Below are 102,976 nucleotides of genomic sequence, written 5' to 3'. Positions count from 1 at the left end.
GTCATTGTTGAGCCCATCGCCGTTCTTGTCGATGAAGATCGTCACGCCGGCCAGGCCGGTATCGTCGGCCGACAGCCCGTCGCCGGTGATGTCGGTGTATTTGTGGCCGGAGATGTCGAACTTCTCGAAGTTGGCAAAGTTCAGCCCCGGCTGGTCCAGACCGGAGGTGCCGTTGATCGTATAGCCGGCCGCACCGACCGTCTGCACATAGCCGCCCGGCAGGACCTCGTAGACCTTCTTCCCGTCATAGCTGGCGTCGAGGCCGGTGAAGGACCAGCTGCCGTCGGCGGCCGTCACCGTCTGGTTGGCGGCACCATCATTGTTGAGCCCATCGCCGTTCTTGTCGATGAAGATCGTCACGCCGGCCAGGCCGGTATCATCGGCCGTGATGCCGTTGCCGGTGATGTCGGTGTATTTGGTGCCCGAGATCGAGAAGGTCGCCGGATTGGTCAGCGCACTCCATTCCTCAAAGGTGCCGGTGCCAGACCAGTCACCACCCTGGAATCCCATGGCGGTATAGAAATACAGGAAGTTGCCGTTCGCAGGATTAAAATTGGCAGTCGGCACCAGAACAATCACGTCGCCGCCGCCGCCGCTGCCGCTGTCATACTCGGCGTCCATCAGGACCGAGTAGGTCCCCCCAGCATTCATATTATAAGCTAAAGTGGTGTTCCCAGAAGTGAAATGGAAGTTGGGGTCCGTTCCGGCGGTGTCAGGGCCGGCCGCGAAGCTGCCCGCACCAAGACTGCCATTGGCCGACTGGTAGATTTTCAGCTGATCGAGCGAGAGGAATGGATTCGCCCCGGTCTGATGCATATCGAGACGGAATGCGTAATACGCTCCGTTCGGGTCTATCGTGCCATCGGCATCGACTTTGACCAGAGAGTTCAGAGAAATGACCATATTGTGCTGGCTGGACGTCTTTTCATCCAACACGCCATCGGGGCTGTTGAAGCCCTGCTCCGCGCCGGCATTCTGAATCTGCGCAAACACCGACCAATTGCCGGTGCCGGAAGAACCACTTACCAGATTGTCGAAAATCGTCGTGTCGCGGCTTGAAAACCGAGCACCAGCCGCGTCCACGATCGTGTTGTCGGCGGTTATGTCGATGTGGGTGTCGACATAGGCGAAGGTCGTCGGCGGCGTCTTCGGCGCATCCGTGAACGTTGTTGTGGCCGTGTTGCCAAAATCGTCAGTGGCCGTCAGCATGAATGCCTGGTTTGCCGCATCGGCATTGACGTACCACGACGTCTGGATCGATCCGTTGACGACGCCGTCGAGATCGCCGGCGCCGCCGTCGGTGACGGTCCAGGGCGTCCCGGTTCCCGTGAGATCATAAGCGAGCACATCGTCCGCGGTGCCGAGGATCCCGTCGGCGCCGGCGCTCAGATGGGCGACCTCGAAGGTGAACGTGCCGCCGTCCGAGACATTGCTGGCCGTGATTCCCACCGTCTCGCCGGGCGCGTAATCCGCATCCGCTTGGTCGAGCGAGATTGCAGGCGGCGCCACGGGGTCGGTGCTTCCAGTCGTGGTGGATGTCGTAAGCGGATCGCCTGTCAGATTGTCGGTAATATCGCCGGAGGCCATGACATTTCCCCTTCAATTCGAATGCGTTACGTTCCGTATCTGCTGCTTTTCATTTACCGCGCGAGGCGGACCTACTGTCTGAAAGCTCGGGTGATCTGGTCCTGCAACGGCTTCACCAGATAGGACATCACCGAACGGTCCTCGGTCTTGATGAAGGATTCCACCGGCATGCCGGGGACCAGCTTGACGTCGCCGAGGCGTGCAACCTGGGCGGCGGTCGTCCTGATGCGCACGGTGTAGTAGCTGACGCCGGTGCGCTGATCGGTGGCGATGTCTGGCGAAGTCCGCTCGACCACGCCCTCGATCTGCGGCGTCGTGCGCGTGTTGAACGCGGAAAAGCGCAGTGAGGCCGACTGGCCGGCCCATAGCTTGTCGATGTCGCTCGGCGCGATCCTGGCTTCTACCGCAAGGCTGTCATTGTCGGGCACGACCTGCATGATCGTCTCGCCCGGTTTCACCACGCCGCCGACCGTATAGGCGATCGACTGCTGCACGACCCCGTCCTGCGGTGCGCGGATGTCGACCCGCTTCAGCTGGTCCTCGGCGGCGACCTTGCGTTCCAGGAGCTCGCTCATCTGGCCATCGACATCGCGCAGGTCCTTGTTCACTTCGGTGCTGAGGTCGAGATCGATCTGGATGATCTGCAGCTTGATCTCGGCGATCTTCCCCTCGGCCTGCGCCTGGGCCGCGATGAGCTGGCCGCGCTCGCCGTCGAGGCGCGTGGCCTCGCGTTCGGTCGAGGTCAGACGATCGATCGAGATGAGCTTCTTGGCCCAGAGCGTGTGCACCGAGGCGAGCTCCTTTTGGACCAATTGGATCTCCTTGCTCTTGGCATCGGCCTGCGCAACGTCGCCGGAGATTTCCTTCTCGAGCTGGGCAATGCGCTCCCCAAGCTGGCTCTTCTGCCCGGCGCGTGAGGTGCGCCGGGTCTCGAAGTGCTGCTTTTCGCCGGCCACAGCCTCGGCGACGTCGGGATCGGAGACGCGATCCGAAAGCTCACGCGGAAAAACGATGGAATCGCTCCCCTGGCGCTCCGCATCGAGCCGGGCCTTGCGCGCCGTGAGCTGGTCGAGCGCCTTGCTCACCACGGCAAGATTGGCGGCGGGAACGGTGCGGTCGAGGCGCAGCAGAAGGTCGCCGGCTTTCACCTTGTCGCCGTCGCGGGCATCGATCTCGGCAATGATGCCGCCGATCGCATGCTGCACGTTCTTGACGTGGGAATCGACGACGAGCGTGCCAGGGGCGATGACCGCGCCGGCAATCTCGGTGACCGATGCCCAGCCGCCGACGCCGCCGCCAAGCAACAGCACGGCTCCAAGCCCAAGCCGCGTGTAGAAGCGGATAGACGCATGGGAGGCGCCCAACGCAGCCATATCAGTTCCCTCCACCGGTTCCGTGTGCGGCAGCCATGCGGGGGCCTTCCGCCGCCTTCGGTGGCTGGTTCCCTGAAGGGACCGACCGCAGCATCGGGAACATCTTGGCGAAAACCTCGTCCTTCGGTCCGAATTCGTGCACGCGCCCCTGGTTCATCGCCATAATGAAATCGACGGCGGCCAGCACGTTCGGACGATGGGCGACAATCACCACCACGCCGCCGCGTTCGCGAACGCCGAGCATCGCGCGGATCAATGCCTGCTCGCCATCCATGTCCAGGTTGGAGTTCGGTTCGTCGAGCACCACCAGGAACGGATCGCGATAGAGCGCGCGGGCCAAGGCGATGCGCTGGCGCTGGCCCGCCGAAAGCGCTTCTCCATGTTCGCCGATCTCGGTCTCGTAACCCTGGCGGAAGCTGACGATCAAGTCATGCGCGCCGGCCGCCTTGGCTGCGGCGATGATCGCGTCAGCGTCGGTTTCCGGTTCGAAGCGGGAAATGTTTTCGGCAACCGTGCCGGCAAACAGCTCTACGTCCTGCGGCAGGTAGCCGATATGGCGGCCGCGCTCTTGTGACGACCACTGGTCGAGATCGGCGCCGTCAAGCTTGACGCGGCCGCTGACAGGCTGCCAGGCCCCAACGAGAGCCCTGACCAGGGTGGACTTTCCCGAGCCGCTCGGGCCGATGATGCCGAGTCCATGACCCGCCTCCATGGCGAAGCTGGCGTCCTGGACCAGCAGCCGTTGCACCCCCGGAGCCGCGATCATCGCATTCTGCATTGTCACGCCGGCGTTCGGCGCGGGCAGTTGCAACGGCTCGGTCTCGGCGGGCATGGCCGCCAGCACTTTGGCCAACCGCTGCCAGCCCTGGCGGGCGCTCACGAAACCTTTCCAGTTGGCAATCGCAAGATCGACTGGTGCCAGCGCGCGGCCGCTGAGTATGGAAGCGGCGATGATGACGCCCGCCGTCGCCTGCTCCTCGATAACCAGCCAGGCGCCGATGCCGAGCATCGACGACTGCAGCAGCATGCGCAGCACTTTCGATACCGAACCGAAGCTGCCGGCAACGTCGCTCACCTTGCGCTGGTCGGCAATGAATTCGAGGTTGGCATCTCGCCAGCGCGACGCCAACCCGCCAGCCATGCCCATGGCGGCGACCACTTCAGCATTGCGAGTGCCCGCCGTGATCAGCCCGCCGCGGCGATTCCCGCTCGAGGTGGCGGCCGATACCGGTTCTCGCGTCATCCGCTCGGCAAGCAGGGTCAGCACGACCAGCACGGCCGCCCCGAGCAGCGCCGTCACGCCAAGCACCCAGTGGAACATGAAGATGATGACCAGATAGATCGGCATCCATGGCAGGTCGAACAGCGCCGTCGGGCCCATGCCGGACAGAAAGCCGCGCACGCTGTCGAGATCGCGCATCGGCTGCAGGCTGTCGCCCTGGCGCCCTGCCTTCAGCGGCAATCTTAGCATCGACGTATAGACACGATGACCAAGAGCTTCGTCGAGGGCGCCGCCGATCCGCACCAGAACCCGCGCGCGCACGAAATCGAGAAAGGCCTGCCCGCAATATAGGATGACGAGCAGGATCGAAATGCCGACGAGGGTCGGCAGGCTGCGGCTCGGCAGCACGCGATCATAGACCTCGAGCATGTAGAGCGAGCCCGCCAGCATCAGCACGTTGAGCATGCCGCTGAACAGGCCAACGGAGACGAAGGCGGACCGGCAGCTGGCAAGTGCGGCGGCGAGTTCCGAACGAGCGGAGCCGGCGGGCCGACGACCGGTCGCTCTCGTCGAAGGTTTGCTGCGTGTCACTGTGCGAGAATGTGCGGCGTCGACGACGCTTTGCGCCGCGTCTTGCACGACGTCGCCGCGGGCGCGGAACATGGCCAGGCAACCGAAACCCGCCATCGCCGCCGCGACGAGCATCGAGCCTATCGATGCATGCCAGCCGGAGCCGAAGAGGAAAAACATGGCAACGCAAGCCACGAGGATCAGGCCGACAAGCCGCACCTTCGCCTGCGCCGAACGAAAGGTTGTGCCCATCAACCTGAGCGACGCGTTACCAAACCCCACAGCCACGACACGCCTTTCACATCCTGGGCGCGTCAGTTGCCGCCGTTGGCAGGATGGCCGCGCAAGGCAGCCCAAACACCCGTGCCAAGAGCGCTGAGATCAGCGCCTACTCCGTAGAGGGGGGATTCGCATAACGTCGAGCAAGCCGCACCAACTGCTCAGGCCGGCGAGTGGCGGCTCTCGACGGCTCACTGATCAAAGATGACGGCGACGGCGGCGAAAATGCCGCAATGCTATTCCTACCCCAGTAGCGCCGTAACTCGTTGTTGCCGGTCAGGAGGCTTTTCACGCTACTCTTTATTAGCAGATTATTAACTCTACCGGAGCGTGCGTCAACGGGCAACGCGATGAAGAGTCTATGACATGCCTCAAATCCATGCGTAAAAGGCGGCCACTCAGCATAAAGAATACTTCATGTTATTCTTAGGTCCAGCGCAATCGAAGACCTATGCGCGGACTTATCAGACTTCGGTTGTCGGACCTCGGTCGCCATCGCGAGGACCTGAAGGGACGCAGCCGGGGGAACCCTCAGACAACCTTCTTCCCACGCTTGCCGACATGCCTGGCCACCGCCTTCTCGACGGCGCGCTTCAATTCGTCCTTGATCTCCGCCGTCTCGGCCATCAGTGCCTCGATCTTCAGGAAATCGAGCACGCGGTACTTCGAGACTTTCGGGCGGATCAGGATGTCGGGCCTCGACTGCTGCAGCTTGTTGGCGATGATCGACTGCATCATCAATTGCGAGGCGCCGTACATCAGGTCGACCGTGGTCGGGTGCTTGCGCTCGGCATCGCTCGGCGCTCCGACCACGTCGATCGCGATGATGATGTCGGCATCCTTTTCGAGGAGATCGAAAGGGACGGGATTGTAGATGCCGCCGTCGATCAGCAGGCAGCCATTGCGCACCACCGGACGGAACACCGCCGGGATGGCAGCCGAAGCGGCGAGCGCGGAATGCAATTCACCCTCGGCGAGCACCGCCAGCTTGTGGCCGAAATAATCAGTCGCCGTCACCTTGAGCGGGATCTTCAGCGCGTCGAACGTCCGCGGGATCGGCTCAGGCAGGAAGGCCTTCAGGATGCGCTCGATGTTGAACTGGCCAACGCGGATGCCGCCCTGCATGGCTTCCGCGATCGTGCCCGGCCGCGAGCGCCACATGCGCGCCGCCACTTCGGCGCGGCTGCCGAGGATCGATCGGGCATAGCTGTGAATCTCGGCGCCCGTCATGCCCGACGCCATGCCGGCCCCCATGATGGAGCCGATCGACGAGCCGGCGATCGCCACCGGCTTGATGCCAAGCTCGTCGAGCGCCTCGATGATGTGGATATGCGCGAGACCGCGCGCGCCGCCGCCGCCGAAAGCCACCCCGAAGGTCGGGCTCATCCCTTGCCGCCTCCCGCCACCTGCACCAGCGGCGGGCCGATGACCATCACGGCGGGATCGGCCGACAGAAGCTTCTTCGCCGCCGCTTTGACGTCGGCCAGCGTCACCGCGTTGATGAGCGCGGCGCGGCGCTTCATATAGTCGATGCCGAGATTGTCGACCTGCAGCTCGACCAGCGTCGCGGCAATGGAGGCGGAGGAATCCAGATTGTTGATGGCGTAAGCGCCGATCATGTATTTCTTGATCGCCGCGAGCTCTTCCTCGGTGGGGCCGTTCTCGGCCATATCCTTCACCACCTGTCGCACGATCGAAAGCGTTTCGGCGGCGCGGTCGGAGCGCGTCGCCGTCGTCACCAGCAGCGCGTGGGAATGCTCGTTGTCGACCAGATCGGAACTGACGCCATAGGCAAGGCCGCGCTTCTCGCGCACCTCCGAAAAGAGCCGGGAGGTGAAGGTCGAGCCGCCCAGGATCTCGTTCATCAGGACGGTGGCAAAGAAATCGGGATCGCTGCGTTTCACGCCCGGCCAGGCGAGCTGCAGCGAGGTCTGCGGCAGGTCATAGTTCACCTCGAGCTGCTGCCCCAGCTTTGGCGTGACATCCGACACCGGAGCCAGCGTCTGCTTTTCGGGCAGATCGCCGAAGACGTCGTCCAGCTTGTTGCCCAGTGTCGCGGCGTCGATGTCGCCAACCACCGCCACATGCAGGCCGCCGCGGGCGAAATTGGCCTTGTGGAAGGCCCTGATGTCATCCGCGGTGATGGTGGTCAGGCTGCCCTTCGTCCCCTGGTCGGAACGCGAATAGGGATGCTCGCCATAAATGGCGCGCAGCCAGCGCTGCTGCGCCACCGTGTTCGGATCGCGCTCATTGGCGAGAATGCCGGAGAGCACCTGGGCGCGGATACGGTCGATCGGCGCCTGGTCGAAACGCGGGCTGTTCACCGCCAGTTTCAGCAGGCCAAAAGCCTCGTCCTTCTGGTCGGACAGCATACGCATCGAGCCATAGGTGCCGTCGCGCGCGGCCTGGAAACTCATCTCGGCGCCGGCATCGTCGAGCTTCTGCTGGAAGGCGTCGCTGTCCAGGTCGCCGGCGCCTTCGTCGAACAGGCCGGTCATCAAATTGACCAGGCCCTCCTTGCCGGCCGGATCTTGCGCGCTGCCGCCATCGAAGACGAAGCGGATGGCGATCAGCGGAATCGAATGGTCCTCCACCAGCCAGGCGGTGGTGCCCTTCTTCGACTTCACCTCCTGGATGTTCATCTCCGCGCGGGCCGCGAGCGCCGGCAGGAGCAGGAAGAACAGGGCAAAGCAAAGCGTGGCGACGGCGCGATACATTTTTCCTTCTCCCCTTGTGGGAGAAGGTGGATCGGCGCGCAGCACCGAGACGGTTGACGGGTGGGTGACAGATCGCCATCCTTGCCAAGCTGGAACACCCCTCATTCGACCGAGCTTCGCTCGGCCACCACCCGGGGGCGAGCCACGGGTCTCGCCCCGTCCTTCGGACCCCACAAGGGGAGAAGGGAAGAACCGCCGGCGCACCGAAACCATGCTCATCATCAATTCCCCGCCTGTTGCTGCGGCAAGAGATAGCCGGTGGTCGAATGATCGAGCACCAGGTAGCGGGCGGCGACCGCCTTGACCTCATCGGCGGTGACCTTGCGGATGCGGTCCGGCCATTCCTGCACGTCCTTGACGTTGCCGCCGGTGGCAAGCGTGGAGCCATACATGTTGGCCATGTCGTCCTGCTTGTCGCGGGCAAAGATCATGGAGCGCACATAACGGGTCTTGGCCCGTTCCAGCTCATCGTCGCTCACGCCGTCCTTGACGATGCGGGCGATCTCGGCGTCGACCGCCGCCTCGACATCGGCAAGCTTGGCGTCGCCGCGCGGCGCGCCATAGACGGCGAAGTTGGTGTCGTCGAGCATCGTGCCCTGGAAATACGCGGCCGCGTCGGACGCGATCCCCTGCTTGACGACGAGTTCCTGGTAGAGCCGGCTGCGGTTGCCGCCGCCGAGGATCTCGGCCAGCAGGTCGAGCGCCTCCGCCTCGCCGGGCTTGGCCGTATGATAGGACGGCACCACCCATTGCGTCGAAAAGCTCGGCACCGAAACGCGCGCGTCGGTCAGCGTCACGGTGCGTCTGGTGTTCTGCTCCGGCTCGACCGGGCGGATGCGCGGCCGCAGATCCGGACCGCGCGCGACCTTGCCGTAGGTCCGCTCGGCCATCGCCTTGACGGCATCCGGCTCGACGTCGCCCGCTACGATCAACACCGCGTTGTTGGGTCGGTAGTAATTGTCGTAGAAGGCTTTGGCGTCCGGACGGTTCAACTGCTCCATCTCCTGCATCCAGCCGATCACCGGAATGCGGTAGGGCTGGTTCTGCCAGAGCGTCGCATCGACCTCCTCGTCGAGCACCGCCTGCGGATTGCTGTCGATGCGCGAGCGGCGCTCCTCCAGGATGACGTCGCGCTCGGTCTTGATAACGTCGTCGGTCAGGATCAGGTTGCGCATGCGATCGGCCTCGAAGCCCATCATCTGTTCGAGCGCCGAGGGCGGCACCGTCTCGTGGAAGGCGGTGTAATCGTAGGACGTGAAGGCGTTGTTGGAGCCGCCGATCTCGGACACGGCGCGGTCGAACTCGCCGGCGGCGTGGTTGGTCGTGGCCTTGAACATCAGATGCTCGAAGAAATGCGCGATGCCGGATTTGCCGGCGGGCTCGTCGGCGCTGCCGATCTTGTACCAGACCATGTGGGTGACGATCGGCGCGCGATGATCCGGGATGACGACCACTTCCATGCCGTTGTCGAGGAGGAAATCCTTGACGTCGCCATCGTCGGCCGCACGGGCAGGAGCCGACGCCACCATCGCAAGCGTGCCGACAAGGAGCGCCGCGCGCAGCGCAATCCGCGTAGATGTCATCAAGTTCTCCGGTCCCGGTTGCGCGACGATAGGCAAGGTTCGCTGGCGAGGCAAAGTGATTTGTTCGGCATTTTCGAGGCGCGGCTAGAATAAGCTAGCCGGCCTCGATGAAGCGGATAACCGTTTCGCCGTAATTGCGCTCGTCGATCACCGAAAAACCGGCGCCCGGCTCGAACGGCGCCGATGCCGCCTCCTCGACGACGCAGAGCGCGCCGGGCAGAAGCCAGCCGCCGTCCCTGGCGGAACGCAGCGCGCGCTCGCCGAGACCCCTGCCATAGGGCGGATCGGCGAAGATCAGGCCAAAGGGCGAGATCGTGCCGGATTCGCCGAGATGCGTGGCGTCGCGGCGGAAGATTTTTGTGCGACCGGTGAGCCCGTAGGCTTCGACATTCTCGCGGATCAGGCCGCGCCCCTCGGTCGATTCCTCGATAAAGACGCAGTAGGAGGCGCCGCGCGACAAAGCCTCCAGCCCGAGCGCGCCCGTGCCGGCGAAGAGGTCGAGCACACGGCCGCCCTCGAGCTTGTCGGCGTAGCGATGCGCCAGGACGTTGAACACCGCCTCGCGGGTGCGGTCGGTGGTGGGGCGAATGGCATTGCTTTTCGGCGTCGCCAGCGGACGCCCGCGGAACTCACCGCCGACGATCCGCATCGCCGCCCCTCTTCGGACCACGCGGCCTGTTGCCGCCATCGCCTTCGGGGCGCTCGCCGCGCGGCTTGCCGAACGGCTTCGCGCCCGGCTTGCCCTTGCCGCCCGGTTTGAACGGCGCCTTGCGCGCCTTCGCCTCGGCGGCCCTGGCGGCGTCGGCTTCCGCCCTGCCCTTGCCGATCGGCCGGGCGCCCGGCGCCATCCAGACATTGGCCTTGCGCTGGCCCGGCGGCTCGATCGGCCGCTGCTCGCGCTCGGATTTCTTGCCACGGGGCTTGTCGCCAAAGCCGCCGCGATCGGACTTTGCACCGCGCTCCCCAAATGCCCTGTCCGGTTTGGTCGAGAGCTTGCTCAGCGCCTCATCGCGGCTGCCTTCGCGGCGCTTGCGCGCCTTGATCAGCCCGCCCTCGCCGATCGGCCGACGGTCGCCGTCGCGCGTGAATTTCGGCCGGTCGGCTTCTTCGCGACGCGGACCGCCGCCGCGCACCGGCTTGTTGGAGAAAGGCTTCTGGATCTCGGCGTCGAAATTGGCGCCGGATTCCTCGATCAGGCGCTCGCCGAGCTGCTCGCGCAGCACCCGGCCCTTGATCTCCAGCACATGTCCCTCGGGCAGGTCTTCCAGTTGGAAGGGGCCATAGGAGATGCGGATCAGGCGCGTCACATCGAGGCCGAGCGCGCCGAGGATGTTCTTCACCTCGCGGTTCTTGCCTTCGCGCAGGCCGAGCGTCAGCCATGCATTGGTGCCCTGCTCGCGATCGAGCGAGGCCTCGATCGAACCGTAGAAGACGCCGTCGACGGCGATGCCCTCACGCAAGCCGGCGAGCGCGCTCTCCTCGACCTTGCCGTGGACGCGCGCGCGGTAGCGCCGCAGCCAGCCGGTGGCCGGCAGTTCGAGCACGCGCGACAGCCCGCCGTCATTGGTGAGCAGCAGCAGGCCTTCGGTGTTGATGTCGAGCCGGCCGATCGTCATCAATCGCGGCAGGTCAGACGGCAGCACGTCGAAGACGGTCTTGCGGCCTTCCGGATCGCGGTTGGTGGTGACGACACCAGCCGGCTTGTGGAACAGGAACAGGCGCGTGCGCTCGATCGGCGGGATCTCGGTGCCGTCGAGGTGGATGACGTCGGTGGCGCTGACGTTGAAGGCCGGCGAGTCCAGCACTTTGCCGTTGACCTTGACGCGGCCGGCCGCGATCAGTTCCTCGGCGTCGCGGCGTGAGGCGATGCCGGCACGCGCCAGCCGCTTGGCGATGCGCTCGCCGGCCTCCGGCGCGGCTTCCGAAGGGCGCGGGCGCGGCTTGAAGCCGCCCTCGGGCTTACCCGCGCCGCGCGCACGATCGCTGAAATCGCGCTTCGGCCGGTCGGCAAAGTCGCGTGCCGGGCGTTCGCCGAAATCGCGCTTGGGACGGTCGAAACGGCGTTCGCCACGCTCGCCTTCAGCGGCCGCCGGGCGGTCACCGCGTGGCGTATAGGGCTTGCTACCCTCGCGCTTGTCGAAAGGCTTGCCGTCGCGCGGCGGGCCTTTGCGGAACGGCCGGTCGCCGCGCTCCGCGCCCTCGCCCGTATCGCGCGACCCCATTTCGCCCGGCTTGTAGCTGCGTTTAAAATCCCGGGCCGGGCGCACGCCTGCGGCGGCCACCGGCCGGTCACCGCGTGGCGCAAAGGGCTTGCGGCCTTCGCGCTTGTCGAAAGGCTTGCCGTCACGCGGCGGACCTTTGCGGAACGGCCGGTCGCCACGCTCCGCGCCCCCGCCCGCTTCGCGCGGCCCGGTTCCACGTGGCTTATAGCTGCGCTTGAAATCGCGCTCGCCTTCAGCAGCTATCGGCCGCCCACGCTTGGCGAACGGCTTCTTGGCGCCGTGGGCCGGCTTGCCGCCGCGCGGGCCCGCCGGTTTCGAGCCGCCCTTGCGCGGCCCGCGTGGAGATTTCTTGTCGTCGTCCATTACTTTGCTCGTCTTTGCCTGCTACAGCGCCGCGCGCCCTTTCGGACGCCCAACGCAGGCAGTGTCATCTTGATTTTGCGCATCCGGCGGCGCGGCAAAAACCGATTCCGGTTTTCAGGGTCTCGCGCTAGATAACAGGATCACTCTCGGGTGGCGAGGAGTAATCGGGATGGAAACCGCTTGAAACGACCGGATTTCATGGCCTTGGCGCTTGAAGAGGCCGAGGCGGCCGCCGGCCGCGGGGAAGTGCCGGTCGGCGCGGTGATCGTCAGCGGCAACACGGTGATCGCGAAAGCCGGCAACCGTACCCGCGAGCTTGCCGATCCGACGGCGCATGCCGAGATGCTGGCGATCCGCGAGGCCTGCCGGAAGCTCGCAAGCGAGCGGCTCACCGGCCACGACCTTTATGTGACGCTGGAGCCCTGCGCCATGTGCGCCGGCGCCATCTCCTTCGCCAGGCTGCGGCGGCTCTATTTCGGCGCCGCCGACGAGAAAGGCGGCGCAGTGGTGAACGGCACGCGCTTCTTCGCGTCGCCCATCTGCCACCACGCGCCGGACATCTATCCGGGGATCGGCGAGAGCGCCGCCGCCCTCATCCTCAAGGACTTTTTCCGTGGGAAGCGAAATGGCGGTGAATGGTGAATGAAACTAGCGAGTAGTGAGTAGTGATCTATTCACTATTCACAGCCCCAGCCAGTCGAACCAGCCGCCCTTCTTGCCTTCGGCCTGCGCCTTCAGCCGGCGCTCCTTCTTGTACTCATCCTCGCCGAGCTCGTTCTGCGGCGCAGTGTCGGCGGCCTGGCGATAGGCCAGCGGCGGCTCGCTCAGATATTTGCGCGTGGTCGGGTCGCCCTGCTTCTGCTCGGCAAGCCGGCGCTGGATCTCGGCGGTGCGCGTAGCGCTGGAATCATCGGGCGACCAGCGTGGCGGGTGGCTGGAGGCCGAGTCAGCCATCGCCTTCTTCACCGACGCGGGATCGGTCTGGACATCCTCGACGGCTTCCGGCTGGTAATTTGGGTCGTTCTGATGCGCGGTGGCGTCGGCGCGGATGCGGGCGCGGCGCGCCTCGGGCGATTCGGGCCACTCGGTGCTCGCCGTCTCGATGCTTTCCTGCGGCGGCGGCAGGTTTTGCTTCTGCCCGGGCGCGGGTTTCACCAGGTCAGGGCGCGGCTTGTAGTCGATCGGAGTGCGACGCTTCGGCGTGATCGAGGCAGCGCCCGAAACGTCGTCGAAAAGCTGCGCGGCTGCCGTCTTGTCGGTTCCGTAGGTCGGCGAGCTCATGCAGCCCGACAAGGCGATGGCCGATACCACAAGCGGCGCCACCAGCGCGGCGCGCGCGAACGTTCTGTCGGTCATGCCAAAAAGTCCCACTCTAACTGCCTTTCGGTCGCCACCGGCCAAGGGCACGGTCCCCATCTTCCCCGCACTTGCGACGGAAATCCGGCGACAATTTGTCTGCCGGAGTGTCGCGTGTTTACCTCAACCACTTGTTAAGGGCAACGCACGGGCGGATATGGGCCGCCCGGCGTGGTACTTTTGCACTTATTTGACCGGCGCATGTCGTTGATCCCAAAACCGCCGCACACTTTTGGGCGACATGCACTTGTTTGAAGAGTGCATGTCGTTAGCCCAAAACCGCCGCACACTTTTGGGCGACATGCGCCTAGAGACGCCCGAGCGCCTTCAGCTCGTGCAGCACGGCCGCGTCGCGGGCCGAGATATCCGGGAATTCCGGGTCCTGCCCGACATCGGCGGTGTAGCGCCAGGAGCGCGCGCATTTGGTGAGACCGCGATCCTCGGCTTTCTCCACCACCACCGCCACGCCCTTGACGTCGTCGAGCGTGAACGCGCCATCCGGCGCCTTGCCATGCTTGATGACGAGATCGCTGGTGATCGCCATCTCGGCCATGTCGACATCGGCGATGGCCGCTTCCAGCGCGGCGGCGTCCAGCGTCACCACCGGCACGGCCTCCAGCGACGAGCCGATCAGCTTCTCGGCGCGCGCGATCTCCAGCGCGCCGGTGACGACGCGGCGCACCTGCCTCACCTTGCGCCATTTCTCGGCCAGCGCCTCGTTGCGCCAGTTCTGCGGGATCTCCGGGAACTGGTCGAGATGCACCGACACAGCTTCCGGATTGAGGTCGAGCCAGGCTTCCTCGGTGGTGAAGGGCAGCATCGGCGCCAGCCACTTCACCAGGCATTCGAAGAGGTGGCGCACCACCTGGACGGCCGCTCGCCGGCGCAGGCTGGACGGCCCGTCGCAGTAAAGCGCGTCCTTGCGGATGTCGAAGTAGAATGCCGAAAGCTCCACCACCATGAAGTCGAGCAGCGCGCGGGTGATGCGCTTGAACTCGAACGCGTCGTAGCCCTGGCGCACCACTTCGTCCAACTCAGACAGCCGGTGCAGCATCAGCCGCTCCAGCTCCGGCATCGTCTCCACCGGCACGTCCTTGCCGTCGTCATGGGCGAGCGTGCCCAGCATCCAGCGGATGGTGTTCCTGAGCTTGCGATAGGCGTCGATATTGGTCTGCAGCACGTTCTTGCCGAGCCGCTGGTCTTCCCAATAATCGGTCGTCACCACCCAGAGCCGCAGGATATCGGCGCCAGACTGCTTTATCACGTCCTGCGGCACCACCGTGTTGCCGAGCGATTTCGACATCTTGCGGCCTTCCTCATCCATGGTGAAGCCATGGGTGATGACCGCCTCATAAGGCGCCCTGCCCCTTGTGCCGCAGCTTTCGAGCAGCGAGGAATGGAACCAGCCGCGATGCTGGTCGGAGCCCTCGAGATAGACGTCGGCCGGCCATTTGAGGTCCGGACGGTCTTCCAGCGTGAAAACATGGGTCGAGCCGGAATCGAACCAGACGTCCAGGATGTCCATCACCTGGTGCCATTTCGAGGCATCGTGATTGCCGAGGAAACGTTCCTTGGCGCCGTCAGCGAACCAGGCGTCGGCGCCCTCCTTCTCGAAAGCCTCCATGATGCGTTGGTTAACGGCCTCGTCCTTCAGCACATTGCCGTCCTCGTCGGCGAAGACGGCGATCGGCACGCCCCAGGCGCGCTGGCGCGAAAGCACCCAGTCCGGGCGCTCCTCGATCATGGCGCGGATGCGGTTCTGGCCGGCCGCCGGCACGAAACGGGTGTCGTCGATCGCCTTCAGCGCGCGGCTGCGCAGCGTCGTGCCGTCGCCGAGGTCCTTGTCCATATAGACGAACCATTGCGGCGTGTTGCGGAAGATGACCGGCTTCTTCGAGCGCCAGGAATGCGGATAGCTGTGCTTCAGCCGGCCGCGCGCGAAGAGCGCATTGCGCTTGATCAGCTCGTCGATGACGGCCTGGTTGGCGTTGCCCTTCTTGCCGTTGTCGTCGATGACGCGCGCGGCACCGCCTTCGCGTCCCGGGCCGAAGCCCGGCGCGTCCTTGGTGAAGAAGCCGGCATCGTCGACCGTGAAGGGGATCGTGGTGTCGACGCCGCGTGCCCGAAGGTCGGCGGCCGCCTCCATCCAGGCGTCGAAGTCCTCGCGGCCATGACCGGGCGCGGTGTGGACGAAGCCGGTGCCGGCGTCATCGGTGACATGCTCGCCGGCAACCATCGGCACCGGGAATTCATAGCCGCCGCCGAGACCCTTGAAAGGATGCGAAAGCGTAAGCTTCCCAAGCTGTTCGGCCGAGACGCTGTGAAGCCTGTTCAACGTGACCTTGGCCTTGGCGGCGCAGTCCTCGGCCAAGGCATCGGCAAAGATCAGCTTCTCGCCGGGCTGCGGGCCGAAGGCGTTCTCGGCCGCCGTCACCTCATAGAGGCCATAGGCGATGCGCGGCGAATAGCTGACGGCACGGTTGCCGGGGATGGTCCAGGGCGTGGTCGTCCAGATGACGACATGCGCCTCGACCAGATCAAGCGCGGTGTCGTCCAGCGCCGGCGCCGCGCCGGCGACCGGCTGGGCGAGGCTCGCGACCGGGAACTTCACCCAGATCGTGTCGCTCTCATAATCCTGATACTCGACCTCGGCTTCGGCGAGCGCGGTGCGCTCGACCACGCTCCACATCACAGGCTTCGAGCCGCGGTAGAGCTGCCCCGACATGGCAAATTTCAGCAGCTCGCCGGCGATGCGCGCCTCGGCATGGTAGGCCATCGTCGTGTAGGGGTTGTCGAAATCGCCGATGACGCCCAGGCGCTGGAACTCTGAGCCTTGCACCTTGATCCAATCGGCCGCGAAGTCGCGGCATTCCCTGCGGAACTCGTTGACCGGGACCTCGTCCTTGTTCTTGCCCTTGGCGCGATACTGCTCCTCGATCTTCCACTCGATCGGCAGGCCGTGGCAGTCCCAGCCCGGCACGTAGTTGGCGTCGTAGCCGCGCATCTGAAACGAGCGGTTGATGACGTCCTTGAGGATCTTGTTCAGCGCATGGCCGATATGGATGTTGCCATTGGCGTAGGGCGGACCGTCATGCAGCACGAATTTCTCACGGCCGGCGGCCTCCTCGCGCAGCTTTCTGTAAAGGTCCATGTCCTGCCAGCGCTTGACCAGGCCGGGCTCCTTCTCGGGCAGGCCGGCGCGCATCGGGAAATCCGTCTGCGGCAAATAAAGCGTCTTGGAATAGTCGATCGTTTCAACAGCGTCGGTCATTGGGGTGTCGGTCATTGATCTGCCATCTGCGTTGCCGGCGGCGGAAAGCCCGGGCGTTGAAGTCTTAGCTGACGCATATCGCTTTCCCAAAACCGGAGCCCACTTTTGGGCGATATGCGTTGATTTTCTTGAAAAAGCGCGAGGGGCGCGCGCGAAAATTCCCGGCGGCTCCAGCGGCGCTCAGGCCGCCCGGAACACCGGGCCAGTAATTCGTATCGCGATCGCGAAAAGGCGCGAAAAGCTCATCATGGCGTGGCTTTTAGCGGATGGCGCGGCAGGAATAAAGCGCGGAATTCAAGGCATGAAGCCGGTTTCGCGGCCTACATGGTGAAATTAAAGCGATAAGTGGTCGAGACACCGAAGGTCCATTGGTTGCGGTCGCCGCGTTCCTTGACCAGGCTGGAATCGGCAGCCGGCCCCATCAGGCGCGAATATTCGGTGAAGACGCTGGCCGTCATCGGCTCGGTCACCTTCCAGGTGATCGCGCCGCCGACGCCCGCCGATTTCACACCGCCGCCCGGATGGTATTCGCTCAGGCCCGAAGCCACCGCTTCCTTGGCGTTGACGCCGTAATAGGCGTCGAAATAGTTGGACGACGCGAAGGAGACGCGCGGACCGCCGGAAATGCGGACCGTCGGCGTGATGTCATAGAAGGCGTCCGCCGCGATGTCGGCGACGAAGCCGTTATGAGAACGAATGCCGTGCCGCAATTCGGCCCGCGCCCTCACCCAATCCAGCGGATAGAATTCGAAGAAGCCGCCCACCTCACCGCCGAAGCGCACGGGATCGAGCCCCTTGAGCTCGTCCTTGCTGTCGCGCGAGAAAATGAACTTGCCGGTCAGGCCGGCGAGAACGGAACCGTCGTCGATAAGCGCCAGCGAGATGTTGTCGTTGCGCGAGGTGAAGCGCGCCTGCGGACCGACCTTGCCGAGCGAGATGATCGGCTGGGCACTGAACATATATTTCTTGCCGCCCTCGAAATTCGGCGCGACGAGGCCGGTGGCGCCGAGCGTCAGGTACCAGTCGCCGGATATCCAGCTGCCCTCGCCCGCCTCGGCGATAGACGCGGTGAACAGACCTATGGCAACGGCCAGTGGAATCGTCCCGACAATACGCATCGTCACCCCTTACGCGAAACGTGCCGGCAAGACCATCCGCCGACACTCAAGCCATGCCGTGCGTTCGGTAAAATTTGACTTAAACCGCATCGCGCTGAGCCGGGTTCAGGCGACGCGGTTTAAGTCATTGTTCTGATGCATGTCGTTGTCCCAGAACCGCGCACACTTCTGGGCAACATGCATTAAAATCGCAACATCGGACTGAAAGGCCGACTAGCCGACACGCCGGTTGCGGCACAAGCTCTCTATCAGATCGCAGGCCGCTTCCAGCCCGCCGGTAAGCGGGTTTGACGAGCCGTAAGCAAGGGCCGCCTGATGCCATTGCACGCGTACTGCCGCGTCGCCGGCTTTCCGGATCGCCTGTCGCCAGATTTCGGGATCGTCGTGATTGGCCACAACCAGTCCCGCCCCGCTGGCTTCGACATATTTTGCATATCCGCAGGCGGCCGACGCGATGACCGGCAGGCCGTTTGCGAGCGCCTCGAGGATCACCGTGCCGGTATTTTCCAGGCGCGCCGGGTGCAGCATGAAATCGCTCGCGACCACAACCGCCGGGATGTCCTCCTGGATGCCCAGCAGGATGACCCGGTTCGACATGCCGGACTTGGCAATCAGGCTGCGAAGCCGGATTTCCTCCTCGCTGTTTTCGCGAAGACCGGCTACCAGCCAGTGGATGTCCGGGAACGGCTGCAGGGCCTTCACCGCCCGGTCAAGACCCTTCACTTTCATTCTGTTGGCGATGCTCAAGGCAATGACGGCCTGGCGGGGAAGCCCGAACCGATCGCGGATTTCATTGCGGTCGCCAGCCAGCAACTCCGGCCGGCGACGTTTCGGATCGAGCGTCGGTCCGACAACATGGATCCGCGATTTCTCGGTTCGCCAGAAGTCGCGGTAAAGCGCTGCCTGGTGCTCGCTGAGCGCAATGACCTGCACGGCGCTACCCGGGGCAAAAATCATCGATTCGAGTTTTTGCTGGCGAATGAAGCGAGGCGAAAACGGCCGCCACCAGCCGAGCTTCGAGGCAAAATAGGGCGGGTCGCCGGCATAGTAGATGTCCAAGCCCGCCATCTTGTTGAAACCGACCACGCAGTCGAAATCCAGCCTGGCCGTCAGCAGCGTCTTTCCCAGCGCAAATTCGGTGCCCGGGTTGGAAAGAACCCGTGCCGGACGGACTTTTATCGTCGCCGAACTCTCGACATGACCCACCTGCCGCGTCGTCAGGATCGTCACGCTGTGGCCGCGCGCGACCAGTCGGTCGCTGATATTCAGACAATCCCTCTGCAGACCCCCGTTCATAAAGAGGGCAGAGATTGCACAGCAGATTCTCATCACATGTTCCGGAGCGCCGCCCACCCCCAAGATCGACGGAGAGAGACTCCGGGTGCGCCCCAGACTTCCCCATTCAAACAAACACGCCGGGCGCTGAAATGTTGGTCGTGTTAAAAAGACGCATATGCTGTATATAGCGGCTTATCAAGAGACTTGGATGCTGTAGCGTTGAGGCTTTCCAAAAAAAGTCAACCGGATCGCGATTATGAAGATTCCATGGATTGATTGTGGCTGCCAAGCCGGCTTCGCCTGAGAGCTGCCACACCCGTGCCAAAGGCCCTGCGTGAATACAACTGGCGGCAATGGCTGAGGATGCAGCCGCTGACACATGCCATCAAGACCGCCCGTTACCGGAAGATCGACCGGAGATTCCTGAGCCTGCCGGCCAAGGCTTGCGACATCCAGGGCACTCGCGATGCCGCCCGGAGCCGCGATGTGCTGCTCACCATCGCCTTTGGCGATGCCCAATGCCTCGATCTGCAGGTGCGGCTGATCAGGAGACTTGTCCGTTATGACCTCCACATCGTGGCCGATAACAGCATCAGCGAAGCTGCCGCGGACGAGAACAGGAAGGTATGCGCGGCCTACGGCACCTCCTATGTCAGGCTGCCAGCCAATCCATGGACCGTGAAAAACCCGAGCCGGTCCCATGCCGCGGCGCTCAACTGGATGTGGCACAATGTTCTGGAGCCCGCGGCACCGGCCGCGTTCGGATTTCTGGACCAGGATATCTTCCCGACGCAGCCATGCGACCCCTTCGCGCCTCTTCAAGATGTGGCGTTCTACGGCGACCTGCGCCGAGCGGGCGCGCGCTGGTATTTGTGGGCGGGCTATTGTTTCTTCCGCTTCGACGCCGTCGCCCGCAAGCCTCTCGATTTCGGGCTCGACTGGTTCGCCGGCCTCGATACCGGCGGGGCCAACTGGGAGGTGCTCTATCGGGATGTGGACCCGAACGCGCTGCCGCAACGGCCGATAACGGCATTCGCGGCCTTGCCCGGAGTTGAACTCAGGCAGGCCTATTGCGAATGGCGGGGAAGTTGGCTGCACGAAGTCGGCCTCGACGGCGATCTCTCGTTGAAGGCGAAAAAGCGCGAGGCCGTTTTACGCTTACTGCAACCCGCCCTTCAGGCCCTGCCCAGATCGGCGCGACAATGAGATTGGCAGTCGACACGGTGATCGAACTTTGCGATGGAACCTTGAATCCAGACCGCAACCACCCCGTACCCAAACCCGCCGATTCAACGGTCATTCGGTCACGCCCGATTATCGCAAGGATGTTCTGTTGCCGACAGTAAGTGTGATCATTCCGGTGAGAGACGGCGCATCCTACATCGGCGAAGCCTTGCAGAGCATTCTGGACCAGGATCTGGCTGATATCGAAGTCATCGTCGTCGACGATGGCTCCTCGGACGACAGCGCCGCGATCGCGACGTCGCTCGGCGAGGGCGACGGCCGCGTCAAGGTCGTCGCGAATCGCGGCAAAGGCATCGTCGACGCGCTCAATATGGGAATTGCGCTGGCGGGGGCCCCTCTTGTGGCCCGCATGGATGGCGACGACATCTCGCTGCCCGACAGGTTGCGCCTGCAGGCGGCGCGCTTCGACGCGGATGCCGATCTGCAGCTGCTTGGCACGGCGGGATTGCAGATCGATCGAGACGGAAAACCGTTGAGGCCAATGGACGTTCCCATCGGCAACGAGCCGTTGCGGTCCGCGCTTGCCGGATACAATCCCATGCTTCATCCGACAGTGATGTTCCGGACCGAGGCCGTCCGGCGCGTGGGAGGCTACCGTCGCGCATTCACCTATGCGGAGGACTACGATCTGTGGCTTCGGCTTTCCGAGGCGGGAAAGCTGGCCAATATGGATGCGCGGCTGGTTAAATTGCGCTCGCATCCAGGACAGGTGTCGCGCGTCAAGGAGGATCAGCAAAAGGCGGCCGCGGCGCTGGCCAGGCAGTCGGCGCTGTTGCGCCGCTCCCGCGCCGAGCCGTTCGACGCAAACGGCCAACCCGCAGAAGCCATCGGAACCTTTCTGGCATGGCGCGCCGCCACGGGGGCCGGTATCTCGAGCCTGGAGAGACGCGACATCGAATTGCTGCTGCGAACGGCGGGCATCCCGTTTGCCACGACCTGCAAGCTGCTGCTCCTCGCGGCTGTCGGCGCCCCCTCGTTCAGGACGCTCGCGCTCGGGCCTCGACTGGCCTGGCGCAGGATGATCGCGCGCCCTGCCACGATGCGGCCGAATTGATGCGGCCCGGCTGATGCGTCTTGTCGTCGATCTCACCAGCATGGCGCGCTGGCTCGGCCCTCCGGTCGGCCTGGTCCGCGTGCAGCGGCATTACAGCGCGGCCGCGGCCGCGTTCACGGCCTCCGATGTGGCGTTCACGGTCTTCGACCCGGTCGACCGGGTCCTCAGGCAGGTCTCGCCGCAACTGGCGACGGAAATCATCGCCGGAGACATCTCATGCGATATGCATTTTTATCCGGACCCTGCCCGCGTCAAGGTGCAGTTTTACGACCGATGGCCGAACTGGGCGCGGCAGGCGCTGATGGCGATCATAAGACCGCGCCGGATCCTGATAACGGAAATCGGCGCGTTCACCCGGCACAATCCGGACAGCAGTCTCGTTCCGTTGCTTGAGCGGATCGAAAACCGGCTGATGAAGCCCAACGAGCGACGGCTGGTCGCTCGCGACGACGGTTCACGCGTCCGGATCGTGCCGCTGCGGACGGTGGCCGGCAACAAATACGAGCCGGCGCCCGGTGACCATCTGCTTTTGATGAACAATGATTGGTCGCACACCGATATCGGGGTCATTTCGCGCGCGTGCCGCTCGGCAGGCGCGAGGCTGATCGTGCTGTTGAACGATATCATCCCGATCCAGTTTCCCGACTGGTACAAGCGGCACGACGTCAAGCGATTCACGGATTATGTGGCTCTGGCGATCGGGCTGGCGGACCGCTTTATCCTGACGTCGAAGCGCGTCACCGCCGACATGGAGGAGCATGCCGCCGGGCTCGGCCTTCACCTGCCGGAGCTGAAACTGGTCCCGCTCGGCTGCGACAGCGCGCGCAAATCGAAGGCGGACGGCGCCCTGCCGGACGGACTTGAGGCAGGTCGCTACATCCTGTTCGTTTCCACCATCGAACCGCGCAAGAACCATTCGTTGCTCATGGACGTCTGGCGGCGCCTTGTTCAGGACGGAACGGTCGCGCATAGCGGCATGAAGCTGGTTTTCGTCGGCCGCAGCGGCTGGATGGTCGATGGGATCCTTGAGAAGCTTCACAGCCATCCCGACTACGGCCAGAGCCTTATCCATCTCGACAACGTCGATGACGGGACATTGTCCCTGCTCTACCAAGGCAGCGCGTTCTGCGTGTACCCGTCGCTCTATGAGGGATATGGACTGCCGCCTGTCGAGGCGCTGGCCTACGGAAAGGCGCTGATCGCCTCGACAGGCGGGGCCATCCCCGAAGTGGTCGGTCCATTCGGACTCTGCCTTGACCCACTCGATGTCGAAGGATGGGAAAAGGCCATGCGGGAATGGATCACCTCGCCTGAGGTCCGGACTTGCTATGAGGCGAAGGCAGGCGAATTCGTGGCGCGAAGCTGGGAGCTGGCTGGCCGGGAGACGCTGGAGGCCACCCTTGCGCCGTTCCCGGACGAGGTCGCGCCGGCGCGGGAACGAGCGCCTTAATGCATGTCGCCCAAAAAGTGCGCAGCGGTTTTGGGAGAACGACATGCATCAAAACAAAGACTTAAAGCGCGTCGCGCGAATCCGTTTCGACGCGACGCGCTTTAGGCTCGGCCACGCCTGGCCTCCCGCAGGCTCCGCCCGTGTTGCTGAACAACGCCATTCGGTCTAGCTTCCCTTCACCGCACGACCGGTGGTGAATTTTCGAGGGAGATGAACCATGACTTTGCCAAGCGACGCTCTCAGAGACGCAATCGGTCAAACGCGGGACAAATGGGGATGGTTCGTGGCGCTCGGCGTGCTGCTGCTGATCTTCGGCGGCATCGCTTTCGGCAATCTGTTCATCGCCACCGTAGCCTCGGTGTATGTCGTCGGCTGGCTGATGCTGATGGCTGGCATCATCGAGATCATCCACGCCTTCGGGGTCAAGACCTGGGGACGTTTCTTCTATTGGCTGCTGAGCGGCCTGCTCTACGCCGTCGCCGGCTTTTTCGCCTTCGACAACCCGCTGCTCGCCTCGGCGGTGCTGACGCTGCTGCTCGCCATCGCGCTCATCGCCTCGGGACTTTTGCGGTCCTGGGTGGCCTTCACTCACCGGCCGGAGCAAGGCTGGGGATGGCTGCTCGCGGCCGGCATCATCACCATTCTGCTCGGCCTGATGATCGCCATGGGCTGGCCGGTGAACAGCCTTTGGGTGCTTGGCATCTTCCTGGCGATCGACCTGGTCTTCCAGGGCTGGAGCTTCATCGCCATCGGCCTGGCGCTGAAGCGATAAAAGCAACAGGCAATCAGAACGCGATTTCGCTATCCAGTTGCGAGAGCGGGCGCACGCCCGCCAGCAGCGCCCTCGCCTCTGCCTCGTCCGTTTTCATCTGCACCACCAGCGCGTCGAGACCGTCGAATTTGAGCTCCGGGCGCAGGAAGCCGAAGAACGACACCTCACAGTTCTCGCCATAGAGATCGCCGGAAAAATCGAAGACGTAGGTCTCGAGCAGCGGCGCGCCATTGTCGTCGACGGTCGGGCGACGGCCGAAGCTGGCAACGCCGTCATGAAGCGTGCCATCGGCACGGCGGAAGCGGACTGCGTAGATCCCCTCCCTGAGGGCGGCTTCCGGCGAAAGCCGCATGTTGGCGGTCGGGAAACCGAGCATGCGGCCAAGCTGCTGGCCGCCGATCACCGCGGCCTCGACGGTGAAACGGTAGCCGAGCAGGCCGGCGGCCTCCTCCACCTTGCCTTCGGCGAGCAGTCCGCGGATGCGGCTCGACGAGACCACTTCGGCGCCTTCATCGCGGAAGGCGTCGACGAGCGTCACGCCGAAGCCATGCCGTTCTCCCGCCGCCATCAGGAAGGCCGGGCCGCCCTGGCGGTCCTTGCCGAAATGAAAGTCGAAGCCGGTAACGGCATGGTGGATGCCGAGATTCTTCTCCAGCACATCGGTCACGAAAGCCTCGGCGGAGAGCGAGGCGAAATCGCGCGTGAACGGCTGCTCGACCAAGGCGGCGAAGCCAAGTCCGGCGAGCAGCCGCGCCTTCATCGGCGGCGGCGTCAGCACGAAGAGCGGCACCTGTGGCCGGAACACCTTGCGCGGATGCGGCTCGAAGGTGAGCACCAAGGCGGGCACGCCATTGCGGCCGGCCTCAGCCAGCGCGCGCTCCAGGACGGCCTGGTGGCCGCGATGGACGCCGTCGAAATTGCCGATCGCCACGACGCCGCCGCGCAAATGCGCAGGCAACGGCGCGGCTGTGGAAAGACGTTTGAAGGCTTGCGTCATGTCAAAGCGCCCGTCATGGCCAGACTATCAACCTATTGCAGGCGCGGAATGACGGCGACCGGCCGATAGCCGTGCTTTTCGAGAAAGGCCGTCAGCCTTGCGGGATCGTCGCCATGCTCTCGCGCGTGGATGCCGCCGGAGACATAGAGCACGTCAAACCCGTTGTCGGCCGCGCCCTTGACATCTGTCATCATGCCGTCGCCGATGGCGAGAACCTCGCTTCGTTCGACGGCGCGGCCAAGCAGTCCGGCGACCTCCTTCATGGCGACATGGTAGATCGGCGCGAAGGGCTTGCCGGCAATCAGCGTACGGCCGCCCAGTTGCGCGTAATCCCGCGCGAGCGCGCCGGCGCACCAGATGGTGCGCTCGCCGCGCTCCACCAGAATATCCGGATTGGCGCAAATGAAAGGCAGGTTGCGGGCGCGCAGCCGCTGCAGCAGTTCGGCATAGTCGGCGGGCTTCTCGACCTCGTCGTCATAGAGACCGGTGCAGACGACACCCGAGGCCTCGAATTCCTCGACAAGATCGACATCGAGCCCGTCATAGAGCGTGAAGTCGCGCTCCGGTCCGATATGGAAGATCCGCCTTGGGCCGTCGGCGATCAGGTCGCGCGTCACGTCGCCGGAGGTAACGACCCGGTCACAGGCGTCGGCGGGAACACCGATCACCTTCATCTGGGCAACGACGTCGGCGCTGCGGCGTGGCGAATTGGTGATCAGCACGACAGGCACATTGGCCGCGCGTGCGCGCGCAAGCGCGGCGGCGGCCGCCGGAAAATGCCATTCGCCGTTGTGCACGACACCCCATACGTCGCACAGTATGGCCGCGTAGCGCCCCGCCAGATCGTCGAGCGAGGTGATGATGTCAGGCGAATCCGCCATGCCGTGTCCCTGATCTTGAGTCCTGGCGGGCCGCAACAGACTGTCGGCCACGGACGGTTCCGCATAACCGAAGCGTTCGGTCCTGTCACGAGCTTTCCCGACCACCACAGGCCGGGACCTCGATCTCCTTTGCGCCGGAAGCACAGGGTTAATGCGCCGTCAAAAAGCCGGTGCGTTCTTGATGGTTTCGCGCAAGCTGAAATTTAATGATTTGTGACCATGGTACGACGGCAACTGCGACCATGGTCGTATATCGGCATGGATCCTTGGCGGGGGTAAATGCAATGATCCGCGATTTTTTTCGCGACAGGCGGGGTAATTACGCCTTGATGACGGTTATCACGATGATACCGCTGATGGGCGCCGTGGCGATCGCCGTCGACTACACCGAGTTGATCAGGCAGAAGCAGGAAACGCTGAACGCGCTAGACGCGGCGGGTATCGCCACAGCGCAGCAGATCGTCGCCGGCGCCAGCGACGACGCGGTGAAGGCCTTCGCCAAACAGTTCTTCGAAGCAAATCTCTCGCATGTCGCCGCGGCAAACACGGCGCTGACGGTTACCTTGCCAAACAACAATACCGGCGGCGGTACGCTGATTCTCCAGGCCTCGCTCAAATACAAGCCCTATTTCCTGCCGGCGGCCATCATGCTGCTCAATGGCGGCACCGCCGGAGAAACCAACGTAGGCTTGACCGCCAGATCGGAAGTCCGGCTCAAGAACACGCTCGAAGTAGCGCTGGTGCTCGACAATTCCGGCTCAATGAGCATCAATGGCTCGGGAACCGGCCAGAAACGCATCGACCTCCTCAAGCAGGCGGCGAAACAGCTGGTCGACACGCTTGCGCTACAAGCCCAGCAGATGAAACAGATCTCGAAGCCGGTGCAGTTCTCGCTGGTCCCGTTCTCGGCCTCCGTCAATGTCGGCCCGACGCACGACCAGGATCCGTGGATGGATCTGAACGGCGTCTCGCCGATCCACCACGAGGATTTCGACTGGTCGACTATGAGTTCGGCCAACGACCCCAACAAGTACGCGCAAAAGGTCGGCGGCATATGGTACAAGCGCGGCACCGGCTGGGGAGACACCAAAGATCAGCCGCTCACCCGCTTCAGCCTCTATTCCGACATGACCGTCGAGTCCGACCGCGAGACGGTGCAGCCGCCGAGACAGTATGTCTGCGACGTGACCAACAGAGATGGCAGCTGCAACAAAGGCCACTGGGTTACGCCTTCCCCGACATATGTCTACACCACCAGCCGCTATGCCAGCTGGCAGGGTTGCGTGGAGGCCAGGCCGTATCCGTACAATGACGACGACACCACGCCGGACAGCGCCAATCCGGCCACGCTGTTCGTACCGATGTTCGCCCCCGACGAGGCCGGCACGCTTTGGCGCGATTTCAATCGCGATGGCACCAACGACGTCAGCAGCGTGAGCTATGGCTACAGCAACAACTGGTGGGCGGACTGGCCCTATTCGTCCAACCCGACGGCGTCGCAGCGCCAGTCCGACATGCGCAAATACTTCCTGGTCAAGCCATATGGTTCGGCGTCCGCGAGCGCCGGCGACGGTCCGAATGCGGCTTGTACCACCAGTCCGATCACGCCGCTGAAGGATGTCAGCGTGGCGGCTGAGAAACAGGAACTGGATGACGCCATCGACGATATGGCGCCGACCGGCAACACCAACGTGCCGGAAGGCCTTGCCTGGGGCTGGCGAACCGTGTCCAGCAACCAGCCGTTCACCGAAGGTCGGCCGAACAGCGAAAAAGGCAACGACAAGGTGGTCATCGTCCTGACGGATGGCGCCAACACTTACAGCGCCGTCGCCGACTCCGGCTACGCCAACAACAGGTCCACTTACGCCGCCTACGGATATACCGGGCTGACCTATCCCGGTTCAGGCAGCGTCACACGCTTGTTCATGAACACCAGCAGCGCCGTGCCGAAGACCACCTACACCGACAGCAACTATACCGCGGCGCTCGACGAGAACATGCAGACGCTTTGCACCAATGCCAAAGCCGCTGGGGTCATCGTGATGACCGTCTCGCTCGACCTGGTCGATACCAAGGCCGACGAAAAGAAGGCCATGGCCGCCCTCAAGAACTGCGCATCGGACTCGCGTTTCCGCAGGGATCCGACCGACCCGAGCAAGCCGGCGAAGCTGTTCTGGAATTCGACCGGCGCCACGCTTTCGGACGACTTCAAGGCGATCGGCAACGAATTGTCGAACCTGCGCATCGTCAGTTGAGCACAACAACCGGGGCCGCTCGAGCAAATGCGCAAATTCTGGCATCAATTCTGCCATGACCGCCGCGGCAACTATGCCCTCGTTACGGCAGTCGCCATGGTTCCGCTGATGGGAGCCTTGGCGCTGGGGGTCGACTTCACCGAGCTCAACCGCGAGAAGCAGATGGTGCTGAACTCGCTCGACGCCGCCAACTTCGCCGCCGCGGTGCGGCTTTCGCAAGGAGCGACCGACGACCAGATCAGGGCCTACGCGGTCGACTTCTTCAACGCCAACCTCAACAACATCGACCCCGCCAACATCTCGCTCAACATCACGCTGCCGAGCGGCCAGACCGGCGGCGGCTTGATGAAGCTTTGCGCGACGCTCACCTATCATCCCTATTTCCATCCGGCGGCGGCGCTGCTCAGCGGCGCATCGGACGGCGACGCGCATAAGCCGATCCAGGTCGAGATGTGTTCCCAGGTGCGGCTGAAGAACACGCTGGAAGTGGCGATGGTGCTCGACAATTCGGGCTCCATGACAACGCCCGGCACCGGCTCAGGACAGAAGCGCATCGACCTGCTCAAGCAGGCCGCCAAGCAGCTTGTCGACACGCTGGCGCTGCAGGCGGCACAGATCAAGCAGATCGACAAGCCGGTGCAGTTCAGCCTCGTGCCGTTCGCGGCCTCGGTCAATGTCGGGCCGGACAACGACAACGCCCCGTGGATGGACGTCTATGGGCTGTCGCCGGTCGCCAATGAGAATTTCGACTGGTCGACGCTGAACGCGCCCGACAAATACGCCCAGAAGATCAACGGCATCTGGTACAAGAAGGGTACCGGCTGGGGCGAGACGGAAAACCAGGTGCTGAGCCGCTTCGAGCTCTATCGCGACATGAAAGTGGTCACCAGCCACGAGCGTATCGTCGGCAGCAAGCGTGTCGTGTGCGATCAATACCGTTCCAACAACACCTGCGAACGCAGCCACAACGAATATGACTACAACGACACCTACGGCCCGTTCGCCAGTTGGCAGGGATGCGTGGAAGTGCGTCCCTATCCCTACAATGTCGACGACACGCCGGCCTCGGGCGGCCCCAACAACACCGGCATCGGCGTCGGCGATCCCGCAACGATGTTCGTGCCGATGTTCGCGCCTGACGAGCCCGGCAACCATTGGTATGTGACGCAAGACCCTGACGAGCCGAAGCCAGTGACCTATGGCGCCGCCAACAGTTGGTGGAACGACGACCCGTCGAGCATCACCGGCAAGACCAGGCAGTCGAACATGGCCAAATATTTCATGCCGCGGCCGATCAATGCGCCGACGCTGAGCACGGGCGCCGGTCCGAACTACAGCTGCACGACCACGCCGATCACGCCGCTCACCGATGTCACCCAAACGGATGGGCTCGCAGCCATCAAGGCTGCGATCGACCTGATGCAGCCCAACGGCAACACGAATGTGCCCGAAGGCATGGCCTGGGGCTGGCGCACGGTGTCGAGCGCCCCGCCCTTCACCGAGGGGCGGCCGGAAACCGAGCGCGGCAACGACAAGGTGGTCATTGTGCTGACCGACGGCGAGAACACCTACTCGACGGTCAGTTCCGACCCGGCCGGCAACAAGTCGACCTATGCCGCCTATGGATATACCGGCGTCGGCTATAACGGCACCTCGGTCACCCGCCTGTTCGGCGGCACGTCGAGCGCGATCGGCCAGTTCAACTATTCGTCGAGCAACTACACCGCCGCGATGAACGAGCAAATGGCGAAGCTGTGCGACAACGCCAAGGCCGGCAACATCATGGTGATGACGGTGGCGCTCGACATGTCCTCGACCAGCTCAAGCGACCAGAAGGCCATGGCGGCGCTGAAAGCCTGCTCTTCCGACTCCCGCTTCCGCAAGGATCCGACCGATCCCAGCAAACCGGCAAAACTGTTCTGGAACGCAACGGGGGCGACGCTGTCCGACAACTTCAAGGAAATCGCCAACGAGTTGTCGAACCTGCGCGTGGTCGGGTAAGGCGCGCTGGCGTAAAGGGCAATCCCATCAAGCCCTTGCGACGTTTAACGAAGCGGCGCACATCTCGGGAACTTTCCGGAGATCCCGATGCCTGACGCCGCCAACCACCTCACCTTCGCGCTGATCTGCCTGGGCATGGTGCTCACACCCGGCCCGAACATGATCTACCTCATCTCGCGCTCGCTGTCGCAAGGGCCGAAGGCTGGGCTGATCTCGCTCGGCGGCGTGGCGCTGGGCTTCCTGTTCTATGTCGTGTCGGCGGCCTTCGGCATCACGGCGCTGATCTTCGCCGTGCCTTTTGCCTACGACGCGCTACGCTTCGCCGGCGCGCTCTATCTGTTGTGGCTCGCCTGGCAGGCGCTCAAGCCCGGCGGACGCTCGCCCTTCCAGGTCCGTGAATTGCCCAGGGACAAGCCGCGCAAGCTTTTCGTCATGGGGCTGATGACCAACCTGCTCAACCCGAAGGTGGCGGTGCTCTATCTGTCGCTGCTGCCGCAGTTCATCAATCCGGGCAAGGGCCATGTTCTATCGCAGCTTTTGGTGCTTGGCGTGACGCAGATCTCGATCAGTCTCACCGTCAACGCCATCATCGCGGTGACCGCCGGCTCGATCGCGAATTTCCTTGCCGGACGGCCGTTCTGGCTGGTCGTCCAGCGCTGGATGATGGGCACAGTGCTGACGGCGCTGGCGCTGAAAATGGCGACCGAGGCGCAGAGATAGGGCGCATTGATATTCAGGTGAGGCCGGCCGCGAATGGCGGCCTGACCTGAATCCCAACGCACCCTACTGGCGTACCTCTACATCGGCCGGCGCACCGGCCGGATCTGCTCCGGCTCGACCACCTTGCGGTAGAGATGCCAGGTCGCGTGGCCGAGGATCGGCATGACGACGGCGAGTCCGGCAAACAGCGGAATCGAGCCGATTACCAGGAGCACGGCGACCGTCAGGCCCCAGAGGGCCATCGTCAGCGGATTGGCCATCACCACGCGGGCCGAGGTCTCGATCGCCGCGACGGCGCCGACGTCGCGGTCGAGCAAGAGCGGGAAGGCGACGACGGTGGTTCCTAGAACGACAACGGCGAAAACGAAGCCGACGGCGTTGCCGACGAGGATCAGGGTCCAGCCCTTGCCGGTCGTCAGCACGTCGCGCACGAAAGTGCCGACCGAAGCAGGCGGCTCGGCGCCGAACAGGCTGGTGTAGAGCGACTGCGCGGTGAACAGCCACAACAGGAACAGCGCGAAGAGCAGGATGCCGATGACCGCGATCGACGGCAGTGCCGGCGAATGGCGCACGTCCAGCGCATGGTGCCAGCGGCTGCTCATGCCAAGCTCGCGCCGGCGGCTGATCTCATAGAGGCCGATGGCCGCGAACGGACCGATCAGTGCGAAGCCGGACATCAGTGGATAGACGAGCTGGATGGCGTTCGAGCCCGAGCTCCATTGCGTCAGGATGAGGCCGACGATCGGATAGATCAGGCACAGGAACACGTAATGCGAAGGCTTGGCCCAAAAATCCTCGGCGCCGAGCTTGAGCGCGTCCCAAAGGTCCGCGGTCGAGATGTGGCGCACCGTGGGCTGAACATGCGCGCCGTACGCGTCCGTCATGACATGAAAACCGGCCATAACCGTCCTCCGTTTATATCGGGGGCGGTCACCGCCTGGGTGGCCGCCCGTGGCTGCCACTTTCAAGAACGCCGGGATGATAACCGATCTTCCGGGAAAAGTCGCCGCTTGATACGATTTTCCTCGCCTGCCCGGCAAAAGCCATGATCGGCGGTATCAGAGGCCGGATGAGCATCTCGACCACCGCCCTCCCCGATATGAACCGTCGCATGCTGATCAAGGCCGCTGGCCTTGCAGCACTTGCGGGCATCGCCGCCTGCAGCACCGTCACGGTGCCGACCGGTGAAGGCGCCGGCGTCTCTTCGACCGCCACGGCGACGCTGGCCGGCATTCGCACCACGGCCGGGCTGCCGGCGCTGGTTCCCGACACGCAGCTCGAACAGGCGGCGCTGCAGCAGGCCGGCTACATGGCATCGCGCGAGCGCATGAGCCACACCACCGGCTGGGGCAAGGATTTCGCCTCGCGCATGAAGGACAATGGCGTGCGGGGCGCGGCGGCCGAAAACATCGCCGAAGGCCGCTTCGACCTGCAAAAACTGTTCGACATCTGGATGCATTCGGACGGTCACCGCCGCAACATGCTCGATCCGGACTTCAGCCGCTTCGGGCTCGCCTACGTGCGCGACGGCCGCGATCCTGCCTTGCGCTACTGGGCGCTGGTGCTGGGTCGATAAGGCGTCGGCCCCGCCCTATTTCGTCGTCGCCTTGAACTTGCCCATCAGATAGGGGCCGGAGCGAACCGGCTCATATTTCGGCGCCTCTCCCTCGGCCAGGCATGCGTCCAGCACCGCAATCTCGGCGTCCCAGTTCGGCTGGTGGAAGAAAGCCATCGATTGCCGGCGATCCTTGCCGCCCTGCTGCGCCGGCGGATTGACGACACGATGCACGGTGGACACCCAACGATCGTTGGTCCAGCGCGCCATCAGGTCGCCGATGTTGATGACGAAGGCGCCGGGCACTGGCGGCACCTCAGCCCATTCGCCGCCCGGCGCGACGATCTGCAGCCCGCGCGACCCTGGCTGCGGCAGCAGGATGGTCAGGCTGCCATAGTCGGTATGAGCGCCGGCGCGGATCTGGCCGGGCTTCGGCGCGACATGTTGCTCGGGATAGTTCAGCGCTCTCAGCGCGCTGATCGGCGCATCGAGGAAGACGTCGAAATAGGTTTCCGGCAAATCAAGCGCGGTGGCGAAGACCCGCATGATGCGCACCGCAAGGTCCTCGAGAGCCGCATAATAGGCCTTCCAGGCTTCGATGAAGCCTTCGGGCTCGGCCGGCCAGATCGTCTCGGCGTAGCAGAAGGCCAGGGCCTCCGGGTCCTTGATGCCCGGAGGCACGCGGGGAGGTCCGCCGTTGAAGCTCTCCTTCAAGTCCGGCGGCGTGTCGACGTTGCGGGACTTTGCCAGCGCCTCGGTCTCGGGGCCGAGATATCCGTAGGGATAACCCTTGTAGGGCGCCTTCGCGCGCTGCTTTTGCTCGGGCGGCAGGTCGAAGAAGGCCTTCGCCTTCGACCAGGCGGCGTCGATCACGGCCTGCGGAACGCCGTGGTTCATTACCGCGAGGAAGCCGGTGCTGCGGCAGATGCGGTCGACCTCGCGGCCGAGCGCCTTCTTCCGCGCGGCGCTCGCGGTCTCGAATTGTCCGAGATCGAATACTGGAAATGACAGGTTCTGCATCGCGTTCATCCAACCGCTCAACGCTGAAACGATCCAGCCTGTCCCGGTCGTGATCTAGGACCAACCGGTGTGGCGGTCCTAGTCCATATGCGCCGCCGGCGCACCGCCCGCCGGCGCTGCCTTGGGCTTGCGCAGCAGGATGACGAACGGGATCGCGGCCAGCGTCATCACCATCAGGATTTTGAAGTCGTTGATATAGGAGATCATCATCGCCTGCGCATTCACTGCGCGGTCGACCTGCGAAAGAGCCGCCGGGTCTCCGGCGGCCGCCGCCGGAGACGCAGCCCATAGGTTGGGATTGTAGGGGTTGATGAAGGCCGACAGCTCGGTGTGGTTGATCTGGGTGTTGCGCACCATCAAGGCCGCGACCACCGACACGCCGATCGACGAGCCAAGATTGCGCACCAGGCTGAACAACGAGGTGGCGTCAGTCCGGTAGCGGGCATCGAGCGTGGCGAAGGCGACCGTCGACAGCGGCACGAACACCATGCCCATGCCGAGACCCTGGATGACGCCCGAGGTGAGGATCAGCCAGTTGTCCATCTGCGGCGTGAAGCTTGCCATGGTGTAGAGCGACTGCGCGGTCAGCAGGAAACCGATGGCGACGAGGATCCTCGCATCGAACCTGTGCATGATGCGGCCGACGACCAGCATCGAGATCATAGTGCCGATGCCGCGCGGACCCAGCACCACGCCGATGGTCACGGTCGGATAGCCGAAGATGTTGGCCAGCATCGGCGGCAACAGCGACATCGAGGCCAGGATCAGCACGCCCATGACGAAGATGAAGCCCAGCCCGGTCACGAAATTGCGGTCGAGGAAGATCTTTGGGTCGATGAAGGGATGCTCTGCCGTCACCGTGTGGATGATGAACACCCAGAAGCCTGTGAGCGACAGAGCAAGCTCGATCCAGATCTCGGCCGAGTTGAACCAGTCGACCTCGCCGCCGCGATCGAGCAGGAGCTGCAGCGCGCCGACGCCGAGCGAGAGCATGGCGAAGCCGAAGAAGTCGAAGCCGCGCACGCGCTTGGCGATGACAGGCAGATAGGCGGCCATGCCGAGGAAGGCGAGGATGCCGACCGGCAGGTTGATGAAGAACACCCAGCGCCAGTTGAAGTTCTCCGTCAGCCAGCCGCCGAGCGTCGGCCCCAGGATGGGCCCAAGCATGATGCCGGCGCCCCAGATGGCCATCGCCTGGCCGTGGCGCTCCTTCGGGTTGATGTCGAGCAGGAAGGTCTGTGACAGCGGCACGATGGCCGCGCCGAACACGCCCTGCAGCAGGCGGAAGAGCACGATCGTCTCGAGGCTCCAGGCAAGGCCGCAGAGCATGGAGAAGATGGTGAAGCCGACGACGGAGGCGAGGAACAGCTCCTTGCGGCCGAGCCGGTCGGCGAGCCAGCCGGTGACCGGCGTCATGATCGCCGCCGCCACGATATAGGAGGTCAGCACCCAGTTGATGTTGTCGGGCGACGCGCCGAGGTCGCCCGTCATGGTCGGCAGCGCGACATTGGCGATCGTGGTGTCGAGCGCCTGCATGATGGTCGCCAGCATCAGCGCGACGGTGATAAGTCCGCGATGCGGCACTTCCTTGAAGGGTTCGGGCGTGCTCATGATGCTGAACTTCCAGCAGGTAACAAAACCGTGTACATTAGGCTTCCGGGCGGCAAAGCCTTCCGTTGAGAGACCTTCATCGCGGTGGGACGCGACTATCGATGTGGGGGTTACATCGACTGAAAGTCTCTGTTGGAGCGGATGCCTGCCGCCCGGAAACCTGAGGACCGACGGGTCCGTGACGAAGGTTTCGGTTTTGATCGCGCCGTCAAACGGCTGATCTTAAACGCTTATCCTTCTCACTCCTCCCATCAGACCAATCCCCTGCTCCGCCTCCGATTCATGGGGGCGTATTGTTACTGCGCGTGCTCTCCTGCCGTGGCATGGCCGAAGATCGATGGCAGACCGCGCGCCACGCCGGTGTCGACAGTGACGGTCGCGCTCATGCCGGTGCGTAGCGCCATCCTGGCGTCTGGATCGGTCAGTTCCAGGCGCACGGGAATGCGCTGCGTGACCTTGACCCAGTTGCCGGTGGCGTTTTGCGCGGGCAGCAGCGAGAACTCCGCGCCCGTGCCGGCGCCGATCGCCTTGACCGTCGCCTCGAAGGTGCGGCCCGGATAGGTGTCGACGACGATCTCCGCCTTCTGGCCCGGCTTCATGTTGGTGAGCTGGGTCTCCTTGAAATTGGCGTCGATCCAGGTGTCGCCGGTCTCGACGAGCGCGAAGAGCGGCGTGCCGACGGAAACATACTGGCCGACCTTGAAGGAAGCCGCCTGGTAGATGACGCCGTCGGCCGGCGCCTTCACCGTGGTCTGCGCCAGATCATAGGCCGCCTTGTCGCGCGCGGCCAAAGCGGCCATCACGGTCGGATGCTTGTCGGTCTCGATGTCCGGATTGCCGCCGAGCGCCGCCTTGGCGCTGACGATGCCTTGCTCAGCGACGGCCAGTTGCTGCTTGGCCTTGTCGAGATCGTTGCGGGCCTCATCGAGCGAGGACTTGGCGTTGATGCCCTTCTGCGCGAGATCGGCGGCGCGGTCATATTGCGACTGCGCATAGTCGACCTCGCTCGAGGCGGACTTCTCCTGCGCCATCGCCTGGCTGTAGGCGGCGCGCAGCTGCTCCACATTGAGGCGCGCCGCGGCGACCGCCGCATCGGCCTGGGCGAGCGCGATCCTGTAAGGCTCGGGATCGATGACGAAGAGAAGGTCGCCCTGCTTGACCAGCTGGTTGTCGGCGATGCCGACCTGAACGATACGGCCGGCTGTGTCGGAGGCGACCGAAATCCTGGCCTGCTGCAGGTTGGCGTTCTCGGTTTCCTGATAGCGGCCGCCCGTCACCCAGACATAGGAGCCGCCGACAAGCAGCGCCAGCGGCAGCGCGACCATGAGCAGGAAGCGGCCGAGGCGGCGCTTCTTCTTCGGCGCGACCGGCGCCGGCTGCGGCTCCGGAGCCACGGCGACCGGGGCGGAAGCCGGCTGCGCCGGCGCTTCAGCGACCGGCTGTGCCGGCGCGTTCAGCTTGGTGACGTTGTCGTCTTCCCGCTTGGCTGCTGCGCTCATGCCGCTGCCCCTTCCCTGCTCTTGATCTTTTCTAGGGACGATGCCTCGCCGTCCGTCAGGTTCTGCACGATCGTGTCCAACACCCGGATCAGGATGCGTCGGTCTTCAGGCGAAACGCCGGTCAGCGACTCCTCATAGACCTCGCCGGCAAGGCTTTTGACATCTGCGTAGGCAGCGCTCGCCTTCTCGGTCGGGAAGATCATGCGCACGCGCCGGTCGGTGGCGTCCTGGCGGCGCTCGATCCAGCCGCCCTCCTCCATGCGGTCGACGAGGCGCGAGACGCTGATCGGCTCGATTTCGAGCAGTTCGGCCAGCCGCGCCTGCGTGATGCCTTCTTCCTTGGCGACGCGCACCATCAGTCGCCATTGCGCCGAGGAAAGCCCTAACCCGCGGGCGCGCGCCTCGAAGCGCTTGCGCATCAGGCGCTGCACGTCGTGGATCAAAAATCCCAATCTGTCGATGCCATCCGAAACCATGAGCGATACATATAATAAGCGTGCTTATTATTCAAGGGGACGCATTGCACCAGAAGCCGGCAAGTCGTCATGGCAGGCATTTGGTGCATTCATGGTTAGCGCCCGGTGAATTCGGCAATCGGTGAACGGCTACCCAAGGCCGAAGCTGCGGTTTCAGGCGATGCATTCACAGCAAGGCGTCAACCGTCTGAAAATTCATTGTGTTTTCTGCCACACGCTAGCGCCGCTCGCCTCGCTCGTGGTAAAGCTGCACCGTGGATCGGGGGATCACGCAATGCCGACGCTCTATGCGCTGAAGCCGGCCTTCCAGGACAGGCTGCGACCGCTTGTCAGCCGTCTGGCAGCAATGGGCGCGACAGCCAATTTCATCACCTTGCTGGCGGCCACCCTGTCGATCGCGGCCGGCGTGGCGATCGCGGCGGCGCCGGGTTCGCGCCTGCTTGTGCTGCTCGTCCCCCTGGTGCTGTTCGTGCGCATGGCGCTTAACGCGATGGACGGCATGCTGGCGCGGGAGCACGGCCAGGCCTCTACGCTTGGCATGTATCTGAACGAGATCTGCGACGTCGTTTCCGATTTGGCGCTGATCCTGCCCTTCGCGGCCTTTACGCAATTCGGCCAATGGGCTGTCGTTGCCTTTGCCCTGGCAGCCATGCTTGCCGAATTCGCCGGCGTGCTCGGCATCGCCGCAGGCATCGGTCGCAACTATGCCGGCCCGTTCGGCAAGAGCGACCGGGCGCTTGGGCTCGGCGTGGTCGCGGCCTTATGCGCCCTGGGGCTATGGCCCGCGGCCATCGCGCCGTTTGTGTTTCCGGCCATGGCTACGCTGTCGCTGCTGACCGCCATAAACCGGATACGCGCCGGTCTTACTGCCGGCTAAGCATCGAGGCTCGCGATGCAGTCCGAGGGGAACAGCATGCTTCACGAACAGATCGGCGCCGCGCCGGCGGAAAGCCTTACGCGGCAGGCGCAGGAACGCAGCTTCCACAGCCATGACGGCACGGAGATTTTCTACCGTTTCTGGCCGGCGGCATCGGCCGAGGCCAAGGGCGCGGTGGTGCTCGTCCATCGCGGCCACGAGCATGGCGGCCGCATGGCGCATCTGGTCGATGAATTGCGAATGCCGGATTACGCCTTCTATGCCTGGGATGCGCGCGGCAATGGCCGCTCCGCCGGCGAGCGCGGCTATGCGCCGTCCTTCGCGGCGCTGGTGCGCGATATCGACTGTTTCATGCGCGAGATCGCCGCAAAGGACGGTTTTGCCGCACAGGATATCGCGCTGATCGCGCAGTCCTTCGGCGCGGTGCTCGCCGCCGCCTGGGTGCATGACTATGCGCCGAAACTGCGCGCCATGGTGCTCGCCTCGCCCGCCTTCTCGGTCAAGCTCTATGTGCCTTTCGCGAAGGAAGGCATCGCGCTGTGGCAGAAGATCAACGGGCGCTTCTTCGTCAATTCCTATGTCAAGGCGAGCCTTCTCACCCATGATCCGGTGCGCATCGCCTCGTTCGAGAACGACCCGCTGATCACGCGCCCGATCGCTTCCAACATCCTGGTCGAGCTCTACCAGCATGCGGCGCGCATCGTCTCCGACGCCCGCGCCATCACCGTGCCGACGCAGCTTCTTTTGTCCGGCAGCGATTGGGTGGTGCGGCACGGCCCCCAGCACGAGTTCTTCGTCAATCTCGGCAGCCGCGTGAAGGAGCGGCATGTACTGTCGGGCTTCTTCCACGATACGCTGGGCGAGCGCGACCGCGCCAAGGCGCTCGACCTGATCCGGCCGTTTATCGAAGAGCAGTTCCAGAAGCCGGCCGAGGCTGTCGACCTGAAGCAGGCGGACATCACCGGCTACACGCGCGACGAGGCCGACAGGCTTGCCTCGCCGCTCGATCTTCTGTCGCCCAGTGGCCTCTATTGGGCCATGAGCCGCGCGTTCATCCGCATCGGCAGCTGGTTCTCGCGCGGCATGAAGATCGGCGTCGGCACCGGTTTCGATTCCGGCTCGACGCTGGACTATGTCTACGAGAACGAGGCGCGAGGGCTCGGGCCAATCGGCCGCATGGTCGACAGGACTTTTCTCGACGCCATTGGCTGGCGCGGCATCCGCCAGCGCAAGCTCAACCTCGAGGAGCTGATCGGCCAGGCGCTAGCATCGCTGAAAGCGGCCGGACGGCCAGGCCACATAATCGACATCGCCGCCGGCCACGGCCGCTACGTGCTCGACGCGATCGGCAAGAGCGCCGAACAGCCGGCCAGTGTGCGTCTGCAGGATTATTCCGACCTCAATGTCGAACTCGGCCGCAAGCTGATCGCCGATCGGCAATTGCCGGCCAGCGTCTCGTTCCGCCGCGCCGATGCCTTCGACGTCGACGGGCTCGCCGCGCTGAACCCGACGCCGGACCTCGCTATCGTCTCCGGCCTCTACGAGCTCTTCTCGGACAATGCGTTGATCGCCGGCTCGCTCGGCGGCCTGGCCCGCGCCATGCAGCCGGGCAGCCTGCTGATCTACACCAACCAGCCCTGGCATCCGCAGCTCGAAATGATCGCGCGCAGCCTGACTTCGCATCGCGGCGGCCAGGCCTGGGTGATGCGGCGGCGCACGCAAGCCGAGATGGACCAGCTGGTCGAAGCCGCCGGCTTTGAGAAGCTCGACCAGCGCATCGACCAATGGGGTATCTTCACCGTCTCGCTGGCAAGGCGGATTTAGGACCGCCCACGCATGCCCGCCAGCGCCGAGCCCCCGCCACTTTCAGCCACCGCAGCCGCCGAACCCTACGGACGTGTCGTCCTTCGGGCGGCGCTGTGGCTCGCGTTTCTCGCTCCATTCTTCTATTCGACCTATGGCTTCGCCAACTGGCTGGCCTCGACTCGCAATCAAGTCGGCAGCATCGTCTTCTCCTGGGAGCACCACGTTCCGTTCCTCGCCTGGACGATCGTGCCCTACTGGTCGATCAACCTGTTCTACGCCCTGTCGCTGCTGCTCAACGACAGCCGGCAGGGCGTAAGCCGGCTGGCCGGCCGCTATCTCACCGCGCAGGTGGTCGCTGTCTCCTGCTTCCTCCTGTTTCCGCTGGCCGCCACCTTCGTGCGGCCGGCAACGACCGGCCTGCCCGGCTTCATGTTTGCCGTGCTCGGCGGTTTCGACAAGCCATTCAACCAGGCGCCTTCCCTGCATATCGCGCTGCTGGCGATCATCTGGGATCATTGGCGCCAGCGCCTTTCTGGCCCGCTGCTCACGCTCTGGCACGTTTGGTGCTTCCTGATCGGCGCTTCGGTGCTGACGACATGGCAACACCATTTCATCGACATCCCGACCGGCGCGCTGCTCGGCGTCTTCGCGCTGTGGCTGTTCCCGGCCACGGGCGAGTTGCCCATTGCCGGCTTCCGTCTCACCGCTGACGGCAAGGCGCTGCGCCTTTCGCTCTACTATGCACTGGGCGCCGTCCTGGCGCTCGCCGGCGCAGCCATCGGCGCCTTCTTCTCGGCGCTTGCGCTTATCCTTTTGTGGCCGGCACTTGCGCTGGGCATCGTCGCTTTCGGCTATGCCGGGGCCGGACCAAAAGTGTTCCAGAAGACGGCGGAGGGCCGCGTGTCCCCGGCAAGCCGCGTCCTGCTCTGGCCATACCGGCTGGGCGCCAAGATCAATGTCTGGGCCTGGACGCGCAAGCTGCCGCCGGTGGTTGCCGTCACCGACGGCGTCTTTCTCGGGCGCTTTCCCAAGGCTGCCGAAGCACACGGCTTCGGCACGGTGATCGATCTTGCCGCCGAGCTGGAGCGGCCGCGCGACGGGCCGGGCCGCTGGATCAGCTTTGCCATGCTCGACCTCCTGCCGCCGCCCGCGGACACGCTCGACCAGGCGGTGGCGGCAATCGAGCCGGCGCGCCGGCAAGGCACCGTGCTGATCTGCTGCGCGCTCGGCTTCCAGCGCAGCGCCACGGTCGTCGCCCGCTGGCTGGTTGCCAGCGGCCGCTCGCACACGCCGGCGCAGGCGAGCAAGCAGCTCGCCGCGTCCGGCCGTCCAGTGCATCTTCAGGCCGGATTGGACGAGCCGGCATGAGCGACGACGCCTATCAGCGCAAGACTGCCGCCTTCGCCGCCATGCTGGTCAAGCAGGCGGCATGGCCGGCCGCGATCGTGATCGCCGGCGACAGCATCGCGCCGCTGGTCGCCTCGGCGCGCGGCGCGCTCCAGGCGCCGCTTGCGGTTCTGGCGTTGCTCGTCGCGGCGGCGAGCGCCGTCGTAGTGCTCGGGCTCTCGGTGCTTCTCGTCTTCGATGTGCTGCTGTTCCGGCTGATGGCGACGCATGGCGACGAGATATCAGGAGGCGCCGCCGTCGACGACACGCTGAGCCGCATGCGGCTGAAGCCCGCCCCGGCCACGCCGCGCCAGCTTGACGAGCGCATCGCCGGAACACGCCGCCTGCTGGCCAGGCAGCGGATCGCCTTCGCGGTCTTCGTCGTCGCGTTCCTCACCGCCGGATTCTGGATGCCCAGATGAGCAAGCTTTCGCTGCGCACCTACACGCTGTTGCAGACCGTAACCTCGGTCGGCCTTTCGGCGATGGCATGGGCGGTCACCGGCGTGCGGCCGATCTGGAGCGGCAGCGAGCCGTCGGACCGGCAGCGCATCTATTTCGCCAACCACACCAGCCATGGCGATTTCATCCTTCTGTCGGCCTGCCTCAGCGAGACGGAGCGCGCCAAGACGCATGCGATCGCCGCCGCCGAATATTGGGGCAAGTCGCGACTCCGCCGCTTTATCGCGCAGGACATGCTGTCGTCGGTGCTGATCAGCCGGACCTGGACGAGCGAAGCGGAGCACCCGATCTCGATCATGCTCTCCGTGCTCGACCAGGGTCATTCGCTGATCATCTTCCCTGAAGGCACCCGCAACACCAGCGACGAGCTGCTGCCTTTTCGTTCCGGCCTCTACAATCTGTCGATGGCGCGGCCCGACGTCGAGCTGATCCCCTGCTGGATCGAGAACATGTCGCGCGTGCTGCCCAAGGGCCAGTTCCTGCCTGTGCCGCTGCTTTGCCGCGTCGTCTTCGGCGCGCCCGTCGTTGTGGGGCCGGGTGAAGAGCGGCGCGCCTTCCTCCACCGCGCCCGCGCCGAGCTTCTGGCGCTCAATCCGCGCCCCGACCGAGACGATTGATGCGCCACGAAATCAGCATTCTCATCATCGGCCTTTTCGTGGTGCTGAGCACCGCCAGCGTCACCGCCGGCATCCTCTCGATGCGCGCGCCGAAGCCGTTGAGCGCCACGCTCGTCAACCTCACGCAACGCATCAACGCCTGGTGGGTGATGGTGGCGCTGATGACGGTGGCCTTCTTCTTCGGCCGCTACGGCATGACCATCCTGTTCGCGCTGATCTCGTTTGCGGCGCTGCGTGAATTCGTGACGCTGACGCACAGCCGGCGCAGCGACCACTGGGTATTGCTCGGCATGTTCGGCATCGTCATCCCCTTCCAGTACTGGCTGGTGTGGACCGCCTGGTACGGCCTCTTCGTCATCTTCATTCCGGTCTACTGCTTCCTGCTGATGCCGGCGATCACGGCGCTGCATGGCGACACGGAACGGTTTCTGGAGCGGGTCTCGGCGCAGCAGTGGGCGATCATGATCTCGGTCTATTGCGTCAGCCACGTGCCCGCTTTGCTGACGCTCAACGTGCCGGGTTTCGAAGACCGCAACCTTCTGCTCATCGCCTTCCTGATCATCGTCGTGCAGGGCAGCGACGTCCTGCAATACATCTTCGGCAAGCTGTTCGGAAAACACCGCTTCTCGCCGAACGTGTCGCCGTCGAAAACCTGGGAGGGGCTGATCGGCGGGCTGGTCGCGTCGAGCCTGCTCGGCGCGCTGCTCGCCTTCATCACGCCCTTCTCGCCGCTGCAGGCCTCGGCCGTCGCCTTCGTCGCCTGCACGATGGGATTTCTCGGCGGCCTCGTCGCCTCGGCGATCAAGCGCGACCAGGGCGTCAAGGACTGGGGCCATCTGATCGAAGGCCATGGCGGCATGCTCGACCGCACTGACAGCCTAGTCTTCGCCGCGCCGATCTTCTTCCACATCGTGCGCTATTTCTGGACGGTCTGAGCAAGCCAGTTAAAGCCGCTTGGGCATCCGAGAAGGCGAAGCGCTACAGCTCCAAGTCCCAAGTCTGGCCGACGAGATCCTTGCCGAAGGAATGATGGCGCTCCTCGTCGACCAGCTTGAAGCCCACGGTCTGGTAGATGCGGCGAGCCGAGCCCAGTATGTCGTTGGTCCAAAGCGTGAGCGTCTTGTAGCCCTTGGCGCGGGCGAAGGCGATGCATTCGTCGACCAGGCGCCGGCCGATGCCCAGGCCGCGCGCCGACGGCTCGACATAGAGCAGTCTCAGCTTCGCAACCTCGGACGACTTGCGCACGACAAAGACCGAGCCGACCACCTCGCCTTCGCGCTCAGCGATCCAGGCGCGCTCCCACTTTGGATCGAATTTCTTGACGAACTCAGCGAGGATCTCGGCGACCAGCGCCTCATAGGTTCCGTCCCAGCCGTACTCCTCGGTGTAGAGCATGCCCTGACGGCGCGTGACCCAGCCGATGTCGCCGACCTGCAGCGGCCGCAGGATGTAGGGCACATTGGGTTCGGGGCGGTCGCCGAGCAGATCCTGGACGGTGCGCATGGCCTTGACCAGCCGCTCCTGGTCGGCGGGCGGCAAGCGGTCGAGCAGCGCGCCCACCTGGTCATGCGAATCCTGGTTGAGCGGCGCGAAGGCTTGCCTGCCCGCCGGCGTCAGCGCGATCGAGGCGCGGCGCGCGTCCACCTCGCTGGCTTCGCGCTCGACCAGGCCACGCTCCTCGAATTTCTTCAAGAGGCGGCTGACATAGCCCGGGTCGAGGCTGAGGTCGCGCACCAGATCGCTGGCGACCAACCCGTCGCGATGGGCAAGCTCATAGAGCACCCGCGCCTCGGTCAGCGAGAACGGGCTTCTCAGAAGGCCCTCGTCGAGCAGGCCGATCTGGCGGGTGTAGAAGCGGTTGAAGGCGCGCACCGTATCGATGCGCTCTTTGCCGGGGTGGTCGTGGATGGTCATGGGAAGTCCTCCTGCCTTAGACAGGATCGATCATTTAGTTGACTTAGTCAATAAATACGGCGAGCGAGACGCTACACGACTTCGTCATTCAAGGGCCGAACAAGGAGCGAAGCGACGCGCAGACCCTGGATTGACGAAGTCGCGGGGCCAGTTGCGCCGCCTCACCCCATCGGCAGCACCGGCCAGAACTCGCCGATCCGTCCGCCGGCAAAAACCGTGATCGCCCCGAAATGCTGCAGCACCGCCTCGCTCTGCGTCGGCCGCAGGAAGGCGTAGTCGCCGGGCTTCACATAGGCGCCTGCCGGCAGGCCCATGAATTGCTGATTGGACGATAGCCCGATCAGGCCGTTCGGCTTCATGCCTTCAGGGAACACCGGTTCGGCCATCCACTTGCCGCCATAGAGATAGCAGCCCTTCTTCGGGAAGAGGCCGAGCGCCTGCAGCGCCCTGGAAACCGACGGCGGACCCGGCAGCATCGGATCGAGCGCTTTGAGGATCGGCGTGGCGATGAAGGCGGCCGGCTGGAGGCCGTGGAGGCCAGGGGTGTCGAAGTCGCTCGGCAGCACGAAAGCCGAGCCGATCGACACTTCGTTGGCGACGCCGCCGCCATGCAGCAGCGCCGTCTTCGAGCCGCCTATGTTGAGGATGCGGCGCTGGTTCGGATCGAGGGCTGCGGCGAACTCCGCCGCCTTGGCCGAAGCCCGCTTCAGCGCCCTGGCCGCGCCGCCGAACAGGCCCGGTATCTCCGGCGCATGCGCTTCATAGGCCATGATGCCTTCGCAATGCAGGCGCTCCGGCACCGTCAGCGCCTTGATCTCGGCGGGACTGGAAAAACCGCCGCGATGCAGGCCGACATCGACCTCGAAGGCGAAGCGCAGTTCGGTGTCGAGCGCGGCGGCCAAGGCGCCATAGTCGGCCAGCCGCTCCGGCGTGTCGATGAGCCAGCAGACGCGTGACCACCAGCCGGCGCCGCCTCTTGTCAGCGCGGCCCTGGCAGCGCCGACCGGCATCGGCTTGCCGTAGAGCAGATCGCCCTCGGGAAAGCCGTCGAGAACGGCCTGCGTCACCGGCGGATGGAAGGTCATGAAGCGATTGGTTTCGAGGGCTCGCGCGATATGCGACAGCAGCGGTATGCATGGCAGCGACTTGTCGACCAGCCGAACGGCAAGGCCGGGCGCCAGCCGCTCCTTCACCAGCGCGATGTTGCCGTCCAGCCGATCGCGGTCGAGCACAAGGCAGGGCCGGAAGATCTCGGCTGCCTTCAACGCCTCGGACAGGGCAGCGAAATAGGCGCTCATCATTCGATGCCGAACAGGCCGGCCATATAGGGCGACACGAAACGGTTGTCGGGATCGATGTCGCGGCGCACGGCAAGCGCGTCGTCCCAGCGCGGATAGAGTTTCTTGAAATCCGCCGCCTTCAGGCTGTGCATCTTGCCCCAATGCGGCCTGCCGCCACATTTGCGGAAGATGGGCTCGGCGGCGCGCATGAAAGGCAGCGGGTCGTTGGCCGCATCGTGGTGGATGGCGATCGAGCAGGCCAGCCGCTTGTGGAAGGGCGAAAGCCAGAACTCGTCGGGCGCCACCGAACGCACCTCCATCGGGAAATAGACTTCCGGAAAGTGCTTTTCGGTCAGCGCGATGATCTCGGCCAACGCCTTCGGACCTTCCTCGAATGGCAGGTGGTATTCCATCTCGTTGAATTTGGTGCGACGGTCGCTGACATAGACGTTGAGCCAGTCTTGCACATAATCCTCGGCCGGCACCTTCTTCACCGCGCCCTTGATCAGCGTGCGGCGCAGCGAAGGCAGCCGGCGCAGCACGGTGCGCAGCTTGCGCAATGTCGCCAGGCCTTCCTCGTCGTCCTCTGTCGGCCGCTGCGTCGGCTGCGCATCGCTCAGGTCGCTGGCGATGAATTGGGCGTAGCCGGAAAACGGGATGTAGTAGAACTCGGCCGAACGATGCGCGCCCATCATCGTCTCGAAATCGCGCAGCATGTCGCCGATCGGCAGCACCCATTTGCGGCGGCGCAGGCGGTAGGCCGCGATGTTGTTCATCGTCACTTCGGTGAGAATGCCGAAGCTGCCCAGCGCGACGCCGATGGCGTGGATCATGTCCTGGTCGCTGGCCCGGCTGTACTCGCGCAGCTTGCCTTTGCCGTCCACAAGCTGCACCGCCTCCAACTGCGTGTGATAGGCGCCGAGCGTCGGGCCGGAGCCATGCGTGGCAGTGCCCAGCGCGCCGCCGATCGCCTGCTTGTCGATGTCGCCCATGTTCGGCAGGCCCTGGCCGATGCCTTGCAGGATATGCATCAGGGCGCCGAGCCGCGTGCCCGCCCCCACCCGCGCCCTGTGGGCCGCCGGTTCGTGCGAGACCAGGCCTTCGATCTTCTCAAGCGAAACGATGGCGCCGTCGGACTGCACCAGCGGCGTGAAGGAATGCCCAGCGCCGGCGACGCGCAGCGGGCCGGGCGCCGAGCGCACCAGCTCGGCCAGCTCGCCTGCGTCGGCCGGCGTCGCGATCGATTTCGGGGAAGCCGTGACGAAACCCGACCAGTTGCTCCAGGCGTTTGCCATTTTGACCCTCCCCGCTCAGGCCCGACCGTGCCGCCGGGCAACCAGCACGAATACGCCGAGCAAAAGCACGCTGGCCAAAGCGGTCGCTGCGGCGAATTCGGGCACCGGGCGGAAGTTCCCGTCATCGATCAAAAGCGAGGCGGCGATCGGGCCGATGGCGAGACCGAAGAGCTGCGCGGCCGGAACCAGAAGCACTGCCGTTCGCGTCTCGTCGGCGGTGATTGCCATGCGGATCTGATAGGGCACGATGAAGAGCAGGATGAAGCCCATCACCAGCGCAACCGCCCAGAAGACTGAAAGACCCGGGCCGGACGCAAGCAGGACAGAGCTGATCGCCGCGACGATGCCGATGATCGTGATGGCAAAACGATAGTCGATGCGCGCCTCAAAGACCGTCGCGGTCATGGCGCCGATCACCTGCGCGGCAAGGCTTGCCGATACCATCAGGCCGACGGTGCGGCCGTCGATGCCGAACTGCGCGCCGATGGGCTCGAGAAAGGCCCAGACGGCGCCGAAGAACATGAAATAGCAGAAGATCGAGAGCAGCGCGGTGATCGCCGGTACTGTCGCCACATTGCCGAACTGCTCTTCCTTGGGCAGATCGGCATAATGGTCCGGCACGATCCAGGCGACGACCAGCGACAGGAGGCAGACGACACCGAGCGCGATGAAGCCGCCGGCCGACCCGGCGGCGGGTACGGCGTAGAGCGCAAGGATCAGCGCCAGCGCGCATTGCGCCAAGGTCTGCAGCGTGACGAAATAGCCGCCGATGCGCTCGGCCCGGCGCGAGCGGGCGATCAATTCGGTGGCGACGGCGACCAGCCCGCCCTCCGCCAGGCCAGCCAGTATGCGCGCGCCGATCAGCCCATTGGGGCTGCCGGCATAAGCGGTCCAGAAATTGGCGAGCGCGAGCAGGACGAGCAGCGCCGCACTCTTCCAGCGCATGTTCCTGGCAGGCAGCAACATGGCCACGATCGCCGACCCGATGCCGATCGCGATCATCTCGGCGGTGGCGACCAGCGCCAGCTCATCGCCGGTGATATGGCCCTCCGTGTAGAGCGCGCCGAGCAGCACCGGCTGAAGGCCAAGGATGAGCAGGCCGACCGAGCCGATCCACAGTGCCGAGGCAAGCTGCGATCCCGTCGGATTGCCGACAAGCCAATCGCCCTCTTCCGCTTGCGCGGCTTGCGATGCAGTCACGAGATGCCTCCCTTGCAGCCCGGTCGAAAAACTGACAAGTTGTCAGCATTTAATGAAACTGATACTTGATCATGTTTCTTGTCAACCGCGAATTCGCACTTTTCCGGGAAAGATGCGGGCCATGACGGATGCAAAGCGAACGGCGACGGAACCCAGGCGCAGGCCGAAGCAGGAGCGTAGCCGCGAGCGTATCGACGCGATCCTCGCGACGACCATGCGGCTGATCGGCGAAAAGGGCATCGACGCGGTGACGATGAAGGAGGTGGGCGCGCTGGCCGGCGGGCCGATCGCGACCGTCTATCACTACTTTCCGTCGAAGTCGGCGATCCTGGCGATGCTCTACGAACGGTTTGCCGAGGAAAGCCGGGCGCGCTTCGGCGCGATCATCGCCGGGATAAACGGGCTGGGCGATGTAACGGCGGCGGCCGATCGCATGCTCGACGACTATTATACCCGTGTCGCGGCTGACCCGGCGATCCAGGACCTGCAGAACGCCATCCAGGCCGACAAGGCGCTGCAGCACCTCGACATCGTGGAGACCAGGCACCAGGCAACAATGTTCTGCGACCACATCGGGCCGATGCTGCAAGCGGAGCAGCGTGAGGCGTTCGGGCGGGTCGTGTTCCTGATCTTCCAGCTTGCCGGCGGCGTCGTGCGGCTGGCGCTGACGCAAGACGAGGCGGAAGCCCGGCGCACGATCGACGACTATCGCTCGATCATTCACACGCAGTTGCGGCTGTTTTTGTAGAGCCCCGACTCCTAGACGTGTTGACGGATCAGCCCTTCAAAGCCGTCGGCAAGATTGGCGTTGCCGGCGGCGAGGAAGGCGGACAGGTTGCGGACGCGGCCGGGCGTCTTGTTGGCGTCAAGCAGAACGGCCTTGCCTTCATGCATGACGAAATCGAATTTGCCGTAGTCGAAGCCGAGATCGCGTCGTAGCGCGCGAAGCTCGTCGGGAACCGGAACCGGCTCTCGTCGGATCGTATCTTCGCCTTTGACCAGGTTCTGCGGCGAGACATGCCGGGTACAACGCTCGCGTTCTCCGCAAAACAGCCAGAAGCGGGCGCCAAAGCCGTCGGGCTCGGGCTCGGGAACAAACTTCTCCACCACGAGATCCTTGCGGTCGAACACCGCCGGGGGAACTTCCGCAAGCGAGCCGTGGATGTGGTAGCGATCGAGCAGCCTGGCATCGGGAAATGGCTCCGGCCTGCCGGCGCGGCGCGATCGCCGATTGAGCGTCTGCTCCCGCGTTCCCAGATTGTTTAGGCTGCTCTTGACGATGACTGGGCCTCGCCAGCCGTGATCCCTGTCGATCACCGCGCCGCTGACGCGACGCTTCGAGATATCGGCAGCGCCGATGTTGAGGCAGAAGGGATAAGTGCGCGCGTATTCGACATGTTCGGGTGGCGTCACGGTCGCGTCGACATGCAGTATTGCGATATCCGCCTCCGGCCTTGCCAAAGTGCCCGCAACAATTCGCACGGAATGTCCCCGACGTTTCAACTCCTCCAGGAGATCGAAGAGCATGTAGGGGCTGTCGCGACGCAGCAACGGCCCGCGACGGCGTTCAAACGCATCAAACTCATGCGTGAGTAACCGCGATACGTGCCATCCGCCCTCCTCGGCTTGGTTTCTTAAGCGTCCTCGATTATGCGTTCTAACACAGTGTCGTACGGGCGGGTTTGTGGATGACAGAGCATTGGAATGCAATTCGCAGGCATTGGCAGTTGCTCGGGTCGCCGCTCAGGCCGCCGCCGGAAGTCGTCGAGGCCTATAACCGCGAACTCGACCTCGCTCGATCGCACGTGGTGATGTTCGGCGTGACGCCGGAGCTCGCCGGGCTTGGCGCCAGGATGACGGCGATCGACGAGTCGGCCGACATGATCGCCGGCATCTGGCCGGGCGATACCGAAAGCCGCAAGGCGGTGCGCGGCGACTGGTTCGATCTGCCGTTCGACGAGGCAAGCGTCGAGGCCCTGATTGGCGACGGATGCCTCTCGGTCATCGGCGCCGCCGACCTCAGGCGCAGACTGTTCGCGTCGATCGCGCGTGTGTTGAAGGCAAGCGGCCGCGCCGGCATCAGGCTGTACGCCTGCCCCGAGACACGCGACGATCCGCGGGATGTCCGCGCCTTGGCGTTGGCCGGCGGCGTCTCGACCTTTCACGACCTCAAATGGCGGGTGGCCATGACCGCGATCGGCGGCGCACCGGACTACGTCGTACCGGTGACGGGAATTCTCGAGCAATTCGAACAGATGTTTCCCGACCGCGAGGGGCTATCCACCCGAACCGGATGGGAACAGCCGGTCATCGGAACCATCGACGTCTACCGGAACTCGTCCGCCATCTACAGTTTTGCCCCCGCGGCAACGCTTGTCGACGAAGCTCGCACGTTCTTCAATGATGTCCGGCTGGCCTCGACCGGCACATACGGGCTCGCCGAGCGCTGCCCGCTGCTGGTGCTGCGTTCGCCAAGGCACCGGGAATAACGAGCTGGATTGCTCGCCCATGCTTCATGGCAGTCACCGCATTTCCGCCCGGGGCTTGGCCTGAGAAAAATTTCGCGCCGCTTGCCCCTTTCGCGCGCCTTGACTCTGGCAAGGCGCCGGCCTATCTCAGCGCCACGTTAGCACTCGCCTTTGATGAGTGCTAACTCATATCCGGCGGCCTCGCCGGATGGAGGAACAGTTCTCACCGTTCTCACTCGAGGAAGACAACATGGCAAAGTCCAAGTTCCGCCCGCTTCATGACCGCGTGGTCGTTCGCCGGGTCGAATCCGAATCCAAGACCGCCGGCGGGATCATCATCCCGGATACGGCTAAGGAGAAGCCGCAGGAAGGCGAGATCATCGCCGTCGGCTCCGGCGCTCGCGACGAGAGCGGCAAGCTGGTGCCCCTGGACGTCAAGGCCGGCGACCGCATCCTGTTCGGCAAGTGGTCGGGCACTGAAGTCAAGCTCAATGGCGAAGACCTTCTGATCATGAAGGAATCCGACATTATGGGCATCATCGGCTGAATTTCGGCCTCTCCATCAACTGAGTTTTCGGGCTCTTCCCGAGCCCCTGTCAGGAGCTAACCATGGCTGCAAAAGACGTAAAATTCTCCCGCGACGCCCGTGAGCGCATGCTGCGCGGTGTCAACATCCTCGCCGACGCGGTGAAGGTGACGCTTGGTCCCAAGGGCCGCAACGTCGTGATCGACAAGTCGTTCGGCGCCCCGCGCATCACCAAGGACGGCGTCACCGTCGCCAAGGAGATCGAGCTTGAGGACAAGTTCGAGAACATGGGCGCCCAGATGGTCCGCGAAGTCGCTTCGAAGACCAACGACATCGCCGGCGACGGCACGACCACCGCTACCGTTCTCGCCCAGGCGATCGTGCAGGAAGGCAACAAGGCCGTTGCCGCCGGTATGAACCCGATGGACCTCAAGCGCGGCATCGACCTCGCCGTCGGTGAAGTCGTCGCCGCTCTCGGCAAGGCGGCCAAGAAGATCAAGACCTCCGAGGAAGTCGCCCAGGTCGGCACGATCTCGGCCAATGGCGATGAGTCGGTCGGCAAGATGATCGCGGAAGCGATGCAGAAGGTCGGCAACGAAGGCGTCATCACCGTCGAGGAAGCCAAGACCGCCGAGACCGAGCTGGAAGTCGTCGAAGGCATGCAGTTCGACCGCGGCTACCTGTCGCCCTACTTCGTCACCAACGCCGACAAGATGGTCGCCGATCTGGAAGACGCCTACATCCTGCTGCACGAGAAGAAGCTCTCCAACCTGCAGGCCATGCTGCCGGTCCTGGAAGCTGTCGTTCAGACCTCGAAGCCGCTGCTCATCATCTCGGAAGACGTCGAAGGCGAGGCTCTGGCCACGCTGGTCGTCAACAAGCTGCGCGGTGGCCTGAAGATCGCCGCCGTCAAGGCGCCGGGCTTCGGTGATCGCCGCAAGGCCATGCTGGAAGACATCGCCATCCTCACCGGTGGCCAGGTCATCTCGGAAGACCTCGGCATCAAGCTCGAGAATGTCGGCCTCAACATGCTCGGCCGCGCCAAGAAAGTGTCGATCTCCAAGGAGAACACCACCATCGTCGACGGCGCCGGCAAGAAGGCCGAGATCCAGGGCCGCGTCGCCCAGATCAAGCAGCAGATCGAGGAGACCACTTCGGACTACGACAAGGAGAAGCTGCAGGAACGTCTGGCGAAGCTCGCCGGCGGCGTTGCGGTGATCCGCGTCGGCGGTGCGACGGAAGTCGAAGTCAAGGAAAAGAAGGACCGCGTCGATGACGCCCTCAACGCGACCCGCGCGGCCGTCGAAGAAGGCATCGTTGCTGGTGGTGGCGTCGCGCTGCTGCGCGCTTCGGCCAACATCAAGGCCACCGGCGTCAATGCCGACCAGGCCGCCGGCATCAACATCGTGCGTCGTGCGCTGCAGGCTCCGGCCCGCCAGATCGCGGCCAACGCCGGTGCGGAAGCATCGATCGTTGCCGGCAAGATCCTTGAGAACAAGGGCGCGACCTTCGGCTACAACGCCCAGACCGGCGAGTATGGCGACATGATCGCCATGGGTATCGTCGATCCGGTCAAGGTTGTCCGTACGGCTCTTCAGGACGCGGCCTCGGTCGCCGGCCTGCTGGTCACCACCGAAGCCATGATCGCGGAGGCTCCGAAGAAGGAGTCGGCTGGCGGCGGCATGCCTGGCGGCATGGGCGGCGGCGGCATGGGCGGCATGGGCGGCATGGATTTCTAATCCAGCTCTGGCAGCTTTCGCAACGAGAGGGCGGCATCAATGCCGCCCTCTTTTTTTGCGAACCTCGGTCCGATGAACGATCGACGCCAACGCCGGCCATCGGCGTTAGGGCAACCTCAAAAGAACTGTCGAGTTGGTTGCGCGCGGCTTTGCGTCATCAGAGGCGCAAGGCGGTCGCGTGTGAGGATTGCGCGCTCCCATAGGCGGTTTCGGCATGTGCCTCGCCTTCGACATCGACATTGCGGCCAAGCAGGAAATCGGCGGCTTTCGAGGCATGGCTTGCGGCGCGGAAGATGGCGCGGTTGTCCTCGCGCAAAACCGTCAGCCATGAGCCGATGTAGTCGGCATGGCGCACGGTCGGCTCGATGCCGAGACTGCTGCAGATGAAGGCTGATGCGATTTCGGCGACCAGTTCCTCGCGCGCATAGGTGTTGGACCCGAAGGAGCCGGACAGGTCGCGCGCGAGTCGCCTCGGGTGGCCGGTCCAGTGGCCAAGCTCGTGAAAGCAGGTCCGGTAATAGTCGATCTGGTGGAAGAAAGCCGGCTGCGGCGGCACCTGTATGGTGTCGCTGCCGGGCATGTAGAAGGCGCGCTCGCCGCCGACGCGAAAATCAGCGCCGGTTGCATGAATGAGCGCCTCGGCCTGCGGGACCATCTCGCGCTCAGGCAGAGGCTCGCCGGCGGCGTAAAGATGTTCGGGCAGATTATCGCACTGCGCGACATTGAAGACGGTGAAGCGCTTCAGGAAGGGCACCGCCTGCGGTTCGTCGCCATCGGTGTCGGCGCGTTGCTTTTCGTTCTTGGGAACAAAGCGGTCAGCGTGAACGATGGTGGTGCCGTGCTCGCCCTTCCTGACATTGCCGCCAAGCGAAAGCGCCTGCCGGAAGGTGAGCCAGTTCTGGCTGGGGAAACCGCGCTCGATGACCGCGCCCCACAGGATCAGGATATTGATGCCGGAATATCGGCGCTGGGTGGCCGCATTCCGCGGCAGGCCGAGGCCTGTCCTTGCCCTGCCCCACGGCTTGACCCATGGCACGGTGCCGCGCTCCAGTTCGGCAATGATGCGGTCGGTGATTTCCTGATAAAGGCTGGCGCCGGTGCGCCCGCCACTGTCTGCGCCAGCCTGTCGGCTGCCGCAACGTTTGTTGTTTGCACGCATCGTGATGTCCTCCGCTCTACAATCGCGCGCCCTCCCCGGAAGCGGGGTGGGCGGCAAAAGCGACCGGAAAGGCCCGCCGTCGGAGGCGGACTGCATCAGCAGGACCGGAACGGAGTGGAGGACCCGAAAGCGACAAGCGAAGGGTTGCGGGACGCCGCGGCGGGCCTAGAAGGGAGTGCTGCCCACCCTGCGCCAGGGGGAAGGCCACAATAGAAAGACGCCGGCCGACAGGCCGGCGACCGTCAGCAGCCGAAGGCTGCCCCGCGCCAGGGGGCGATGCCGCAGGGCCAAGACCGCCTGAGCTTGCCGAAGAAAAGCGGGCTCGGTTCACGAGCACCCGGCCAGCGACTTCAGGCGCGGGCGCTCAGGATTGTTGTTGGCGCCCACGGCAGCTGGATGACCGCAACAAGATTACGAGGAGCGACAGCAAAGCCAGCTGCCACAAACGGCACGCTCCGGCAACAACAGCGTGGCCGGTCTACAGATGCTGCCCCGCACGAGAGCCAGCACGCTTTGAGCGCGCATCGGCGATGCAAGCGTTGCAAGCTGGCCATGTCCACAAGGTCGGCGACCACTATATCGCCGACCACCAACGCGGGCGTACCGTCTAAGTGCAGACCTTTCGCGAGTGCGCGGACGCGCGCATTTCATCTGCGATGGCCGGATCTTGCATTCCCGCTTGAGCTGCTCAACGTCAAGGCCTACACGCGCTGCGATCTTGAGAGTGACCCTTCAACTGGGGGAAATCATAAGGGCGCGGTGGAATTCGTCGAACTTTCCCTGTTTTCTCGAGGCGAGTGCGGCGAAGGCTGGGAATTGGGAATCCGGTCCCAGGACCGGGAACTGTTTGATCACAAGCTTCAGATTGGGCTCATGCTTGAAGGCTTTTTGGTAGTTGATATCAGCCAGTCTGCAATGCGGACAGTTGTGGTAGTCATTGAATATGACCAGAACGGCATCGCCTTGCGGGTTGCCGGCGATTGGCGAAGGAGATCGTTGTCGAATGCGCCGCTCCACTTTTGCCTGTCGGTCGACCACGCCTGCCGGTGCAGGTTCGCGCTATATTGGCTCGCCAGCAAGGCGAGGAGTAAAAGAAGAGCTGCGACAGTGATGGCAGTCGGCTTAGACATGAGTCTCCAATCCATGGACGGCGTGGCAGCAACGGCCGCCTTTTTGGTGTAAAATGGGTCAGTTTTGATCGTGCCCCGCAGTTGCTACAGGCGCACAGGTGCCGGTGCGATCTGGCGGTTTCTCAAATACGGCTTTGCGCCATCGGGTCCACCCCAATAGCTGAGCGTCGTTCGCACGGGGAATTGTGTTCACCACGCCGGGCGACTTGACCGTCCACCGCCAGAGCGCTGAACGGTCCGCTAGTGAGGCGCTCCCCGAATCGTCGTTTATCCCGCTCGCCCCGGACCGGGTGACAGCCAGCGTTGCCGCTACGCTGCGGAGAAAAACCGTCAGCGCGTGGCATTCGGACATAAGCTGATCGACGCCAAGAATAAGCCCCACGGAGGTGACCGGTGCGGCCGGAACAAGAAAGAGCGTTGCAGCCATTGTGACGAGGCCTGCACCGGTAATGCGGGTTGTTCCGTTCGAAGGGAACAATGCGACAAACAGCATGAGGATCCGGCAGCCGATCGGGAGATCAGTTTTCGTCGCTTGGGCGATGAAAAGGGCGGCGAGCATCATATTCGTGCCGTCCAGATTGAATGGAATGAGACCCACGACCGAATGCGTGGCGCCGGCCTTTTCCATCTTCTCCATGAGCGAGGCCAGCGCGGCCTCTGAGGAGGACATTGCGAGCAGCAGCTCGTCCTTGATGTATCGGACGAGAGAGAAGAGCGAGCGGCCGTTGTAGCGGCAGACCGCGCCGAACAGGATCGAGAGGAACAGGACCGAGAGGAACAAGACTTGCAGGATGTCGCCTTCCGCGAAGGCACTGGCAATCGTTGACGGGATGATGTTCATCAGGAAGCTGGTCACGGACTGCTCGTGAGCCGTGGCCACATAGCCCTTAACGGCTTCGACATCGAGCGAGGCCGGATCGATGTTGAGGCCGGCGCCAGGCTGAACGATATTCGCGACAATCAGCCCGACAAGGAGTGCTAGCGTCGAGAAGGTAAGGAAATAAACCATCGCCTTGGCGGCAACTCGGCCGACCTTCTGCAGATCGCTCATGCCGGCAATGCCGGTCGCCATTGTCAGGAAGATGACAGGTACGGTGATTATCTTGACGACATCGACGAAGGCATCGCAGAGCGGCTTCAGGCTGTGGCCGGTCTCCAAATGGAAATAGCCGATTGCGGCACCCAGGATTATGGCGGCAAGTACCTGCACGTAGGTCCGGGCAAAATGGCGCTTGCGGGGCGCTAAGATCGCGCGGGGAACTCTTGGAACCAACACCGTCTCTCTCCTTGACCGGATCGGGGTGGGGCTCCTCCCTCTCCCATGCAGTGCTCCGGTCGAACGCTGCGCCCACTTCGGCGCAAACGATGTGCCAAATAGCAAGAGGGGAAAACGCGCAGGACCTCACGCAATGCTTGCGATTCGCTCTCCCACACTCGTGCAGTGGTTGCCTGTCGCAACTATGGAAGGGTCGATTCTGGGAACTCCAAAGGCCGCTCTTTGCGTCGACGCAGCTTGGCTGCCTGGAAGGTTCCCTCTTTGCCTTGCGGTCTGCGAGCTGGGTCCAGATGGTCATCATTTGGCTGCGCGCTGCACGGGGCTCGAAAGATTCAATCGAGGACGGGTCCTCTTGGAAAACGGGGGCAGCGTTGGTCAAGCCCTTCCACCCTGCTGTCCCAATGGTGTTCAGAAGCTCAGTTCACGATCAAGCGATGGATCAGCGTCATCTGGCGTTTGCGCCATCGCGGCGGCGTTGCAACGGGTCTGCCAAAGATGAGCAGGCCGCGAGGCAGGGTCCGAGACCTAGACTCCAACCTCATAGCGCGCTCGGCTCGCGTTCGGAAGGTTCGAACCGCAGCACGATCAGGTGGCGACACCGTTGGTCGGAACCGGAACCCGACGAATGATCGTTCGTGACCGACATCTGTGAACAAGCAGTATGTGTCATTGCAATCACCACCCGTTGCGCGGAAATGCCCATATGGCCGTGAATGAACTGGATTTGGTGATTTTCCAGATGGCGGTGGAAAGCGTCCGCTTGCTCTCTTCAAGCTTTGATGAGAAGGCGGCTGAGATAGCCACGAGGAGCCGTGGTAGCCTTCTTTTTGACGTGCGGGTGGACGGTGACCTGGAGGTCCAGCGAGTCGCAGCCATTGGATATCCAGGCGACAAGATCGGTGTGGTGGCATTGGACCGAGAGGGCCTTGTTAGCTGTTGTTGCCTTGTCAATGGCACCTTCTCACCTTTCATTGCACCGTTGGAGAACTGGACCAGCATGCCCCTTTCGATGCAGGCCCAGATCGATGTCACAGGCTATGCGAGGCTCCTTCTGGCCGCCTTGCGAAATGCTGGACATATGCTGGACAGGTAGCATCGCGATGATGTCTGTGATGAGATGGTGCAAACGGCTGGATGAGGCGATCGCTTGCTGGCAGCTTTGGCAACAAAGCGATCGGTGAGTTCGCAATGCTGGAACACGTCCTTTAGACTCTGCAGTTAAGTTAGCGGACTACCATCTGACGAATGCCCTCTGACAGTCTGCATGGCGCGGCATGCCCTCTTAGGAATGCAGCCGTGGTTCTACACCATCGGCTGTTTTTGTGTCGAAGGCGACGGGCACGCCATGAACGAAGGAAGCGGCCGCCAACAGTTCCTCCAACTCGCGGTCGGTGGCCTTGCATGCCGGCATTAGTGTTCGGATGGCGCGGATCGCCTGCGCCATGGAGAGAAAGCGGACCCTTCCCCTGGAAAGGACATAGGCTTCTGCGGCTTTTTCGACGGTGACGGTGTGAAACGAATTGGTCATGACGAATTCCTCCCTGAACCCTGACCAACCCGACTTATGGCACGAATTCGACCGCCTTCAAGCCTATGTCCGATTGCGGACAATCGCTGCGATTCGTTCAAAACCGCTGATGCTTTTGGGCGACCTGGTGAGGGGCAAGGAGACGTCGGCTGAACCCGTTTCAACCGACATGCTTCAGGCAGCGGCCAGGCCGAAATAACGCTGCTCCTCCTTGTCATAAGCGCCATGTGTGAGCTTTATCAATCCGGCACGGTCGATGATCGTGATCTCGCCGCGCTTGGCGTGCACCAGTCCTCGATACTCAAGCATTTGCAGGGCCGTGGTGACCCCGGGCGGTGGGCGCGAGCATGGTCGCCAGAAATTCATGCGTCGGGAGGATCTTATCTCCTTCCGCACGGTCGTGGACCATCAGCTGCCAGCGGGCCAGCCGTTCTTCGACCTTGGAGTGGCCATTGACCAGTGCCGTCCGGCATGATTGGACGAGGAACGCGTGGGCATAGTCCAGCACTGAGGTGCGAAGCGACGGGCTAATCGCAGGGCGAAGGTTTTCAACCGGCAGGCGCCAGGTAGTGCTTTCCTTTCCGAGAATGACGGCAATTCCTTTCATCCCGTCATAGCCGACAATGCCGACTTCACCTTGCCGCCCGCCGGTCATGGTGGCGACCACCGACGCGATGCCCCTCTCGGGAAAATATACGTTCTTGATCGGCTGATGCGCGACCTCCAACTTGTCCTTGATGCCCGGTTCGACGTGATGCAGCGATGGTCGCAAAAGCGCGAAGTCCTGCGGGGTGAGGGCTTCAGCACCTGGTCGCGAAAGAGGGATCGGGCAAGGCTCTCTTCCAACGGGGCAAGAGCGCGTACGTCTTACTGTCGGCTGCACCGAAGTAAATGCCGGCCGATGCCAAAGCATAGGCTTCGAAACGCGCGATTGCAAAGCCCTGTCGGGGCAGTGCAGTCATGCTAGAAGTCGCGCCGCCTACGATAGGCAGCGGATGACATGATTCCCTTCTGCGGCGGCCACCAAGAACGGCTCGGGCACGCTTTAATCGTTCATACACAAGCTCGCAGGAATGTAAGCAGCGGAACAGTCGGGTGATTCGTACCGCCCTGCCCTTTCAGAGATCAAGTCATTGGACGTCAATTCGGCTGGAACGCCTCGTCGAACGGCCCAGGAAAATGCAGCCGGATGAGCAATGGTGGTTCACCTTATGTGCGGTCCCGGATATGCGGTCCGGCGGCTCATCTCCCAATGGCTTGTCGATGGGGAAGTGGAACTCGTCATGTCGCCGCGAACCGTCACCGCGCTAGCGGGGCTCTTTTGAAGACGCCGGTGTTTTTCTTTGTGGAACTGAATCTGTGAGGTGATTGATGCATGAATCAAACATTTGCGTATTTCCGCTGCATCGGCGACGTATATTGGTCGAAAGTATCGCCCAGGCCCTCGAGACCAAGAACGGCGAGGCGGCGAGCGCGTTCTGGCGCTGTGCCGCCAAGAAAATGCTCATTCAATTGTCCGATGTAGGAATTGCGCCAGAGCTCGCTGCGCAGGAGGTTGGAAGCCTTCTTCATGCGGTCTTGGACGACATGGCCAACCGAACGGTAATGCACAAAGCATAGGCTCGGGCGCTGTTGGACCGCGCGTCAGCTCGGGTCCTTATCGGGGGACTGCTCCGACTGGCCGACGGTCCGGCCAAACCGGCATACCGGCAAAGCTTTGAGGTTGCGATCGCTCACGGCGGCCGGTCCAATATTCTAAGACGACCTCAGAAGCCACGTTGGCTTCTTTGGACGAAGCGGAGGGGCGCCATTTTGGCGTGCTCACGCTGGACTGCGGGTTGCGCCTACGGAAATCCAAAGTCCGGCCGCGCGAGCCAATCGACCGGAACAGTCGAAAGCTCGTGGGGCGGGTCCGCTCACCCTCACGGCGGCGGTGGCGGCCGTGAGCAGACTTAACTCAAGTCACGGCTGAGCATCCGCAGGCGCTATGCCGATTGGATGAGAACTGGTTGCCACAACACCGGCCCGTTGAGGCGTCCCCTCCAGCGGATGCGCAAGAGACTGGCGTAGGAAATATCGAGGAAGCCGGCGACTGCCTCGGTGTTGCCGACCTGCTTGGGCTGTCCGATACGTGACAACGGCCAGGTCGCGAGACGAAGGATCCTTTCGATGCGCGTATCTGTCACCGTTACGATCCCGGAGAGATTGTTGGCCAAGCCGAATTCGATGATCCCCGCGAAGAGCTCGTAGGTTGCTTGGGCCAGGCCGCCAGCTGCCTTCGGCGCTGTCGCAGGGAGATCGAGCGCGAAACGACTACTCTCCCAGATATCGGCACTCGCAGGGACCACCATCTCATCCAGCAGCGTCGGAAACGTATCGCGCAACATTGTCGGTCCGGTGGTCGGCAAAAGGCGGACGCAGCCGCAAGTTCGCCAATCGGACCCCTTGAGAAGCAGGTAGACGGGGTTCAGGCTGTCAAACGAGTCCGTTTCCATTTCGCCTTCGGTCTGCACTTCCCAATCGAGCCGCTTCTTGAAAACCCGATACCTAAGTCCGTGCATTTCCTTGAGTTCGCTCGCAAACTCGGCGTAGCAGTCGGGTGTTATCAGCTGCATCATTGTCGTCTCCGTGCGGGATGTGTCCACGCAATCGAAGGGCAAAGCCGTCATGAATGCAGCCTGTAGACCTTTACAGCTAGACTTGGAGAGGATCAGGATCTCGCCCGAGCAGCCATCCGCACTACGGCCTGGTTGATGGTTCGCACGCCAAGCTTCGCCTTGGCGTTTTCCTGATGGAAGGTCACGGTGCGTTTCGAGACACCGAGAATCTGGCTGATATCCCAGGCCGACTTGCCGCACGCCGCCCATTTCAGGCACTCGAACTCCCGCCGGGTGAGCATTATGCCATCTACCACGCAATCTTCGGCGAGCCTGCGCCGGGCATGGATATGAACGTTGATCGCAACCAGTTGCATTGCTTTTTCGTAGCGCGTCAGCGACCTCAGAAATGGCGGATGCGCCTCGTTGGAGGCGAAGGTCAGTGCGGCGAACCGGCCGCGATGATCATGCATCGACATGGTCAGTCCGCCGCGAATGCCGAACTCAGCTGCTTTTTCCAGGACTTCCTGCTGAGAGGTCGGCAAATAACGGTGATCGCGGTCCACACCCCAGTCGAAGGTATCCCAGCCCCGCAGTCCCCGCAGGATCACGGGATCCACGCTGTGGTAGCGCTGTTGCAGGTAATGTGATGTCCATGATGATGGATAATTCGAGATCAATCGCGGCCTGTCGCCGGAAGCGGATGGGTAGGTGAAATAAGCGAAGAGCGGAAAGTCGAACCCGGCTGCGGCGGACGCCATTGCCTCATGGAGATCGACGGCATCGACGCTTGCAGAGAGTTGCTCGACCAAGGTTTCAAATACGCGATGCATCTGCGCTTAGCGTACCTCGCGGAGGTTGCTGGAAGCCGACGGAGACGTGGTTCTAAATGATGGCCTGTCCCTGCAGGGCATACGACGCGCCGCCGTCATCACCGCAATTGCTGTGCTGCTTCCGATTGGAGAGAGCTCCGCCCACCTGACCAACTACCGATGGGTGATATTGCGACGTTATCGATGAGCCGCGTGTCGCCAAGCCAAGCCGCAGCAAGCAAGCGTGCCGGTCGGTCAAGGCTTGCTAACGATTGCAGGTCTGTTTCTCCGCGAAGCTCCAGGTATTCGAGCTCGCGATAGCCGGCAGCCAGAATTGCTGCACGCGCTTCATCAAGCGTAGGCAGGATGGGGGAGCCGCGTGCAAGCCGCTCGGCCGTATCGAGCAGGACCGATGCTAGTTTTGGGGCAATGGCGCGTTGGGCTGGGGAGAGCCGCACGTTACGCGACGATAGCGCAAGACCATCGGCTTCGCGGACTGTCGGACAGGGCACAATAGTGATCGGAATGTCGAGATCCCGGACCAAGCGCCTGACAAGCTGAAGTTGCTGAAAATCCTTTTCGCCAAAAAAGGCGAAGTCAGCGCCGGCCTGCAGGAAGAGCTTGGCCACGACCGTCGCCACGCCATTGAAATGGCCGAGCCGGAATGCGCCGCAAAGGCATTCGCTGATGCCGGACACTGAAACGGCCGTGGCGAAGCCCACCTGGTACATTTCCTCTGTGTCCGGCACATAGAGCAGATGCGTGCCCAGCAGAGCGAGCTTGGCAGCATCGTCGCTTTCCGTCCGAGGGTAGGCAATCAGGTCGGCGGGGCTGTTGAACTGCTTGGGGTTTACGAACAGCGTCACGATCACCCGCTCGGCCCTTTCGAGCGCCTTCCGCACGAGGCTCAGATGCCCGTCGTGCAAGGCTCCCATGGTCGGCACAATACCGATCGTGGCACCCGAGCGACGCCATTGCGCAACGACGCCGCGCAGCTCGCTCACGGTTCGAGCGATCGGCACGCTCATGTGAAGTCACCGGCCTTCAAGGCGTTGACATAGAGATGTTCGACCGCCGGAAAGTGCCGGTTCCGCATATCGGTGGCGTAAGCGGCGATTGCCGCCTCAGCCTGCTCACCGAGCTCGGCATAGCGTTTGACGAACTTCGGCCGAAATGAGGTGAAGAGCCCGAGCATATCGTGGCTCACCAGAATCTGGCCGTCGCAAGCTGGCGAGGCACCGATGCCGATGGTGGGTATGTCGATATCGGCGGTTATCTGCCGTGCAAGCTGCTCCGGTATCTTTTCCAGCACCAAGGAGAAGGCGCCAGCTTCAGTTACCGCCCTGGCGTCGCGCCTGATCCGCTCTGCATCGGCTCCCCGGCCCTGCACACGATAGCCTCCAAACGTGTTTACCGCCTGCGGCGTCAGGCCCACATGGGCCATGACAGGTACGCCGCGCGCGGTAAGGAAGCGGATGGTTTCCGCGATGGTCTCGCCGCCCTCGATCTTTACCGCTGAACAACCGGTCTCACCCATCACGCGCGCAGCGTTGCCGAAAGCGTGCTCTGGGCTTTCCTCGTAGGAACCGAAGGGCAGGTCGACGACCATCAGCGCGTGTTCAAGGCCGCGGCGAACGGCCTGTCCGTGCATGATCATCATGTCGAGCGTGACCCCCAGCGTCGACGACAGGCCGTGCAGCACCATGCCGACGCTGTCGCCGACAAGAACGATGTCGCAGTGGCGATCGAGCAGCCTCGCGACCGGCGTGGTGTAGGCCGTCAAGCATACAAGTGGCGTCTGGCCTTTTCGCGATCGAATATCTGGAGGAGTCATCCCTTTTATCTCACCAGCCGCGCTCAACCGAGGCCCCTTCCCTTACGTTACCAACAGCGGGTGTCGCGTTTGGCATATTTTTGTGCGACTGCGAAGAGCTAAAAACAGCGCTTGAGTACTCCGGTGTTGACGTGCTGGCTTCCAAGGTTACATTCAATCGATTAAGGCGCTCCGTTGGGCCAACCCGCTTTCGCAAACATGGATCCTCAGACAAGAAGAACCAAGAAAGGCAAAGCCGCCGTCAAAGCTGACGAAGCCAAAGTGGACCTGACTGCCGTCGTGGTCGCCGTAAACGACAGTGAGCCCTGTGTCCTCACAGTCGGTCATGCGGACACCCTCCCTTCTGGACCTTTTGCCCTTGAGCATCGATCACTGCAGTCGGGTTTGAGGGGGTGGGTGGAGCAGCAGACCGGCCATGCACTTGGATACATCGAGCAACTCTACACCTTCGCCGATCGCGATCGCATCGGCACTGAGCGCCACCAGCGCGTCATCTCAATCAGCTATCTCGCATTGACCAGGAAGGAACAGGCAACGAACTCGGCCGCGTGCGGCTGGCAAAGTTGGTACGAATATTTTCCCTGGGAGGACCACCGCTTCGGCACGCCGCCTGTGCTGCTCGATAGATTGCGGCCCCGCCTGATTGAGTGGGCCGGCGGCGCCAGCGAGCCGACCACTCAACGCGAGCGCCGGCAGCGCGCTGCGATAGCCTTCGGCTTCGACGACCGCCATTGGAACGAGGAACTCACGCTCCAACGCTACGAGTTGCTCTATGAAGCTGCTCTGATTGAGGAGGCCGGTGGCGGCAGGGACGCGATTGCGGCCGCGGCTGGCAAACCAATGGTCGCTGACCACCGTCGTATTCTGGCAACCGGGATCGCGCGGCTGCGTTCGAAGATCAAATACCGGCCGGTCGTGTTCGAGCTTATGCGGCCTTCCTTCACGCTGCTGCAACTGCAGCGAACCGTGGAAGCTTTGGCTGGCAGGCTGATCAACAAGCCGAACTTCCGGAGATTGGTCGAGCAGCAGGAACTTGTTGAGGAGACCGGGGAGACCTCCCTCGACACGGGCGGCCGACCGGCGAAGCTTTATCGCTTCCGGCATGCCGTCCTCGACGACAGGGCTATCGCCGGGACAAAATTACCGCTGGCGCGGGCTTGACATACTTATAGTCAAGGTAGATATATTCCCTTATTGTCAAACCGAATATAATCGAGGCGCCAATGACTGGGGCGTTACCTATGGCTGCGTCCTTGTATGAGCGTGTCCGGCGGGTGATCCCACCCGTTGAATGGCCCGCGTTCGCCGGCGATATTGAAGCCATCTTAGCGCTGAAGCGTGAGCGCAATGCGGTGGTGCTGGCGCACAATTACCAGACGCCCGAAATTTTTCATTGCGTGGCAGACATCGTCGGCGACAGCCTGGCGTTGGCCCACAAGGCGGTGACGGTCGACGCCGACATCATCGTGGTTGCCGGCGTTCATTTCATGGCCGAGACGGCAAAACTGCTCAATCCGAACAAGACCGTGCTCATCCCGGATCTCCGCGCCGGCTGCTCGCTGGCCGAATCGATCACGGCAAACGACGTGCGGCTAATGCGGCTGCGGTATCCGGGGGTCCCCGTTGTTACTTACGTCAACACTTCCGCCGCCGTAAAAGCGGAGTCCGACATCTGCTGCACGTCCGGCAACGCCAAGGCGGTGGTGGAATCGCTTGGCGTGGCGCGTGTGCTGATGCTCCCGGACGAATATCTGGCGAGGAACGTGGCAGCCGATACAGACGTCGAGATCATCGCCTGGAAAGGCCATTGCGAGGTGCATGAGCGCTTCACCGCAGCAGACATCCGGGAACTGCGCGATGCCCATCCAGGCGTCATCGTGCTGGCCCATCCAGAATGCCCACCAGACGTTGTCGCGGAGGCGGAGTTCTCCGGCTCGACCGCGGCGATGTCGGATTATGTCGAGCGTGAGAAACCGAAGCGTGTCGTCCTTCTGACCGAATGTTCGATGAGCGACAACGTCGCGGTCGCGCATCCCGACGTCGAGTTCGTTCGCCCATGCAATCTGTGCCCGCACATGAAGCGCATCAACCTGGCCAACATTCGCGCCGCACTCGAGCAGAACCGGCATGAGGTCCGGATTGATCCCGAAATTGCCGGCCCCGCCCGCCGCGCGGTCGAGCGCATGCTTTCCCTATGAGTCTGGAGGTTCGCGAAATCGCGGGGGCGCCGGTCGTCATCGGCGGCGGCATTGCCGGCCTGATGACGGCGCTTCATCTGGCGCCGGAACCGGTCGTGCTTTTGACCAACGCGCCGCTTGGAACCGGAGCCTGCAGTGAACTTGCCCAGGGCGGTCTTGCGGCAAGTCTCGGGGGCGACGACGGCCCAGATTTTCACCTTTGCGACACGATAGCTGCCGGCGACGGACTCTGCGATGAGGCCACGGTGCGGCGAGTGGTACGAGCTGCACCCGAAGCGATTAGGACGATCCAAAGGTTCGGCGTCGACTTCGACCAGCACCCTGACCGCGCGTTGCGACTTGGGCTCGAGGCGGCACACTCGCGACGGCGGATTGTGCATGCAGCCGGCGACGCCACCGGTCGCGAGTTGGTGCGCGCGCTCGTCGCCGCGGTTCGGCGTACAGCCTCGATCACCATTATCGAAAATGTGGAGGTCCGCCGGCTGGTCGTGCAGGACGGGTCGGTCATCGCCGTGGTCGCAGCAGGACGAGCCGGCGCGCTCGCTCTGCCCACGCGTCGCGCGGTGCTGGCGACCGGCGGCGTCGGCGGGCTGTTTTGCGACACGACAAACCCCGCTGGCTCATGGGGTCACGGGCTGGCGCTCGCCGCATGGGCGGGGGCGGAACTCGCCGACTTGGAATTCATACAGTTCCATCCAACTGCGCTCGACGGTCCGCGCCGGCCGATGCCGCTGGTGAGCGAAGCCGTGCGTGGCGAAGGCGCGGTGCTCATCGATGAGCGAGGAGAGCGCTTCCTCGCCGACACACCTGGCGGTGAACTTGCGCCTCGCGACGTCGTAGCGCGCGCCATTTGGCACCAGCTTGCCGTTGGACGCCGCGTATTCCTGGACGCACGGCAAAGTCTCGGCCCGAGATTTGGCAAGCGTTTTCCAGGCATCGCCGAATTGTGCCGGAGCGCAGGAATCGACCCAGCGACCGACCTGATCCCGGTGCGCCCGGCGGCACATTATCACATGGGCGGCGTCGCCGTAGACAGCGCCGGCCGCAGCTCCATCGAGGGATTGTGGGCCTGCGGTGAGGTGGCCTGTACCGGCCTGCACGGCGCCAACCGCCTGGCCAGCAACTCGCTCACCGAAGCGGCGGTCACCGCGAGCTGGGTTGCCGAAAGCGTTGCCGGCACGTCGTATACCCGGCGACCGCGCAGATGCTCCACATTCGTCCCTCCACGACCAGACGCTTCCGTGGTCCGCCCGATTGTCTCCGCCGCCCTGGGTATCATCCGCGACGGCGAGGCAATGCGCGAAGCGGTGGCGACCCTGCTGCCGATCGCAGCCAATAGTGTCGCTGCCTCTGGTCCGGCTTTGGTCTCACTGATGATCGCCGCGGCGGCCCTGAGGCGGGAAGAGAGTCGAGGCGCGCACTGTCGGTCCGATTTCCCGCTCCACGATGCCAACGTGCGCCCATCACGGCTGACACTGCACAGCGCAATGCGGGCCGCGGCCGCACTCGATTGCCGGGCTACCATACGGAGCACTTGATATGACTTCATTCTCCCCCCTCCCCGCGACCCTGATCGAACCGATTGTGCGCGTTGCGCTCCTCGAAGACCTGGGCAGATCCGGCGACCTGACCACCGATGCGGTTATCCCGTATGATTGCACTGCCACGTTGGTGCTCAAAGCGAGGCAGGCGGGCGTCGTTGCCGGGCTCGATCTGGTCTCGTATGCCTTCCTTCTCGTGGAACCGGCGATCAACATCCAGATCTGGCGCCCTGATGGCAGCGAGGTTGGGGCCGGGGAAACCATTGCAAGATTGTCCGGACCCGCACGAGGCCTGCTCACGGCCGAACGCACGGCCCTCAATTTCTTATGCCGGCTGAGCGGCATTGCCACTGCCACAGCGGCCATGGTTGAGGCCGTGCGCGGTCACAAGGCGAGGATTGTATCGACGCGAAAGACGACGCCCGGGCTGCGGGCATTGGAGAAATACGCCGTGCGCGTCGGCGGCGGTGCCAATCACCGGTTCGGCCTCGATGACGGCGTGCTCATAAAGGACAACCACATCGCGATCGCCGGCGATATGCGCACAGCAATAGAGCGGGCGCGCGCCGCAGCAGGGCATATGGTGAAGGTCGAGGTCGAGGTCGACACGCTGAAGCAGCTCGATGCAGCGCTCGCGATTGGTGTTGACGCGGTGCTGCTCGACAATATGTCGGTCGAGGATCTTGCCCGCGCGGTTTCTATAGTGGATGGCCGTACGATCACCGAGGCGTCCGGTCGGGTGATGCCGAAAACGGCGGCGGCGATTGCGGCGACCGGTGTCGATCTCATCTCCATGGGTTGGCTGACGCACAGCGCCCCGATCCTCGACATCGGCCTGGACATGCCGGACCACCAGAACATCTGCAAGCACTTGAACTGAGGATTACGGCGTGAGGAGCAACATCAGCTCGGCAGGCGTAGGAGGTGCTGGAAAGACGTGCCGCAGCTCGCCTTTAGCGAGTGCGCCCCAAAGCCAAGAAGGCGTACCGGACTAGCAAACAAAGGTTTGACGATGACGATTGGAATGAACTCGGAGTTCGACGTGAACCAGACCATGCAATCGGTCGACGGAACGCCTCCGCGATGGAACCGCAAAGAGGCCGAGGCCATCTACGGCATGCCATTCAACGATCTGCTGTTCCTGGCTCAGACGATCCACCGCCAGAACTTCGATCGAAACCGAGTGCAGCTGTCGCGGCTCCTTAGCATCAAGACCGGCGGGTGCCCCGAAGATTGCGGCTATTGCAGCCAGTCTGCGCATTACGAAACCGGTGTGAAGGCGTCGAAGCTGGTGGACGTCAAGCATGTCATCGACGAAGCGGCCAAGGCGCGTGATGGCGGCGCAACGCGCTATTGCATGGGCGCGGCGTGGCGAAGTCCCAAGGAGCGCGACATGGACGTTGTGGTCGCCATGATTGAGGGCGTCAAGGCCCTCGGCATGGAGACCTGCATGACGCTCGGCATGCTCGATCTTGAGCAAGCTGCTCGCCTGAAGCAGGCCGGTCTCGACTACTATAACCACAACATCGATACCTCTGAGCGCTACTATGGCGAGGTTATTTCAACCAGGACTTTTGCCGACCGGCTGAAAACGCTTGGGCACGTGCGCGCGGTTGGGATGAAAGTCTGCTGCGGCGGCATTGTCGGGATGGGAGAAGAAAAGACCGATCGCATCGACATGCTGGTCACGCTCGCGAACCTGCCCGAGCCGCCGGAAAGCGTGCCGATCAACATGCTTATTCCCATCGAAGGCACGCCGCTTGCCGCGGCCGACGCCATCGATCCGATCGATTTCGTCCGCATCGTTGCGCTCGCGCGGGTGATGATGCCGAAATCCTATGTAAGGCTGTCCGCCGGCAGGACGGCGATGAGCGACGAAACGCAGGCGCTGTGCTTCTTTGCCGGCGCCAATTCGATCTTTGTCGGCGACACGCTGCTGACGGCGGGAAATCCCGGCGAGGACAAGGATACCCTTCTGTTCCGGCGCCTCGGCATTGAGCCTATGGAACTCGCCACGCAATGAAGGAGGCAATTCTTGCCCGCTATGACGCAACCTTGCGGGGACTGGGGCGCAAGGACCGGTTGCGGACGCTCGCACCGCGCGCCGGGCTCGACTTCTCGTCGAACGACTATATCGGACTTGCCGCCTCCAAAAGACTGGGCGATGCGGTTTCGACGGCGATTGCGCGGGGCACGCCAGTGGGCGCCACCGGATCGCGGCTGTTGCGCGGCAATGCACCGGAACATGAGCAACTGGAGGCGGACGCAGCGGCATTTTTCGGAGCCGAGCGTGCACTGTTCTTCGGCAGCGGCTATATCGCCAACTTCGCTCTGCTGACGGCCCTGCCGCAGAAAGGCGACCTGCTGGTCCTCGACGAGCTCGCTCATGCCAGCATGCATGAGGGTGCCCAGGCCGGGCGCGCTGAGTTCAAGCTGGCCGCGCACAACGACGTCGACGCTGTCGAGGACGCAATCACCCGCTGGCGCGCCGAAGGCGGCATGGGGCGGGTGTGGATCGCCTTCGAAAGCCTTTACAGCATGGATGGCGACCGTGCGCCGATGGAGAGCCTGGTCGCGCTGGCTGATCGGTACCAGGCATTCATCGTCGTCGATGAAGCGCATGCCACCGGCGTCTGGGGACCGGACGGCCGGGGACTGGCCGCCGCGTATGAAGGCCGCGACAACATCGTCACGCTCCACACATGCGGCAAGGCGCTTGGCGCATCCGGCGCGCTCGTTACCGGACCGCGAACACTGTGCGACTATCTTATCAACCGGTGCCGGCCATTCATCTATGCGACCGCACCATCGCCGCTGATGGCAGTCGCGGCACGTGAGGCGCTGACTATTCTGTCTGACGAGCCTATGCGTCGTGCTCAGTTGCACGAGCGTGTCGCTTTCGCGAGCCGGCAATTGGCCGAACGCTGCGGCGTGATGCCCAGCGGCTCGCAGATCCAGCCGCTTGTGATCGGCGATAACAGCCGCACCATGGCGGTGGCGGCAGGACTGCAGGCACGCGGCTTCGACATACGCGGCATTCGCCCGCCGACAGTGCCTGAGGGTACGTCGCGCCTGCGCATTTCGCTGACTCTCAACGTCGACGAAGCCGACATTTCCGCCATGGTCGAGGCTCTCGTCGGAGTGTTGGCCACAGCATGACCAAACGCATCGTCGTCACCGGAACAGACACTGGAATTGGCAAGACAGTGTTTTCGGCCGGACTTGCCGGGCTGCTCGACGGCTTCTACTGGAAGCCGGTGCAATCGGGCCTCAACGAGGAGACCGACAGCGAGGTCGTCGCCCGGCTTTCCGGCTTGCCCGACGGACGCGTGCTGCCCGAAGTCTATCGACTGACGATGCCGCTGTCGCCGCATCGATCAGCCGAAATCGACGGCGTCGCGATCGAGGCCGACGATCTTTCATTTCCGGTCCTGCCGACACCGCTCGTCATCGAAGGCGCCGGCGGGCTGATGGTGCCGCTCAATCGACAGACAAGGTTCATTGACATATTCGAACAATGGCGGCTGCCGGTCATACTGTGCGCCCGCACCGCGCTTGGCACCATCAATCATACGCTGTTGTCGATCGAGGCCCTGAGAGCCCGCTCCATCCCGCTCATCGGCATTGCCTTCATTGGCGAAGAGGTGGCCGATACACAAAGGACAATCGTGGAATTCGGCGGCGTGCCGCAGCTGGGCAGGCTGCCGCACCTCGGTCCGCTGACGGGTGAAACGTTGAGAGATGCAATGATTTCCGGCTTCGACCTGGCCATGATTGCCGGAGGCGACTGATGGCGGAGTCTCGAGTCTGGCATCCGTTCACGCAGCACGCGCTAGAGCCCTCGCTCCCTGAAATCGTGCTGACTGAAGGCGCCTATCTCCACAAGGCCGACGGCTTCCGCATCCTCGATGCGATTTCTTCCTGGTGGGTCGTCACCCATGGCCATCGCCACCCCCGCATCATGAAGGCCATCGAGACGACCGCCTCGAGCCTCGACCAGATCATCTTCGCGGGCTTCACCCACGAGCCGGCCGAACGGCTGGCCGAGGCGCTTGTAGGCATCGCACCCGCCGGCCTCCACCGGGTGTTCTATTCCGACAGTGGCTCGACCTCAGTCGAAGTCGCGCTGAAGATGGCGCTCGGCTATTTCCGTAACATCGGCGCGTCGCGTTCGCGCATCGCCGTCATGGAGCACAGCTATCATGGCGACACCATCGGCACGATGAGCGTCGGCGCCCGTGGCGTCTTCAACGCCGCCTATGAGCCTTTGCTGTTCGAGGTCGACACCATCCCCTTCCCGGCCGCCGGGCGCGAGCAGGAAACGCTGGATCGGTTCGAGGCCGTTAGCCGCGACCGGCGCGCAGCCGCGCTGATCGTCGAGCCGCTGGTGCTTGGCGCCGGCGGCATGCTGATGTATCCGGCCTGGGTTCTTGCCGAATTGAAGAGGATCGCCGAAGCCTCCGGCACGCTCGTGATCGCCGATGAAGTGATGACCGGCTGGGGGCGCACCGGAACCATGTTTGCCTGCGAACAGGCGTCCGTCTCGCCCGACATCTTGTGCACCTCGAAAGGTCTGACCGGTGGTACCATCCCGCTGGCCGCCACGATCGCCACCGATGCCATCTTCCACGCTCACTTTTCGGAGGATCGCAAGAAGACGTTTTTCCATTCGAGCTCCTACACCGCCAATCCGATCGCCTGCGCGGCAGCACTTGCCAATGTCGAGATCTGGCGTGACGAGCCGGTGGCCGAGCGGATCGCGGTCTTGAGCGCGAGGCAGGCCGCGGGGCTGCAACGCTTCCGGGACAATCCATATTTCACCGACTGCCGGACAACCGGCACCATCGCGGCACTCGACCTACGCACCGGCTCAGCCGGTTATCTGGCCGAGATCGGGCCAAAACTGCGCGCTTTTTTCCTTGAGCGCGGCCTGTTGGTGCGCCCGCTCGGCAATGTCCTCTATCTTCTGCCGCCCTATTGCATCACCAGCGACGAATTGGACGGGCTCTATGACGCGATAGAGGAGGCCGGCGAACGCTTCGGCTCGCGGCCATGAACCTATCGTCGCGCGTTCTCGGCTTCGGCCATCATGCGCCGACGCGCAAGGTCGAGAACCCGGAAATCGAAGACCGGCTCGGGCTTGAGCCCGGCTGGATCGAGCGGCGCACCGGAATTCGCTCGCGCTTCTGGGCAACAGACGAAGACACGCTGTCGGGCCTTGCCGCCTCTGCCGGCGACATGGCGCTGACCAATGCCGGTATCGACCGCGGCGACGTCGGTCTACTCTTGCTCGCCACGTCGACGCCCGATCACCTTCTGCCGCCAAGCGCGCCGCTGGTCGCACATCGGCTGGGGCTAGGCCGCGCCGGAGCGATCGACCTGACCGGCGCCTGCGCCGGCTTCATCTATGCGCTGATGTTCGCCGACGGGTTCACCCGCCTGCACGGCAAAGCGAGCCTTGTCATCGCCGCCAACATCCTCAGCCACCGCATCAATTTGGCCGAGCGCGCCAGCGCCGTGCTGTTTGCCGATGCCGCCGGCGCCATGGTGATCAGTCCTTGCGATGACCCGGATCGAGGCATTCTCGGCGCTTCGGTGGATTCCGACGGCTCGCGCTACGGGCTAATCCAGATTCCCGCCGGGGGAAGCAACACTCCGTTCCATGCCGACCTCGACCTCGCGCAGACACGGATGACGATCACTGACGGCCGTGAAGTATTCAGCAAGGCCGTGGAGATGATGACCGCCTGCTCGAGAGATGCGCTCACTGCTGCCCGACTGAGGCCGCAAGACCTCGATCGTTTCGTGCCGCATCAGGCCAATGCGCGCATTTTCGACGCGGTCGGCAGGAACCTCGGCATCGCTGATCACTCGATCGTCAAGACGATCGCCGAATATGGCAACTCTTCCGCCGCGACGATCCCGCTCTCATTGTCGCTGGCCCATCGGGCGCAGCCGTTTCGGCCTGGCGAGAAAGTCCTCTTGGCGGCAGCGGGTGCGGGTCTCAGCGGCGGCGCGCTTGTGGTGGGAATTTAGCAAAGCAATGCTTGCGCACAGGACTGCTCATGAATGAGACTATGAGAATGGCTCAATACGCAAATAGTCGCCGGCAAGCTCCATAGAGCTGGGGTCCGTGCGGTGCTCCGCGATGTCTAAGTATCGACCCGCTTGCTCAAATCGCAGCGCTCATCGAAGGCCAGCAATACCTCATGCAGAGCGAAAATCCCCAACCGCCCGTTTCAAAGACGCTCGCCCCATTTCGAAACAAGGTGTTTCGCTCAATTTGGGCGGCCACCCAGATTTCCAGCCTCGGTTGGCTAGTGCAAACGGTCGCCATCAGTTGGCTTATGGCAACGATTTCAGCGTCCGACCTCATGGTGGCACTCGTCCAGGCCGCATCCACATTGCCGGTGTTCTTCCTCTCAGTTTTCGCCGGAGCCATTGCCGACAACTTCAGCCGCCGGTGGGTGATGTTTGCGGGACACTGCCTGATAGCATCGGCGTCGACGACGCTGATGATTTCTGTGGGTCTGGGATTTGTCAGTCCTTGGCTGATTCTCGGGTTAGGTTTCCTGGCCGGCTGCGGCTTTGCCTTGAATGATCCGGCTTGGCACGCTTCGGTCGGCGATATCCTTCACAAACGCGACATTCCGGCCGCAGTGACGCTTATGTCCGTCGGATACAACATTGTGCGCAGCGTTGGTCCAGCCTTGGGGGGCGTGATCCTGGCCGTCTTTGGGCCGCTGGCCGCTTTCGCCTTGGCTGCGGTGAGTGATCTGGCGCCCATAAGCGCGATATGGCGCACCAAATGGGAGGTCCGCTCTTCGCCTCTCCCTCGTGAGAGAATGACGACGGCAATTCATGACGGAGTGCGCTTTACGGCGATGTCTTTGGAGATCAGGGCAGCGACCGCCCGAGCCGCTCTTTTCGGGTTGGCAAGCATCTCCATTCTGGCGTTGCTCCCCCTCGTCGTCCGGGATCAGTTGAAGAGTGGGCCAATTGTCTACGGTATCTTATTGGCCGGCTTCGGCATGGGTGCTTTCATCGCGGGTATGGGCAACGGCTTCTTGAGGAAGGTCACGTCTCAAAACAGGCTGGTGGCCTTCGCCTCTGTGGCTTGTGCAGTCTGTTGCCTCTCCCTTGCCCTTACATCGTCGCTTCCTGTGGCGGCCATTTCGCTGGCGCTCGGCGGAGCGGGTTGGCTTATCACCTGGACGGGCATTGACGTGTCGGTGCAGTTGGCAAGCCCAAGGTGGGTTGTAGGCCGCACGCTCTCCATTTACTACGCCTTGAGCGCAGGCGGTATGGCTGCTGGCAGCTGGATCTGGGGTTCTGTCGCGCAAAACTATTCCTTGACCTCAGCATTGGAGGGCGCCGCAGGCGCTCTGTTGCTGGTTGCAGCAGCGGGGATCGTGTTGCCGGTCCGTCCCTGGGAAGAAACCGATCAAGAAAGTTCAGTTTTTCATCCGCCGGACGTGGCTCTCGATCTGAAACCCAGAAGTGGCCCTATCGTGGCCAAGGTCGAGTATTTGATATCGGAGGAAAATATCGAGGCCTTTCTGGGCTCCATGCGCACGCGGCGACACGTCCAGAGCCGTGCCGGTGCACGAAACTGGACGCTCCAGCGAAATCTGCAAACACCGTCACTTTGGACGGAGACATTCCGCACCCCCACCTGGATGGACTTTCTCCGCCTAAATCATCGACTCACCGCAGCAGATAAGGAAGTCGCCCAGCATCTCCTGTCACTGCATGAAGGAGAGGTGCCTCCGCAGACAGTGCTTTCGATTGAACGGACGACCGAGGCAATTCGTACCCGTACCTCGACAATCTTTTCTCGTCCTCCAAGATGACGCCATCAAGCTGCTGTCCAGGGACAGGGTGGATCACCGGTGCTTTGCAGAGCACAGCCTCACACCGAGAGCAGCGTGCTCCGGGTTGTGCGCTTTCGCGCGCACCCAGGCGAGATGATGGTGAACGCGGCGTCAAGTGGAAGTCCCCTGCATACGCTTGCGGAGTCTTCTGCGAGAGCCCATGCCGACGAGCGCCAAACAAGGTCTGATGCCTTTCGGCGTCGTGGCCTCAACTCATCGATTCGCGAGAAAAGCATCGAATGCAGCAGCAACGGCGCGAACAACAAAGCGGTGCTCCGGCCGCACGCGGATGAAGCCGTTTTCGACGTCCAGGATCCCCTCCTCAGCCAGCGTCACCAAACTCTCAACTGAATCGAGAAAACGAGCTGGTTCGATTTCGTGGGCGGCACAGATGGTCGGCACGTCGGCCTCCAAATCGCACATCAGTCGCTCGATGATCGCTGCGCGCACCCGGTCATCGTCGGTCAGACGGTGACCCTTTGATGTCGCCAGACGTCCACTTGCGATGTGCCGGGCGTAAGAATCCCGTGTTACTTCGTTCTGAACATACCCCTCGCGGACTCGGCCAATAGCCGACGCGCCGAAGCCGATCACGTTTTGCAAGTATCGGCCGAGTATCCCAGCGAATTACGCCGTAGGCGCCCGGTCTTCTGGCGCTAGCGCAAGTTCGTCGTCCGGCGGAGCGAAATGATCGAGCCCGATCTCCCGGTAGCCAGCGCCAACCAGTGTCTCGGCGACAGTTGCAGCCTGTTCGGCGCGAAGATCGCCGTCCGGTAGACCTGCCTGCTCGATTAGGCGCTGATTCTTTATCACGGAAGGAATATGCGCGTATCCGAACACCGCAAGCCGGTTGGGGCGCATGGCGACCGCAGCCATCGCGGTCTGGATGCAGGACTGCACAGTCTGTTTCGGTAGACCGAAGATGAGGTCGAAGTTGATATGGCCAACGCCATGCCGGCGGAGATTTTGGACTGCAGCGGCCGTCTGCACCTTACTCTGGATCCGATTGATCGCCTTTGCACATCGGGATCAAAGCTCTGCATCCGATGCTCGCGCGGTTGACACCGTTAGCTGCCAGGGCTTCGGCCATTTCCGGTGTGAACGTTCGGGGATCGATCTCCACGGCGATCGCAGCAGTTTTGCTGAAAGCGAAGTGGCGGCGTAGAAATTCCATCAGCGCCAAGTGCTCGGCTGGCCCGATAAGGTGAGGCGTTCCGCCGCCGAAATGCACATCGCTCACCGGCAGCCCTTGCCGCACTTGCTCCGACACCAAACTGATCTCCTGACGCAGCACCGCTAAATAATTAAGGATCGGGCCGTTGCGACGGATGACCGCGGTAGGGAAGCCGCAATACCAGCACATGGATCGGCAAAACGGAATGTGGAAATAGAGCGACACCGATTCGTCGGCCGGGAGGCCCCCCAGCCATTCCTCATAATCGTCAGCACCAACTGCCGCAGAGAAGTCTGGCACAGTCGGATAGATGGTATACCAAGGCGGCCGGGGGTCCCGGTACTTTGTCAGGATTGAGGTGTGCAAGGAGCTGTCATCCCACGTCGCTCATCCATCATTCTTTCGTTGCGCGCTCGTCCTGGTCTCTGACCTAAGTCAGTGCGTCCCGCTTATGTCGCAGTCTCGTTTGGACAGGATGGGGTCAACCACGCCGGGGAGCGCGCGTGCCATGGTTGCGCCTGAGGTGATGGTGCGGTGCCGCATTCAACGTCTGAGTACGTGACGCCAGTGCAGTGTGCTTGAGGCGTCTGCGGAAGAACTTTGCAATGCGAAATTCATGTCCGACGCAACGGACCTGTCAAGCCTCGTTCAGACGCCATCCAGGTCCAGCCAGCGGCCTTCCCTGCCGGCCGAAAAACCATACCGGCTTTAGCCACCGAGACGCTCTAAAGCTGACGTCGGCTCATTTGATGAAAGGAGGACGCCGCTAGGGGGTGCACAAGGTTCCCCGGCTTGACGTCGCTTCGAGCGAAGAGCGGTGTGGCTTGTCGTCAAGCGCCGGGCAGCGTGCCCCCTACCGATATCCCGAAAAGATCGACCAAGATGGCCATGCCGACGCCACACGCGGTCTGGATGAGGCCGACCATGAAAATGCGATTGGCGCGTTCGTAGATGGGGCGCCGCAAGGAACTCATGTCGAGCAGCATGGACAGCGCTCTCATCTGCAGTGCGATGCCGAGCAGGATCGGCACTACGGCGAACAGATCGTAGAGTTGCCATGGCAAGGGGTTCGCGGCCCAATGAGTGAGGAAGCCGAGGGAAAAGGCAAGCAGGATACCCACGGCAGTGATTGTGCCGTTGCGGAAAATGGTCTCGATCGGTTCTTCCTTCGGATCGTGCTCGTCCAAGCGGCTTCCTTTCGTTGCTCTTTCCGTCGAGACTAAGTTCTCGAGAATACTGTTCATCGCCAATTACTCGAGGCGAGCCGTAGGCAGCCGTTTCAGGGTGCGCTCCCTCTCGCTTCCGGCCGCGCAATGTACCTGCACGGCGAACTTACAGCGGCGAAAAGGTGCTGCGGCCACCATGCGACGCCTCGGACGTGCACGCCCTCTGTTCCTGGCGCAGCCCTTGCGGAGCGTACGCGCAGTGATCCTTCTCGGTAGCGGATGGCGCGGCCTCCGTTGCGGTCAGACGGGAAGCCGTCGCTGTTAAACGAGACTGTCACATATCGAACATGGCGAACCGTGTCGCACATTTCTTTTCGCAGTGACCCTCAAAAAAAGTGATTCCAGCGAGACGAAGGCGCGTCGGCCCGATTTTGGTGTCGGCCGCATCTACGCTTCAGGTTGGCATGTCGCTTGCTGCTCTATTCGGAGAGCTGCAGCGGTCCGACCGGAGTGTTTCACATGTAAACGATAATGAATCTCCTAGCAGAAAACACTATTATAAGTACATGTGGCTTTTACGCTGGCTCACCTCTCGTGTCAAGCGCTTTGGCGTCCACATATTGGAGACAACACGCACAAAATTTAGAGGAAAAGCTTGCTCTTTCGCCTCTATCCTTTTTATTCCTTCATGGAGATCTAGACATGTACATCAAGAGTCCTCTTCTCGGCTTAACTGCTCTGATGACCATTTCCGTCGGTCGAGCAGCTGGCGCCGAGCGGGAACCGGCCGAGTACATCAAGATCTGCGACGTCCTCGGCTCGGGATATTCCTATATTCCCAACACCGAGACCTGCCTGCGCATCGGCGGCTATGTCCGTTACGATATCGGCCTGGGTGACGTCCGATCGTATGACAGCGCAAGAACCTCGGACGTGAGAACTGGCGAGGACCAAGGCACTTGGCGAAACAGCACACGCTTCACGTTCAAAACTTGGACCGGCCAGCAGACCGAGCTCGGCGCGTTGACGACCTATACCGAAACCCAGGTGAATTTTGGCAACAGCGCTAACTCGCATGACAGTCCTCAGAACTATGATTTCAACAGCGGCCTCGCACTGGCTTCTGCCTGGGTCGAGCTGGGAGGCCTGCGAGTTGGCAAGGAGGGGTCGGCCTTCGATACGTTTGCAAGCTACGCTGGCAACGTTCTCGATAGTATGCTCGTTCCGTCGGCCGGCTTCGACACCAACGTGGCTCAGTACCACTTCGACGCCGGCAACGGCATTTCGACTGTGATTTCGCTCGAACAAGGATCGGGCTCAGCCGGTACTATCGACAGCTATATTCCGCACGTTGTCGCCGGCTTGAAATACACGCAAGGCTGGGGCTCGATCACCGGCGTCGCGGCTTATGACAGCAATTACGAAGCTTTTGCCGGCAAGATCCGCGTCGACGTCGCTGTCACAAACCAGCTGTCGCTGTTTGGACTCTTCGGCTACGGTTCCAATGCCAGTCTCAACGAGGACTCAAACGGCGCAATTGCCAATCATGGGCGCGGCTCGTACAAAATCTGGAACGGCCAGTGGGCTTTCTGGGCGGGCGCCACCTACGAGTTTGACGAGAAAACTTCGTTCAACCTTCAGGTCTCGGGTGATCAGCTCAAGGATGCTGGTGTGGCTGCAAACGTCGCCTACATGGTCGTTCCCGGCTTCACGGTCACAGCCGAGGTCGATTACGACCACTACGGCAACTCTGGCCTCGGCCCTGCCGAGCCTACCGCCGTCAAGGGCACGAGCAAGCCGAACAGCGTCGGCGGCATTCTCCGCTTACAAGGCTCATTTTGAAATCTCTCCAGTCGCGAGCATGGCAAAGGCACTTGCCTCGACAACGCACGCATGGAGAGCTTCGTTCGCCATCTTGAAGTCTGCATCGACCGTCCACGGCCCATCGTACCAACTAGAAACTGAAAGTTATGAGCCCTGTGTACTACACCTAGCCCTTGACCTGCCCGATGAACCGGCCAGGGGCCGTCAGTTCAAATTCGGGGCCGTTTAGAGGGCAGTGTGAGGCCGTGTTAGGTAAGCGCCACTGCAATGTCGAGGCCGCGACACGCCTGTCGCTTTGGACGGCTGGAATTGCCCTTCGCGGCGCCATTCATTCTCTCAACATTTACGTGATAATGCACGCTGAGTCCGAGCCGCGTGGCAGCACCCATCCTAGGTCACTATCGGGGGGCCTTAAACCTGAACAGCTCCATCGTCGCGGCTGCTGCGGAAGCAGGAGCTATCACTGGGACCCGTACTGGTGCTTGTCAGCCGCTGAGCCGCTACTTCGTCTTAGGAAGAGCATTGTCCTTGCCAAAAGCCGGCCAGTATTTCGAGATTGCCAGTGTGGCGCCGGCTGAAGAGAAATGACCATAGTCGAAATATAAAAACTCTCCTCTATCGAAATAGGCGCAGCGTCCTGCGCTGCACAGGAATTTCAGCGGATCGATGAATGTGGCGCCTTTGGTAAATGAGCGCACACGTTCGTTGACGTCGGGGTCCATCGCGATCGGCCAGGACGTATCGTCCAGATTTTGGCGCTTGGCGAAGAACGCAATTTTCCGGACGTCAGTTGGGAACTGCGGAGACTGGCCGATGACAAACACGCGCACGCCCAGGGCACGAAGCGTAGCGATTGTTTGCTGAAGACCGTCGAAACCTCTGACCTCATAGTCACTCCATCTACCGCTGAGGATAACCGTCTTGATGTCCGCTTCCAAGATGACGTCCAAGGCCTTGCGATTGAACCGGACACAATCAAGACGATCGTACGGGTAGTAATAGAGTATCGGCGCGCAGCTGGCGTACGTATATTCAACGATGTTCGCCTGCAATCGATTTATGTTAGCACCCAAGCCGGAAACATAGTGCGCGGCGAAGGAGTCGCCCCACAAAAAAACCGTTGTTGGAAAACCGCTGGTGCGCGTGCAATCCTCCATATTCCAGCTTTCGATCCGGCTGGTGCCCTCGTTGAAACAGATGCCATTCCTCCAGTCCCCGACGGAAATGCGCCGCTGGACATAGTCCGGAAACCGTTGCGGAAAGCCGTTGCCGAGCGCCCCCGCCGCTCCGCCGGCACAAAGGACAACGATCGCGAGCGCTGAAAAGGCGAAGATAGGCCCCGGGGAGGTGAAGGCCCTCTTCTGTCGAAACGGCTGCTCTACAAACTTCCAGGAGAATGCAGCCAATGCGAGGCTTGCCACCAACATCGCACCGGTCATCAACGGATCGAGTTTTTGGAACGAAAGATAGTGCGCGAACGCATTGAGAGGCCAGTGAACAAGATACAACGAATACGAGATGAGCCCAATCCAGACCAGCGGCCTGACTTCGAGCATGCGGGTGGCGACCGTCGAGGGGGTATTTTGGCCAACATAGATCAGAAGGGCCGTTCCGATGCATGGATACAAGGCGTTGTAGCCTGGGAACGGATCACTCGCCGAAATCGCGAAGAACCCGATGGCGAGAAGGCCAAATCCGGCCACCCCCACCGACTCCATCAGGAATCGGTTGCCCAGCGGCGAGGGGCATTTGAGCATGAGCAGGGCGCCCAACATGAGTTCCCAGATTCGGGTCGGCAGCAGATAGAATCCGGCGGTGGGTGCCAGCGATGTCGCCATCACCGCCACTACGAAGCTGCAGAGAATTATCGGAAGAAGTGTCGTCAGCCAGCGCTTCCCGATGTAGCGATAGATTAGGAACATCAGGATTGGTGCGAAGATGTAGTACTGCTCCGCTACGGAAAGCGGCCAAGTGTGCAACAGTGGTAGAAGCGCGGCATCGATAGAGAAGTAACTTGACGTTTTCCAGAAGAAAACGTTCGACCAGAAGGTCGAGGTAGCTATGATGCTAAGACTGAATCCGCGCAGATCCGGTGGCAGAAGAATGAACAATGCCGCAATGCAGGTGAGAAGCATCACAAAGACGAGCGCCGGCAGAATGCGCCGGGCACGGCGCCAGTAGAAGTTGACGATGGAAAATTGGCCGCGTTCAAGGTCATCCAGGAGGCTTCCGCTGGTTAGGTAGCCGGAGATGACGAAGAAGATATCGACCCCGCTAAAGCCACCCGGGATCGCCGAAATTCCGAAATGAAAGAGTACGACCGGAAGTACAGCAACGGCCCTAAGGCCCTCGATATAGCGCCTATATTGCATCCAGCGGTTCCTTTTATTTTAGATCAGGACGCGATTGGAAGCTTTCAATCTCCGGTAGGAGTGCTGCCGAGATAAGGGCGGTATCAGCCACCTTTATCCGTCCCGAATGTTCTGTAAGTTGCAACTGGTACAGAAGCACGATCGCCATCGCCGGCCTTGACGGCCTGATTGTCGAGCAGATCGCGCGGATCGTTGACCATCACGGCCAGGTTATGTCCTGTCGAACAACCAAGCGGCTGTTTGAAGGATTCTTCATTGGGTAAGGCACCATATGAGGGACAGACCGGCGGACGGGCGTGATAGACAATCGCCTCAATTCGCACTGAGCCGGCGTCGTGTTGATCGCGCAATTGAATGTTGTCTTCTTCGATTGCCAACTGCCTGGCCTGATGGGCTACCCCTGCGCTGAGCTGGGGCGAACCGCTGATGAGGAGGTGGATGGCATCGAACCGGCCGCGACTGGCCTTGTCTAGGAAAACACGCAAACGCTGCCGTTCGGAAGCGCGCAGGCTTTGCAACGTCAGGACGGTGGTCTCCTCTCGGACAAGCATTGGTGCCGATGGTTCGACATCAACTGGCGTAGTGCTTGTGCAGCCACTTACGCTTGGTGCCAGAGCGACAAAGAGGATTATAAAACGCAACATCTTTGGATGACACTATTCGATGATGAAGCCGAGACCGCCCTGGGCGCTTGGCGCGCCCGCACGGATAGCAGCGCGGTCTCGCGGGGGACTTGTCACGGAATTCGTCGGAGCGCCCCCTCCGTTCAAAGCCGGTGCCGCCCGCTCGGTCGGTGCGCTCATCTGGTTTGGGTTGGAGCCTGGTCTTACAATGTAAGGCGTAACTAGAATGACCAGTTCTGACTCCTCTTTTTGAAACGAGGTCGAGCGAAAAAGCGGTCCCAGGATCGCCAGTTCTCCGAGCCAGGGAAAGGCCCTGACATCATTGTTGACGTTCCGCCTGATTAGACCGCCGATTGCGAAGCTCTGGCCGCTGGCGAGTTCGACGACCGTATCGGCTCGGCGCGTGGAAACTGCCGGCACGGAAATTCCGTTGATTTGCACGGCACCTTGCGTCGACAGTTCACTGACTTCGGGCGTTACGTGAATGTTGATTTGATTGTTGCTGAGAACTGTCGGCACAAATTCCAGACTGACGCCGAAGTGACGGAATTCAACCGATACCTGCCTGTTTTCCTGCAGGACAGGAATGGGAAATTCGCCGCCCGCGAGAAAGCTGGCCTTTTCACCCGACATAGCGGTGAGGTTCGGCTCAGCCAGGACGGAAGCTATATGCTCCTTGGCGAGCGCGTCGAGAACCGCGCTGACGTTGACGGCACCGTTGTCGAATCCGATTTCTGCTGTACCGCCACCCTGGGTTGAACCAGACCCAGCGCTTGCAGCGCTTCCGCTTAGAACGCCCACTTTGAAATTGCCGATTTGACCGAAGGCGGACAAGTTGACGCCGAGTGACTTCATGGCGCTGCGTGAGACTTCGGCTACGCGCACGCTGAGGTTAACTTGCAGGGATCCAGCGACCTTGATGTTGTTGACGACTTGCGCTCCGTCGCCCAGATATTGCTCAGTGACTCTTTTTGCGGTGTCGGCGACCTCTGCGTCGGGCGCCGTCCCGCTAAGGATTGCGCCGCGCGGCGTATAGTTGACGCGGATGGGATAGTCGCCGACCTGCTCCCGCAACATGGCGCGTAAATCCCCGATCGGTTGCGTGACAACGATACGCAATTCGGCGAGAGGCTCGCCATTGCCATCCAAGGCGAATAGGCTGGTCCGCCCCGATTTCTTGCCAAAGACGAAGATTGTTTTGCTCGATGGCGCCTGAAAATCCGCGATCGTGGGGTCAGCAACAAAGATGGTCGTGGCTGGCCCGGGCAGATGAACGGTCTCCCCGAGCGAAGAGGAAAGGGTCAGCGTGGCGTTGATGCTATTCGAAGCCGCATGCGGCGGGCCTTTGTCCTGCTTGTTTTGCGCCGCGACACCAAGTGGGAAAGTCACAATAAGCGCGCAGAGGAGATGGCCCAGGTAACGGGGCACTGCAGGTCTTGTAACCTTGTTGGCGATCGCCCGCCAATTGAGCGCAGCGCAAGGATGTTGAAGGATCAGCAAAATAGATCTTCTTTCGATTCGACAAACTATGCGGACGAGGCGTCAGTCAATTCTAGGATGTAACCAATGCCTCGGATGGTCTTGATCCGTGGCGTTGCACCTGATCTGGTCAGATGTCCCCGTAAACGATAAATTCCGACTTCAAGCGCGTTGGCAGACACGTCGTCGTTGAATGAATAGAGGTGATCTTCCAATTGCGCACGGGGCACGATGCGGCCTGCCCGGTTAAGCAGGTGCTCTAGAACACAGAGTTCGCGACGTGCGATCATCATTGGGTGCCCATCAACGAAAACCTGGCGGGCGACCGGATCAAAGTCGAGATTGCCAAATACGAGCCTCAGGTCGGTCATCTGTGTCGCCCGGCGCAGAATGGCTCTCATTCTGGCAATAAGCTCATCGGTAGAGATGGGTTTGAGCAGAAAGTCGTCCGCACCACCGTTGAAGATCGCAATTCGCTTATCGAGATCGTTAAGGCTGCTCATAATGACGGCAGGAACTGAATGCCCGTGGGTCCTCAACTGCCTCAGCCAACCCAAGCCATCGCCATCTGGCAGAGCCAATTCCAGCAGGAGAATTTCATAGCTGGCGCAAGAAAATGCACTCGAAGCCAGTTCCAGAGTACCAACGACATCAACGACGAAGCCGCCATCCCCGAGCGCAAGTCGCATGGCGCGCGCAAGATCCGCATGATGATCCACGAGCAGCGTTCGCATTTCATCTCCTCTCGAAGAGGGACGGCCCATCGAACGCGTCACCGGCGGCCATCTGATCGGAGCACACGGCGCGCAACTCGTCGCAGCTCTCGGAACTGGTCCGAGTCGGAGGGACATGCAAGTCGCTCGGTGGCAATAGGCGCGGGTGAGGACCAACTGACGGGCTCAAATACGCCGGTCGGCGAACCCACGAGGCCAGCAACCCGCGTGCGATTTCTCGTTGCATCATCTCTCCTACGTGCAGCCCCTGCGCTCGCAAGGCAGCGTCGCGGCTCAGAGCCCGATTCCCACAGAGGGTAGGGTTAGCTTTCGAGAAACTGATTGAACAAATCGATTATTTGGATCGAATGCATCCACGGTATGGATGCAGCGCACCATCTTCAACGACTGCGGCGTCCTGATGCACTGTTGTGTCTGTCGTGCTCTGCTTTTTTCGCTGTCCTTCAAGGCTGGCGAGCCTGGTGGAACCTGCGCGTCATTGGCTTGGTAGCTTGAATGCTCAACAACGGAGCGCCCTGCGCAAAGCCGCTCTCATTTCCAAAAAGCCTTGCAATCTGGTTGGAGCACTTCGCGCTCGACACCAAAATAGGCGAGGAAAACTGACGTCTGACAGGGATGTACATGCAACAGCCGATTTGCGGCACCAGCAAACGACCGCGTTCAGGCTGAAGATCGACGACCAACGGCTCCTCGATTTCCGCACTTTTACAAGCTCTTCCTGTGCGGGCGGATGCCGGCAAACAGCAGCACAGGGTCAGCGAAACCGGGAGCGGGCCTGCTTGATCGCCATGATCACATTGCCGCTGTCGCGCGTGCGGAGCGGAATGCAATCGGTCCAGCCGGCGGCAATCCGGTCAGCACCATCGTCTGCACGAAGCTCCCTGACGAAGACGTGCCCGAATGCGCTCAACAAAGCCGGGCGGCGGATCTTTCCAATCGCCGAAGGTGCGGGCTGGCACCGAGCGGCGAACTGCGAACTCATTCCTGCCCGGCGGCGCTGGCCGCCGCGAGCGTCGATGCGGACCCAGCCGCTCCGAATCCTCCCACAACACGATGAGCGCGTCGCGGACATCGCTGCCGTAACAGCGGCTGCGGCTCTTGCCCGCAGACGGCCTCTGCTCACGACGGTTCATAAGACGGATCGCGCGCTTGCGAATAATAGCCGGTTACCGCCTCGAACTCATCCAGAATGCGCCGCTTGTCAACGCCGCAATAAAGCTCCACGATCGCCGCTTCACCGTGTCGCCATGCTGAGCCGCGCCATCCTTCCCCCGAACCGGAATGGCACGACCTGTCCATCCCCTTTGGAACAGGACACTATTGGTAACATTTTGCTTGAGGCAATGCGGCTCGTTGCCTTCCTTTTCGCTGACCGGAAGGGTACCGGAAGTCGTCTATCGCATCTTACCCGCTGAAAGCGGCAACACCTCGACCTCAATCGCAGATCATAGGAAATAGACGATCGCGTCGGGGCCTCAGCATCGGTTCACCGGGTTTCCGTCATCGACTGAAGCGAATTGCCCCATCGACCGTCACCGGGTGGGCCGCGATACGTCGCCGTATATGATTAGCGAGCGCACGTAGCGGAGCCATAGCTCTCCACCCAGCCATGTTCCCCTAGTTGGAAAATGTCCGGCGGACCAGAGGTGCTGTCGTCAGCTTTTCCTGAATAGCGGCCAAGGCAATCCCTACCAGTCCATCACCACCTTGCCGGAACTGCCGCTCTTCATCGCATCGAAACCGATCTGAAAATCGTCGATGCCGATGCGGTGGGTGATCAGGCCGGAGACATCCAGCGGACCCTGCACAAGCGCGATCATCTTGTACCAGGTTTCGAACATCTCGCGGCCGTAGATGCCTTTGAGATGCAGCATCTTGAAGATGACCTTGTTCCAGTCGATCTCGAAGCCGGTCGGCGCGATGCCCAGAATGGCGATCTTGCCGCCATTGTTCATGGTGTCGATCATGTCGCGGAAAGCGGGGGCGGCGCCTGACATTTCGAGGCCGACGTCGAACCCCTCGGTCATGCCGAGCACCGGCATGACGTCGCGCAGCTTCTCCTTCGAGGCGTCGACGACATGCTGGACGCCGAGTTTCTTGGCTAGCGCCAGCCGCACCGGGTTGATGTCAGTGATGACCACTTTGCGCGCGCCGACGCATTGGGCGACGAGCGCGCCCATGATGCCGATCGGCCCGGCGCCAGTCACCAGCACGTCCTCGCCGACCAGATCGAAGGACAATGCGGTGTGGACGGCATTGCCCAAGGGATCGAAGATCGCGGCAATCTCATCGGGCACATCGTCGGGGATCGGCACGACATTGTGCTGCGGGATCGCCAGATACTCGCCGAAGGCGCCTGGACGGTTGACGCCGACGCCGAGCGTGTTGCGGCACAGATGCCCTCGCCCGGCGCGACAGTTGCGGCAATGGCCGCAGACGATGTGGCCTTCGCCCGATACACGCTGGCCGACCTTGTATTCGGTGACCGCTGCGCCGAAATCGGCAACGGTGCCGACGAATTCATGGCCCGTCACCATCGGCACCGGCACGGTCTTTTGCGCCCACTGGTCCCAATTGTAGATGTGCACGTCGGTGCCGCAGATCGCCGTCTTCTTGATCTTGATCAGCACGTCGTTGGGGCCGATTTCCGGCACCGGCACCTCTTCCATCCAGATGCCCGGTTCGGCCTTGGCCTTCACAAGCGCCTTCATCATGTTCGACATCAGGATTTCCCTATTCCGTGATTGCGCTTCTGGCGAGATAGCCTGCACAACGGGAAGGTAGGCCACTAACTCGTTTGAACGTCCGGAATGGTCAGCCCCGCCTGCTCAGCCTCGCGGCGCAAATTCTGACGGGGCCTGGGGCCGATCTGCTGGATCACCAATCCGGCTGCCAGTGAGCCAAGGTCGCCGCAAGTCTGCAGGTCGCGGCCTTGCGTGTAGCCATGCAGGAAGCCGGCGGCATAGAGATCGCCGGCGCCCGTCGTGTCGACCAGTTCCTTGATGGCGGTCGCCTTGATCACCACGGTCTCGTCGCCGCGCACGATCACCGAGCCTTTTTCCGAGCGGGTGACGGCGGCGATCCGGCAATCCTTGCGGATCTGGGCCAGCGCCTCGTCGAACGACGATGTCTGGTAGAGCGACTTGATCTCGTGGCTGTTGGCAAAGACGATGTCGACCGTGCCCGAGCGCACCAGGTCGAGGAATTCGTCGCGGTAGCGGTCGACGCAGAACGAATCCGACAGCGTCATCGACACTTCTCGGCCTGCCGCGTGCGCCAGCTTCGCCGTCTGGCGGATTGCCTCCTTGGCGCGCGGCGGGTCCCACAGATAGCCTTCGAAATAGGTGACCTTGGCGCCGGACGCCTTGTCGGCTTCGACATCCTCAGGGCCAAGCTCGACGCAGGCGCCGAGATAGGTGTTCATCGAGCGCTCGCCGTCGGGCGTGACGAAGATCATCGAGCGCGCCGTCGGCGGCTCACCCTTGAGCGGCGTGGTGCCGAAGGCGACGCCCTGCGCATGGATGTCGTGGGCGTAGATTTCGCCCAGCGCATCGTTGGAGACCTTGCCGAAGAAGGCCGCGCGGCCGCCAAAGCTGGCGACGCCGGCCGCCGTGTTGCCGGCGCTGCCGCCGGACGCTTCGATCGCCGGGCCCATGCGGCTGTAGAGCAGTTCGGCGCGTTGTGTGTCGATGAGGTTCATCGCGCCCTTGATGATGCCGTTGGTCTCGAGGAATTCCTCGTCGCACTGGGCGATGATGTCGACAATGGCATTGCCGATGCAAAGCACGTCATAATCCGGCATCAAAATCTCCGCCAAAACCCGAGCCGGCTTCTTGCCACGCCGGCCGGGCGTGGTCTCGCGAGTTGAAATGGGTTGCCGCATGCGCTTGATCCAGCCGCCCTCACGCAGCTGCCGGTCCGGCTTCACGCAGCAAATCGTCAGCTTTGTCCGTCTTCTCCCAAGTGAACTCAGGCTCTTCACGCCCGAAGTGTCCGTATGTCGCCGTCTTGCGGTATATCGGCCGTAAGAGATCAAGCATCTTGATGATGCCTTTCGGTCGGAGATTGAAAACCTCGAGAACAAGGCGCTCGATCCTTTTTTCCTCGATCCTTGCGGTTCCGAAGGTATTGACCATGACAGAAACCGGACTGGCCACGCCGATCGCGTAGGCAAGCTGAACCTCGCAGACCTCCGCAAGGCCGCTGGCAACGATGTTCTTCGCGACATACCGGGCGGCATAGGCCGCCGAGCGGTCAACCTTGGATGGGTCCTTGCCCGAAAAGGCACCGCCGCCGTGACGCCCGGTCCCACCGTAGGAATCGACGATGATCTTCCGTCCTGTGAGGCCGCAGTCGCCGGCAGGCCCACCGACCACGAACCGCCCTGTTGGGTTGACCAGAAATCTGATCCCCGAAGTATCCAGGTGGGCCGGCAGGACCGGTTTTATGATCTCCTCAATGACGCCTTCGCGGACCGTGGCTTGTGAGACCGCTTCGTCATGCTGCGTTGACAGGACTATGGTATCCAGCGCCACCGGGCGGAGCCCTTCGTAGCGTACCGACACTTGAGATTTCACGTCCGGACGCAGCCAGCCAAGCTGTCCCGCTTTCCGGACCTCGGCCTGTCTTTTCGTCAAATGGTGAGCGAGTTGGATCGGCAGGGGCATCAATGTATCCGTCTCGTTGCATGCGAATCCAAACATGATGCCCTGATCCCCTGCCCCTTGCCCGAGATCCTGCCCTCGTCCTTCATCAACGCCCTGGCTTATGTCGGGCGACTGCTCGGTGAGGGCCAGAACGACGGCGCAACGTCGACCATCAAAGCCAATCGCATCATCGTCGTAGCCAATATCGAGTATCGTATCGCGGGCGACTTGGCTGTAATCGATGTGGGCATGGCTGGTGATCTCGCCAGCCACAACGACCATCCCCGTCTTCACCAACACTTCACAGGCGACGCGCGCCTTCGGATCGGTGCGCAGGACCGCATCGAGAATGGCATCGGAGATGTTGTCTGCCATCTTATCGGGGTGTCCCGCGCCGACGGATTCGGAAGAGAACACGAACTGCCTGGTCATAAAAATGCCCTCGCTTCAAGTGCTGGAGTTAGTGAGGAGTTTCTGGATTGGGGTGGCTTATCGGTCGGGGATGCCGGGAACATCGAACGCAGTGCAGAAGTCGGCAACGTCTCTTCGTACGCTCGCATGAACTTCCTGGTCATCGGGCTGGCGGCAGACCGAGTCGATGAAAGCGGCGATCTGCACCATCTCCGTTTCGCGCATGCCCATGGACGTCACCGCTGGTGTCCCTAAGCGGATGCCGCTTGTCAGCGCCGGATGCCGCCGGTCGCCCGGGACCATATTGAAATTCGCAATGATGCCTGCACGCGATAAGCGCTCCGCATAGGCTTTGCCTGACAGCGACCGGTCCCGAAGATCAAGGATCAGCATGTGATTGTCAGTGCCCCCGGTGACGAGTTCATAACCTCGCTCCAGAAGTGCCTGGGCCAGAGCCTTGGCGTTGTGGACGATCTGCTGACCGTAGACACGAAAGGACGAGTTCGCTGCTTCCTGCAAAGCGACGGCAAGCGCGGCGATAGTATTCATATGCGGTCCGCCTTGCAGAAGAGGGAACACGGCGCGGTCTATACGTTTGGCCAGATTGTGTTTGCTCTTCGGATGATGGAGGGGCTGATAACGGTCTTCATTCCTTGATAAAATGAAGCCACCCCGGGGACCGCGGATCGACTTGTGAGAGGTGCTGGTGACCACATCGCAATGGGACACGGGGTTCGGATGCACTCCTGCGACAACCAGGCCGCAGATGTGGGCGATGTCAGCCACCAGATACGAGTTCACCTCCGAAGCAATTTCGGCCATTGCCGCGTAGTCAAAAATACGCGGATAAGCAGTTCCGCCGACCCAAATTAGCTTCGGGCGTTCCCGCTTGGCGGTCTCGCGCAAGTGGTCATAGTCAATTTGCTGTGTCTTTTCGTGCAGCCTGTACGGGACGCGCTGATAATCGCTGCCGGAAAAATTGACGGACCAACCGTGAGTCAGATGGCCGCCTTCGGGTAAAGGCAAGCCCATGACTTTGTCACGGGGGCTCAAAAGCGCGCGATAGACAGCCTGGTTGGCTGGCGAGCCTGAATAAGGCTGGACGTTGGCATGTTCACTGCCAAATAGCGCTTTCAGGCGCTCGATCGCGAGGGTCTCAAGCTCATCGACGATCTCGTTTCCGGCGTAGTAGCGCGCACCGGGGTATCCCTCGGCATACTTGTTGGTGAAAATCGACCCGGTCGCTTCCAACACCGCCGAGGAGGCAAAGTTCTCGGAGGCGATCAGTTTGAGAGTTGTCCGCTCCTGACGCTCCTGTCTTAGAAGCAGTTCGTGAACGCGGGAGTCGACGGCGGCTAAGTGAGGCCGCCCGTAAGTGTCGGGCTGCGCGATGGCGCCGCCGGCGGAGTTATCCATGGTAGTCGCGCTCCATTTGGACTGATCTATTTCACGATCAAGCAGGCGGTCCCTTCAACCGCGCGTCTTGTATTGCTTCCAGGCGTTGTAGGTCTCTTTTATGATGGCCATCATCGTGGGGCAGGAGATCGACCACCAATTGAGCCAGCTCGCCATCCTTGCCTCCTGCTTGCATATGGTACGAAGACTGCGGACGTTGTTCGTTGCAGCAAAGAAAGTTGGCTCTGACCAGCCGCCGAACGTGGCGTCGAACCTGCTCGCGAGGCAGACCGGTAATATCGGCCAGCTCGCCGACGGTTAGATCCGCATGCGCGCAAAGGCCCAGGATTCGAAGGCGATCAAGATGCGCTGCCGTCCTTAGGCGATTTACCAGTGTCAACATTGGTTAGCATCAACCCGGACGGGATGCAGCAAGCCGCTAGCCCTTCTATCCCCATCAATCCGCATGAGACCTCTCTCGTCATTTGCTGTAAATCCGCTGGTATGGATGCTAATGGAAGATAGATCACAGTCCTTTCTACGACTAAGACGCCAGATATTGGGGCTAATGTACCACCTGACAGGAGACTACACTCACGAACATTATGTGAATTTTTTTTAACGTTGCTGAGAATCAAGGGGGAGGTTTGGCGAATGTCTCGCCGTCGACTGTCGAATCCTGCCCGACGGGATTATAGGGTGCGTAGCCTGCTTGTCCTTTCCACATGACCAGCGACGATGGGGCGAAGGCGGCAGACATAGCTCTGGAGCATGCTGCGGTATCTTTGGCCTGAAGCCGAGGAAGGCGGACCGTGGCTTCCGCGCCGCTGCCGGGAGCCCGCGAACAGGCCAAGTGGATCAGCCGGGTGTTGCCGTCATAGAGCGTGAGACCCAAAGCTGGCCAGCCGCGCCCTGAGGCTGACGCACCGCTCAGCGTCCACCTTGCTCTCGAAGCCCATCGGCATAGCGCCGATAACGACTTGACCGCGTGCGTGTCGACGAGCGATCGGTGAGCGCAAGGATCGAGGGTGCAGTGCAGGATAATGCTGTTTTAAATCAGCGCTGTTTTCAGCCGACTGCCTTGAGCGTGGCACGAGGATATAGGCCCAAGGCAGGAGATCATCGTCTGCTGTTCGGGAGGCCGCCCTGGGCGCGCGACAGCCGTTCCTTCGGCTGCGCCGCTCCGCCACCATCCGCGCCGTGCCTTCCGGAGACCATTCCCGCTACCGGCCGGCGCCCGTGAAAACCTCGACCCGGCGCACCGGCTCGAGATGGCTGGGCTCAGCGTAACTCTGAAGTCGTCATATACCGAAGTCTTCACAGACTTCGGACATCCCCCTCACAGTCCGATCCAGATGGCGTCAGGAACACCGCTTGCGTTGATGCGGATGAACCCCTGCTTGTGCCACAATGACCCTTATGTCAGCGCGCGAGCCAAAGCTTCCGCGCAAGGCGACGGCTAGGATAAGGCAATGCCGACGAAGGGCACATTGCTTGCCACACTCTGGAATGATGGCATGCTCGGAAGGCCTAGGCTTTGCTCAGGGCCGCCTGCAAGGCGCGCTTTGAGGTTATTCACATAGCCTTCTGCGTAGTCCTGCGCCGTCGAGACCGAAAGATCAATGCCTGCCGCCAAGGCCTCTTCCATCAGGTGCTTTACGAGCCCATTTCGAATGGCCAGCTTGACCTCGGGGCCTGCGATAAGGCCGATCGCCTGCGCGGCCATATTGAGGCCAGCTTCCTCCAGCGCTCGCTTCATATCGCCTCCGTTAATGGCCGTACGCAGGAGATTGGCTGCTTGCGACTCAGCCTCGAGAACCATCGAGGCAAGATCGGCTACTTGTCCGAGGCCCGGAATGAAGCTGAGCAGTCCCACCGCCGTTGCCGCCAAGTCGAGCACTTTCGTCTCGATTTTGAGCACGGAGTCGACGACGTGCATGACGGCCCCGCCGTTCTTTTTGGCTGACTTAATGTCAGGCTGGTCCATCAGGCCCATCTTCATGTCCGCGACGGCATTCTGCTCTTCTGCGGTTTGGGCGCCGTGGGTGATTGGCTGCTGAACGTTGCGGTTCGCAGACGACATGTTTGTGCAAAAATGGGCAAAGTCTTTTTTGCTGATATTGCCGGAATCAACCGTATGCCCGCCGCCAAAGTCGAAGAATTTATGATGGGTCTTATAGCCCGTGATCGAATTGTTCAGGAGGCCAAACAAAAGAGGATCTGAAAGGAGCTGAGAGGCTGCTTCCCGCACTTTCGGATCAAGGCTCTTGTCGTCTTTCATTTTCGCCAGTTTGTCGCGAGTCAGAACACCGCTTCCAAAGAACGTGTCCTGATGGTCCTTGATCATCTCGACCGTATTCAGCTCAGTTTGCGTGAGGCTCATCGACGATGAGGCGACTTGCAGGAAATCCTCTTTGTGCATCTTCCCTTTCGAGCCACCGCACAACTGGTTCCAAGCATCGGGGTGATCGAGGAAATATTGCGCCGCCGCAATGACCTGGGGCGGAAATTTGCCGTTTTTCGATTCGCCGCCGACCATTTTCTTGAACTCATCCAGACTCAGGTCCTTGGACAGATTTTCGGAGTACCGGTAAAACTCCCGCAAGGCATCGCTCAAGGTCATGACCGAAGGCTGCAAACCTCCGCTGCCGTCGGATGGTATGTAGTTCTGCTCGTAGCTTCGCGCTTGGGCTTCCTGAAATGCAGCAACTTGTGGGTGGTGGTTTGAAAATCCGGCCAAGTCCTTGGCGTTGATCTTGCCTCCACAGCGGCCGTCGCCCTGCGAGCCAATCGCATAAAAAAGTCCCGAATCCTGCTGCAGTCCCTGGATCGCCGCTTTCAGATCCGGTGGCGTAGAGGGATCATTGGCTTTGTCGGTCAACGACTTCCAAGTAAGCGGGCATTGGTCCTTGTGACGGTTGAGTACCGCAACAATCTGCAACTCAGCCGTGGTCAGCGACCCACCGTTCCACGTGATTCCGGGGCTCGGCCTGGGAGCCGGCTCGATCTTCGGAGTGACGCCGAGCAGATGTTGGGCTTCAGTCGCCTTGGAGCGTTGCGATTGGTCCTCCTTGAGAGCCGCCCTCATATTTGGCGGCAGCAGATCCAGTGGGTGTTGCTCCAAGCCATTCAATGTCAAGACATCCGGTGCCAGATGGCCCAAAGGGTCCTGCCGCAATTTATCCATTGTCGAATCAAGATTCGACGCTGGCAGATCCCCTTGCGCGAAAGAGCCGGGCTTGTCTGCCAGCACACAAGTGGACAGCATCGCTTCGAAGCACGATGCACTTTGCTGATGCTGGGTCGCAAAATGGGAAACTTTCAGGCCCGGCCAACCCCTTGCGGACTGTAGCGAATTTGAGCGGTAGAAAGTTGAAAGATTACTGGCCGACATTATGCATCCTCAGACGTGACGTTGAAATCCCCACAAGAGACCCCGACAGAAGATCCCTTGCGTTTCACAAAATTCGACAATTCCAAGCGTCGGCAGGTCACGAATGCGCCTGCCCTGCCTTCAATTGCTGTGTTCCGGGCCGGCTCCAAGGTTCGGTCCAACACAATGGCCGGAGTCACCGCGAGAGCTGCCGGGACTCATCATGAGCGGATTAGCTTTCGAGAAACTGACGAGTTTGCGAAGAGTTCACAAAGGGGTAGCCGCAGTCATGTTCTTCAGAGCTGCGGGAAATCCTCAATGTTCATTTCTTGCCCAGCTCAGGCTTCCCGCCAACGCTATCCTGTTGTGGGATGTCAGAAGAATAAGAAGCATCCGGTCGTCCGTCGCGAACGACCGTAGTGGAGGAGCCGCGAAACAAGATCAGCACTGATTCCTTTGGCGTTGCCGCTATGTGAGTCTGCGCCTGCGCCTGCGCCACCAAGCCGTTAAAGGTCTGCTCCACGAGTGCGACGAAGCGCGGTGGACCGGAAACGAAGACGAGGCCATTGCCTGGCACGGGTTTGACCACATAGCGCTCGTCGGAGATATCAAGCTTGTCGAGAGCCCCCTTGAACGCATCGAAGCGAATCGACGTCATCAAAAGCATTCGAGTTTGCGATTCTTGTGCAGCAGACACATAGAGCACAAGGCCGTCATAGTACCATTGTAGACCGTAAAGGTTCGTCAAGCGGTCGAGGAACGCGCGCGGTGGCAAATCAGGCATACGTCCGCGAATTCGCCCCTTCACCGCAGGACTGATGTTGACCCTGATATTCAGGTTGTTGCCGAATTCCTGCAACGCTGCAGCGAGCTCCTGATCCAGAACCGTGTATCTATAGGGTGTCGCCGGAAGGGACAGCGGGACTGCATGCGCCGGGTGAATCCCGGTGGACAGAAAAAACCCGGCACAAAGAAGTCTCAAAACATGCAGGGTGACGGGTTGGATAAGCGTTCTCGGCATGTCGCACTGATAAACCAAACGCTGAAATCATCACAAGTGACTAAATTGCCGAAGAGATTTTAGATTGTCGAAATGACGCCGCCGTTAGTCAGCTTGTTGTCAGCTTGCCCCCCTAGGAGTGTTGCGCCGACACCGGGTGATGAATGGGCGGGGCTCGCCCGGTCAGAGAGAGCAACCGAGTCCTTACATGATGATGCCTGTCACGTCGATCTCTGCCACTCTAACGGCTGGCCTCCCCAGGGTCGGATCACCGTCGATTGTCGAGCAGGCCCAGTTTGAGCGCGCCTTAGGGCATGCAGCCGACTCGCTGAAAAACGATGCCGCCGCGGGGCCAGCGAGTGCGGCGCCAGTTGCTGCGGCGATGGATGTTCAGCGCGCGGCTGCGCCGACGAGCGGCATGGGCGATCGCGTGTTGCAGACGATTTCCTCCCTATATCCACACAACACTGTTTCCTTCCCCGCGCTCGACCATGACATAGCCCTTTCGAAGGGCGCTCTACCGGGACCGGCGCAGAAGCTTCCCGTTCCAGGTGAGGCGGGAACCGGAATCTCGGGCATTCCCCAACAAGGGCAAGACTTCGAAACGATGATGGCTGGTCTTCGGGATGTTTACAACGGCGTCACCCAGGTGGCGCTTATCTCCAAAGGCGTCAGCGGCGTCACATCATCCGTGAATAAACTTTTGAAGGAAGGCTGAACCGCGCGCATGATTGGCTTGGCCGAGGGCGAAATCATGCGTGGCCTGTCAGGGTGGCGGTCGGTTAGACTTGTCATGCTGCCAGTTCTCGTCGCCCTCACTGCTTGCAAAGCCGACCTCTACACGCAATTGCAAGAGCGTGAGGCAAATGAAATGCTCGCACTTCTTGAAGACAACGGGGTCGCCGCGATCCGGGTGGTCGCCAAGGATGGAACCAGCACGATCCAGGTTGACGAAAAGCTGCTCGCCTTCTCAATCAACCTTCTGAACGCCAAGGGGCTGCCGCGCCAATCCTTCAAGAACCTCGGTGAGATATTCCAAGGATCAGGCCTGATTGCCTCGCCGACCGAAGAGCGTGCCCGTTACGTGTATGCCCTGAGCGAAGAGTTGTCGCGGACGATCAGCGATATCGATGGCGTTTTTTCTGTACGTGTTCACGTCGTGCTGCCGCATAACGACCTTGTGCGAGCCGGTGCCACGCCATCCTCGGCCTCGGTGTTTATCAGGCACGACGCAAAAACAAATGTCGCGGCTCTGCTGCCAAAGATAAAGATGCTTGTAGCCGACAGCATCGAAGGCCTGTCCTACGATAAGGTGGAAGTGGTTTTGGTGCCGGTAGAACGTTCCGCACACGAGCAACGGCCCGATCCGACTGCTGTTTTGCCACAAGCATCACTACCTCTTCCTGCGCCACTTCTGGCGACCGTAACAGGTTTTGCCGCAGCCGTATTCGCCGTGGCCTGTTATCTCTTGATCGGCGTTGTTACGCGTCGGCGCAAGCAATCAACCGGCGTTTCCAAGGTCGAGGGGCGCCGGGATGCTTCTGCTGTCGAGGCCATTCGCAAAAGAATGCCTGCAATTGGACGTGGGTGACATCTCATTGCCAATGCCTATACAGACCGCCCGACCTGATGGTCCGCACTTTCCGGGCGCGAGCGAGCTTGCGGCTTCGGCCCATCCAACCCGTCTTGCGGCGCGTCTTGATCCAGCGTTATCGGCCGAAACGTTAGTGAAGTTGCAGAAGTGTTCCAGACTGCATCCAAGGCTGGCAGAATTGCTGGGCAACGATGACGTGGATCTGAACCACATCGGCTGCAGGCCGGACCTTCTACGCGGGCATGATCCATATCGAGCGACCCTTCTTGCTGGTAGTATCTGGCATGCCCGTTCGCTGGTCGCGTTTGTCTCTCAGCCTGAGCTTGCCATCCTTGTTAAACGCATCGGCGTGGATGCACACGCATTCGGAATCCGACACCTGCTGCATGCTGTTGACAAAAGACTGATCTCGGACCCAGAAAAACTCGCTCAGCAAATCGAATACGATGGACACGCATGTCTTGGAGCTTGGCTCCAGGACAGTTCAGCGACCGAGCGTAACCGCGTGCTTCTTCGATTGCCCGAGGGGACTGCCGCGGAGACTCCAGCACATGAGCATTGGACCGCCGCCGGCCAATTGCTTTCACTTGTAGTAGCTCATTTTGAGACAGAGACCCCGGTGAAATGACAGTCGAACTTTCCGAGGGGCCAATAGCGCCGCAGATGCGTCCAGTCGGACCACTGATACCCGCGAGCGAGCTCGAAACCTGGCACAGCGCCGCGCAAGCCCTTGCCGCGGCAGAACGGCATCGGCAGCGCGTTCGAAACTGGGCACGCGCGGTTTACCAGCGGGCGTGGGCGCGCGGCCACATGGAGGGCTCGAATGCAGGCACCGAGGAGATGGCAGGGTTGATTGCGGAGACAATCTCCGAAATCGCGCGACGAAAGGCGGCTCTGGAGCAGGAATTGCCGCAGCTCGTGATGGAAATATTGAGCGATCTTATCGGCGCTTTCGATCCGGGCGAGCTATTGGTGAGGGCTGTTCGTCACGCCATAGAGTGTCAATACAGCGGCGCCGACGTTTGCCTTCATGTTTCTCCCATGCAAGTCGACATGCTTGCACGAGAGTTTGCTCGATGCGACGGCCAGGATGGTCGACCAAGGGTGCGGATCGAGCCCGACCCGACATTGTCGCCGCAACGCTGCGTGCTGTGGAGCGAGTACGGCAATGTTGACCTTGGACTTGACGCCCAGATGCGCGCGCTGCGCCTTGGTTTCGGGACGCTCTGTGAGAAAGGCGAGCTATGAGAAAGCCCGTCCCAGAACATAACGCTGACGCCCACACTCGAGCTCTCGTTCCAGCAATCTCGTCTTTGAGGGCTGCGGCCAAGCGAATTGACACGCGTGCGGTGCGCGGTCGGATCACGCGGGCTATCGGCACACTGGTTCATGCCGTCTTGCCAGACACTCGTATTGGGGAACTTTGCCTCCTAGAGGACCCGCGAACCGGGCTGTCGCTCGAGGCCGAGGTGATCGGCCTGTCGGGTGATGGTGTATTGCTGACACCGATCGGGGACTTGGTGGGCCTATCCAGCCGCGCAGAGGTCGTGGCCACTGGCCGAATGCGTGAGGTGCCCGTCGGCGGCGATTTGCTCGGTCGCGTGATCGACAGTCGTTGCCGCCCATTGGACGGCAAAGGCGAAATCAAGACCGTCGAAACTCGGCCCCTGCATGGCAGAGCCCCCAATCCGATGACGAGGCGCATGATTGAGCGGCCATTCCCGCTTGGGGTCCGTGTCCTCGATGGTCTGCTGACGTGCGGCGAGGGCCAGCGGATCGGGATTTATGGCGAGCCAGGTGGTGGCAAGTCGACGCTGTTGTCACAGATCGTAAAGGGTGCCGCCGCTGACGTCGTCATAGTGGCGCTCATAGGCGAACGTGGACGGGAAGTTCGTGAATTCATCGAAAGGAATCTTGGTGAAGAGGGCCTTCTCCGTACGGTCGTCGTGGTTGAAACATCCGACCGCTCGGCGGTAGAGCGTGCGCAATGCGCTCCAATGGCGACTGCGCTCGCGGAATATTTCCGCGATCAAGGCCTACGCGTTGCTCTCATGCTGGATTCGCTGACGCGCTTCTGCCGCGCTATGCGCGAAATAGGCCTTGCTGCGGGTGAGCCGCCGACGCGACGGGGCTTTCCTCCTTCCGTTTTTGGCATGCTGCCAGGCCTGCTCGAGCGCGCCGGCATGGGTGAGCGGGGCTCAATCACGGCCTTCTATACGGTGCTTGTAGAGGGTGATGGCACGGGTGATCCAATCGCCGAGGAATCGCGTGGTATTCTCGATGGCCATGTCATCCTCTCACGCGCTATTGCGGCGCGATCGCATTTCCCCGCTATTGATGTGCTGCAGAGTCGCAGCCGCGTCATGGATGCAGTCGTTTCGGGGACACATCGCAAGGCAGCATCCATTTTCCGCGAGCTCCTGTCGCGCTATGCCGAGACCGAGTTCTTGATCAATGTTGGCGAATACAAGCCAGGTGGAGATCCCCTGACTGACCGGGCTGTCGCGTCAATCGACGAACTGAGGGAGTTTCTGCGCCAGAGCGAAGATGACGCGTCAGATTTCGAGGAGACGGTCGCATGGATGTCGCGTCTGACCGCGTAAACTGGATTCAGTCTTCGAGTATACGGCTTCTGAAGGAAATGCAAGAGCGTCGTGCCCTTGGCGAGCTGTCCAAGAAGGAAGCCCAGCGCGATGTGGCCGCCTCAGCCGTACAAAATGCCTCTAGGGAGCTTGCAATGATACAGCAACATTGTTCAAGAAAAGAAGCAGCGCTCTATCAGCATCTGATGTCACTCGACAACTTGTCTAGCGCAGCGCTCGACCGTCACCGCCTTCACACTGAACAACTTGCCGCTGAGATCAATTCCAGACGGCAGATGCTTGATGATACCCAAATCGCTCAAGAGGAGGCTGAGATGGCGGCGTCCAGGACGAGGGAGCTATGGGTCATATGTTCGGCGGCAAGGGACAAATGGCAACAAATCGAGGACGACGTGCGGCGCGCCGTCGAGACTCATTCGGAGGCCGCAGCCGAGATCGAGGCCGACGATGAGATACTGCTGAAATATGCGAGGGGGTCGCTTGCCTAAATGCCGCGCAACCGGATCCGACGGTCGCAAGAGGTCGTCCGAATGACACGACCGTGCAGTCTTTGATAGGCGCTGCGGTCACACCCGCCATGTTCGAACCAGTTCTGAAACTGTCCCACACGGTTGTCTCGTGGCTCAATGATACAGCAGCGCCGCGCACGCCGTTTCAAAGCCGGATCAACGAGGTGCCGCTATCGGTGCGAACGGCAGGGCTTGTCTGGCAGCAGGAACCTGCTGCCATTCCGATGCTTGACTGCGTCTGGAGAGTGGGAGCCGAAACGGTCATCTTGTCACTGTCGCGCCCGCTCGTAGAGGAGTTCATCACGACAGTGCAGAACGGCTTGGCCTTCCCTTCCGAGCCAACTGCTTCGCTAATTCTCGAACTCGCTCTGGAGCCGCTTGTCACTCGACTGGAGGAGACGACGCGTCTGAACGTGCAACTCGTGCGGGTATGCGAAGCCACGATGCTGGCTCCTCATCTTGAACTCGACATCATTTTCGGCGCGGTCAAGGGCAAGGGCCGTCTATTCCTGTTCACGCCACTTGACGGCTTAGTACCGCCTGCGTTTCGCGCGCTAGGCGAACTGCTTGCCCAGTTGCCGCGGCAGCTGGGCGGGCTGCCTCCAGAGCTCCCGCTCATTGTTGCAGGAGAGGTCGGCACGCTTCGCCTTCCTGCGGCGCTTCTTCGAAGCGCATGTGTCGGTGATGCATTGTTGCCCGATATTGCGCCGTTCGGCCGCGGCCAGATCACCCTAGCTGTCGGCCAGTTGTGCGCCGAGGCGGATCTTGACGGCGATGAATTAATCTTGCGGGGGCCTTTCCGCCCGCGACCGTGTCCTTTGGAGAGTGCGCATATGACACAACCCGGATCGCAACTGGAGCTTACTAAGGATCTCGACGATGTCGAGATCGTGCTTGTCTTTGAATGCGGCCGCTGGCCTATTTCTCTTGGGGAATTAAGAAGTGCCGGCGAAGGGCATATTTTTGAACTTGGATGGCCGATCGACGGCCCGGTCGACATAGTGGCCAATGGTCAGCGTATCGGGCGTGGCGACATTGTCCGCATCGGAGAAGAGCTGGGCATCAGGCTCCGTGGCGGGTTTGCATGCAATGAGTGAAGCTCAGCCGACAATCCTGGCGCTTCTTGCGGTTACCGCCGGACTCGGTCTGCTGGTTTTAGCAGTTGCCACGACAACGGCCTTTGTAAAGGTATCAATTGTTCTTTTCCTCGTCCGCAATGCGCTCGGGACCCAGACCATACCACCCAATGTGGTGCTGTACGCCGCGGCGATGATCCTCACTATGTTCGTTAGTGCGCCCGTTGCTGAGCAGACCTATGACCGCATGTCGGATCCCAAGCTCCACTATCAGACATTCGACGACTGGGTAAGCGCCGCTAAAGCCGGAAGTGAGCCCTTGCGCGAGCATCTCAAGAAATTCACAAATGAAGAGCAGCGGCGATTTTTCCTATCTTCGACAGAAAAGGTCTGGCCAGAGGAAATGCACGCTGCAGCCACGCCTGATGACTTTGCAATACTTGTACCATCTTTCTTGCTATCAGAATTGAAGCGCGGATTTGAGATAGGATTTCTACTTTATCTGCCTTTTATTGTTATAGATCTGATAGTGACAACTATCTTGATGGCAATGGGTATGTCGATGGTCTCACCAACTGTTATATCTGTCCCGTTCAAGATCTTCTTGTTTGTTGCCATTGATGGTTGGTCAAAATTGATGCATGGGCTTGTGCTGAGTTATACGTTACCGGGAGGCTGATCATCACTGAATCCAGCATCATTACTCTTATGAGCCAATCACTGGTGGTTTTCATGATCTGGATTCTACCGCCGCTCATTGCATCAGTGGTTGTCGGCCTCGTCATCGGCATCCTCCAGGCGGCGACGCAGATCCAGGATGAAAGCTTGCCGCTCACCGTGAAGCTTCTGGTCGTTGTCGCGGTGATTGGGCTGTTTGCTCCTGTGCTAAGCGCCCCGCTCATAGAGCTAGCCGATCAGATCTTCACCGAGTTTCCCGCAATGACACTTAGCTACTAGTCCGCCCCATGGACGCGCCATCGGCCGATATTCAAATTCTGATCCAGACGGCTTTCGAACTCGTCGTTGCGGCAGGTCTTGGGGCAGCCCGCGCGATGGGCATCATGCTGATCTTTCCCGTATTCACACGCTCGCAGATCAGTGGGCTGATCCGGGGCTGTTTGGCTGTTGGCTTCGCACTACCATGCCTGGCACACGTCAGCGGCGGATTGCCGGCGCTGGATCCTGATACGCGCCTGATCCAGCTAACCCTGCTCGGATTCAAGGAAGTTTTTGTCGGTGTACTCCTTGGCACTTTTCTTGGCATTCCGCTTTGGGGCCTTCAGGCTGCCGGGGAGCTTATCGACAACCAACGCGGCATCAGCAGCCCGACCGCTTCGGCCGATCCCGCGACGAACAGTCAGGCTTCCGCGATGGGCGTTTTTCTGGGGATCACTGCGATTGCCATATTCGTCGGATCAGGAGGCCTGGAAACTTTGATCAGTGTCCTGTACCGCAGCTACTTGATCTGGCCGGTGTATCAGTTTCACCCGACACTGAGCGGGCCAGGAGCAATGGAGTTGTTGGGGCTTCTCGACAGCATAATGCGCACGGCATTATTGGTTTCGGGGCCTGTCGTGTTCTTCCTGATACTGATTGATATATCGATGATGCTGCTGCGTCGCTTTGCCCCGCAATTTAAGGCGAGCCAACCGTCTCCGGCAATCAAGAACATTGTCTTTCCAGTTCTCATGGTCACCTACGCTGCCTATCTGGTGGAGAGCATGAAACTGGAGGTCACACGTGCCAACGGCGTGCTGGAGTGGTTCGACAAATTGCTGCCATGAGCGACACAAGTGAAGAGAAGACACACGCCGCCAGCCCGAAGAAGTTAAGTGAAGCGCGCAAAAAAGGACAGCTGCCACGTAGCTCCGATTTCGTCCGCGCGGTCGGGACTTGCGCTGGGCTCGGCTACCTTTGGCTAAGAGGCAGCGTGATCGAGGACAAATGCCGGGAAGCGCTCCTATTAGCCACCAAGTTGCAGAGCCTACCTTTCGATACCGCGGTGCCGCAGGCATTGGTTGTGCTCGTCCAACTCACAGTCGCGGCTGTTGGCCCGCTGCTTGGAACCCTTGTCGCCGCGGTGATTTTGGCCAGCCTGCTAGCCAATGGTGGATTTGTCTTCTCTCTGGAGCCGATGAAGCTCAGCTTTAAGAAAATTGACCCCTTTGAAGGGCTGAAGCGCTTGGGGTCTGCTCGTTCCATGGTCGAAGTCTGCAAGACCATGTTCAAGGTATTGGTTCTCAGCGCAACCTTTTCCATTGTCCTTCTCGGGATGTGGAAGACAATGGTCCCTCTGCCGATCTGCGGCATGGGCTGTGTTGGCCTCATCTTTATGGAGACAAAATTGCTGATGGGAATTGGCGCCGGCGCACTGCTGGTCGGCGGACTGATCGATCTTCTGCTCCAGCGCGCGTTGTATCTGCGCGAAATGCGCATGACCAATACCGAAGTGACGCGCGAGTCGAAGGATCAGCAAGGAGCGCCAGAGTTGAAAGGTGAACAGCGTCGCATCCGCGAGGAGGCGGCCGACGAGCCTGCGCTTGGCGTGCATCGCGCCACGCTGGTCTTAACAGGAAGGGCGGTCCTGATCGGTCTGCGTTACGTTCGCGGTGAAACCGGGGTGCCGTTCTTAGTTTGCCGTGCCGAAGGTGAGCGCGTTTCACATGTGTTGAGCGAGGCGCGGGCACTACGCCTGACGATCGTCCATGACCATGTCTTAGCGCGTCAGCTGATAGGCACTACAAAACTCGGCCACGCGGTTCCTATGCAATATTTCCAGCCTGTCGCGAAAGCATTCTTTGCCGCAGGCTTGGCCTAGTCATGGAAGTCCACGACTGCCCAGTTCAAAACTGACCTGGCTCCATGCTAGTGGCAAATGTCGGCTGGCCATCCGTGCCCCAGTGTCTCTGTCAGGCCAACCGCGCAACCGCGGGCCTGGGGCAATCACTCGTAAGCGGTGTTTCCTGACCACCTTTCGGGAGTGGTCGCGATCTGTGAGGTTGCC

At 61.9% G+C, this 102,976-nt stretch carries 89 protein-coding genes and 2 pseudogenes; 44 read left to right on the top strand and 47 right to left on the bottom strand.

Going from position 1 to position 102,976, the window contains the following annotated elements:
- Positions 1-1,658: 1,658 nt before the first annotated feature.
- From E5X34_RS09645 to E5X34_RS09615, 7 genes are all read right to left on the bottom strand, one after another.
- Entirely contained in the window at positions 1,659-2,960 is a 1,302-nt protein-coding gene (locus E5X34_RS09645; protein WP_292563418.1) for an HlyD family type I secretion periplasmic adaptor subunit, read from the bottom strand.
- Position 2,961: 1 nt separating this feature from the next.
- Entirely contained in the window at positions 2,962-5,004 is a 2,043-nt protein-coding gene (locus E5X34_RS09640; RefSeq protein ID WP_292563415.1) for a type I secretion system permease/ATPase, read from the bottom strand.
- Positions 5,005-5,562: 558 nt separating this feature from the next.
- Complete coding sequence (locus E5X34_RS09635) at positions 5,563-6,417, bottom strand: patatin-like phospholipase family protein (RefSeq protein ID WP_292563413.1); 855 nt, start codon at positions 6,415-6,417, stop codon at positions 5,563-5,565.
- Positions 6,414-7,748: a pitrilysin family protein gene (locus E5X34_RS09630; RefSeq protein ID WP_292563409.1), complete on the bottom strand. Its 1,335-nt coding sequence runs from the start codon at positions 7,746-7,748 to the stop codon at positions 6,414-6,416. Before E5X34_RS09630 ends, E5X34_RS09635 begins: the two co-directional genes overlap by 4 nt.
- Positions 7,749-7,969: 221 nt before the next feature.
- Complete coding sequence (locus E5X34_RS09625; RefSeq protein ID WP_292563407.1) at positions 7,970-9,331, bottom strand: pitrilysin family protein; 1,362 nt, start codon at positions 9,329-9,331, stop codon at positions 7,970-7,972.
- Between the two features lie 94 nt (positions 9,332-9,425).
- A complete protein-coding gene (rsmD, locus tag E5X34_RS09620) occupies positions 9,426-9,980 on the bottom strand; it encodes a 16S rRNA (guanine(966)-N(2))-methyltransferase RsmD (protein WP_292563404.1) in 555 nt (184 codons plus the stop codon).
- Complete coding sequence (locus tag E5X34_RS09615; protein ID WP_292563401.1) at positions 9,961-11,916, bottom strand: pseudouridine synthase; 1,956 nt, start codon at positions 11,914-11,916, stop codon at positions 9,961-9,963. Before E5X34_RS09615 ends, rsmD begins: the two co-directional genes overlap by 20 nt.
- Positions 11,917-12,096: 180 nt before the next feature.
- Between E5X34_RS09615 and E5X34_RS09610 the strand changes: the two genes are divergently transcribed.
- Positions 12,097-12,558, top strand: a complete 462-nt coding sequence (locus tag E5X34_RS09610; protein WP_292563398.1) for a nucleoside deaminase — start codon at positions 12,097-12,099, stop codon at positions 12,556-12,558.
- A 39-nt stretch (positions 12,559-12,597) separates the two neighbouring features.
- Here E5X34_RS09610 and E5X34_RS09605 read toward each other — a convergent pair whose 3' ends face one another.
- A complete protein-coding gene (locus E5X34_RS09605; RefSeq protein ID WP_292563396.1) occupies positions 12,598-13,272 on the bottom strand; it encodes a hypothetical protein in 675 nt (224 codons plus the stop codon).
- Positions 13,273-13,579: 307 nt separating this feature from the next.
- Positions 13,580-16,543 (bottom strand): isoleucine--tRNA ligase, encoded by a 2,964-nt coding sequence (gene ileS, locus E5X34_RS09600; RefSeq protein ID WP_292563394.1) that lies wholly within the window; start codon positions 16,541-16,543, stop codon positions 13,580-13,582.
- Positions 16,544-16,547: 4 nt separating this feature from the next.
- On the opposite strand from ileS, the gene E5X34_RS09595 reads away from it, so the two are divergent.
- Positions 16,548-16,874 (top strand): hypothetical protein, encoded by a 327-nt coding sequence (locus E5X34_RS09595; protein ID WP_292563391.1) that lies wholly within the window; start codon positions 16,548-16,550, stop codon positions 16,872-16,874.
- Here the strand turns inward: E5X34_RS09595 and E5X34_RS09590 are convergent.
- Both E5X34_RS09590 and E5X34_RS09585 read right to left on the bottom strand, forming a co-directional pair.
- A complete protein-coding gene (locus tag E5X34_RS09590; RefSeq protein ID WP_292563389.1) occupies positions 16,864-17,661 on the bottom strand; it encodes a MipA/OmpV family protein in 798 nt (265 codons plus the stop codon). The genes E5X34_RS09595 and E5X34_RS09590 overlap by 11 nt on opposite strands.
- 213 nt (positions 17,662-17,874) lie before the next feature.
- Positions 17,875-18,957, bottom strand: a complete 1,083-nt coding sequence (locus E5X34_RS09585; protein ID WP_366664877.1) for a glycosyltransferase family 4 protein — start codon at positions 18,955-18,957, stop codon at positions 17,875-17,877.
- Positions 18,958-19,257: 300 nt separating this feature from the next.
- Between E5X34_RS09585 and E5X34_RS09580 the strand changes: the two genes are divergently transcribed.
- From E5X34_RS09580 to E5X34_RS09565, 4 genes are all read left to right on the top strand, one after another.
- Entirely contained in the window at positions 19,258-20,145 is an 888-nt protein-coding gene (locus tag E5X34_RS09580; RefSeq protein WP_292563384.1) for a hypothetical protein, read from the top strand.
- Between the two features lie 142 nt (positions 20,146-20,287).
- Complete coding sequence (locus tag E5X34_RS09575; protein ID WP_292563381.1) at positions 20,288-21,238, top strand: glycosyltransferase; 951 nt, start codon at positions 20,288-20,290, stop codon at positions 21,236-21,238.
- Between the two features lie 13 nt (positions 21,239-21,251).
- A complete protein-coding gene (locus tag E5X34_RS09570) occupies positions 21,252-22,688 on the top strand; it encodes a glycosyltransferase family 1 protein (RefSeq protein ID WP_292563378.1) in 1,437 nt (478 codons plus the stop codon).
- Positions 22,689-22,905: 217 nt separating this feature from the next.
- Entirely contained in the window at positions 22,906-23,460 is a 555-nt protein-coding gene (locus tag E5X34_RS09565; protein ID WP_292563376.1) for an HdeD family acid-resistance protein, read from the top strand.
- 13 nt (positions 23,461-23,473) lie between these two features.
- Here E5X34_RS09565 and E5X34_RS09560 read toward each other — a convergent pair whose 3' ends face one another.
- Positions 23,474-24,457, bottom strand: a complete 984-nt coding sequence (locus tag E5X34_RS09560) for a bifunctional riboflavin kinase/FAD synthetase (protein WP_292563373.1) — start codon at positions 24,455-24,457, stop codon at positions 23,474-23,476.
- A gap of 32 nt (positions 24,458-24,489) precedes the next feature.
- On the bottom strand, positions 24,490-25,338 hold the full coding sequence (locus E5X34_RS09555; RefSeq protein WP_292563370.1) for a TIGR01459 family HAD-type hydrolase: 849 nt from the start codon (positions 25,336-25,338) through the stop codon (positions 24,490-24,492).
- Positions 25,339-25,622: 284 nt separating this feature from the next.
- Here E5X34_RS09555 and E5X34_RS09550 point away from each other — a divergent pair, with 284 nt between their 5' ends.
- The 3 genes from E5X34_RS09550 (at position 25,623) to E5X34_RS09540 (ending at position 30,314) form a co-directional block, all read left to right on the top strand.
- Positions 25,623-27,593 (top strand): TadE/TadG family type IV pilus assembly protein, encoded by a 1,971-nt coding sequence (locus E5X34_RS09550; protein WP_292563367.1) that lies wholly within the window; start codon positions 25,623-25,625, stop codon positions 27,591-27,593.
- Positions 27,594-27,620: 27 nt separating this feature from the next.
- The gene (locus E5X34_RS09545; protein ID WP_292563364.1) at positions 27,621-29,594 is read left to right on the top strand and encodes a pilus assembly protein; all 1,974 of its coding nucleotides are present in this window, start codon (positions 27,621-27,623) and stop codon (positions 29,592-29,594) included.
- A gap of 87 nt (positions 29,595-29,681) precedes the next feature.
- Complete coding sequence (locus tag E5X34_RS09540; protein WP_292563361.1) at positions 29,682-30,314, top strand: LysE family translocator; 633 nt, start codon at positions 29,682-29,684, stop codon at positions 30,312-30,314.
- 77 nt (positions 30,315-30,391) lie between these two features.
- On the opposite strand, the gene E5X34_RS09535 is transcribed toward E5X34_RS09540, so the two are convergent.
- Positions 30,392-31,216 carry a DUF2189 domain-containing protein gene (locus E5X34_RS09535; RefSeq protein WP_292563359.1) on the bottom strand — a complete coding sequence of 275 codons (825 nt, stop codon included), beginning with the start codon at positions 31,214-31,216 and terminating at the stop codon, positions 30,392-30,394.
- A 167-nt stretch (positions 31,217-31,383) separates the two neighbouring features.
- Between E5X34_RS09535 and E5X34_RS09530 the strand changes: the two genes are divergently transcribed.
- Positions 31,384-31,890: a CAP domain-containing protein gene (locus tag E5X34_RS09530; RefSeq protein ID WP_292563356.1), complete on the top strand. Its 507-nt coding sequence runs from the start codon at positions 31,384-31,386 to the stop codon at positions 31,888-31,890.
- 15 nt (positions 31,891-31,905) lie between these two features.
- On the opposite strand, the gene E5X34_RS09525 is transcribed toward E5X34_RS09530, so the two are convergent.
- The 4 genes from E5X34_RS09525 to E5X34_RS09510 all read right to left on the bottom strand — a co-directional run bounded on the left by E5X34_RS09525 (position 31,906) and on the right by E5X34_RS09510 (position 36,475).
- A complete protein-coding gene (locus E5X34_RS09525) occupies positions 31,906-32,889 on the bottom strand; it encodes a 2-oxoglutarate and iron-dependent oxygenase domain-containing protein (RefSeq protein ID WP_292563353.1) in 984 nt (327 codons plus the stop codon).
- A 78-nt stretch (positions 32,890-32,967) separates the two neighbouring features.
- On the bottom strand, positions 32,968-34,500 hold the full coding sequence (locus E5X34_RS09520; protein WP_292563350.1) for a DHA2 family efflux MFS transporter permease subunit: 1,533 nt from the start codon (positions 34,498-34,500) through the stop codon (positions 32,968-32,970).
- A 296-nt stretch (positions 34,501-34,796) separates the two neighbouring features.
- The gene (locus E5X34_RS09515; protein ID WP_292563347.1) at positions 34,797-35,999 is read right to left on the bottom strand and encodes an HlyD family secretion protein; all 1,203 of its coding nucleotides are present in this window, start codon (positions 35,997-35,999) and stop codon (positions 34,797-34,799) included.
- Positions 35,996-36,475, bottom strand: a complete 480-nt coding sequence (locus E5X34_RS09510) for a MarR family transcriptional regulator (protein ID WP_292563344.1) — start codon at positions 36,473-36,475, stop codon at positions 35,996-35,998. Before E5X34_RS09510 ends, E5X34_RS09515 begins: the two co-directional genes overlap by 4 nt.
- A gap of 274 nt (positions 36,476-36,749) precedes the next feature.
- Here E5X34_RS09510 and E5X34_RS09505 point away from each other — a divergent pair, with 274 nt between their 5' ends.
- Genes E5X34_RS09505 through E5X34_RS09480 form a run of 6 tightly spaced genes read left to right on the top strand, consistent with a single transcriptional unit; the run spans position 36,750 to position 42,557 of the window.
- Complete coding sequence (locus tag E5X34_RS09505; protein ID WP_292563342.1) at positions 36,750-37,352, top strand: CDP-alcohol phosphatidyltransferase family protein; 603 nt, start codon at positions 36,750-36,752, stop codon at positions 37,350-37,352.
- 36 nt (positions 37,353-37,388) lie between these two features.
- Positions 37,389-39,176 carry a bifunctional alpha/beta hydrolase/class I SAM-dependent methyltransferase gene (locus E5X34_RS09500; RefSeq protein WP_292563339.1) on the top strand — a complete coding sequence of 596 codons (1,788 nt, stop codon included), beginning with the start codon at positions 37,389-37,391 and terminating at the stop codon, positions 39,174-39,176.
- 12 nt (positions 39,177-39,188) lie between these two features.
- Complete coding sequence (locus E5X34_RS09495) at positions 39,189-40,526, top strand: phosphatase PAP2/dual specificity phosphatase family protein (protein ID WP_292563337.1); 1,338 nt, start codon at positions 39,189-39,191, stop codon at positions 40,524-40,526.
- Positions 40,523-40,966 carry a hypothetical protein gene (locus E5X34_RS09490; protein WP_292563335.1) on the top strand — a complete coding sequence of 148 codons (444 nt, stop codon included), beginning with the start codon at positions 40,523-40,525 and terminating at the stop codon, positions 40,964-40,966. Before E5X34_RS09495 ends, E5X34_RS09490 begins: the two co-directional genes overlap by 4 nt.
- Positions 40,963-41,622, top strand: coding sequence for a lysophospholipid acyltransferase family protein (locus E5X34_RS09485; protein WP_292563333.1), 660 nt, complete (start codon positions 40,963-40,965; stop codon positions 41,620-41,622). Before E5X34_RS09490 ends, E5X34_RS09485 begins: the two co-directional genes overlap by 4 nt.
- On the top strand, positions 41,622-42,557 hold the full coding sequence (locus E5X34_RS09480; protein ID WP_126083183.1) for a phosphatidate cytidylyltransferase: 936 nt from the start codon (positions 41,622-41,624) through the stop codon (positions 42,555-42,557). Before E5X34_RS09485 ends, E5X34_RS09480 begins: the two co-directional genes overlap by 1 nt.
- 43 nt (positions 42,558-42,600) lie before the next feature.
- Here the strand turns inward: E5X34_RS09480 and E5X34_RS09475 are convergent, their stop codons facing one another.
- From E5X34_RS09475 to E5X34_RS09460, 4 genes are all read right to left on the bottom strand, one after another.
- Entirely contained in the window at positions 42,601-43,536 is a 936-nt protein-coding gene (locus E5X34_RS09475) for a bifunctional helix-turn-helix transcriptional regulator/GNAT family N-acetyltransferase (RefSeq protein ID WP_292563331.1), read from the bottom strand.
- A 161-nt stretch (positions 43,537-43,697) separates the two neighbouring features.
- The gene (locus E5X34_RS09470) at positions 43,698-44,834 is read right to left on the bottom strand and encodes an alanine racemase (protein ID WP_292563328.1); all 1,137 of its coding nucleotides are present in this window, start codon (positions 44,832-44,834) and stop codon (positions 43,698-43,700) included.
- A complete protein-coding gene (locus tag E5X34_RS09465; protein WP_292563325.1) occupies positions 44,834-46,111 on the bottom strand; it encodes a D-arabinono-1,4-lactone oxidase in 1,278 nt (425 codons plus the stop codon). The genes E5X34_RS09470 and E5X34_RS09465 overlap by 1 nt, the downstream gene beginning before the upstream one ends.
- 15 nt (positions 46,112-46,126) lie before the next feature.
- Positions 46,127-47,311, bottom strand: a complete 1,185-nt coding sequence (locus tag E5X34_RS09460; protein WP_292563323.1) for an MFS transporter — start codon at positions 47,309-47,311, stop codon at positions 46,127-46,129.
- Between the two features lie 121 nt (positions 47,312-47,432).
- Here E5X34_RS09460 and E5X34_RS09455 point away from each other — a divergent pair, with 121 nt between their 5' ends.
- On the top strand, positions 47,433-48,059 hold the full coding sequence (locus E5X34_RS09455; RefSeq protein ID WP_292563320.1) for a TetR/AcrR family transcriptional regulator: 627 nt from the start codon (positions 47,433-47,435) through the stop codon (positions 48,057-48,059).
- An 11-nt stretch (positions 48,060-48,070) separates the two neighbouring features.
- Here E5X34_RS09455 and E5X34_RS09450 read toward each other — a convergent pair whose 3' ends face one another.
- Positions 48,071-48,793 (bottom strand): hypothetical protein, encoded by a 723-nt coding sequence (locus E5X34_RS09450; RefSeq protein ID WP_292563317.1) that lies wholly within the window; start codon positions 48,791-48,793, stop codon positions 48,071-48,073.
- A 206-nt stretch (positions 48,794-48,999) separates the two neighbouring features.
- Between E5X34_RS09450 and E5X34_RS09445 the strand changes: the two genes are divergently transcribed.
- The 3 genes from E5X34_RS09445 (at position 49,000) to groL (ending at position 52,044) form a co-directional block, all read left to right on the top strand.
- On the top strand, positions 49,000-49,800 hold the full coding sequence (locus E5X34_RS09445; protein WP_292563314.1) for a methyltransferase domain-containing protein: 801 nt from the start codon (positions 49,000-49,002) through the stop codon (positions 49,798-49,800).
- A gap of 229 nt (positions 49,801-50,029) precedes the next feature.
- The gene (gene groES / locus E5X34_RS09440) at positions 50,030-50,326 is read left to right on the top strand and encodes a co-chaperone GroES (protein WP_010915433.1); all 297 of its coding nucleotides are present in this window, start codon (positions 50,030-50,032) and stop codon (positions 50,324-50,326) included.
- Between the two features lie 62 nt (positions 50,327-50,388).
- Entirely contained in the window at positions 50,389-52,044 is a 1,656-nt protein-coding gene (gene groL, locus E5X34_RS09435; RefSeq protein WP_292563312.1) for a chaperonin GroEL, read from the top strand.
- A 157-nt stretch (positions 52,045-52,201) separates the two neighbouring features.
- Here groL and E5X34_RS09430 read toward each other — a convergent pair whose 3' ends face one another.
- From E5X34_RS09430 to E5X34_RS09420, 3 genes are all read right to left on the bottom strand, one after another.
- A complete protein-coding gene (locus tag E5X34_RS09430; protein ID WP_063169241.1) occupies positions 52,202-53,203 on the bottom strand; it encodes a zincin-like metallopeptidase domain-containing protein in 1,002 nt (333 codons plus the stop codon).
- A gap of 732 nt (positions 53,204-53,935) precedes the next feature.
- Positions 53,936-54,220 (bottom strand): thioredoxin domain-containing protein, encoded by a 285-nt coding sequence (locus E5X34_RS09425; protein ID WP_224570942.1) that lies wholly within the window; start codon positions 54,218-54,220, stop codon positions 53,936-53,938.
- 171 nt (positions 54,221-54,391) lie between these two features.
- Positions 54,392-55,606, bottom strand: coding sequence for a cation:dicarboxylase symporter family transporter (locus tag E5X34_RS09420; RefSeq protein ID WP_210326676.1), 1,215 nt, complete (start codon positions 55,604-55,606; stop codon positions 54,392-54,394).
- A gap of 706 nt (positions 55,607-56,312) precedes the next feature.
- Here E5X34_RS09420 and E5X34_RS09415 point away from each other — a divergent pair.
- Positions 56,313-56,702 (top strand): hypothetical protein, encoded by a 390-nt coding sequence (locus E5X34_RS09415; protein ID WP_024505560.1) that lies wholly within the window; start codon positions 56,313-56,315, stop codon positions 56,700-56,702.
- A gap of 189 nt (positions 56,703-56,891) precedes the next feature.
- Here E5X34_RS09415 and E5X34_RS09410 read toward each other — a convergent pair whose 3' ends face one another.
- The 3 genes from E5X34_RS09410 to E5X34_RS09400 all read right to left on the bottom strand — a co-directional run bounded on the left by E5X34_RS09410 (position 56,892) and on the right by E5X34_RS09400 (position 57,909).
- Entirely contained in the window at positions 56,892-57,137 is a 246-nt protein-coding gene (locus E5X34_RS09410; RefSeq protein ID WP_063169243.1) for a hypothetical protein, read from the bottom strand.
- A gap of 174 nt (positions 57,138-57,311) precedes the next feature.
- Positions 57,312-57,446 (bottom strand): hypothetical protein, encoded by a 135-nt coding sequence (locus E5X34_RS09405; RefSeq protein WP_256754986.1) that lies wholly within the window; start codon positions 57,444-57,446, stop codon positions 57,312-57,314.
- Entirely contained in the window at positions 57,439-57,909 is a 471-nt protein-coding gene (locus E5X34_RS09400; RefSeq protein WP_224570941.1) for a Crp/Fnr family transcriptional regulator, read from the bottom strand. Before E5X34_RS09400 ends, E5X34_RS09405 begins: the two co-directional genes overlap by 8 nt.
- 599 nt (positions 57,910-58,508) lie before the next feature.
- Here E5X34_RS09400 and E5X34_RS09395 point away from each other — a divergent pair.
- A complete protein-coding gene (locus tag E5X34_RS09395) occupies positions 58,509-58,757 on the top strand; it encodes a DUF6074 family protein (protein WP_063169245.1) in 249 nt (82 codons plus the stop codon).
- A 365-nt stretch (positions 58,758-59,122) separates the two neighbouring features.
- Here E5X34_RS09395 and E5X34_RS09390 read toward each other — a convergent pair whose 3' ends face one another.
- From E5X34_RS09390 to panB, 4 genes are all read right to left on the bottom strand, one after another.
- A complete protein-coding gene (locus E5X34_RS09390; RefSeq protein ID WP_063169246.1) occupies positions 59,123-59,755 on the bottom strand; it encodes an acyl-homoserine-lactone synthase in 633 nt (210 codons plus the stop codon).
- A gap of 92 nt (positions 59,756-59,847) precedes the next feature.
- The gene (locus E5X34_RS09385) at positions 59,848-60,567 is read right to left on the bottom strand and encodes a LuxR family transcriptional regulator (RefSeq protein ID WP_063169247.1); all 720 of its coding nucleotides are present in this window, start codon (positions 60,565-60,567) and stop codon (positions 59,848-59,850) included.
- A 98-nt stretch (positions 60,568-60,665) separates the two neighbouring features.
- Complete coding sequence (gene panC / locus E5X34_RS09380; protein ID WP_063169248.1) at positions 60,666-61,574, bottom strand: pantoate--beta-alanine ligase; 909 nt, start codon at positions 61,572-61,574, stop codon at positions 60,666-60,668.
- Positions 61,571-62,407: a 3-methyl-2-oxobutanoate hydroxymethyltransferase gene (panB, locus tag E5X34_RS09375; RefSeq protein ID WP_063169249.1), complete on the bottom strand. Its 837-nt coding sequence runs from the start codon at positions 62,405-62,407 to the stop codon at positions 61,571-61,573. Before panB ends, panC begins: the two co-directional genes overlap by 4 nt.
- Positions 62,408-62,578: 171 nt before the next feature.
- Here panB and E5X34_RS09370 point away from each other — a divergent pair, with 171 nt between their 5' ends.
- From E5X34_RS09370 to E5X34_RS09325, 10 genes are all read left to right on the top strand, one after another.
- Positions 62,579-63,541, top strand: coding sequence for a membrane protein (locus E5X34_RS09370; RefSeq protein ID WP_024505567.1), 963 nt, complete (start codon positions 62,579-62,581; stop codon positions 63,539-63,541).
- Between the two features lie 62 nt (positions 63,542-63,603).
- On the top strand, positions 63,604-64,578 hold the full coding sequence (nadA, locus tag E5X34_RS09365) for a quinolinate synthase NadA (RefSeq protein ID WP_063169250.1): 975 nt from the start codon (positions 63,604-63,606) through the stop codon (positions 64,576-64,578).
- Complete coding sequence (locus E5X34_RS09360) at positions 64,575-66,116, top strand: L-aspartate oxidase (protein ID WP_063169251.1); 1,542 nt, start codon at positions 64,575-64,577, stop codon at positions 66,114-66,116. Before nadA ends, E5X34_RS09360 begins: the two co-directional genes overlap by 4 nt.
- Position 66,117: 1 nt before the next feature.
- Complete coding sequence (nadC, locus tag E5X34_RS09355; protein ID WP_063169252.1) at positions 66,118-66,999, top strand: carboxylating nicotinate-nucleotide diphosphorylase; 882 nt, start codon at positions 66,118-66,120, stop codon at positions 66,997-66,999.
- A gap of 174 nt (positions 67,000-67,173) precedes the next feature.
- On the top strand, positions 67,174-68,142 hold the full coding sequence (bioB, locus tag E5X34_RS09350; protein WP_224570943.1) for a biotin synthase BioB: 969 nt from the start codon (positions 67,174-67,176) through the stop codon (positions 68,140-68,142).
- Positions 68,139-69,278 (top strand): 8-amino-7-oxononanoate synthase, encoded by a 1,140-nt coding sequence (locus E5X34_RS09345; protein WP_024505572.1) that lies wholly within the window; start codon positions 68,139-68,141, stop codon positions 69,276-69,278. Before bioB ends, E5X34_RS09345 begins: the two co-directional genes overlap by 4 nt.
- Positions 69,275-69,910, top strand: a complete 636-nt coding sequence (gene bioD, locus E5X34_RS09340) for a dethiobiotin synthase (protein WP_063169254.1) — start codon at positions 69,275-69,277, stop codon at positions 69,908-69,910. The genes E5X34_RS09345 and bioD overlap by 4 nt, the downstream gene beginning before the upstream one ends.
- Entirely contained in the window at positions 69,910-71,175 is a 1,266-nt protein-coding gene (locus E5X34_RS09335; protein ID WP_063169255.1) for an adenosylmethionine--8-amino-7-oxononanoate transaminase, read from the top strand. Before bioD ends, E5X34_RS09335 begins: the two co-directional genes overlap by 1 nt.
- On the top strand, positions 71,172-72,155 hold the full coding sequence (locus E5X34_RS09330) for a beta-ketoacyl-ACP synthase III (RefSeq protein ID WP_063169256.1): 984 nt from the start codon (positions 71,172-71,174) through the stop codon (positions 72,153-72,155). The genes E5X34_RS09335 and E5X34_RS09330 overlap by 4 nt, the downstream gene beginning before the upstream one ends.
- A 173-nt stretch (positions 72,156-72,328) precedes the next feature.
- Positions 72,329-73,972: an MFS transporter gene (locus E5X34_RS09325; protein WP_063169257.1), complete on the top strand. Its 1,644-nt coding sequence runs from the start codon at positions 72,329-72,331 to the stop codon at positions 73,970-73,972.
- A 234-nt stretch (positions 73,973-74,206) separates the two neighbouring features.
- Here the strand turns inward: E5X34_RS09325 and hemN are convergent.
- Together hemN and E5X34_RS09315 are read right to left on the bottom strand one after the other, a co-directional pair.
- A pseudogene (gene hemN, locus E5X34_RS09320) lies at positions 74,207-75,533 on the bottom strand (oxygen-independent coproporphyrinogen III oxidase).
- Positions 75,534-75,997: 464 nt separating this feature from the next.
- A complete protein-coding gene (locus E5X34_RS09315) occupies positions 75,998-76,354 on the bottom strand; it encodes a hypothetical protein (protein ID WP_024505577.1) in 357 nt (118 codons plus the stop codon).
- A gap of 681 nt (positions 76,355-77,035) precedes the next feature.
- On the opposite strand from E5X34_RS09315, the gene E5X34_RS09310 reads away from it, so the two are divergent.
- Positions 77,036-78,175, top strand: coding sequence for a porin (locus E5X34_RS09310; protein WP_127213822.1), 1,140 nt, complete (start codon positions 77,036-77,038; stop codon positions 78,173-78,175).
- 482 nt (positions 78,176-78,657) lie between these two features.
- On the opposite strand, the gene E5X34_RS09305 is transcribed toward E5X34_RS09310, so the two are convergent.
- The 12 genes and pseudogenes from E5X34_RS09305 to E5X34_RS09250 form a co-directional block, all read right to left on the bottom strand.
- Positions 78,658-80,529 carry an acyltransferase family protein gene (locus E5X34_RS09305; RefSeq protein WP_127213821.1) on the bottom strand — a complete coding sequence of 624 codons (1,872 nt, stop codon included), beginning with the start codon at positions 80,527-80,529 and terminating at the stop codon, positions 78,658-78,660.
- 83 nt (positions 80,530-80,612) lie between these two features.
- A complete protein-coding gene (locus tag E5X34_RS09300) occupies positions 80,613-81,173 on the bottom strand; it encodes a CpaD family pilus assembly lipoprotein (protein WP_063169261.1) in 561 nt (186 codons plus the stop codon).
- A gap of 12 nt (positions 81,174-81,185) precedes the next feature.
- Positions 81,186-82,607, bottom strand: a complete 1,422-nt coding sequence (locus tag E5X34_RS09295) for a type II and III secretion system protein family protein (protein WP_063170365.1) — start codon at positions 82,605-82,607, stop codon at positions 81,186-81,188.
- 71 nt (positions 82,608-82,678) lie between these two features.
- Entirely contained in the window at positions 82,679-83,365 is a 687-nt protein-coding gene (locus E5X34_RS09290; protein WP_063169262.1) for a response regulator transcription factor, read from the bottom strand.
- An 805-nt stretch (positions 83,366-84,170) separates the two neighbouring features.
- Positions 84,171-84,339: pseudogene (locus E5X34_RS09285) on the bottom strand (transposase); the annotation flags it as partial.
- A 714-nt stretch (positions 84,340-85,053) separates the two neighbouring features.
- Positions 85,054-86,088 (bottom strand): L-threonine 3-dehydrogenase, encoded by a 1,035-nt coding sequence (gene tdh, locus E5X34_RS09280; protein ID WP_063169264.1) that lies wholly within the window; start codon positions 86,086-86,088, stop codon positions 85,054-85,056.
- Between the two features lie 65 nt (positions 86,089-86,153).
- Positions 86,154-87,167 carry an adenosine kinase gene (locus tag E5X34_RS09275; RefSeq protein WP_063170366.1) on the bottom strand — a complete coding sequence of 338 codons (1,014 nt, stop codon included), beginning with the start codon at positions 87,165-87,167 and terminating at the stop codon, positions 86,154-86,156.
- 100 nt (positions 87,168-87,267) lie between these two features.
- Positions 87,268-88,443 (bottom strand): methionine adenosyltransferase, encoded by a 1,176-nt coding sequence (gene metK / locus E5X34_RS09270; protein WP_063169265.1) that lies wholly within the window; start codon positions 88,441-88,443, stop codon positions 87,268-87,270.
- 57 nt (positions 88,444-88,500) lie between these two features.
- Positions 88,501-89,838 (bottom strand): serine hydroxymethyltransferase, encoded by a 1,338-nt coding sequence (gene glyA, locus E5X34_RS09265; RefSeq protein WP_063169266.1) that lies wholly within the window; start codon positions 89,836-89,838, stop codon positions 88,501-88,503.
- Positions 89,839-89,875: 37 nt separating this feature from the next.
- Positions 89,876-90,220 (bottom strand): helix-turn-helix domain-containing protein, encoded by a 345-nt coding sequence (locus tag E5X34_RS09260; RefSeq protein WP_082826567.1) that lies wholly within the window; start codon positions 90,218-90,220, stop codon positions 89,876-89,878.
- A gap of 1,056 nt (positions 90,221-91,276) precedes the next feature.
- On the bottom strand, positions 91,277-93,211 hold the full coding sequence (locus E5X34_RS09255) for an HrpF/NolX family T3SS translocon protein (RefSeq protein WP_024505366.1): 1,935 nt from the start codon (positions 93,209-93,211) through the stop codon (positions 91,277-91,279).
- Positions 93,212-93,512: 301 nt separating this feature from the next.
- Positions 93,513-94,211 (bottom strand): secretin N-terminal domain-containing protein, encoded by a 699-nt coding sequence (locus tag E5X34_RS09250; protein WP_024505367.1) that lies wholly within the window; start codon positions 94,209-94,211, stop codon positions 93,513-93,515.
- A 187-nt stretch (positions 94,212-94,398) separates the two neighbouring features.
- Here E5X34_RS09250 and E5X34_RS09245 point away from each other — a divergent pair, with 187 nt between their 5' ends.
- From E5X34_RS09245 to E5X34_RS09195, 11 genes are all read left to right on the top strand, one after another.
- Positions 94,399-94,908 (top strand): nodulation protein NolB, encoded by a 510-nt coding sequence (locus E5X34_RS09245; protein ID WP_024505368.1) that lies wholly within the window; start codon positions 94,399-94,401, stop codon positions 94,906-94,908.
- A 36-nt stretch (positions 94,909-94,944) separates the two neighbouring features.
- Positions 94,945-95,781, top strand: coding sequence for a type III secretion system inner membrane ring lipoprotein SctJ (gene sctJ / locus E5X34_RS09240; RefSeq protein ID WP_272483026.1), 837 nt, complete (start codon positions 94,945-94,947; stop codon positions 95,779-95,781).
- Positions 95,726-96,412 (top strand): nodulation protein NolU, encoded by a 687-nt coding sequence (locus E5X34_RS09235; protein ID WP_210326671.1) that lies wholly within the window; start codon positions 95,726-95,728, stop codon positions 96,410-96,412. The genes sctJ and E5X34_RS09235 overlap by 56 nt, the downstream gene beginning before the upstream one ends.
- Positions 96,409-97,032, top strand: coding sequence for a type III secretion system stator protein SctL (sctL, locus tag E5X34_RS09230; RefSeq protein ID WP_024505371.1), 624 nt, complete (start codon positions 96,409-96,411; stop codon positions 97,030-97,032). The genes E5X34_RS09235 and sctL overlap by 4 nt, the downstream gene beginning before the upstream one ends.
- Positions 97,029-98,387 (top strand): type III secretion system ATPase SctN, encoded by a 1,359-nt coding sequence (sctN, locus tag E5X34_RS09225; RefSeq protein ID WP_063169268.1) that lies wholly within the window; start codon positions 97,029-97,031, stop codon positions 98,385-98,387. Before sctL ends, sctN begins: the two co-directional genes overlap by 4 nt.
- Positions 98,363-98,875, top strand: coding sequence for a hypothetical protein (locus tag E5X34_RS09220; RefSeq protein ID WP_063169269.1), 513 nt, complete (start codon positions 98,363-98,365; stop codon positions 98,873-98,875). Before sctN ends, E5X34_RS09220 begins: the two co-directional genes overlap by 25 nt.
- A gap of 89 nt (positions 98,876-98,964) precedes the next feature.
- Positions 98,965-99,993, top strand: coding sequence for a type III secretion system cytoplasmic ring protein SctQ (gene sctQ / locus E5X34_RS09215; protein ID WP_095769044.1), 1,029 nt, complete (start codon positions 98,965-98,967; stop codon positions 99,991-99,993).
- Positions 99,986-100,651, top strand: a complete 666-nt coding sequence (gene sctR / locus E5X34_RS09210; RefSeq protein WP_029354851.1) for a type III secretion system export apparatus subunit SctR — start codon at positions 99,986-99,988, stop codon at positions 100,649-100,651. Before sctQ ends, sctR begins: the two co-directional genes overlap by 8 nt.
- Before the next feature lie 2 nt (positions 100,652-100,653).
- Positions 100,654-100,929 (top strand): EscS/YscS/HrcS family type III secretion system export apparatus protein, encoded by a 276-nt coding sequence (locus E5X34_RS09205; protein ID WP_024505375.1) that lies wholly within the window; start codon positions 100,654-100,656, stop codon positions 100,927-100,929.
- An 8-nt stretch (positions 100,930-100,937) separates the two neighbouring features.
- Complete coding sequence (sctT, locus tag E5X34_RS09200; RefSeq protein ID WP_292563309.1) at positions 100,938-101,756, top strand: type III secretion system export apparatus subunit SctT; 819 nt, start codon at positions 100,938-100,940, stop codon at positions 101,754-101,756.
- Positions 101,753-102,790 carry an EscU/YscU/HrcU family type III secretion system export apparatus switch protein gene (locus tag E5X34_RS09195; protein ID WP_024505377.1) on the top strand — a complete coding sequence of 346 codons (1,038 nt, stop codon included), beginning with the start codon at positions 101,753-101,755 and terminating at the stop codon, positions 102,788-102,790. Before sctT ends, E5X34_RS09195 begins: the two co-directional genes overlap by 4 nt.
- Positions 102,791-102,976 lie beyond the last annotated feature (186 nt).

Source organism: Mesorhizobium sp., assembly GCF_004963255.1.
In the GTDB taxonomy this organism is placed as follows: domain Bacteria; phylum Pseudomonadota; class Alphaproteobacteria; order Rhizobiales; family Rhizobiaceae; genus Mesorhizobium.
Note: the sequence above shows the minus strand (reverse complement) of the source record. Positions and strands in the feature narration are given on the sequence as shown.

Bases quoted from the DNA above. Each gene is read 5' to 3' on its own strand.
- E5X34_RS09645 (WP_292563418.1), bottom strand. From the start codon at position 2,960: ATGGCTGCGTTGGGCGCCTCCCATGCGTCTATCCGCTTCTACACGCGG.
- E5X34_RS09640 (WP_292563415.1), bottom strand. From the start codon at position 5,004: ATGGGCACAACCTTTCGTTCGGCGCAGGCGAAGGTGCGGCTTGTCGGC.
- E5X34_RS09635 (WP_292563413.1), bottom strand. From the start codon at position 6,417: ATGAGCCCGACCTTCGGGGTGGCTTTCGGCGGCGGCGGCGCGCGCGGT.
- E5X34_RS09630 (WP_292563409.1), bottom strand. From the start codon at position 7,748: ATGTATCGCGCCGTCGCCACGCTTTGCTTTGCCCTGTTCTTCCTGCTC.
- E5X34_RS09625 (WP_292563407.1), bottom strand. From the start codon at position 9,331: ATGACATCTACGCGGATTGCGCTGCGCGCGGCGCTCCTTGTCGGCACG.
- rsmD (WP_292563404.1), bottom strand. From the start codon at position 9,980: ATGCGGATCGTCGGCGGTGAGTTCCGCGGGCGTCCGCTGGCGACGCCG.
- E5X34_RS09615 (WP_292563401.1), bottom strand. From the start codon at position 11,916: ATGGACGACGACAAGAAATCTCCACGCGGGCCGCGCAAGGGCGGCTCG.
- E5X34_RS09605 (WP_292563396.1), bottom strand. From the start codon at position 13,272: ATGACCGACAGAACGTTCGCGCGCGCCGCGCTGGTGGCGCCGCTTGTG.
- ileS (WP_292563394.1), bottom strand. From the start codon at position 16,543: ATGACCGACGCTGTTGAAACGATCGACTATTCCAAGACGCTTTATTTG.
- E5X34_RS09590 (WP_292563389.1), bottom strand. From the start codon at position 17,661: ATGCGTATTGTCGGGACGATTCCACTGGCCGTTGCCATAGGTCTGTTC.
- E5X34_RS09585 (WP_366664877.1), bottom strand. From the start codon at position 18,957: ATGAACGGGGGTCTGCAGAGGGATTGTCTGAATATCAGCGACCGACTG.
- E5X34_RS09570 (WP_292563378.1), top strand. From the start codon at position 21,252: ATGCGTCTTGTCGTCGATCTCACCAGCATGGCGCGCTGGCTCGGCCCT.
- E5X34_RS09565 (WP_292563376.1), top strand. From the start codon at position 22,906: ATGACTTTGCCAAGCGACGCTCTCAGAGACGCAATCGGTCAAACGCGG.
- E5X34_RS09560 (WP_292563373.1), bottom strand. From the start codon at position 24,457: ATGACGCAAGCCTTCAAACGTCTTTCCACAGCCGCGCCGTTGCCTGCG.
- E5X34_RS09555 (WP_292563370.1), bottom strand. From the start codon at position 25,338: ATGGCGGATTCGCCTGACATCATCACCTCGCTCGACGATCTGGCGGGG.
- E5X34_RS09550 (WP_292563367.1), top strand. From the start codon at position 25,623: ATGATCCGCGATTTTTTTCGCGACAGGCGGGGTAATTACGCCTTGATG.
- E5X34_RS09545 (WP_292563364.1), top strand. From the start codon at position 27,621: ATGCGCAAATTCTGGCATCAATTCTGCCATGACCGCCGCGGCAACTAT.
- E5X34_RS09540 (WP_292563361.1), top strand. From the start codon at position 29,682: ATGCCTGACGCCGCCAACCACCTCACCTTCGCGCTGATCTGCCTGGGC.
- E5X34_RS09535 (WP_292563359.1), bottom strand. From the start codon at position 31,216: ATGGCCGGTTTTCATGTCATGACGGACGCGTACGGCGCGCATGTTCAG.
- E5X34_RS09530 (WP_292563356.1), top strand. From the start codon at position 31,384: ATGAGCATCTCGACCACCGCCCTCCCCGATATGAACCGTCGCATGCTG.
- E5X34_RS09525 (WP_292563353.1), bottom strand. From the start codon at position 32,889: ATGCAGAACCTGTCATTTCCAGTATTCGATCTCGGACAATTCGAGACC.
- E5X34_RS09520 (WP_292563350.1), bottom strand. From the start codon at position 34,500: ATGAGCACGCCCGAACCCTTCAAGGAAGTGCCGCATCGCGGACTTATC.
- E5X34_RS09515 (WP_292563347.1), bottom strand. From the start codon at position 35,999: ATGAGCGCAGCAGCCAAGCGGGAAGACGACAACGTCACCAAGCTGAAC.
- E5X34_RS09510 (WP_292563344.1), bottom strand. From the start codon at position 36,475: ATGGTTTCGGATGGCATCGACAGATTGGGATTTTTGATCCACGACGTG.
- E5X34_RS09505 (WP_292563342.1), top strand. From the start codon at position 36,750: ATGCCGACGCTCTATGCGCTGAAGCCGGCCTTCCAGGACAGGCTGCGA.
- E5X34_RS09500 (WP_292563339.1), top strand. From the start codon at position 37,389: ATGCTTCACGAACAGATCGGCGCCGCGCCGGCGGAAAGCCTTACGCGG.
- E5X34_RS09495 (WP_292563337.1), top strand. From the start codon at position 39,189: ATGCCCGCCAGCGCCGAGCCCCCGCCACTTTCAGCCACCGCAGCCGCC.
- E5X34_RS09490 (WP_292563335.1), top strand. From the start codon at position 40,523: ATGAGCGACGACGCCTATCAGCGCAAGACTGCCGCCTTCGCCGCCATG.
- E5X34_RS09485 (WP_292563333.1), top strand. From the start codon at position 40,963: ATGAGCAAGCTTTCGCTGCGCACCTACACGCTGTTGCAGACCGTAACC.
- E5X34_RS09480 (WP_126083183.1), top strand. From the start codon at position 41,622: ATGCGCCACGAAATCAGCATTCTCATCATCGGCCTTTTCGTGGTGCTG.
- E5X34_RS09475 (WP_292563331.1), bottom strand. From the start codon at position 43,536: ATGACCATCCACGACCACCCCGGCAAAGAGCGCATCGATACGGTGCGC.
- E5X34_RS09470 (WP_292563328.1), bottom strand. From the start codon at position 44,834: ATGAGCGCCTATTTCGCTGCCCTGTCCGAGGCGTTGAAGGCAGCCGAG.
- E5X34_RS09465 (WP_292563325.1), bottom strand. From the start codon at position 46,111: ATGGCAAACGCCTGGAGCAACTGGTCGGGTTTCGTCACGGCTTCCCCG.
- E5X34_RS09455 (WP_292563320.1), top strand. From the start codon at position 47,433: ATGACGGATGCAAAGCGAACGGCGACGGAACCCAGGCGCAGGCCGAAG.
- E5X34_RS09445 (WP_292563314.1), top strand. From the start codon at position 49,000: ATGACAGAGCATTGGAATGCAATTCGCAGGCATTGGCAGTTGCTCGGG.
- groES (WP_010915433.1), top strand. From the start codon at position 50,030: ATGGCAAAGTCCAAGTTCCGCCCGCTTCATGACCGCGTGGTCGTTCGC.
- groL (WP_292563312.1), top strand. From the start codon at position 50,389: ATGGCTGCAAAAGACGTAAAATTCTCCCGCGACGCCCGTGAGCGCATG.
- E5X34_RS09430 (WP_063169241.1), bottom strand. From the start codon at position 53,203: ATGCGTGCAAACAACAAACGTTGCGGCAGCCGACAGGCTGGCGCAGAC.
- E5X34_RS09415 (WP_024505560.1), top strand. From the start codon at position 56,313: ATGGCCGTGAATGAACTGGATTTGGTGATTTTCCAGATGGCGGTGGAA.
- E5X34_RS09410 (WP_063169243.1), bottom strand. From the start codon at position 57,137: ATGACCAATTCGTTTCACACCGTCACCGTCGAAAAAGCCGCAGAAGCC.
- E5X34_RS09405 (WP_256754986.1), bottom strand. From the start codon at position 57,446: ATGCTTGAGTATCGAGGACTGGTGCACGCCAAGCGCGGCGAGATCACG.
- E5X34_RS09395 (WP_063169245.1), top strand. From the start codon at position 58,509: ATGCATGAATCAAACATTTGCGTATTTCCGCTGCATCGGCGACGTATA.
- E5X34_RS09390 (WP_063169246.1), bottom strand. From the start codon at position 59,755: ATGATGCAGCTGATAACACCCGACTGCTACGCCGAGTTTGCGAGCGAA.
- E5X34_RS09385 (WP_063169247.1), bottom strand. From the start codon at position 60,567: ATGCATCGCGTATTTGAAACCTTGGTCGAGCAACTCTCTGCAAGCGTC.
- panC (WP_063169248.1), bottom strand. From the start codon at position 61,574: ATGAGCGTGCCGATCGCTCGAACCGTGAGCGAGCTGCGCGGCGTCGTT.
- E5X34_RS09370 (WP_024505567.1), top strand. From the start codon at position 62,579: ATGGATCCTCAGACAAGAAGAACCAAGAAAGGCAAAGCCGCCGTCAAA.
- nadA (WP_063169250.1), top strand. From the start codon at position 63,604: ATGACTGGGGCGTTACCTATGGCTGCGTCCTTGTATGAGCGTGTCCGG.
- E5X34_RS09360 (WP_063169251.1), top strand. From the start codon at position 64,575: ATGAGTCTGGAGGTTCGCGAAATCGCGGGGGCGCCGGTCGTCATCGGC.
- nadC (WP_063169252.1), top strand. From the start codon at position 66,118: ATGACTTCATTCTCCCCCCTCCCCGCGACCCTGATCGAACCGATTGTG.
- bioB (WP_224570943.1), top strand. From the start codon at position 67,174: ATGCAATCGGTCGACGGAACGCCTCCGCGATGGAACCGCAAAGAGGCC.
- E5X34_RS09345 (WP_024505572.1), top strand. From the start codon at position 68,139: ATGAAGGAGGCAATTCTTGCCCGCTATGACGCAACCTTGCGGGGACTG.
- bioD (WP_063169254.1), top strand. From the start codon at position 69,275: ATGACCAAACGCATCGTCGTCACCGGAACAGACACTGGAATTGGCAAG.
- E5X34_RS09335 (WP_063169255.1), top strand. From the start codon at position 69,910: ATGGCGGAGTCTCGAGTCTGGCATCCGTTCACGCAGCACGCGCTAGAG.
- E5X34_RS09330 (WP_063169256.1), top strand. From the start codon at position 71,172: ATGAACCTATCGTCGCGCGTTCTCGGCTTCGGCCATCATGCGCCGACG.
- E5X34_RS09325 (WP_063169257.1), top strand. From the start codon at position 72,329: ATGCAGAGCGAAAATCCCCAACCGCCCGTTTCAAAGACGCTCGCCCCA.
- E5X34_RS09310 (WP_127213822.1), top strand. From the start codon at position 77,036: ATGTACATCAAGAGTCCTCTTCTCGGCTTAACTGCTCTGATGACCATT.
- E5X34_RS09305 (WP_127213821.1), bottom strand. From the start codon at position 80,529: ATGCAATATAGGCGCTATATCGAGGGCCTTAGGGCCGTTGCTGTACTT.
- E5X34_RS09300 (WP_063169261.1), bottom strand. From the start codon at position 81,173: ATGTTGCGTTTTATAATCCTCTTTGTCGCTCTGGCACCAAGCGTAAGT.
- E5X34_RS09290 (WP_063169262.1), bottom strand. From the start codon at position 83,365: ATGCGAACGCTGCTCGTGGATCATCATGCGGATCTTGCGCGCGCCATG.
- tdh (WP_063169264.1), bottom strand. From the start codon at position 86,088: ATGTCGAACATGATGAAGGCGCTTGTGAAGGCCAAGGCCGAACCGGGC.
- E5X34_RS09275 (WP_063170366.1), bottom strand. From the start codon at position 87,167: ATGCCGGATTATGACGTGCTTTGCATCGGCAATGCCATTGTCGACATC.
- metK (WP_063169265.1), bottom strand. From the start codon at position 88,443: ATGACCAGGCAGTTCGTGTTCTCTTCCGAATCCGTCGGCGCGGGACAC.
- glyA (WP_063169266.1), bottom strand. From the start codon at position 89,838: ATGGATAACTCCGCCGGCGGCGCCATCGCGCAGCCCGACACTTACGGG.
- E5X34_RS09260 (WP_082826567.1), bottom strand. From the start codon at position 90,220: ATGTTGACACTGGTAAATCGCCTAAGGACGGCAGCGCATCTTGATCGC.
- E5X34_RS09255 (WP_024505366.1), bottom strand. From the start codon at position 93,211: ATGTCGGCCAGTAATCTTTCAACTTTCTACCGCTCAAATTCGCTACAG.
- E5X34_RS09250 (WP_024505367.1), bottom strand. From the start codon at position 94,211: ATGCCGAGAACGCTTATCCAACCCGTCACCCTGCATGTTTTGAGACTT.
- E5X34_RS09245 (WP_024505368.1), top strand. From the start codon at position 94,399: ATGATGATGCCTGTCACGTCGATCTCTGCCACTCTAACGGCTGGCCTC.
- sctJ (WP_272483026.1), top strand. From the start codon at position 94,945: ATGCGTGGCCTGTCAGGGTGGCGGTCGGTTAGACTTGTCATGCTGCCA.
- E5X34_RS09235 (WP_210326671.1), top strand. From the start codon at position 95,726: ATGCTTCTGCTGTCGAGGCCATTCGCAAAAGAATGCCTGCAATTGGAC.
- sctL (WP_024505371.1), top strand. From the start codon at position 96,409: ATGACAGTCGAACTTTCCGAGGGGCCAATAGCGCCGCAGATGCGTCCA.
- sctN (WP_063169268.1), top strand. From the start codon at position 97,029: ATGAGAAAGCCCGTCCCAGAACATAACGCTGACGCCCACACTCGAGCT.
- E5X34_RS09220 (WP_063169269.1), top strand. From the start codon at position 98,363: ATGGATGTCGCGTCTGACCGCGTAAACTGGATTCAGTCTTCGAGTATA.
- sctQ (WP_095769044.1), top strand. From the start codon at position 98,965: ATGTTCGAACCAGTTCTGAAACTGTCCCACACGGTTGTCTCGTGGCTC.
- sctR (WP_029354851.1), top strand. From the start codon at position 99,986: ATGAGTGAAGCTCAGCCGACAATCCTGGCGCTTCTTGCGGTTACCGCC.
- sctT (WP_292563309.1), top strand. From the start codon at position 100,938: ATGGACGCGCCATCGGCCGATATTCAAATTCTGATCCAGACGGCTTTC.
- E5X34_RS09195 (WP_024505377.1), top strand. From the start codon at position 101,753: ATGAGCGACACAAGTGAAGAGAAGACACACGCCGCCAGCCCGAAGAAG.